The 115343-nt window shown below is 44.5% G+C and carries 95 protein-coding genes and 7 tRNA genes (2 of these 102 running past the window's edge); 67 read left to right on the top strand and 35 right to left on the bottom strand.

Annotated elements, in window-relative coordinates; translation table 11 throughout:
• A protein-coding gene (locus ACO0KZ_RS11450; RefSeq protein ID WP_422995271.1) for a diguanylate cyclase crosses the window boundary here: on the bottom strand, positions 1-1119 show its 5' portion. 546 nt of this gene lie to the left of the window's left edge; 1119 of the gene's 1665 nt are visible here — the first part of the coding sequence; the start codon lies at positions 1117-1119; its stop codon lies beyond the left edge, outside the window.
• Positions 1120-1174: 55 nt separating this feature from the next.
• Positions 1175-1822: a response regulator gene (locus tag ACO0KZ_RS11445; protein WP_422995270.1), complete on the bottom strand. Its 648-nt coding sequence runs from the start codon at positions 1820-1822 to the stop codon at positions 1175-1177.
• A 196-nt stretch (positions 1823-2018) separates the two neighbouring features.
• Here ACO0KZ_RS11445 and greB point away from each other — a divergent pair, with 196 nt between their 5' ends.
• Positions 2019-2570 carry a transcription elongation factor GreB gene (gene greB, locus ACO0KZ_RS11440; RefSeq protein ID WP_422995269.1) on the top strand — a complete coding sequence of 184 codons (552 nt, stop codon included), beginning with the start codon at positions 2019-2021 and terminating at the stop codon, positions 2568-2570.
• Positions 2571-2579: 9 nt separating this feature from the next.
• Here the strand turns inward: greB and ACO0KZ_RS11435 are convergent, their stop codons facing one another.
• From ACO0KZ_RS11435 to ACO0KZ_RS11420, 4 genes are all read right to left on the bottom strand, one after another.
• On the bottom strand, positions 2580-4811 hold the full coding sequence (locus ACO0KZ_RS11435; protein ID WP_422995311.1) for a RelA/SpoT family protein: 2232 nt from the start codon (positions 4809-4811) through the stop codon (positions 2580-2582).
• Positions 4812-4935: 124 nt separating this feature from the next.
• A complete protein-coding gene (gene rpoZ, locus ACO0KZ_RS11430) occupies positions 4936-5139 on the bottom strand; it encodes a DNA-directed RNA polymerase subunit omega (protein WP_186924105.1) in 204 nt (67 codons plus the stop codon).
• A 9-nt stretch (positions 5140-5148) separates the two neighbouring features.
• Complete coding sequence (gene gmk / locus ACO0KZ_RS11425; protein ID WP_422995268.1) at positions 5149-5796, bottom strand: guanylate kinase; 648 nt, start codon at positions 5794-5796, stop codon at positions 5149-5151.
• Positions 5797-5868: 72 nt separating this feature from the next.
• Positions 5869-6771 carry a YicC/YloC family endoribonuclease gene (locus ACO0KZ_RS11420; protein ID WP_422995310.1) on the bottom strand — a complete coding sequence of 301 codons (903 nt, stop codon included), beginning with the start codon at positions 6769-6771 and terminating at the stop codon, positions 5869-5871.
• Positions 6772-6959: 188 nt separating this feature from the next.
• Here ACO0KZ_RS11420 and ACO0KZ_RS11415 point away from each other — a divergent pair, with 188 nt between their 5' ends.
• The 13 genes from ACO0KZ_RS11415 to ACO0KZ_RS11355 all read left to right on the top strand — a co-directional run bounded on the left by ACO0KZ_RS11415 (position 6960) and on the right by ACO0KZ_RS11355 (position 22450).
• Positions 6960-7970 (top strand): serine/threonine protein kinase, encoded by a 1011-nt coding sequence (locus tag ACO0KZ_RS11415; RefSeq protein WP_422995267.1) that lies wholly within the window; start codon positions 6960-6962, stop codon positions 7968-7970.
• 51 nt (positions 7971-8021) lie between these two features.
• The gene (locus ACO0KZ_RS11410) at positions 8022-8957 is read left to right on the top strand and encodes a PP2C family protein-serine/threonine phosphatase (protein ID WP_422995266.1); all 936 of its coding nucleotides are present in this window, start codon (positions 8022-8024) and stop codon (positions 8955-8957) included.
• Between the two features lie 22 nt (positions 8958-8979).
• On the top strand, positions 8980-9708 hold the full coding sequence (gene rph / locus ACO0KZ_RS11405) for a ribonuclease PH (RefSeq protein WP_422995265.1): 729 nt from the start codon (positions 8980-8982) through the stop codon (positions 9706-9708).
• A gap of 39 nt (positions 9709-9747) precedes the next feature.
• A complete protein-coding gene (gene rdgB / locus ACO0KZ_RS11400; protein ID WP_422995309.1) occupies positions 9748-10332 on the top strand; it encodes an RdgB/HAM1 family non-canonical purine NTP pyrophosphatase in 585 nt (194 codons plus the stop codon).
• Positions 10329-11594 (top strand): radical SAM family heme chaperone HemW, encoded by a 1266-nt coding sequence (gene hemW / locus ACO0KZ_RS11395; protein ID WP_422995264.1) that lies wholly within the window; start codon positions 10329-10331, stop codon positions 11592-11594. Before rdgB ends, hemW begins: the two co-directional genes overlap by 4 nt.
• 307 nt (positions 11595-11901) lie before the next feature.
• Positions 11902-13083 carry an EAL and HDOD domain-containing protein gene (locus tag ACO0KZ_RS11390; RefSeq protein ID WP_422995263.1) on the top strand — a complete coding sequence of 394 codons (1182 nt, stop codon included), beginning with the start codon at positions 11902-11904 and terminating at the stop codon, positions 13081-13083.
• Complete coding sequence (locus tag ACO0KZ_RS11385; RefSeq protein WP_422995262.1) at positions 13080-15104, top strand: putative bifunctional diguanylate cyclase/phosphodiesterase; 2025 nt, start codon at positions 13080-13082, stop codon at positions 15102-15104. Before ACO0KZ_RS11390 ends, ACO0KZ_RS11385 begins: the two co-directional genes overlap by 4 nt.
• Positions 15105-15262: 158 nt before the next feature.
• Positions 15263-15352: transfer RNA gene (locus ACO0KZ_RS11380), tRNA-Ser, on the top strand.
• Positions 15353-15510: 158 nt separating this feature from the next.
• The gene (locus ACO0KZ_RS11375) at positions 15511-17655 is read left to right on the top strand and encodes a peptidase domain-containing ABC transporter (protein ID WP_422995261.1); all 2145 of its coding nucleotides are present in this window, start codon (positions 15511-15513) and stop codon (positions 17653-17655) included.
• A 66-nt stretch (positions 17656-17721) separates the two neighbouring features.
• Positions 17722-19152: an HlyD family type I secretion periplasmic adaptor subunit gene (locus ACO0KZ_RS11370; protein ID WP_422995260.1), complete on the top strand. Its 1431-nt coding sequence runs from the start codon at positions 17722-17724 to the stop codon at positions 19150-19152.
• 47 nt (positions 19153-19199) lie between these two features.
• Complete coding sequence (locus ACO0KZ_RS11365) at positions 19200-19721, top strand: DUF4124 domain-containing protein (RefSeq protein WP_422995259.1); 522 nt, start codon at positions 19200-19202, stop codon at positions 19719-19721.
• A 236-nt stretch (positions 19722-19957) separates the two neighbouring features.
• Entirely contained in the window at positions 19958-20371 is a 414-nt protein-coding gene (locus ACO0KZ_RS11360) for a hypothetical protein (RefSeq protein ID WP_422995258.1), read from the top strand.
• A gap of 12 nt (positions 20372-20383) precedes the next feature.
• Positions 20384-22450, top strand: coding sequence for a hypothetical protein (locus ACO0KZ_RS11355; protein ID WP_422995257.1), 2067 nt, complete (start codon positions 20384-20386; stop codon positions 22448-22450).
• Here ACO0KZ_RS11355 and ACO0KZ_RS11350 read toward each other — a convergent pair.
• The 4 genes from ACO0KZ_RS11350 to ACO0KZ_RS11335 form a co-directional block, all read right to left on the bottom strand.
• Positions 22447-22926 (bottom strand): hypothetical protein, encoded by a 480-nt coding sequence (locus ACO0KZ_RS11350; RefSeq protein ID WP_422995256.1) that lies wholly within the window; start codon positions 22924-22926, stop codon positions 22447-22449. The two genes, ACO0KZ_RS11355 and ACO0KZ_RS11350, sit on opposite strands and share 4 nt — an antisense overlap.
• 91 nt (positions 22927-23017) lie before the next feature.
• A complete protein-coding gene (locus tag ACO0KZ_RS11345) occupies positions 23018-25759 on the bottom strand; it encodes a DEAD/DEAH box helicase (protein WP_422995255.1) in 2742 nt (913 codons plus the stop codon).
• Positions 25756-27747, bottom strand: coding sequence for a DNA methyltransferase (locus ACO0KZ_RS11340; protein ID WP_422995254.1), 1992 nt, complete (start codon positions 27745-27747; stop codon positions 25756-25758). Before ACO0KZ_RS11340 ends, ACO0KZ_RS11345 begins: the two co-directional genes overlap by 4 nt.
• Positions 27747-27974 carry a DUF6471 domain-containing protein gene (locus ACO0KZ_RS11335; protein ID WP_354332239.1) on the bottom strand — a complete coding sequence of 76 codons (228 nt, stop codon included), beginning with the start codon at positions 27972-27974 and terminating at the stop codon, positions 27747-27749. Before ACO0KZ_RS11335 ends, ACO0KZ_RS11340 begins: the two co-directional genes overlap by 1 nt.
• A 131-nt stretch (positions 27975-28105) precedes the next feature.
• On the opposite strand from ACO0KZ_RS11335, the gene ACO0KZ_RS11330 reads away from it, so the two are divergent.
• Positions 28106-29128 carry an IS1595 family transposase gene (locus ACO0KZ_RS11330; RefSeq protein WP_422995253.1) on the top strand — a complete coding sequence of 341 codons (1023 nt, stop codon included), beginning with the start codon at positions 28106-28108 and terminating at the stop codon, positions 29126-29128.
• A 4-nt stretch (positions 29129-29132) separates the two neighbouring features.
• Here ACO0KZ_RS11330 and ACO0KZ_RS11325 read toward each other — a convergent pair whose 3' ends face one another.
• Positions 29133-29570 carry a hypothetical protein gene (locus tag ACO0KZ_RS11325; protein WP_422995252.1) on the bottom strand — a complete coding sequence of 146 codons (438 nt, stop codon included), beginning with the start codon at positions 29568-29570 and terminating at the stop codon, positions 29133-29135.
• 488 nt (positions 29571-30058) lie between these two features.
• Here ACO0KZ_RS11325 and ACO0KZ_RS11320 point away from each other — a divergent pair, with 488 nt between their 5' ends.
• Together ACO0KZ_RS11320 and ACO0KZ_RS11315 are read left to right on the top strand one after the other, a co-directional pair.
• Positions 30059-38704, top strand: a complete 8646-nt coding sequence (locus tag ACO0KZ_RS11320) for a calcium-binding protein (RefSeq protein ID WP_422995251.1) — start codon at positions 30059-30061, stop codon at positions 38702-38704.
• A gap of 314 nt (positions 38705-39018) precedes the next feature.
• Complete coding sequence (locus tag ACO0KZ_RS11315; protein WP_422995250.1) at positions 39019-39957, top strand: patatin-like phospholipase family protein; 939 nt, start codon at positions 39019-39021, stop codon at positions 39955-39957.
• Position 39958: 1 nt separating this feature from the next.
• Here ACO0KZ_RS11315 and ACO0KZ_RS11310 read toward each other — a convergent pair whose 3' ends face one another.
• The 3 genes from ACO0KZ_RS11310 to ACO0KZ_RS11300 form a co-directional block, all read right to left on the bottom strand.
• The gene (locus ACO0KZ_RS11310) at positions 39959-40477 is read right to left on the bottom strand and encodes a C40 family peptidase (RefSeq protein WP_422995249.1); all 519 of its coding nucleotides are present in this window, start codon (positions 40475-40477) and stop codon (positions 39959-39961) included.
• A gap of 255 nt (positions 40478-40732) precedes the next feature.
• Entirely contained in the window at positions 40733-41974 is a 1242-nt protein-coding gene (locus ACO0KZ_RS11305) for a polyhydroxyalkanoate depolymerase (protein WP_422995248.1), read from the bottom strand.
• Between the two features lie 225 nt (positions 41975-42199).
• Complete coding sequence (locus ACO0KZ_RS11300) at positions 42200-43240, bottom strand: response regulator (RefSeq protein ID WP_422995247.1); 1041 nt, start codon at positions 43238-43240, stop codon at positions 42200-42202.
• Positions 43241-43617: 377 nt separating this feature from the next.
• Between ACO0KZ_RS11300 and ACO0KZ_RS11295 the strand changes: the two genes are divergently transcribed.
• Together ACO0KZ_RS11295 and ACO0KZ_RS11290 are read left to right on the top strand one after the other, a co-directional pair.
• Entirely contained in the window at positions 43618-47910 is a 4293-nt protein-coding gene (locus tag ACO0KZ_RS11295) for a response regulator (protein ID WP_422995246.1), read from the top strand.
• 68 nt (positions 47911-47978) lie between these two features.
• The gene (locus ACO0KZ_RS11290; RefSeq protein WP_422995245.1) at positions 47979-49106 is read left to right on the top strand and encodes a response regulator; all 1128 of its coding nucleotides are present in this window, start codon (positions 47979-47981) and stop codon (positions 49104-49106) included.
• Positions 49107-49211: 105 nt separating this feature from the next.
• Here ACO0KZ_RS11290 and ACO0KZ_RS11285 read toward each other — a convergent pair whose 3' ends face one another.
• Together ACO0KZ_RS11285 and fdxA are read right to left on the bottom strand one after the other, a co-directional pair.
• Positions 49212-50282: an NAD(P)/FAD-dependent oxidoreductase gene (locus tag ACO0KZ_RS11285; RefSeq protein WP_422995244.1), complete on the bottom strand. Its 1071-nt coding sequence runs from the start codon at positions 50280-50282 to the stop codon at positions 49212-49214.
• Positions 50283-50362: 80 nt separating this feature from the next.
• On the bottom strand, positions 50363-50686 hold the full coding sequence (gene fdxA, locus ACO0KZ_RS11280; RefSeq protein ID WP_422995243.1) for a ferredoxin FdxA: 324 nt from the start codon (positions 50684-50686) through the stop codon (positions 50363-50365).
• A gap of 263 nt (positions 50687-50949) precedes the next feature.
• Here fdxA and ACO0KZ_RS11275 point away from each other — a divergent pair, with 263 nt between their 5' ends.
• Complete coding sequence (locus ACO0KZ_RS11275) at positions 50950-51933, top strand: 2-hydroxyacid dehydrogenase (protein ID WP_422995242.1); 984 nt, start codon at positions 50950-50952, stop codon at positions 51931-51933.
• Between the two features lie 87 nt (positions 51934-52020).
• On the opposite strand, the gene ACO0KZ_RS11270 is transcribed toward ACO0KZ_RS11275, so the two are convergent.
• Both ACO0KZ_RS11270 and ACO0KZ_RS11265 read right to left on the bottom strand, forming a co-directional pair.
• Complete coding sequence (locus ACO0KZ_RS11270; RefSeq protein WP_422995241.1) at positions 52021-52275, bottom strand: acyl-CoA-binding protein; 255 nt, start codon at positions 52273-52275, stop codon at positions 52021-52023.
• 236 nt (positions 52276-52511) lie between these two features.
• Positions 52512-53213, bottom strand: a complete 702-nt coding sequence (locus ACO0KZ_RS11265) for a UPF0149 family protein (protein WP_422995240.1) — start codon at positions 53211-53213, stop codon at positions 52512-52514.
• A 137-nt stretch (positions 53214-53350) separates the two neighbouring features.
• On the opposite strand from ACO0KZ_RS11265, the gene ACO0KZ_RS11260 reads away from it, so the two are divergent.
• From ACO0KZ_RS11260 to ACO0KZ_RS11225, 8 genes are all read left to right on the top strand, one after another.
• Positions 53351-54412, top strand: a complete 1062-nt coding sequence (locus tag ACO0KZ_RS11260) for a serine/threonine protein kinase (RefSeq protein ID WP_422995239.1) — start codon at positions 53351-53353, stop codon at positions 54410-54412.
• Between the two features lie 93 nt (positions 54413-54505).
• Entirely contained in the window at positions 54506-55177 is a 672-nt protein-coding gene (rpiA, locus tag ACO0KZ_RS11255; RefSeq protein ID WP_422995238.1) for a ribose-5-phosphate isomerase RpiA, read from the top strand.
• Between the two features lie 51 nt (positions 55178-55228).
• On the top strand, positions 55229-55780 hold the full coding sequence (locus tag ACO0KZ_RS11250; protein WP_422995237.1) for a DUF1415 domain-containing protein: 552 nt from the start codon (positions 55229-55231) through the stop codon (positions 55778-55780).
• A 592-nt stretch (positions 55781-56372) separates the two neighbouring features.
• Positions 56373-57623, top strand: a complete 1251-nt coding sequence (locus ACO0KZ_RS11245) for an aspartate kinase (RefSeq protein ID WP_422995236.1) — start codon at positions 56373-56375, stop codon at positions 57621-57623.
• Between the two features lie 113 nt (positions 57624-57736).
• Positions 57737-57828 (top strand) — tRNA-Ser (locus ACO0KZ_RS11240).
• Between the two features lie 176 nt (positions 57829-58004).
• Entirely contained in the window at positions 58005-59882 is a 1878-nt protein-coding gene (locus ACO0KZ_RS11235) for a potassium transporter Kup (protein ID WP_422995235.1), read from the top strand.
• Between the two features lie 84 nt (positions 59883-59966).
• Positions 59967-60043: transfer RNA gene (locus tag ACO0KZ_RS11230), tRNA-Arg, on the top strand.
• A 181-nt stretch (positions 60044-60224) separates the two neighbouring features.
• Positions 60225-60301: transfer RNA gene (locus ACO0KZ_RS11225), tRNA-Arg, on the top strand.
• Positions 60302-60413: 112 nt separating this feature from the next.
• Here ACO0KZ_RS11225 and ACO0KZ_RS11220 read toward each other — a convergent pair.
• Positions 60414-60851 (bottom strand): thioredoxin family protein, encoded by a 438-nt coding sequence (locus ACO0KZ_RS11220; RefSeq protein ID WP_422995234.1) that lies wholly within the window; start codon positions 60849-60851, stop codon positions 60414-60416.
• Between the two features lie 105 nt (positions 60852-60956).
• On the opposite strand from ACO0KZ_RS11220, the gene tsaB reads away from it, so the two are divergent.
• From tsaB to ACO0KZ_RS11200, 4 genes are read left to right on the top strand one after another with little or no spacing between them, the layout of a single operon-like run.
• Positions 60957-61646: a tRNA (adenosine(37)-N6)-threonylcarbamoyltransferase complex dimerization subunit type 1 TsaB gene (gene tsaB / locus ACO0KZ_RS11215; RefSeq protein WP_422995233.1), complete on the top strand. Its 690-nt coding sequence runs from the start codon at positions 60957-60959 to the stop codon at positions 61644-61646.
• 2 nt (positions 61647-61648) lie between these two features.
• Positions 61649-62152: a ribosomal protein S18-alanine N-acetyltransferase gene (gene rimI / locus ACO0KZ_RS11210; protein ID WP_422995232.1), complete on the top strand. Its 504-nt coding sequence runs from the start codon at positions 61649-61651 to the stop codon at positions 62150-62152.
• A 12-nt stretch (positions 62153-62164) separates the two neighbouring features.
• A complete protein-coding gene (locus ACO0KZ_RS11205) occupies positions 62165-62929 on the top strand; it encodes a uracil-DNA glycosylase family protein (protein ID WP_422995231.1) in 765 nt (254 codons plus the stop codon).
• 23 nt (positions 62930-62952) lie between these two features.
• Positions 62953-63897 carry a DUF1853 family protein gene (locus ACO0KZ_RS11200; RefSeq protein ID WP_422995230.1) on the top strand — a complete coding sequence of 315 codons (945 nt, stop codon included), beginning with the start codon at positions 62953-62955 and terminating at the stop codon, positions 63895-63897.
• 98 nt (positions 63898-63995) lie between these two features.
• Here the strand turns inward: ACO0KZ_RS11200 and lplT are convergent, their stop codons facing one another.
• Positions 63996-65261 (bottom strand): lysophospholipid transporter LplT, encoded by a 1266-nt coding sequence (lplT, locus tag ACO0KZ_RS11195; protein WP_422995229.1) that lies wholly within the window; start codon positions 65259-65261, stop codon positions 63996-63998.
• Positions 65262-65449: 188 nt separating this feature from the next.
• Here lplT and radA point away from each other — a divergent pair, with 188 nt between their 5' ends.
• Complete coding sequence (radA, locus tag ACO0KZ_RS11190) at positions 65450-66835, top strand: DNA repair protein RadA (protein ID WP_422995228.1); 1386 nt, start codon at positions 65450-65452, stop codon at positions 66833-66835.
• A 138-nt stretch (positions 66836-66973) separates the two neighbouring features.
• Here radA and nadB read toward each other — a convergent pair whose 3' ends face one another.
• The gene (gene nadB, locus ACO0KZ_RS11185) at positions 66974-68593 is read right to left on the bottom strand and encodes an L-aspartate oxidase (RefSeq protein WP_422995308.1); all 1620 of its coding nucleotides are present in this window, start codon (positions 68591-68593) and stop codon (positions 66974-66976) included.
• A 458-nt stretch (positions 68594-69051) separates the two neighbouring features.
• Between nadB and ACO0KZ_RS11180 the strand changes: the two genes are divergently transcribed.
• From ACO0KZ_RS11180 to ACO0KZ_RS11120, 13 genes are all read left to right on the top strand, one after another.
• On the top strand, positions 69052-69324 hold the full coding sequence (locus ACO0KZ_RS11180; RefSeq protein ID WP_314861281.1) for an HU family DNA-binding protein: 273 nt from the start codon (positions 69052-69054) through the stop codon (positions 69322-69324).
• Positions 69325-69371: 47 nt separating this feature from the next.
• Positions 69372-69447 (top strand) — tRNA-Val (locus ACO0KZ_RS11175).
• Between the two features lie 23 nt (positions 69448-69470).
• Positions 69471-69547 (top strand) — tRNA-Asp (locus ACO0KZ_RS11170).
• A 76-nt stretch (positions 69548-69623) separates the two neighbouring features.
• On the top strand, positions 69624-71549 hold the full coding sequence (locus ACO0KZ_RS11165) for a SurA N-terminal domain-containing protein (RefSeq protein WP_422995227.1): 1926 nt from the start codon (positions 69624-69626) through the stop codon (positions 71547-71549).
• Positions 71550-71799: 250 nt separating this feature from the next.
• Complete coding sequence (ccoN, locus tag ACO0KZ_RS11160; protein WP_422995226.1) at positions 71800-73239, top strand: cytochrome-c oxidase, cbb3-type subunit I; 1440 nt, start codon at positions 71800-71802, stop codon at positions 73237-73239.
• Positions 73240-73264: 25 nt separating this feature from the next.
• Positions 73265-73882, top strand: coding sequence for a cytochrome-c oxidase, cbb3-type subunit II (gene ccoO, locus ACO0KZ_RS11155; protein ID WP_422995225.1), 618 nt, complete (start codon positions 73265-73267; stop codon positions 73880-73882).
• Positions 73883-73912: 30 nt separating this feature from the next.
• On the top strand, positions 73913-74059 hold the full coding sequence (locus tag ACO0KZ_RS11150; RefSeq protein WP_422995224.1) for a cbb3-type cytochrome oxidase subunit 3: 147 nt from the start codon (positions 73913-73915) through the stop codon (positions 74057-74059).
• A 2-nt stretch (positions 74060-74061) separates the two neighbouring features.
• Positions 74062-75072 carry a cytochrome-c oxidase, cbb3-type subunit III gene (gene ccoP / locus ACO0KZ_RS11145; protein WP_422995223.1) on the top strand — a complete coding sequence of 337 codons (1011 nt, stop codon included), beginning with the start codon at positions 74062-74064 and terminating at the stop codon, positions 75070-75072.
• Positions 75073-75183: 111 nt separating this feature from the next.
• On the top strand, positions 75184-76596 hold the full coding sequence (gene ccoG / locus ACO0KZ_RS11140; protein WP_422995222.1) for a cytochrome c oxidase accessory protein CcoG: 1413 nt from the start codon (positions 75184-75186) through the stop codon (positions 76594-76596).
• Between the two features lie 24 nt (positions 76597-76620).
• Complete coding sequence (locus ACO0KZ_RS11135) at positions 76621-77178, top strand: FixH family protein (protein ID WP_422995221.1); 558 nt, start codon at positions 76621-76623, stop codon at positions 77176-77178.
• Between the two features lie 129 nt (positions 77179-77307).
• Positions 77308-77565, top strand: coding sequence for a hypothetical protein (locus ACO0KZ_RS11130; RefSeq protein ID WP_422995220.1), 258 nt, complete (start codon positions 77308-77310; stop codon positions 77563-77565).
• 8 nt (positions 77566-77573) lie between these two features.
• On the top strand, positions 77574-78977 hold the full coding sequence (hemN, locus tag ACO0KZ_RS11125) for an oxygen-independent coproporphyrinogen III oxidase (protein WP_422995219.1): 1404 nt from the start codon (positions 77574-77576) through the stop codon (positions 78975-78977).
• A 16-nt stretch (positions 78978-78993) separates the two neighbouring features.
• Entirely contained in the window at positions 78994-79794 is an 801-nt protein-coding gene (locus ACO0KZ_RS11120; protein WP_422995218.1) for a sulfite exporter TauE/SafE family protein, read from the top strand.
• 34 nt (positions 79795-79828) lie between these two features.
• On the opposite strand, the gene ACO0KZ_RS11115 is transcribed toward ACO0KZ_RS11120, so the two are convergent.
• The 7 genes from ACO0KZ_RS11115 to dbpA all read right to left on the bottom strand — a co-directional run bounded on the left by ACO0KZ_RS11115 (position 79829) and on the right by dbpA (position 87065).
• A complete protein-coding gene (locus ACO0KZ_RS11115; protein WP_422995217.1) occupies positions 79829-80179 on the bottom strand; it encodes a flagellar basal body rod C-terminal domain-containing protein in 351 nt (116 codons plus the stop codon).
• Between the two features lie 199 nt (positions 80180-80378).
• Positions 80379-82304, bottom strand: coding sequence for an MASE3 domain-containing protein (locus ACO0KZ_RS11110; RefSeq protein ID WP_422995216.1), 1926 nt, complete (start codon positions 82302-82304; stop codon positions 80379-80381).
• Between the two features lie 264 nt (positions 82305-82568).
• On the bottom strand, positions 82569-83411 hold the full coding sequence (locus tag ACO0KZ_RS11105; RefSeq protein ID WP_422995215.1) for a universal stress protein: 843 nt from the start codon (positions 83409-83411) through the stop codon (positions 82569-82571).
• Positions 83412-83444: 33 nt separating this feature from the next.
• Positions 83445-84269 (bottom strand): Crp/Fnr family transcriptional regulator, encoded by an 825-nt coding sequence (locus tag ACO0KZ_RS11100; RefSeq protein WP_422995307.1) that lies wholly within the window; start codon positions 84267-84269, stop codon positions 83445-83447.
• Between the two features lie 135 nt (positions 84270-84404).
• Positions 84405-84779, bottom strand: coding sequence for a response regulator (locus tag ACO0KZ_RS11095; protein ID WP_422995214.1), 375 nt, complete (start codon positions 84777-84779; stop codon positions 84405-84407).
• Positions 84780-84982: 203 nt separating this feature from the next.
• Entirely contained in the window at positions 84983-85618 is a 636-nt protein-coding gene (locus ACO0KZ_RS11090; RefSeq protein WP_422995306.1) for a response regulator, read from the bottom strand.
• Between the two features lie 61 nt (positions 85619-85679).
• The gene (gene dbpA, locus ACO0KZ_RS11085; protein WP_422995213.1) at positions 85680-87065 is read right to left on the bottom strand and encodes an ATP-dependent RNA helicase DbpA; all 1386 of its coding nucleotides are present in this window, start codon (positions 87063-87065) and stop codon (positions 85680-85682) included.
• 289 nt (positions 87066-87354) lie between these two features.
• Here dbpA and ndk point away from each other — a divergent pair, with 289 nt between their 5' ends.
• The 16 genes from ndk (at position 87355) to ACO0KZ_RS11005 (ending at position 103671) form a co-directional block, all read left to right on the top strand.
• Positions 87355-87780: a nucleoside-diphosphate kinase gene (gene ndk / locus ACO0KZ_RS11080; protein ID WP_186889323.1), complete on the top strand. Its 426-nt coding sequence runs from the start codon at positions 87355-87357 to the stop codon at positions 87778-87780.
• 86 nt (positions 87781-87866) lie between these two features.
• Complete coding sequence (gene rlmN / locus ACO0KZ_RS11075) at positions 87867-89024, top strand: 23S rRNA (adenine(2503)-C(2))-methyltransferase RlmN (RefSeq protein ID WP_422995212.1); 1158 nt, start codon at positions 87867-87869, stop codon at positions 89022-89024.
• Positions 89021-89818, top strand: coding sequence for a type IV pilus biogenesis/stability protein PilW (gene pilW, locus ACO0KZ_RS11070; protein ID WP_422995211.1), 798 nt, complete (start codon positions 89021-89023; stop codon positions 89816-89818). The genes rlmN and pilW overlap by 4 nt, the downstream gene beginning before the upstream one ends.
• On the top strand, positions 89811-90851 hold the full coding sequence (locus ACO0KZ_RS11065) for a helix-turn-helix domain-containing protein (protein ID WP_422995210.1): 1041 nt from the start codon (positions 89811-89813) through the stop codon (positions 90849-90851). The genes pilW and ACO0KZ_RS11065 overlap by 8 nt, the downstream gene beginning before the upstream one ends.
• Positions 90852-90853: 2 nt before the next feature.
• Entirely contained in the window at positions 90854-92116 is a 1263-nt protein-coding gene (gene ispG / locus ACO0KZ_RS11060) for a flavodoxin-dependent (E)-4-hydroxy-3-methylbut-2-enyl-diphosphate synthase (RefSeq protein WP_422995209.1), read from the top strand.
• Positions 92117-92182: 66 nt separating this feature from the next.
• Complete coding sequence (gene hisS / locus ACO0KZ_RS11055; protein ID WP_422995208.1) at positions 92183-93544, top strand: histidine--tRNA ligase; 1362 nt, start codon at positions 92183-92185, stop codon at positions 93542-93544.
• A gap of 6 nt (positions 93545-93550) precedes the next feature.
• Positions 93551-94219 carry a YfgM family protein gene (locus ACO0KZ_RS11050; protein ID WP_422995207.1) on the top strand — a complete coding sequence of 223 codons (669 nt, stop codon included), beginning with the start codon at positions 93551-93553 and terminating at the stop codon, positions 94217-94219.
• Positions 94220-94232: 13 nt separating this feature from the next.
• A complete protein-coding gene (gene bamB / locus ACO0KZ_RS11045; protein WP_422995206.1) occupies positions 94233-95387 on the top strand; it encodes an outer membrane protein assembly factor BamB in 1155 nt (384 codons plus the stop codon).
• A 4-nt stretch (positions 95388-95391) separates the two neighbouring features.
• The gene (der, locus tag ACO0KZ_RS11040) at positions 95392-96735 is read left to right on the top strand and encodes a ribosome biogenesis GTPase Der (protein ID WP_422995205.1); all 1344 of its coding nucleotides are present in this window, start codon (positions 95392-95394) and stop codon (positions 96733-96735) included.
• A 148-nt stretch (positions 96736-96883) separates the two neighbouring features.
• Positions 96884-97120, top strand: a complete 237-nt coding sequence (gene hfq, locus ACO0KZ_RS11035; protein WP_422995204.1) for an RNA chaperone Hfq — start codon at positions 96884-96886, stop codon at positions 97118-97120.
• A 41-nt stretch (positions 97121-97161) separates the two neighbouring features.
• Positions 97162-98280 carry a GTPase HflX gene (gene hflX / locus ACO0KZ_RS11030; RefSeq protein ID WP_422995203.1) on the top strand — a complete coding sequence of 373 codons (1119 nt, stop codon included), beginning with the start codon at positions 97162-97164 and terminating at the stop codon, positions 98278-98280.
• A 107-nt stretch (positions 98281-98387) separates the two neighbouring features.
• Entirely contained in the window at positions 98388-99638 is a 1251-nt protein-coding gene (hflK, locus tag ACO0KZ_RS11025; RefSeq protein ID WP_422995202.1) for an FtsH protease activity modulator HflK, read from the top strand.
• Positions 99638-100534: a protease modulator HflC gene (gene hflC, locus ACO0KZ_RS11020; protein WP_422995201.1), complete on the top strand. Its 897-nt coding sequence runs from the start codon at positions 99638-99640 to the stop codon at positions 100532-100534. Before hflK ends, hflC begins: the two co-directional genes overlap by 1 nt.
• Positions 100535-100651: 117 nt before the next feature.
• A complete protein-coding gene (locus ACO0KZ_RS11015; protein ID WP_422995200.1) occupies positions 100652-101803 on the top strand; it encodes an ATP phosphoribosyltransferase regulatory subunit in 1152 nt (383 codons plus the stop codon).
• Positions 101804-101809: 6 nt separating this feature from the next.
• Positions 101810-103123: an adenylosuccinate synthase gene (locus ACO0KZ_RS11010; protein ID WP_422995199.1), complete on the top strand. Its 1314-nt coding sequence runs from the start codon at positions 101810-101812 to the stop codon at positions 103121-103123.
• Between the two features lie 26 nt (positions 103124-103149).
• Positions 103150-103671 carry a phosphoribosyltransferase gene (locus tag ACO0KZ_RS11005; protein ID WP_422995198.1) on the top strand — a complete coding sequence of 174 codons (522 nt, stop codon included), beginning with the start codon at positions 103150-103152 and terminating at the stop codon, positions 103669-103671.
• A gap of 175 nt (positions 103672-103846) precedes the next feature.
• Here the strand turns inward: ACO0KZ_RS11005 and ACO0KZ_RS11000 are convergent.
• Positions 103847-103931 (bottom strand) — tRNA-Leu (locus tag ACO0KZ_RS11000).
• Positions 103932-104106: 175 nt separating this feature from the next.
• Between ACO0KZ_RS11000 and rnr the strand changes: the two genes are divergently transcribed.
• The 3 genes from rnr to cysE all read left to right on the top strand — a co-directional run bounded on the left by rnr (position 104107) and on the right by cysE (position 108344).
• Positions 104107-106593, top strand: coding sequence for a ribonuclease R (gene rnr, locus ACO0KZ_RS10995; RefSeq protein WP_422995197.1), 2487 nt, complete (start codon positions 104107-104109; stop codon positions 106591-106593).
• A gap of 102 nt (positions 106594-106695) precedes the next feature.
• On the top strand, positions 106696-107436 hold the full coding sequence (rlmB, locus tag ACO0KZ_RS10990) for a 23S rRNA (guanosine(2251)-2'-O)-methyltransferase RlmB (RefSeq protein ID WP_314859856.1): 741 nt from the start codon (positions 106696-106698) through the stop codon (positions 107434-107436).
• A 161-nt stretch (positions 107437-107597) separates the two neighbouring features.
• Positions 107598-108344 carry a serine O-acetyltransferase gene (gene cysE / locus ACO0KZ_RS10985; RefSeq protein ID WP_422995196.1) on the top strand — a complete coding sequence of 249 codons (747 nt, stop codon included), beginning with the start codon at positions 107598-107600 and terminating at the stop codon, positions 108342-108344.
• A 289-nt stretch (positions 108345-108633) separates the two neighbouring features.
• On the opposite strand, the gene ACO0KZ_RS10980 is transcribed toward cysE, so the two are convergent.
• From ACO0KZ_RS10980 to ACO0KZ_RS10955, 6 genes are all read right to left on the bottom strand, one after another.
• Complete coding sequence (locus tag ACO0KZ_RS10980) at positions 108634-108807, bottom strand: hypothetical protein (protein ID WP_422995195.1); 174 nt, start codon at positions 108805-108807, stop codon at positions 108634-108636.
• Between the two features lie 143 nt (positions 108808-108950).
• Positions 108951-109730, bottom strand: coding sequence for a UDP-2,3-diacylglucosamine diphosphatase (locus ACO0KZ_RS10975; protein WP_422995194.1), 780 nt, complete (start codon positions 109728-109730; stop codon positions 108951-108953).
• Between the two features lie 34 nt (positions 109731-109764).
• Complete coding sequence (locus ACO0KZ_RS10970; protein ID WP_422995193.1) at positions 109765-110253, bottom strand: peptidylprolyl isomerase; 489 nt, start codon at positions 110251-110253, stop codon at positions 109765-109767.
• Between the two features lie 113 nt (positions 110254-110366).
• On the bottom strand, positions 110367-111050 hold the full coding sequence (locus tag ACO0KZ_RS10965; RefSeq protein ID WP_422995192.1) for a peptidylprolyl isomerase: 684 nt from the start codon (positions 111048-111050) through the stop codon (positions 110367-110369).
• A gap of 59 nt (positions 111051-111109) precedes the next feature.
• Positions 111110-112846, bottom strand: coding sequence for a L,D-transpeptidase family protein (locus ACO0KZ_RS10960; RefSeq protein WP_422995191.1), 1737 nt, complete (start codon positions 112844-112846; stop codon positions 111110-111112).
• Between the two features lie 29 nt (positions 112847-112875).
• Complete coding sequence (locus tag ACO0KZ_RS10955; RefSeq protein WP_422995190.1) at positions 112876-113832, bottom strand: L,D-transpeptidase Cds6 family protein; 957 nt, start codon at positions 113830-113832, stop codon at positions 112876-112878.
• A gap of 578 nt (positions 113833-114410) precedes the next feature.
• Here ACO0KZ_RS10955 and ACO0KZ_RS10950 point away from each other — a divergent pair.
• Complete coding sequence (locus ACO0KZ_RS10950; RefSeq protein WP_422995189.1) at positions 114411-115058, top strand: DNA-3-methyladenine glycosylase family protein; 648 nt, start codon at positions 114411-114413, stop codon at positions 115056-115058.
• Positions 115059-115124: 66 nt separating this feature from the next.
• A protein-coding gene (locus tag ACO0KZ_RS10945; RefSeq protein WP_422995188.1) for an acetyl-CoA carboxylase carboxyltransferase subunit alpha crosses the window boundary here: on the top strand, positions 115125-115343 show its beginning. The gene runs 756 nt beyond the window's last position; the window shows 219 of its 975 coding nt (coding positions 1-219); its start codon is at positions 115125-115127; its stop codon lies beyond the right edge, outside the window.

Here is a 115343-nt window from a genome sequence, read left to right as displayed (position 1 = left end):
TTTAACTTCTTTTTGTGCAGCCATCATGATCTGTTGTGAACGACTGGCTTCGGATTGTATTGTTTGGGTCTCGCTCAAAATTTCGATAATGATTTTTTCTACTTCGGCGGTATTTTTGGTGTGACTGATTTCTTTTGAGTAACCACTGATTTTCTCTTGATAATTGGTGGTCGTACTAGTCATCACATCAAGGCGGTCGATGAACGCCGCCATCATATTTTTGACTGAGGTTTTGGATTCTGCCAAGCTGTGCTTGAGCGCACCTTGCTTGTAAATTACGTCTTTTAGACTGCGAGTGGCTTCTTGCAATGCACGATGATCGATTGGCCCTGCTATCAGGTTTTGTACCACCTCAATTTGTCCGCGCAACCAGTTATCGTCATCTAATAATTCTCTGACATTTTCTAATAGTAGGGCAAATAGACGTAATAAGAGTTCTTGTTGTTCGGCGGTGTCGCCACTTTTTAATTCAATCTGAAAGCATAACTGTTTGAGCCTGGCACTGATACCATTGAGTTCTGCTTCGTTGTTCGCTAGTTTAACTGCACCAGCGATGGCTTCTGACTCTGCCGCAAGAGCTGGATTTGGTTTGAGTAGAGAAGTAACTGCCATACTCAACGTTCGGAAAAGCAGATCTTTGAGCACATTTTCGCGGGGGTTTTCTTCTGGCACATCATCAACCAGAGAAATTCGTTTCGGCAGCGCATTGACTGCGGCAGGTAGCTGCGCAATTGGGTCAACTAAGTTATTGTTGGGTTTTGTGTTGACCTTGCTGGCTAATTCGTTCAAACCTTTGGCGTAATCTTCCCAATCTTTTCCTTTTAGCGCGCGTGCAAAGCGATGGCCATAATTGGACAAATCACCACTAGATTTTTGTAAAGATTTGGCGAAAGTGCTGAGCAGACTCTCTGCTTCGCTCGGCATCAAATCGTCGATTGAGCGTGGTGGTGGGATCTCTACTTTGACGGACTCTGTGTCGTCCACACCTGAGATTTCGACATACAACTTCCGATAGGCGTCGGGAGTTGGTGCAATACGATCTACCGCCAGGCGCTTAAAAGTCTCACGAGCAATGTCGGTCGGTGTTTTTGGCGTGGTGTTGTTTGACTTTTCTGACATGACACTCTTTCGACGAGATGCTGCTAAGTTTGCGAGCCCAGTGTAGCGGAATATTTTATTCTACCAGTTCGTTCTTAATCGCATAATGCGTTAGTTCCGCATTGTGGCGTAATCTCATCTTTATCAAGATGCGAGAACGATATTCGCTAATGGTTTTAACGGATAAAGACAGCTCTTTGGCAATATCACTAACACTTTTACCTGATGCGATCATCATCATGGTTTGATATTCCCGGTCAGAGAGCAGTTTGTGGGGTTCGTTAGCATGTTCGTTATTTAGATTATTTGCCATCTCTTGTGCCAACTCCGGACTGATGAATTTGAGGCCTGAGGAGACTTGCTGTATCGCTAAAAGTAGTTCTGTTGCCGAACAGTGTTTGTTGAGAAACCCAGACGCGCCAGCTTTTAAGGCACGTATCGCATACTGATCTTCTCTGTGAGATGAGAAAACAATTATCCCAATATAGGGGAATTCTCGCTTAATTTGTTTAATGACATCCATGCCATTTCTATCATTAAGCGCGATTTCTATCAGCATAATGGTGACGTCGATCTGGCGCGCTAGGCGTATTGCATCTTGGCCATTAACAACTTCACCAACGATGGCGATATCTTCGTTGTCTCGAATAAAGTAGCGTATGCCGGCACGTACAACAGAATGTGGATCAACGATCAGCAATTTAATGCGGGCATTCTCGGTCATGCAAAAATCTTTCCTGGCTATGAGGTATCACTTAGGTATATCTGGGCATTATTGCATGATGCATCAAGGAAATAAAGCGCATTGAAAGGCCATTTATTTTTATTTGGGGAAGTTCAATTGCAGAACAAGGTAGAATCGACGCTGCGACGATCTGTTAAGTTTGCAGAGAAATAACAATGAATTGGAAAGCGATTTCGTGAGTAAAGCATTTGTAAAAGAAACCGATCATGACGATGAGGAAGAATTTGGTGCACCACCAATTCCTCCCGGTGTAAAGAATTATCTGACACCGGAAGGGCACCATCGTATGAAGACCGAGCTCTTAAATCTAATTGATAATGAGCGACCTGAAGTGGTGAAAATCGTTTCTTGGGCTGCCTCAAATGGCGATCGTTCGGAGAATGGTGACTATATTTATGGTAAGCGACGCTTGCGTGAAATTGATCGTCGTATCCGTTTTTTGACGAAACGTTTAGACTTGGCTGAGATCGTAGATCCGACCGTGCATTTTGGTTCTGATCAAGTGTTTTTTGGCGCGATAGTTGAATATGAAAATCAGGATGGCGATGTCACCAGCATACGTATCGTCGGGGTAGATGAGTTTGATCCATTAAATGGAAAAATCAGCTGGATTGCGCCAGTTGCTCGTGCCTTGACTAAAGCGAGGGTAGGGGATACGGTCAGTTTAAAGACGCCGCATGGTGTCGACGAGTTGACGATACTCGATGTGCAATATCCGCAAAGCTAGACTCAGCGGCTATGACGTATATTCGCGATGAATCTTGCTGACACCATTGAGGTGTTTTACATTACGAATAATGCGCGCTAGGTGAACGCGACCATCGACTTGAATCGTGAAATGAATCTTGGTCATGTCTTTTGACTCTCCATCTTCCATATTCACGTGACTAATATTCGCGTCAGCTTCGCCAATTTCTGCTGCAATGCGCGCTAAGGCGCCACGTTCATTATTGACGATGACCGAGATGCGGCAATCGAAACGGCGATTGAGATCTTCACCCCACGTGACGTCGATCCAGCGATCTGGTTCTTTGACTTGCATGCGCTTGGCATTGGTGCAGTCGCTGCTATGGACAACCAATCCTTGGTCCCGCTTTAACTGTCCAACAATGCTATCACCTGGAATAGGTAAACAGCAGGGTGATAATTGTACAGAAACACCTTCGCTGCCATAAATGATTACGGGATCAGGCTTGTTATGCTTCTCATCTCCAATGTGTTGGAATGGGATAGATGGTGAATCGTTTTCAACCAAGTCTAGAATGTGACGTGCAACGAGCGCAGCCATGCGCTTACCGATACCAATATCGGTATGAAGTTCTTCGAGAGTGTTTGCACTCGATTCGTTGAGTAATTTGTCGACCAAAGATTCCGGTAAATCAGGATTCAAATGCAGGGAAACCAGTGCTTGAGCTAGCAATTGTTTGCCTAGTTCAGTTGATTCATTCAGATTTATAGTGCGTAAATAATGACGAATCGCGGATCGAGCTTTGCCTGTGCGCACATAGGTTAACCAATTTGGCGTAGGGCGTGAATTTGGTGAGGTGATAATCTCAACGATGTCACCATTCTTTAACTCTGTTCGCAACGGTACCGGCTCATTATTGATTCTGGTGGCAATCGCTTGGTCACCAATATCAGTGTGAATATTGTAAGCAAAATCAAGTGCGGTTGCACCGCGAGGCAGGGCAAAAATCTTTGATTTTGGGGTAAATACGTAAACTGAATCTGGGAATAGATCGACCTTAACATGTTCCAAAAACTCAGCAGAGTCGCCTGTTTGTTTTTGGATGTCGAGCAGGGATTGTAGCCATGCATGCGTACGTTGTTGCAAGTCGGTCAGGCTACCTTCTTCATTCTTATATAGCCAATGCGCAGCGACCCCAGACTCTGCAACTCTATGCATTTCTTGCGTACGAATCTGAAACTCAACCGGCGTGCCGTAAGGGCCAATCAATGTCGTGTGCAGTGACTGATAGCCGTTTGATTTGGGAATGGCAATATAGTCCTTGAACTTACCTGGCATAGGTTTATACAAGGCGTGCAAAGTGCCAAGCGCAAAATAACTATTCTGAAAATTGTCGACGACGATGCGGAAACCGTATATATCTAATACCTGAGAAAAACTCAATTGCTTATCGCGCATTTTGCAGTAAATGCCATACAAGGTCTTTTCGCGACCATCGACTTGTGCTTCTAACCCAGCTTCCGCCAACGTGGTTTTGACGGACGCCATAATTTTGTTGACCACTTCGCGACGGTTGCCGCGCGCCGCTTTAATCGCTTTCGACAAGGTTCGATAGCGTAAAGGATAAATGTGGGCGAAGGATAAATCCTGTAATTCACGATAGATATTATTTAGGCCAAGTCTGTGCGCAATCGGCACATAGACTTCCATCGTTTCGCTAGCGATGCGCCTTTGTTTTTCAGGTGACATCACACCTAGAGTGCGCATATTGTGCAAGCGGTCCGCTAGCTTTACTAGGATCACGCGGACATCTCGTGCCATTGCCAGCAACATCTTGCGGAAATTTTCCGCTTGAGCTTCAATATGGCTTTGAAATTCGATTTTTTCTAATTTAGAAAGTCCATCTACCAGTGCAGCAACGGGTGCACCAAAACGTTGAATTAGTTCTTCTTTTTTGACGTCTTGATCTTCCATCACATCATGCAGCAAAGCTGCCATAATGGCTTGTACGTCCAGCTTCCATTCTGCGCAAATCTCAGCAACGGCGATTGGGTGGGAAATGTAAGGTTCGCCCGATTTACGTACCTGTCCCAAATGCATTTCGTCTGAAAAACGATAGGCCTCTTTGACTTGTTTTAAGTCAACAGGTGATAGATATTCGGAGAGACGGTTGGTTAGTGCAGTGATCGACGCTACGGCATTTGCTTGCGGTGGAATAGTCGAATGCGTTTCAGATTTGAATTTGTTGCGCGTATTTTTTGCAGGCGATTTTTCAGACATCTGCAACGAAGCTGCAGAAGCAGCTGCAACTGCGGCATCGGAGTTGGCTGGGGTGAGCGATTTGTCGTCTTGCAAATTCATACTTGGTTCCCAGCCGTTTCACGTTAGTCGCGCGATTCAGAAATTAGAATGGGACTTTTTTCAGCATTTCAATGCCGATTTTGCCTTCCGCGATTTCACGTAACGCGACCACAGTAGGTTTGTTTTTTGCTTCAACTTTTGGCGTGTGACCTTGCAGCAACTGACGTGCGCGATAGGTTGCACATAAAGTTAATTGAAAACGATTTGGAATCTGTTTCAAAGAGTCTTCAACGGTAATGCGTGCCATATTATTTCCTTAGAGCGTATGATTGATTTGTATGCCCAATTGGGCAAAGAGTGCGGCATTGCGCACGGATTGTTGCGAGGTGCGGCAACGTGTGGCTTTCACAATTGCACTCAATTCTGATAGAGCTAATTCAAAATCTTGGTTGATGATAACATATTCGAACTCTGGCGCGTGCGCGATTTCACCGCTAGCAGCTAAAATTCGTCTGCTAATGACGTCTTGAGAGTCCTGTCCACGCTTATTTAGACGTTCATTGAGCGCTTGCACCGAGGGTGGCAAAATAAAAATGCTAGCGACGTCAGGAAATTGCTTTTTGACTTGCTGCGCGCCTTGCCAATCGATTTCCAACAAAATGTCGGTGCCTGCTTGCATTGCTTCCTGAATTAAAATCTTGGAAGTGCCATAGTAATTGCCATGAACTTCAGCGAACTCCAAAAACTCACCATGATTTTTTCTGCTAAGGAAATCTTCAACCGAGATGAAGTAGTATTCTCTGCCGTCTTGTTCGCCTGGACGCGGTGCTCTTGTCGTAAATGAAATTGATAATTTTAATTCTGGCTCTAATTTCAATAGTGCATTGACTAATGAGGATTTGCCGGCACCTGATGGTGCGGAAACCAAAAATAGACTGCCAGAAGTCATTGGGTTCGTGCTCATAGCACCTCGCTAAAAAATGAAATGGGCCATTTGCCTGTTGAGTTGTTTTTTAAAAGTATTTTCATTTTTAAATCACTCTAAATTTTGAACTTGTTCGCGCATTTGTTCAATTAATAGCTTCAATTCCATAGACGCATCGGCGAGTTCTTTTAGCGCGGCTTTGGAACCTAAAGTATTTGCTTCACGATTTAACTCTTGCATCATAAAGTCCAGGCGTTTACCAACTTGGCCACCTTTTTGTATGATTTGACGCGTTTCGGCTAAATGCCCTGAGAGTCGAGCTAGTTCTTCGTTGACATCAATGCGTATGCCGTACATGGTGACTTCTTGGCGAATTCTATCCAAAACTTCATCACGTGAAATCGTTGGTGTCGTGTTGCTACCCGCATTGCTTAGCGCTAAGCCTAGCGCCTCTTCAAGGCGCGCAATCGCTTTTTGTTGGAATTGTTGCAGGACAGTTGGCAGTAGTGGCGTAATTCGCAGTACGATGGCTTCCATATCGTCAACGCAGCGCAACAAGACAGCGGCAAGTGCAGCTCCCTCACGTGTACGGCTCTCTATAAATGCCTTGAGTGTAGATTCAATGGTGACTGTGATTGCTTCTTGCAACTCGTCAGTATTGATTTCAGATTCTTCGATGACCCCAGGCCAGCGCAGAATGTCCGCCATGCTCATCGCTTTGATAGCAGGGAATTGTGATTGCAAGCTGCTCTGAAATTCCTGGAGTTCCAGTAGAACATCAGCGTTGAGTCCTTTTTTGTGTGTGCTCAGCTTGGTTTTGCCAAAACTAAAGCGACATTCAACTTTGCCACGATGTAGGCGTTTGCTCAGCGTATCGCGAAAGAGCGGCTCGACCGAGCGAAATTCATCGTTAATGCGGAACTGTAAATCTAAGAAGCGAGAATTGACACTCTTAATTTCTATCGTTATTGTTCCAGCGTCGGTTTCTTTTGTGCTGGTAGCGTAGCCAGTCATGCTAAAAATGCTCAATTGATTTCCTTTGATTCGTGTTGTGATTATGCGAATTGTTTATTGATTAATCATTTATTTGTCTATCAAAGTCCATTGACGCAAAAACGACACTGTACAATGCAACTCAATGTAATTAATAATTTCTCAGCTACTTTTCTTCAGCTGTTTTTCTAAGTGAGACCACATTTACTATGGCAGCACAAAATAACGCACCATTGCCTGACGGTTTAGAAATAGCCGGGTACCGTATTGTAAAGAAAATTGCCTCTGGTGGCTTTAGTATTGTTTACTTAGCTTCGGATGAAGACGGTAACGCGGTTGCGATTAAGGAGTATTTACCGAGCTCTTTGGCATTGCGGCAAGTCGGTGAATTGGTGCCGGCAATTTCTGCTGAAAATTTTCCTGTGTATCGTATTGGGCTTAAATGCTTCTTCGAAGAAGGTCGAGCCCTGGCGCGTATCTCCCACCCGAACGTTGTTAGCGTCATTAATTTCTTTAGAGCGAATGAAACCGTTTACATGGTCATGGCCTATGAGTCAGGCCGTTCGTTACAAGAGCATATTTTGCGCCGTCGCGATAAAGGTGAGAAGCCTTTGGTATCAGAACGTTTTATCCGCAAGATGTTTAATTTAGTGATGAATGGGCTGCGTGAAGTTCATACAAATAAACTGCTCCATTTGGATTTAAAGCCTGCCAATATTTATTTGCGCATGGATGGTACGCCTATTTTGCTCGATTTTGGCGCGGCACGTCAGACTTTGAAGACCGATATGCCTAAACTTTATCCTATGTACACCCCTGGTTTTGCTGCGCCAGAGCTATACGTTAAAAATAGCACCTTAGGTCCGTGGACAGATATCTATAGTATTGGTGCATCCATGTTTGCTTGCATGGTTGGTGCGCCACCTCAGCCGTCTGATCAACGAAAGACCAACGATAAGATGGAAGCACATTTTAAAAAGTTGGAAGGGACTTATTCCGCTGAGATTATCGATGTAGTACGTATGTGTTTGAAATTAGATCCTATGGAGCGCCCGCAAAGTGTGTTTGCCTTGCAAAAAGCGCTAGCTGTTAAAGCACCGCCGCAGCGTGAATTAACTTTCTTCGAAAAGACAAAGTTGAAAGTTGCGAATCTGTTGGGAAAGAATAAGAAAGACACTGAAGAGGCCGATTTTACGACCATACAGGAAGATACTATCTGATCTTTGATACTGCTTGATTCTCAATAACTCGAACTAACTTTAATAAAAATCATGCGCTTTTCAGTTTATCAAGAAAGTCATATTGGCGGACGTAAAGTCAATCAGGATCGCATGGGGTATAGCTTTACCCGTGATGCAATTTTGCTGCTGCTGGCCGACGGTATGGGCGGTCACATTATGGGCGAAATGGCGGCGACCATCGCTATGCAAACCATAGGTAGTCTTTTTCAAAAGCAAGCGCATCCTATGATAGATAAGCCGGAGCGTTTTTTAGAAAAGGGCTTTTTGTCGGCACATAATGAGATCCATCGCTTCAAATTGCTGAAAAATTTGCCAGAGACGCCCCGTACCACGATCGTTGCCTGCCTGATTCAAAACGGCAATGCTTATTGGGCTCATTGTGGTGACTCTCGCTTGTACTGGATGCGCGATGGTCAGATCCTGCTCCGTACTAAAGATCACTCACGTTTAGAAACTTTGATCGAACAAGGCAAGGTTGATCCTTCAGAGCGCAATACTCATCCAGACAGAAATAAGCTTTTTAATTGTTTGGGGGCGCCCCATGCGCCTATCGTTGAATTGTCACGCCGTGCTTCATTGCAGGCGGGTGACTTAATTATGTTGTGTTCAGACGGACTATGGGGTGTGCTTCCAGACCATTTACTGGCGCAGCGTTTGCATGAGCAAACCATCGTGCGTGCTATTCCCGAATTAGTGCGTAGCGCGGTTGAAATCGCCGGACGTCAGGGTGATAACGCAACGGCGTTAGCAATGATGTGGGAGGGTAATGATATTCTTGAAAACTCCTCAATTATTTCGACCAATACTCTGCCTATCGGTTCAATCGCGACCACGATACAAGTGCCGGTTGATGTCGACGACGAAAATGCTGAGGCCGACATTTTCAATGATGAAGAAATAGAAAAAGCAATCGATGAAATTCGAAATGCGATCCATAATTCCACACGCCTAACTAATAAAAGTTAGATAACCAATAAGAGCCAAATTCATGTCAGAAGTTACTCGCCCGAGTGCCCGTCCTGCAACGGCATTACGCGCCATCAGTTTTACCCGCCATTACACTAGGCATGCCGAAGGTTCGGTGTTAGTGGAGTTTGGTGATACCAAGTTAATTTGTACTGCCAGTATTGAAGATAAAGTCCCTGGTTTTTTGAAAGGCCGTGGTCAAGGATGGTTAACTGCCGAATATGGTATGTTGCCACGCTCCACGCACACCAGAATGGATAGGGAAGCGGCCAAAGGCAAACAATCTGGACGCACGCAAGAAATTCAGCGTTTGATCGGCCGCTCATTACGTGCGGCTTTTGACCTTGAAGCCTTTGGTGAGCGTACTTTGCATTTGGATTGTGACGTTATACAAGCCGATGGTGGTACTCGCACAGCGGCAATCTCTGGCGCAATGGTGGCAGCGTATGATGCGTTTTCAAAGCTGTTGGCAAAATCAGCGATTCCTGCTATTCCACTTAAACATTTTGTTGCTGCTATATCGGTGGGCGTGTATCAAGGTGTTCCCGTTTTGGATCTGGATTACTTAGAAGATTCCAATTGCGATACCGATATGAATGTCGTTATGAATGAACAAGGACATTTTATTGAAGTACAAGGTACGGCAGAAGGCGACGCGTTTGATCGTCAGGTATTGAATCAACTTTTGGATTTGGCTGATGCCGGCATACGCGACATTATCGCGAAACAAAAGCAAGTTTTAGGGATTTGAATTCATCTACCTAGAATGAATTAATTTAAGTCAAGTATGATGAATAAGAAAATTGTTTTGGCATCCAATAATGCCGGTAAGCTCAAAGAATTCCGTGAAATTTTGGCGCCGCTAGAGATAGAATTAATCGCCCAAGCCAGCTTAAATATTCCCGATGCAGCCGAGCCATTTTTTACTTTCGTCGAAAATGCCTTAACCAAAGCGCGCCATGCCGCGCGTATGTCTGGTTTGCCAGCGATCGCTGATGACTCCGGTATTTGTGTGAATGCATTAGGTGGCGCGCCCGGCGTGTATTCAGCACGTTATGCTGGTGAGCCAAAGTCCGATCAAAGAAATAATCAGAAGCTGGTTGATGCACTGCAAGGGGCGGAAGATCGCTCTGCTTATTATTACTGCGTCTTAGTTTACGTACGTTCTGAACATGATCCGCAACCGGTGATTGCCGATGGTCGCTGGTCTGGGCAAATCATTGATCTAGCCAGAGGCAGTGAAGGCTTTGGTTACGATCCCTATTTTTATTTGCCTGAGTTCCAGCGGACCGTGGCCGAACTCAATGCTGAGCAAAAAAATGCTTTGTCACATCGTGCTCAGGCACTACAAGAACTACTCAAGAAGCTAAGATGATTCCAATTAAGCCCATTTCATCGTCGGTCGGCTCTGCTGCCGGTTCATCGCATGATAGGCAAGAAAAAATGCGCAGTATTCCTGGTGAAGTGAAAGCAAATTTCCTTGCGCCAGGCGTACTCAATTTGAGTACTTTGCCACCTTTGTCTTTGTATATTCACTTCCCTTGGTGTGTAAGAAAATGTCCGTACTGTGATTTTAATTCGCATGAAGTAAAGACTTCGTTCGATGAAGATCTCTATCTGACAGCGCTACGGGCAGATCTTGAAGCAGCTATGCCTATGATCTGGGGTCGCAAGATCTACACCATTTTTATTGGTGGTGGCACACCTAGTTTAATGTCGGCAGCAGGCGTGGATCGCTTGCTTTCGGATGTGCGTAGTTTATTACCGATTGATGCCAACGCAGAAATTACCATGGAGGCCAATCCAGGGACATTCGAAGCGGAAAAGTTTCGCCAGTATCGTCTGAGTGGCATCAATCGTTTATCCATAGGTATACAAAGTTTTAACTCTCATCATTTGTCTGCACTTGGCCGTATTCACAACGGCGATGAAGCAAAACGAGCGATAGAAATCGCTGCGAAGAATTTTGATAATTTTAATTTGGATCTGATGTTTGCTTTGCCGTCGCAGACGTTAGAAGAGTCAATTGCAGATCTCGAAATGGCACTGAGTTTTCAGCCAAATCATCTGTCGCTGTATCACCTGACTTTGGAGCCGAATACCTATTTTGCAAAGTTTCCACCTGCTATTCCTGATGACGATTTAAGCGCAGAAATGCAAGAGCAAATCCAGACTCGCATGGCGAATGCGGGTTATCGTCATTATGAAGTTTCAGCGTTTGCCAAGCCAGGGCATGAGTCTCGCCATAATTTAAATTATTGGAATTTTGGTGATTATCTAGGGGTTGGGGCGGGAGCGCATTCTAAGTTATCTTTCCCACACAGAATTGTTCGACAGGTCAGACACAAACAGCCTAAAGCATTTATGGACAGCGCATTAAAGGGTGATGCAGTTCAAGAGAGCAATGAAATCACCAAGGACGAATTGGGCTTCGAATTTATGCTGAACGCCTTGCGCCTCAATCAAGGATTTGATGCCGTTTTGTTTTCTGATCGTACCGGGTTGTTATTAAATACGATTGAAAGCAAATTGTTGCTGGCGGAGCAAAAGGGCTTGCTTTATCGAGATCATTTGCGAGTGGCACCAAGCGATTTAGGACGCCGATTTCTAAACGATTTGCAGCAAATATTTCTGTGAAGCTTGAATGCCAAGTCAATGGCGTAGATGTTAAAGCGATCAAATTGGATTGGATGTTTGCTTGCTCGAAGCCCCTAATTGTGGTTCGGGTTTTTTTGTCTTTATAGCCCTGAAAGACGGTAAATCTTCGTCTCAATTTCAGCAGAATAAAGCAATTCACGTCTTATTAAGCCAACAATAAAGGAAATCTATCTGTGGCATCAAAAATGCACTTGCAATTGTGTAAATTTCAACTTACTATCAAGATACAAATTGCCTCAAAGCACTTGATTGTAAGAAGTTAAAAATATGGAAAAAAATTTATCAAATGATGCCTATCGCTTCATTCCTACCCGTTGTCAACAGTCAACAAAAACTCGTCGCCTTATTGCCTGATTTCCCCCAGCGTGATGATGACCTATGCATGCAATTACTTGCGGCGTTGAACCAATTTCGTGGATTCGAACGCCTATCAAATTTGCAGTTGATGCTGCCATTGCGTAACCCGCTGTCATTGCCTCCTGACTTCGAAAATCGTGATTACTGTAAAAATGTCGTACTGTGTTTTCTGGAGGCTGAATGTGAGTCAAAAGAAACGCAACAAAAATTAAAGCATTTAAATCACTGCGGTGTTCGCTTGATGATGGATGAATTTAGTTCAAAATCATCATTGATCTGGCCTGATACCAAAAGTGTTTCCGTAAATTGCGAGTCCGGTGTGCCGGCGCATGCTCAAGCTTGGGTTTTTAACTTGCAACAAAGTCAGCATTTGGCAAGAAATGTTGGTTCCCCAGCTTGCCTATCGCAAGCACAGGACGCTGGTTTTAGTTTGTTTTGTGGGAATTTTGCGTTTTCCAACGAAAATAGTGCCCGTAGTGCTGATCCTACGTCTCGATCTCGTTTGCTTAAATTATTAGGCTTAGTGTCGAAAGATGCAGATGCTAAGGATTTAGAAAGCCTATTTAAGCAGGATCCTACGCTTTCATTTATGTTATTTAAGCTGGTAAGCTCCGCAGCATTTGCGCAAACAGTCAAGGTCACAAGTTTCGTCCAAGCGATCAACTTACTGGGACGACGTCAGTTACAGCGTTGGTTACAATTACTTTTGTATGCACGCCAGAATGCGCAGGGAAGCAGTTTGAATCCCTTGATGTTAAGAGCCGCATTTCGCGCCAGTTTTTTAGAATCACTTTGCCGCCAAAATGGCGGAGATCGCGACCAACAAGATGCCGCTTTTATGACGGGAATGTTTTCTTTGTTGGATCTTCTTTTTGCCAGCCCACTGTGGGAAATATTGAAGCCTTTGAGTTTGCCAGACGAGGTTCGGAGCGCTTTGCTTGATAGAGAGGGACAGTTGGGGTCCTTTTTGACTTTGGCAGAACAAGCTGATCGAACTTATACAACTGAATTGGTGCAAGCTATAGGAGCAGCGGGCCTCAATAATGAGATTTATTATGAAAGCCAGATTCAAGCGTATTGCTGGGTGAATCAAGTCTGCCAGGAGCTATGATGTCGTCGCTACCTGATCTCCAACAAGAATTGATACTAGGCGTGGAATTGTGTGAAGCGATTCTAAGTGCTGATGATCCGACTTTAGAGTCAAGTTTGAATCGTATTCTTTGCGAATTGTTTGCTGATTGTGAGATCGCTTATGCACGTAATAAGCCATTGGCAGGGCAGGGTAAAGTATTGGCAGAAGTTTTCGCAGAAAATTATTTTGTACTTTCTGGAAAATGTGGCGAGATCAATGAGACTGACCTGCATAAGTTAAATCAATTGAGTCAGTTGACGGCTCGCCTATTTGCTAAGCGCTTGAGTACGGCAACGCGATTCGATGCTGCGATGAAATCTCAGTTGATTCATTCGCAGATTCTTGATCAACTTCATGAATCTGTCATTACCATGGATCTCGCCGGTTTCATACTCAGCTGGAATTTTGGTGCCGAGCGCCTATTTGGATACACCGCAGATGAAGCGGTCGGACAAAACATTCTATTCCTCTATGAATCCGAAGAAGCGAACGATCTTTCCGTGCGCGATATTTTTCTGGAAAGCGGTGGCCGTGAGATGGAAGTCAGGCGACGTAAAAAAAGTGGGGAAGTTTTTTGGGCAAGCTTGAGCTTATCCACCTTGTTTGATGAGTCACAGCAAGCAGTTGGCCTGATTGGTTACTTGAGCGATATCACTGAACGAAAACGATCAGAAGAGAGAATTAATCACTTAGCCTATTACGACATTCTTACCGACTTTCCTAATCGCAGTTTGTTTAAAAAATTGGTCGATAGCGCACTACAGCAGAGTTATAGAAATGATGCTTCTGTCTCTGTCATGTTCGTCGACTTGAATCGCTTTAAACCGATTAACGACACACTCGGGCATCGTGTTGGAGATTTATTGTTAAAGCAGGTCGCTGAACGTTTTCGTTCTGCCCTGCGAGACAATGACGTGATTGCACGCCTCGGTAGTGATGAATTCGCGATCGCCGTGCTCGATGTAAAGCAGCACTTTCATGCAGGTTTAGTCGCTCAGAAAATTCTCGCTACCTTAGAGCATGTTTTTTCGATTGATGAACATGAGTTACGCTTGGGCGCCAGCATTGGTATCAGCATTTATCCGCAAGATGGTAGTGATGCCGAAACGCTATTGCAAAAAGCAGATATCGCCATGTTCAAAGCTAAACGCCTGATAGATAAAGCAGGTGGTGCTTATACATTCTATGATGCAGAAATGAATCGCACGATTTCTGGCCGTATGTACCTAGAGTCGGGACTGCGTCGTGCGCTGCAACGTGATGAATTCTTTTTGTTGTACCAACCCAAACTTGATGTGCTAAGCGGAAAAGTGTTGGGTGCCGAAGCCTTAATACGTTGGGCGCATCCGCTAGACGGGATTATTGCTCCGAACGAATTTATTCCTGTAGCAGAGGAAACGAATCTAATCCTGCAAATCGGTGCTTGGGTTTTAGACGCTGCCTGCGCACAAGCAAAAAGCTGGCAGAGCGCTGGTGTGGCGCCTTTCCGTATCGCTGTCAATGTGTCTGCGCGTGAATTTACCGCGTCTCTTCCTGAGCTCATCGAACAGGCCCTCAACAAACATCAAATTTCTGCGGGATGGCTAGAGTTAGAGATTACCGAAAGTATGCTGATGCAAAACGCGGAAGATGTGGTGGCGATCATGACGCAAATCACTGCGCTTGGCGTGACCTTGGCATTAGATGATTTTGGTACTGGCTTTTCTAGCTTGTCTTACTTAAAGCGCTTTCCTATAGATACCTTGAAGATTGATCGTTCATTTATCCAGGGGATACCGGATGACGTGGATGACTGCGCGATTGCCAGTGCTATCATTAGTATGGCCAAGCAAATGAAACATAAAGTGATCGCCGAGGGAGTAGAAAACAGCGAGCAGTTCGCCTTTCTGCAAAAAATGGGATGCGATGAGATTCAAGGATATCTATTCTCCAGGCCACTCGATGCCGATAAGTTTTCAGAAGTGATGTTAAGAAGCTTTAGCTTCCCCTCATTTTACTAATCGCCTTATTGGTTTGAAAAATAAGTGAACTATTAAGTAAGTATTTGAGAAATTTTCTGAAAAAGTTCACAAGAAATCAGAAAAACTCGCTATAATGCAGGGCTTGAGAGATTGGTTCAAATTTATTTGTGCTGATATTTCATAGTTTTATCTAAGACGGAAGTGTGGCCGAGCGGTTGAAGGCACTAGTCTTGAAAACTAGCGAGGATGAGAGTCCTTCGTGAGTTCGAATCTCACCGCTTCCGCCAAGAATTTAAAAAGCCCTTGATTAGTCAAGGGCTTTTTTATTTTTGTTAATGTTTTAAAAAAATATATACAAATAATGAACGATTTCTATTGATAATAAAATGACTTTGCTATAATGTCATTCGCCTGAATGTAATTAGTTGTAACAGGCGCAAAAACAATGAATCATCAAGAACTAAGTCAGACCTCCTTCTTTTGGGTATTACAAGGCCTCTGTGCCTTACACCGCAAGCCCTTCTCAATAGAACTCGCACAACAACAATGCGCTGCTCCCTATAGCAATCATGCTCTGCAAAGTGCCCTAGATGAGGCAGGTTTGCTGTCAGTACCTCAAAAATGTTCCGCGAAGAAACTCCATAAGCAATCGTTCCCGTTGATTGCTTGGTGTCGCAATCGCAATTCTGAAACGAGCGTCGATGGTCAAGCAACCCTCGTGTCGCCCGCACTCATTCTACAAGCCGATGAACATAACGTATTGGTCGTCGAGCAAACCGACAACGCACCGCAAACTATTGCGCTAGAGCAATTCCAACAGCGCTACACAGGTCAAATCACCCGAGTCACACCCAAGATTGATCCCGGCATCGACGCCGATAGTGCAGAACAAGAACGTCAAGCTCGACGCTTTGGCTTTAGCTGGTTCGTCCCTGAACTTTTAAAGCATAAAAAACTCTGGCAAGAAATCTTGCTGGCCTCCTTGGTGATACAGCTAATCGCTCTGGCGACGCCGCTATTTACCCAAGCCATTATTGATAAAGTCGTCGTGCATCGCACTCAAAGCACGCTGATCGTGATCGCCATCGGCATGTTGGTTTTTATGATCTTTTCCGCAGGCTTATCGTGGCTGCGACAATATTTAGTCCTGCACACCGGCAATCGGGTCGATGCGGTCTTGGGTTCTGCGGTATTTGAACGCCTCTTTAAGTTACCTCCGCTGTACTTTCAGCACCGTTCCACTGGTGTGATCTCGGCTCGTATGCATGGCGTAGAAACCATACGAGAATTCATCGCCAGTGCTGCCGTAACGGTTATTCTCGATCTGCCATTCTTATTGATCTTTGTCGCGATCATGTTCTATTACAGCGTGACCTTGACTTTGATCGTATTAGCCATACTCACTGTGATTGTGGCCTTGAGTGCTATCGTCGCGCCTATGTTTCAAGCTAAGTTGCAACAACAATTTCAACTCGGTGCCCGCAATCAAGCCTTCATGACTGAATACATCGTCGGTCTAGAAACCGTCAAATCATTACAACTAGAGCCGCAACTCAATAGCAAGTATAGCGGCTATTTAGCCAGCTATTTGCAAGCTGGTTTCGATACCAAACAACTCGCCAATACCTATAACACCGTCTCCAATCTGCTAGAGCAAATCATGACCCTGCTCATCCTCGCAATAGGTGCCTACACCGTCATGCACAGCACTGAGTTTACGATAGGGATGCTGGTCGCTTTTCAAATGTTCTCAGGGCGATTGTCACAACCGATGTTGCGTTTAGTCGGCTTATGGCAGCAATTTCAGCAAGCAAGTTTATCGGTGGATCGCTTAGGTGATTTGATGAACGCGCCGACAGAGCCGTATTCCATGGTACCAAGCCGTGATGGTAAAAAAATTGGCAAAGTGCAGATTGAACAAATCGCCTTTAAATATGCGGAAGAATTACCGCTGGTGTACGACAACCTCAGCTTGACGGTAGAGCCAGGCCAAACCATAGGCATCATGGGGCCATCAGGCTGTGGCAAAAGCACGCTCGCCAAACTACTGCAAGGCTTCTACCAACCCAATGCTGGACGCATCTTGGTCGATGGTGTCGATATCCGTTATTTATCCGCCAACGAGTTACGCGCCCACTTTGGCGTGGTGCCCCAAGAGACGACCTTATTCTCCGGCACCATCTACGACAATCTACAAATGGCCAGCCCAGACGCCAGCTTCGAGCAAATCGCAGCAGCATGCAAAATGGCTGAGATCCACCAAACCATAGAAGCGCTCCCCAAAGGCTATCAAACCGAAATCGGCGAACGCGGAGCTGGTCTCTCTGGCGGACAAAAACAACGCATTGCCATCGCCCGAGCCTTGCTCAAGCGTCCTAGTATTTTGGTCTTCGATGAAGCCACTAGCGCTTTGGACACTAACACAGCAGAACACTTCGCCCAAACCATTAATAGCCTACGTGGAAAGGTCACCATGCTCTTCATTACCCACGGCTTGCCTAAAGGCTTGCATGTTGATGCGGTGTATCGATTGGGTGCTCAAGGTGCACAACGCGTCGCATTAGCGCCAGCGGTAGGCACTAATACTTAATCACTGCGTCGTCAAAGCCATCGCTAAAACAAAGCAAAGCAAAGCAGAACAAAACAAAGCAAAAAAATGAACCAAGCAAACATAAACAACGCAGCGCCAGAAACACAAGCAACACCAAGCGCCCAAGTCATCCAACTACGCCCACCCACGCGCTGGCACGACCCGCTACAACTTATCCAAAACAATCCACCCAGCCAAACAGGCCGCATCGTCCTATGGGCAGTATCGATTCTGGTCTTCATCCTCATTATCTGGGCAGCCTTCGGCAGGCTCGACATCATCGCTAGCAGCGAAGGTAAATTGGTCCCGCAAACGCTGGTCAAAATCGTGCAACCTGCTGAATCTGGCATCATCAAAGAACTGCTGGTCAGAGAAGGTGACACTGTCAAAGCAGGGCAGGTCATCGCACGCTTAGACACCACTTTAGCTAATGCTGATCAAAGCAGCATCAGCAACGACCTGCACACTCAACAGATGCAAGTACGCAGAATACAAGCCGAACTCAACGATGTACCGATGAAGAGCAAAGCGGACGACGACAACACACTCTTTAGCCAAATCCATAGCCAATATCTAGCCCACAGAAAAAACCTACGTGACAGCTTAGATCAAGAATTATCCTTACTCCAAAAAGCCGAACACGAACGCAAAAGCGCACTAGAAATTTTAAGCAAATACGAACAAACCTTACCGTCTCACAAAAAGACTGCCGACACCTATGCCGAGCTAGAAAAAGAGGGCATTGTCGCTAACTCACTGAGCGCAGAAAAACAGCGCGCCGCCATCGAAACGCAAAAGAACCTCGACGCTCAACAAGCGACGGTAGCCGCACTCAACGCTACCATCAGCGCCCAACAAAAACGCCTAACCCAACTCAAAAGCAACTATCAATCCGAACTACAAAAAGAACTAGCCGACCTCCAACAAAAAATTGGACAACTTCAACCTACTTTGGATAAAAGTAAGTACAAACAAGGCTTAATGGAACTCAAAGCCCCCCAAGACGGCACCATCAAAGACATCGCCACCACCACGATCGGTGCAGTGGTACAGCCTGGCACTGTCGTCATGACCCTAGTACCGAAAGACGAACAACTCTATGCCGATGTCAGTATCAAAAACGAAGACGTCGGCTTTGTCGAAGTCGGACAAAAAGTCCAAATCAAAGTCGCTACTTATCCGTTCCAACGTTTTGGCATGTTAAGCGGCAAGCTGACACATCTGAGTGCCGATGCCACCGAAGTCAATAAACCAAACGCGACGGGCAACAATCCCAATGCCGCAGGGACGAATGAAAACAATGCCAGCACGATAGCGACATACAAAGCGCGTATTCAGTTGGATCAACAGAGTCTAGTGGATGCACAAGGAAAGACGCATCAGCTCAATGCAGGGATGCAAATTGTGGCGGAGATTAATCAGGGTAGGCGTAGCGTGTTGGCGTATTTATTGTCGCCTGTGCAGAAGGCAGTGAATGAGGCGGGACGGGAGAGGTAGTTCACGCACACATCAAAAAAATTAACTGAAAATCAAAGAGGAGAAATATGAAAATCTACCAACTAGCAGTAAGTGTAGTGACGATATCAATGATTTGCTTGTCGGGTGCCGATGCCTATCAGATCCAAAAATGGGTCGATAAGGATGGTAAGGTTCACTACGGAGATAAAACCGTTGCACCGCAGACCAGTCAGTCTATGCAGATGAACGTAAAAGAGGGGCAAGAGCTAAAAGCGCCGAAGCCGCCGCAAGAAGCGGAGAAGAAAAAAAAGCCTGTGGACGAAAAGATCGAACCATCCGATGTTGCTTCTGCGAGTTGCATAGGTTTCGCAAAGAAAATTCTAGCGCTGAAAATGGATCCTAGTATCGATCCTCAAGACGATTCAAAAAAAATTGGCGGCTTGCTCGTCAGTATTCGTCAAGCCTGCCCAAAGCTTGAGGTCGAATGTACTGTCGATACAGCAGTTTATAAAAATGAACGCTGTGAGACGCGCCAATCAAGTGGCGATGGCGTTGTATTTCGTGGGCGTGTGAATCAGAATAACTATTTGATGAAACTTGCTAGATAGGTTTACTTAGTTAAATGGTGAACAGAACATTCGCTTGTTGACTTAAAGCGAGAGATTCTTAAAACTAAAGCAGTTAGTCGATCTGACAAAGAGCATTCATGCCGGCATTTCGGCAGTCGTCTGAATCTTATTCAAAACGATTGCAACATCTCATGTTTACATTTATTTAGCTAAAACGAAAAAACGAAAAAATTTTCAGAAAACAGTAACTATTTTAATTTTTAAGGAAACATAAAATGACATTCGTATTAGAAGAAATTTCATCATCGGATCACGAAAAATATCAATTGACGGACAAAAATCCATTTACTTATAACAGTGTACAGTCAAATGAGTGGCTGATAGATCGTGAACGGAACATGTATTTTAGAAAATTAGGGGGAAGGCGGCGTGATGATCCTTACGTAATGGAGTTTCACTGTTTCTGGCGCGGAGTTTTACTAGCGATTTGTTTTGATTGTCGGTTGGAGCACATCACGCCAAGAGACGTGAAAGTGAAATGGGCTTATGGCGGAGGCGATCCCTTGCCTGAGAATTTAAGACCCTATGTAGACGAATTTTACGCAGATTTGAAGGAGGCATTAACTTTATATAAATCTGAAGGCATATCCTCGCCGTTTGATTCTTATGTTGTTGAATTTGATTTTTAAGGGGTACGAAAAATGTCAAACTTAACAGCCGCCGATGCGCTTGATTTAATAAAGAAAAATCCAGGAGACTATGTAACACCGGAACAATTAAGAGCACTAGCGAATCGTGTCCATGTCGAGATATCGAATCTCAATAAGGTAACTGTTTTATATAGTGGCAATGTAGCTGGTGCAATTAATGGTGGTGGAATTGTCAGCGGTCTGGTCGAACAAAAAACAGCCGTCCGCGCGATTTCGCAAACTGAACTATATAAATTCCTTGATAATGAGCAATTTCAAAAAGCTGTCGCTCAGGCGTTTAGTACACCGTCGAATCCGGTCAGTATTGACACGCTAAATGATATTGCTCAGGAAAATCACCCAGCGAATAAGTTCTTTAATGCATCAAAAACAGGGTTGTGGGCCGAAGGTTCCGTGCGATTTGCGAGTTCTGCCGCTGGTGATGTGCGTGTACTGGCACCATTCTCTAACCCTTCGCGAATTCTGGCAATCGATGAGCTACCAGCGTTGCTGGATAATACAAAAGTTACGCATATTAATGGCATTCCGAAATCAATATTTCAGACGATTTTAGACTCGAATCCAACAACAGGATTGACTCGCGTAAATAATGCCGTTGCGTGGTCATCACAGGCCTTGATGAGAAATATGAGGCTGGAAACTCAGCCTCTTTTTAATGCAGACGGTAGTCCAAATATTGGCACCAATGGTGTTCAAAAAATGAAAGTAACTGGTGTTTCAGCAGGTGAGTTCTTTGATGGAACAGGGATAGAAGTAAATCGCACTCCGACCATCGGCATAAAACTTGAGAATCTGATTGATGACACTTTAAAAAAAGATGTGCTTAGTTCTGAGCCAAAGTTAGCTCGTGCGCTTGAACAAGGTCGAAACGATATTGTGGATGCAGCAAATGCTGCCAAAGCGCTTCCTATCGACGATATTCGATATGTCTCTAAAACCAGTTGGAAAGAGCTCGGAGTGAGGGGACTTGGGCTTGCTGTTGGAATTGGCATGCTAGGTCATGAGGTGAAAGTGGCTATTGACCAAGGAGATAATGTCCGCGCAGAGAAAATACTGGCAAATGGCAGCGTTGAGTTATTAGTCGGAATAGCAGTGGGTGATGCAGTGGTAGCCTTGGGTTTGGGGTTTATTTCAGGTCTAGCTATCGTTAATCCTGTTACTTTGGCAATCGCTGCGGGAGTTGCTATTGGGGCGGGTATCTATGTTGGTTACCAAGCTACGGTCGCAGTTAAGAATCTATTAGCTAAGGAAACAGGCGAGTTACCCATCGTTCGAATTGAAGGCGATTGGAAGCTTACACAGTACTCAAGTGGGCTTATTACAAAAGAATTGCAAACAGGGCAGCAGCCTGATGGTATTGATTTTAAATGGAGCGTGCCAGATTCGCGTGGCACTATTGTCGGTGAGAGAAACATTAATTCAGATGATGTAACCACCTATCTTTGGTCTGGTAAAGCTGCTGGCGAAGGTCAAATGTTAGAACGAACTAATGCATCCGATGTGGTAACTCGGGATGGCGAGGTCATCCGCGAAGTCGTTAAAACGGGATCAACTGATGCAAATAAAGTTTCAATCAAGACTACTGAACACATTTCAAAAGTAGACGGTAGCTTGATTGATAAAGTAGTTGTAACGAGTCAAGAAGGTGGGCCTAGTATTGTAGATTTTTCAAATGCTCAGCGCGAATCAACGACGAGAATTGATGAGAATGGTGTTAAGACTGATGTCGAATGGGTAAACAAACTTGATTCTTCACATGGCTCATTTCACCTCGATAAAAATACTGGAATATCGACGGAAAAAGCGTTTACAAAGAATGATATTTTGACTCGTGAATTAATTGTAAACCCCGATCATTCTAGTTCGGAATTAGTTGTAAATCCGGATTCTGGGTCGCGTGCTCTGACGAAAATAAATGCGGACAAGTCAAAAGAAGTTTTGTCCATAGACGCTTTTAAATCAGAGACGATTCAGAGAGTTGACTCAAATAATCGGAATTATGTAGCAGCCGCACAAAGCTTTTTCAGAGAATGCATGTCTTCTAGGGTGATCCTCTAAAACAGCATTTCGTTCGGTTCGATTTTTTTGCGATCAAACGCATGGCAATTGGCTTTAGCATCATTTAATGCGTGATGATCTTTGATGCGATTGTCAATAAAGTACATCTGTAACGCAATTTGATCCAAATACTTGTAAATATTCTTACCACGGAGCCATGAAGGGATTTCATAGCCCATCGCATGACAAAACAAACGCCAGTCACCATCGTAATCAAAACAGATAACTGGCGCTCTCGCTGAGAATTGTTCCAACCACAATCTCAGCCTTCTTTGCAACTCATCGACTGAACAATGTGCTGCTGGCACCTTGCCCAGTTGCGGCAAAACAGTTGCCACAACAAAATCATTGCACTTACTTTGATCAACTGGCAGTTCAGCATAGAATTCATGTAAACCACATTCTGATACCAAACCGATGCTGATTAATTCAGCATTCGCAAAATCGGTAAATTCGGTGTCGATGAAGATCAGCACGTCAATTCCTTCAAAGTTACGCGACAAAAAAAGCTTTGGTTGTTTATTGGTATCACTTTGCAATTATTGCAGAAAAGCAAAATTTGCTCGATCAATTATCCGTTCGCCTCAATGTTTCCCTCAGTACCGATAAATCGCTGTTAACCTTGGCCCCCTTAGTTCCATTGTCATTAACGATATAAAGGTTATAGTTGTCCTTCGTTAAAAAGATAATCTTTTTGTAATCTTTGTGCTCTCGGCGCGATTTCTTAAAGGCATCCTTTAAATCGTGTTTGGTATCGGCCAGCCGGATTGTTGGCTCCGCTTCAGAATAATATCGAACGCACAAAATAAAATCTGGCCAAAAATTGAGATGGCTATCTGGGCGCACCACGGCAACGCCATAATCGGCCCTATCAGGATTTCTATGCCACCAAAGAACGAATTCGGCTTCGTCTAATTGTTTGGCGAATTCATTTTCACTTTCGTACATCGCGTGAGTGCCGTTATATCCGTCCACCCAAATTGTACTTTCGTCGCGTAGATGATATTGGCGATGTTTCAAGAATTGGCGCTCCTCCTTTACCAAAAATGATTCTACTTGAGGCATATCTTCATTTCGGCGCGGCGGGAGAACACCGTAACTGTTTTTTGCAGATGGCAGTAGCGGCAAGTCGGATGGAAACGCCATGTAGTCCGGCAAGGGGCTTTTAGTTTCGCGGCTGGTCACAACCTGAGATATTGCGTCATGGTACAGTGCGACGACATCATCGGCCTTCATGCGAACCAAGTCGTGCGCCATATCTCGATAGATGCGATCGCGCTCACTTTCATCGATCATGACAGCTATGCCATTAGATTCGGCATCAACCTGAATCCGACTTGTCAAAATCTGTACGAATTGCCGAACATCAGCATCCTCAAATTGAGCGGTAGAGAGCAACACCAATTTTGCTTGTCGGTGTAATTCCTCGCGCCGAATCAAAGCAACAATCTTTGTATCTGGAGCGCGTTGCCGAGTAACTAGCTCGGTACGCTGTTCGATCGCTTGAGTATGGCCGGTTGCTGCTGCCAAGGCGTTGTTCAAATCCGCTACCGAGTATTCCAGCCGCTGAGCAATCCTTTTAACCACTTTCGCTAAATCTACGACGCTCGGTCGCAATTCGGTTAGCAAGTGAGGCGCGAAATGCGGCAAGCCATCATTGCGTGGGTACAAACTTAATCTGATTTCATTGAATGCGGCTCGCAGATCGTCGCGATTCTTCGCTGGAATTTTGAGTAAGCGCGGCGGAACATAAGTTTCCTCGTCGTCCCAATCCGGCTGAATGTCACCATCAAACAAAAGTCCTTGTCCTTCCTCAACGAAAGTCGTTCTACCAGCTTGTGCTTCAATTTTTGCAGAAGGATGTACTTCATTCGAACCAACCGATTGAGCCTCGGCGTTATCCACTGTGCTATTGGCGACAGTTTCTGCCTTGCTTCCGTGCGTGGTATCCCAATCTACTTCCGGCAACATTGAAGATTGTGGAGTCGGACGGTTGGTGAAAATATCCGGTCCGCCGTTGCGCGTCTTGATCCTTTTGAGTCTTTCTGTTTCACCTTCAAGGCTTGACTTAATGCCCTGCAATACTGTCACTGCCTTCTGATAGCCGTTCTGTGCTGCCGCGTTCGCCAGATAAATATATGCCGTACGGAGATCGTCGCTAAGCCGCTTTCCTTGCTTTTCAAGTGTGCGAGTAATTTCCCGTACTCTTTGATCGACACGCATGACGCGCCCGACGAATTGCAGAGCGTAATCTTTATCCGTGACAGGTTTGGTTGACGCTAAGACAAAAGCCCTGGGCGCATCAAATCCGGTTCCAGCAGCTTCCTTGAAAATTAGCACTTCCTTGCTAGTGTCATGAGCAATCGTATTCATCAACTCTGGGTCTGGCGCTTGAGCGGTATGCTCCCCGATGAGTTCAGGGTGCACCCCACATTCGCGGGTCAAGAATTCGAATGCTTCCCGCGTTGTATTTTCTCCATTCCCTACTTGCACCAACAGCAAAGGCACCGTTTGTATCCCTCGTTCAACTAACAGATTTTTGAGTGCACAATGCTTCTTCCATGCTTGCCGCAGCACCGTGCGCTGCAAATCAACAAGACTTTTCCATTCATCTGAGACGCGGTAAACATATGCAGCGATGAATTCTTTGTTGAGTAAGGCATCAACTGCCTCCTGCCGACTTACTGAGAAAGTCTTATTCTCGCCAAAGCCAGACGCAGCAAGAAACTGATTTAGCTTTACGTCGTTCGGGGTTGCAGTCGCCATAACGAGAGAATCCGGTTTGAGGCGCTTCACAAATTTACCAAATTCCGTTTCGGACGAAAGGCCGATATGCGCCTCATCGACGACGACACCAATCTTAAGCTTGTTGGCACGGGCGCGGGCGACAATACCCTGTACCGAAATCGAAAAATCATCGACCTGCTTCAATACTTGCCTGTCTGCCGACTTGCTGGAAACCTGTTGGGCATTCGCAATCAACACGTCGCCATTGGAGTGGTCACGCTGCCGCTCAGTAGACATGGCGTAAAGCCTCAATTCCTTGATCCAATCAAGCGCCAACACGGTTTGCCCTACCAAATTTGCATATGGTGTAAACCAGAACCAAAGTGTAGGTCGTTCAGAACACACCTTCGCAAGCACCTGGCTTAGCATAAACGTTTTTCCCGCACCAGTTGGCGCGACCAACAAGGCTGGTGAAGGTTGGTGCGTTAGGTGTTGCGTCATCGCGCCGATGATTCTGCGTTGGAATTCCTCCGGTTCCATCAATGGGATTGCCGGTTTATTGAAATCAAATGATTCGCTCATGCGCCTTGCCCCTTGATTGCTTCTGACATCCATGAAGAGCTATCCACCAATTTTCCAGATTCAAGAAGATAACTTGCTACGCTATCAGGACGATCGGAGTAGACCCGTAATTTGTAGGCTGGATGTGATGCCAATTGCCTCAAAGCCTCATCGTCTACACTGAAGCAAAATAGAATAGCTGAATCGCTGCTCGCTGCGATTGTCGCTACTGGCACATTCAAAAATGGCAAGATGCGTCCGACATATTTCAGGCAAATGGCGTGCCACGCTGTTTCCGGTTTAAGATCGTAAAATGCATCGGCATGATTGATTTTATTCAACCGCAAATAGGCAAAATCGCCGCCAAATCCTTTTGTGGTTCCATACCCTTCAGAAACACGCCGAATTCTTTCGGCACATATGTCCAAACAGACATTCCTTGCTGGCTCTTTGGCTGTAGCCTCACGACTGGATACCATAATGAATTTCCGTGGGATTTCATTTAGATTTTCTGCATTTAGTGCAAGCACCGCGTGGGCTGTAGTGCCAGAACCAGCAAAAAAATCAAGAACTGTGTCGCCAGGATTCGTGGCTTGTCTTAATAAATTCAGCATGAGGCTTGGTGGTTTAGGATATGCAAACGCTTGGAAGCCAAGTATTTCGTTGACTGAATGTTCGCCAGTGCCGCTACGCTGCGCATTCAACGCAACGACGAAATCGTCATCATCAGCGTCATCGCTTGCGCCCTTGATCCAACTTGATACCGCTCTTACCTCGCTTTGAAGGTCACGCAGATGCCGCTTAAACCACGGTCTGCCGAAGCCGACAGGTTTGCCTACCCAAAATTCAAGCCCAGGGAGATCCTTTGACAAAATCGGTGTTTTTGTTTTGGGTCTAATCGGAACGTCGCCGCTATCTATTGCAGCAAGTAGTTCCTCCATTGTGTTCCATATCTGAACACGCTCGCTGGCTGGATCGGGAAACAGAATTTTTTCCTCACGGATATATTGCTCCATCGATTGTTTTCGGAGCGTAGAGACATCTTCGACGATTTTTTCCGACGCAAATGCCCATACACGGCTTGGATTACATGGATACCAGACTCCAGTATTCGAATTTTGAATCGGGTAGTAGAGATTTCGCCTTTGTGCCCAAGTGAAACCGAGCGTCAGATCACCTGTTTTCCACCTGCCCCGTGGATCATTATCTGGATTCTTATATTGGGAAAAATCTTTGTCTTCCCCACGAAACGAAAAGCCTTCTCTCCCGTAAACAAGAATGTGTTCATGATCATTGGATAGGCGAACATCATTGCTCAGGTTTGTTCCTGAGCGCGTCTTCCAGACCATCGAACCTCTGCGCATACCGGCAAAAACTTCATCCATCAGAAGTTCTAGACGTGAGCGATTTTCATCGTTAATGGAAACTAAAATTACACCGTCGGGAGTCAATAAGTCGCGTGCCAACGTCAAACGTTGAAATAAAAATTCCAACCACATTGAATGGCGGTATCGGTCATTTTTGCCTACGTAGTGATCGTTGTATACCCAGTCCTTTTCTCCCGTGTTATAGGGAGGGTCGATGTAAATAACGCGAATTTTGTGTGCGTGCGTAGTACGAAGCAAACGTAACGCATCGAAGTTATCTCCTTCGATGATGAGGTTGTCATATGCGCCTTTGCCGTTGCATTCGTCAGGAACCAAATCTGGCATCACCAAATTTGCGGACAATGCGCTATCAAATTCAATTTCATTCCGTTCCCAATGCAAACCAAGCTTCGCGTCAGTTAATTTTTTCGCGAGTAGGGCTTTCAGTTGGGCGTGAGTTAAATCATCTAGCCGATCAAGTAAGGAATTATTTGATTCAGATAGGGAACCATTTAATTCATCGCCGATCTTTTGGCTGGCTGGCTGGCTGGCTGGCTGGCTGGCTGGCTGGCTGGCTGGCTGGCTGGCTGGCTGGCTGGGTGATTGGGTGATTGATTGATTGATTTTTTCGACCGTATACATTAGTTGTTCTCCAAACGAATTACCTCGCGGCCCAGCGCTTTCATGCATTGCATAAAAAAAGCAAAGCTGAAAGCGCCACGGTTGATTTTATTGGCAATGCCTTTATAACTCTCTTCTACATCGATCTCATTTAATCGACGTATCAATTCTTCGTAGCCGACACCCGATCGGGCCATTTCTGACTTCAGCAAATTGGTGGCAATCTGGTTCCATTGATCGTGCTGCATCGCATACCTCCTAGCGCTCTATAACAATGTGGAACATTCTACATATAGATGGATAAATCTACAAATTGTTCTTGCACACTTCCACGAATAAGGTATAATTTCCACATAAACGTAGATTAATGGAGAAGGTAATGACACAGCACTTCCTACTCTCAGCCAAAGCCCGTACTCTGTCTTTGCGCCGTGTGTTTGAAATGAATGACGAACAAGCATTTAAGCTATTCAAGAAAGTACGTTGGGGCAATAGCAAGGCAGTGACCTGCCCAATGTGTGGCGTGGTGCACGAGCACTATTTCATTGCCACGCGCAGCCAGTGGCGCTGCAAAGACTGTCATCACACGTTTAGCGTGACCTCTGGCACGATCTTCGCGTTTCACAAACTGCCTCTTAAAATGTACCTGGCAGCGATTGCTATCTACACCAATGCCGCAAAGGGCATTTCTGCCTTGCAAATGGGACGGGATTTGGATCTGCAGTACAAAACCGCGTTTGTCCTGTGCCATAAAATCAGGGAGTCCCTGATGGAGCGCCGCGACATGTCGCCGCTGTCCGGTGAAGTGCATGTGGATGGTGCTTACGTCAACGGGCATATTCGCCCTAAGAATAAAAAGGAGGATCGGGTTGACCGCCGTTTAGCTGAGCATCAAAATCCTGCCAAACGCTGCGTGCTGGTCATGCGCCAAAAAATTAATATTGTGGGTGATGCTATTCAGGGCGCAAACAAAACAATCTCGTTCGTGATTAAAGCGGAGAATCAAGCCGACGTGGGCAAACTGGCTGAACTGTATGTACAGAAGGGTTCTGTCATTTGCGCAGATGAATCTAACGCTTATGATGGCCTGCACGCCAAATTTGATACGCGCCGTGTGAATCATGCGATTGAATATCGTAGCGATGCTGGTATCACAAACAATTTAGCAGAATCGTATTTCTCACGTTTCCGTCGCATGCAATACGGCCAGACGCATAAGTTCGGCAATTTGTATCTGGCAAATTATGCCAATGAAGCTGCTTACCGTGAAGATACACGGCGCATGAGTAACGGTGACATATTTGACGATATTTGCGAGAAGTGCGTACAAACAAAAACGCACCATGACTGGTGCGGTTACTGGCAGGGGAATAAACGGACTGCTGAACGATTAGCGGCTTGAACGCCTAGACAATTTCCCAGTGCATCACACCAGGTTCGCCGTGAGCATCAATGGTCTTAACAATGTTATTTGCCATTAGGCGGTGCAACACGGCCAGAATATTTTTTTGAATTCGTACCACAAATTCCGCCGTTGATTTTATGCCCTTGCGCTGCATCAATGCATCAGCAATTTCACGGCTACACATTGGTCTGCCAACTTCACGTAATACATCCAACGTCATGCGCTGCGCTTCCCCATGTTCAAAGTATTGATTACGTGCGTTAGTTCGCTTAGACTTCACTGTACGTAAATCAAACTCTGGCGCAAATAATTTAATCGTTCCATCTAAATGCGACAATGCACTTTGCAAGCGGTGAATTTCGGATTGGTACGAGGTGATTTGTCCGGCGACTTCGGCGCGTTTCGATACCAAGCCGGATATGACGTGAGATTCTGCCATGTTGATTTCCCCAAAAGTGATGTTTGAATGGGGATAGTGTAAGTTTTTAGCTCAAGAAAAGCTTTGTGCGGCTGCTACATAATTCCGCAAATAATAATGAAATCTATTTTGAAAATAAGAATCGGGACGGAAGCTACACCAAACGGGAATATGATCCAATTACTGGAATCAGTAAGGAATTATTTGTAGATAAGTATAAAAACATTACCCAAAGTTCTGATGATGGTAAAGGGAATTCAAGCGAAGTTCGCCTTGACCAAGATCAGAATTTTATAAGTTCGAAATGGACGAAATCAGATAAAAGTTCTGGAAATGAAAAAATAGTTGATGGATTGAAAACTAGCTATTTCGAGGACGGCAAAGGCTATTCGAAGACCGAAATTACTTCAAAGGACGAAAACAAGAATATTGTTTGGCGTGATGTAAACAAGAAGACTTCTGGCGAGATAAATATGCGTCCTGATGGAACATATTCAGCGACCACCCTTATGCCAGATAATTCGAAACAATTTGCCGTTAAAGATAAGAATGGCGTAATCACTACAGATTTCGTTACAAGCTGGGGTTATAAGAATGCAAGGTCGTGGGCGTCTCCAGATGGCACTAAGGGATCAGAAATATATGACGGTGCAAAAACTTCGCAAAAAATAACGCATCCTGACGGTAGAGTACAGACCACCTTCACAGATGGTGAGGGTAATGCGCAAACTAAAATTGAAAGTAAAGATAAGACTATCACGCAGTTCATTTCAATTAAGAAAGATGGTACTTACCATGTTGAAGTTGCAAATTCTGTGACCAAGAAAAAAGAAATCATGCATCGAAATGCCGATGGCAGTTACATGAAATTGGTTTCGGACGAAGATACGTTTAGTCATAAATTTTATACCGCAGGAAATAAGTTTACTGGATCACAAACCAGCAATGCGGATGGAAGTGTGACCTATGTAAAGGTCGTCGACGGCGTACGCACCGAGTGGAATGGTAAAGATTTAGATGAAAACGGTGACTTGAGCAAAGGTGTTATTCGCAAAACTTTTACGAACGCGAATGGTACAACGACGGTTATGGGGGATGACAGAAATGGTCGTCGTGACGAAGTAACTTACGGAGCTGACGGTGTCGGCATCGTTTCAACTAGTTTTATTGAGTACAAACCAGACGGCAGTGGTGTGATTTACCGTACCGATGCCGATGGGCGTGTTACGCGCGAAAGTGTCGATCCCGGTACGATCAAACTTTATAAAAAAGAAATTGATACAAAAAATAAATATGAGAAGAGAACAGAGCATAACGGAACAACTCGAACTGAGTATCGTAAAAGCGATGGGACTATGGGTGGCTCTTATGATAACGGCGTGGGAACCAAAATTGAAACTACCTACGGTGTAGATGGCATTGGTATTACTTCTAACAGGGTGACGGAACGCAATGCGGATGGCAGTGGTGTGATTACCTACACTGGCCCAGATGGCAGGACTGAGAGAAAAGAGTATGGCCCGGGTGAAATTCCTAAAACGATAAATCAAAAGGATCCAGACGGCGACCCTAAACTGCCAGAGGTTCCTAAAGAGCTTCCTAAGGCAGATATACCAAAGAACGAAAATCCAGATGATCATTTTCATGATGATTGGGAGGATCCTTATCCAGAGCCAGAGCCAAGTGATCCAGAGCCAAGCGATCCAGAACCAAACGATCCGAGTAGTCCCAATGGCAATCCCTCCAGTATTCCCGGTGGTGCCGGTGGCAATAGTAGTGGTAAAGGAAGTCCCGGAGGTATAGGAACCGGTGGCGCTGGGGCTGGTGCGGCCGGTACTGCCCCTGTCCGACGTGATCCCTTAGTTCTTGATTTAGATGGCGATGGTGTAGAGACAACAAGCATGCGTGATGGCACAGTCATCACTTTTGATCATGATGCAGATGGCATTAAAACAGGAACGGGCTGGATTAAACCAGACGATGCTTGGTTGGTATTTGATAGAGATGGCAATGGCATAATTGATTCGGGTCGAGAATTATTTGGTGTCGATACCCTTAAAGCTACAGGACAATTTGCTGCCGATGGCTTTGATGCATTAAAAGAGTATGACGCAAATAGAGACGGAAGAATTGATGGAAGTGATAGCGTATTTAGTAGCCTCAAGTTGTGGCGTGATTTAAATCAAGATGGTATTAGTCAAGCGAATGAATTGAGCTCACTTGCTGCGAATAATATTGTTTCCATTGGTGTTAATTCAGCAGCTGCCCGAATTGATTTGGGGAATGGCAATATGCAAACCGCCGTAGGGACTTTTATCCGTGGGGACGGCGCAGTTGGCACCACAGGAGAAACTAGTGCAAACGTGGCTAACCTTGATCTGTTGGTAGATACTTTTTATCGTGTTTTTACTACGCCCATTACTTTGAGTAATGAAGCTAAAGTATTGCCTGAACTACGTGGTTCTGGTCAAGTACGTAATCTTAGAGAGGCGATGAGTCTTTCACCAGATTTAACTAATTGGGTGCAAGGATATACCCAGCAAACAACACGTCAAGCCCAAATAGATCGCCTAGATAGTTTTATAGAAAAATGGGCGAACACATCAAAACTAAAATCACTTAAAGCGCAGGCAGATTCCTTATCAGGAGTCGGTGTAACGCTAACTTATAACCTAGGTGGTTTGACGGCGGGCACAGCTGAATACGATGCTTTTATACGTAAACTTGGAGTTGTTGAGCGTTTTATGGGTTTTACCTATGGCGGCGCATCAGGGCAAACTCGATTAACGCCCTTGAATGCTAGTTCAGGTAGTGTAATAGTTAATTTGGCATTTGATCAGATATCGAATATTGCGTTGGCCTATGATCGTTTTAAAACAGATATTTACGAATCGTTATTAGTTGCCACGCGATTAAAAAAATATGCAGATGTAATACCAGGCGAAAAAAATCCTACTGCATTCATCGCAGTTGAAGATAAGTTTAAGCAAGTAATTGCAAGCGACGTACAGCAGGGCGTGATTGATCTAGTTGAATTCATTAGCGCGATTGGAGAGAAAAATTTAGCTGCTAAGGGGTGGGACGCGATTACTTTTTTAAATGATCAATTAAAAAATGTACCAAATCTTTCTTCATTTAAAGAGGAGTTAAGTAGTTGGACAGTGCAATTTGCAGGGATGAATGATAAATTTGCTACTGGAACTGTTCGTAACGACATCTTCGTTGGCACCAATGAGACAGATTTTATTAGTGGGTTCGATGGAAATGATTTGCTTATGGGAGGCGCTGGAAATGACTACATAAATGGTGGTGATGGCGATGATACTTTGGTCGGAGGAGATGGCGATGACGAGCTACAAGGATGGGGGGGCGACGATCAGATCATCGGAGGAAACGGGATAGATAAAATTTGGGGTGGAGCGGGCAAAGATCAATTATTCGGAAATTCAGGCGACGATATAGTTTATGGCGCTGAAGGGGACGATAGTTTGGACGGTGGTACGGGCAATGATCAATTGTCTGGCAACAAAGGTTCGGATACTTATTATTTTGGAACGGGTAGTGGCAACGACGTAATTCTAGATAATGGCGACAAAGATGGTATTGCTGAGTTTGTTGATGTAGTTCAAATGGGCGCTGGTATATTGCCATCGGATATTGTGATTTCGCGTGACAGAGATTCTTCCGATTTGAAAATGTCTATCTCTGGGGCGGCCGATACATTGTTCATTAAAGGCTATTTTTCTTCTTTGTTGGACAATAACCAGATTGAGCAAATTCGATTCGCGGATGGGACTTCATGGAGTCCAGATAAACTCAAGCAACAACTTCTTATCCGTTCCGAAACAGGATTTATCTATGGCTATGACGCGAACGATGTGATTATGGGGACTGCATCGCTTGATCGTATTTATGGTTTGCGAGGTGATGATGTCATCAATGGAATGGAGGGGGATGATGAGCTCTATGGCGGTCTTGGCAATGATACTTATATCTTTGGAAGAAACTCAGGTAAAGACAGGCTAGAAGAAACTAGAGGTGATTTAGATACGGTGCGCTTTGAGGCAGACTTGGTGCCGAGCGATATTGTGTTGCGTCGTGACTATAATCCTCAAGTGCGGCAAGATGATCTGATTATTTCAATTAAAGGATCAAATAGTACCTTGCGTATCAGTAATTATTTTTTTGGAAATGGACAAAGTGACTTCTTAGTAGAAAAACTGCAGTTTGCTGATGGCACTTCTTGGGATTTTAATGCCGTTAAAGTATTAATCGGTATGGGTACTCAAGGAAATGATAACTTAACCGGTACTCTGAGCGATGATATTCTAAGTGGATTGGCTGGCGATGATGGCCTTGATGGTGATCAAGGTAACGACACTCTTGACGGCGGTATCGGCGATGATCGTTTGACGGGGGGGGAGGGTTCTGACACCTATATTTTCGGAAGAAATTCCGGTAACGATGAGATTCGTAATTTTTCCTACGGCTACGCCACTGATATTGACACCATTAAGTTAGATAACGACGTTACACCGAAGGATGTAAAGCTCAGTCGGGTTAATGAGAACCTGGTGTTGAGAATCAATGGAGCACCTAGTAGTTTGACGGTTAACTATGGGTTGGCGAGTGACGCTTACTATGAGATCGATCGAATTCAATTTGGTGATGGAACAATTTGGAATTTTGATCTGATTAAAACCATGTTAACCACAGGTGGCGATTTGGATGATAGTTTGATTGGCTTTAGTGGATCTGATACTTTAGATGGCGGCCTTGGGAATGACTATCTGAATGGGCGTGGAGGTTCAGATATCTACAAATTTGGTCGCAACTCAGGGAACGATACAATTGAAGAGGCCAAGGATAATAAGCCAAATGAAGATGTGATTATGCTTGGTACTGGAATCGTGCCAGCGGACGTTACTGCTCGACAAGATCCTTCGAATTACGATCTTATTTTGAGTATCGCAAATAGTAATAGTCAACTTCGGGTTAAAAAGTATTTTTCAACTTGGGAGTCGAACCCCTACTATATCGAAAAAATTATGTTCGCGGACGGTAGCGCCTGGGATGTGGCTACTATTAAAAATCTGGTACTTCGTGGAACTGCGGGTGATGATAATTTAATGGGGTATGAGACTGACGATGTCTTGGAAGGCCTTGCCGGAAATGACCAGTTATTCGGGCGTGAAGGATCAGACATCTATAAATATGTGTCAGGTAATGATGTCATACAAGAGGCCGACCAGGACTCTAATGATATTGATATCGTTTTATTTGACGCATCAATTTTGCCAGCCGACGTTCTAGTAACAAGAGCACAAGACAATCTTGTTTTCAATTTTAAGGGTAGAAATGACACGCTAGTCGTTACTAATTTCTTTGCTAATTCGCCCTCCGGTTCTAAAAAATACTTTGGTATAGAAGAGTTCAGATTTGCCAATGGCGATGTATGGAGTCCCGCTGCAGTGGTTGCCAAAACCTTTATTGGAACATCGGGTGATGACAGATTAAATGGCGATGATAATGACAATTCGCTAGATGGTTTGGATGGAAATGATTATCTTTGGGGACGCGGTGGAAATGATCTTTTGTTTGGTGGTCCGGGTAAAGACAATATAGCAGGTGGTGAGGGAGACGATACAATTGACGGGGGCACTGGAGATGACAGCCTTGCAGGAGAAACAGGTGCGGATACATTTATATTTGGCAGAAATTCAGGGAAGGATGTGATTTCTGAGGGGTATGGTAGTGAGACTACATCTGACATCGTCCAGCTTGAAACTGGTATTGCGCCTAGTGAGGTGATGTTGAAGCGTGTTAATGATGATTTGGTAATTACAATCGCAGGTTCGACCAGCTCTCTGACAGTTAAGCAGCATTTTTATGTTGCAAGCAATGGTCAAGAATTTGCGATTGGGTTTGTGAAATTTTCCGATAACACAATTTGGAATCGTGAACGGATTAGCGCCGAGGTCTTACTAAATGTTAATAAATCGCCGATTGTTGCAATACCACTTCCAGATCAAACTGCGGCGCAAGGTGTACTTTTTAATTTTACTGTTTCGGCGACTGCATTCACAGATCCCGATATCGGCGATACGCTCACCTATCGTGCTGAATTGGCTGGCGGTGATGCATTGCCATCATGGTTAAAATTTAATGCTGTTACTCGCACATTTAGTGGTACGCCGACCGCCATATCCACGCTTAGTGTAAAAGTATTTGCGAAAGATCGCGCTGGTTTGGAAGTTAATGATGTCTTTAATATTGCTGTCTCTTCAGCTAATCAAACCCTCAACGGCACAAGTGGAGATGATAATCTAATCGGTAATGTCGGCAATGACACCTTAACAGGCTTAGCTGGCAATGACTTCCTGTCTGGCGGCCGTGGCAATGATATCTACGTCTTTAATCGCGGCGATGGCCAAGACACCATCGATAACGTCGATCTGTTGGCTGCGACAGATACCTTGCGTTTCGCGACGGGCGTGATTGATACCGACGTATTGGCATTCAAATCTGGGAATCATCTTGCGTTCAAATTAAAGAACAGTACTGATCAAGTGATTGTTAGTAACTATTACGCGGCTAATACCACTATTAACGGACAAGCCGCTGATTACAAAATCGATAAAGTCGAATTCTCCAATGCGGTGAGTTGGAATCAAGCCATGATACAAACCATGGTGGATCGTGCCACAAATAATAAGGCACCCACAATGGGAACTGCGGTGTCAAATCAAAGCAGTAAAGTCAATGTGGCGTACAGCTTTACCGTGCCTGCTAACACCGTTGTCGATGCGGATGCAGGCGACAGCGTGACGTATAGTCTCAAGATGGCCGATGGTTCCGCATTGCCAAGTTGGTTGAGTTTTAATGCAGCGACACGTGTGATCTCAGGTACGCCTACTGTGAGTAATTTAGGTACATTGAGTTTAACGCTATGGGGCACGGATAATTACGGTTCTGCCATTGGTCAAAACCTCACCATGACCGTCAATGCTGCTAACCGTGCGCCCGTCTTGGCAGTCGCTTTGCCTGATCAGACTGCTACTCAAAGTACCGCATTTAGCTATACGGTACCTAGCAGTAGCTTCACCGACCCAGACGCTGGTGATACCTTAAGCTATAGCGCTACATTAGCAGATGGTTCTGTTTTGCCAGCATGGTTGAGTTTCAATGCGACGACACGTGTGTTTAGTGGCACGCCGACTAGCGCGGGCACCATCAGTGTCAAAGTTACCGCCAAAGATGCAGGCAATCTCAGCGTCTCTGACACGTTCGATGTGGTCGTCAATATCGGCAATTTAACACTCACTGGCACTAGTGGCGTTGATACCTTGACTGGCGGTGCAGGCAATGACACTTTAAGTGGATTAGCGGGTAACGATAGACTCATTGGCGGCGCGGGTAATGACACTTTAGATGGTGGCGCTGGCAACGACACGATGCTGGGCGGACTGGGGGATGACGTCTATATCGTTGATGCCACGTCCGATGTTGTCACCGAAAATGCAAATGAAGGCAACGACACCGTCAAAACTTCCGTCACCTTGACCTTAGCTGCCAATGTGGAAAATTTAGTGTTGACAGGTACTGCAGCCATTAATGGTACCGGCAATGCGCTGGCTAACAATATCACCGGTAATAGTGGGATCAATACGCTTGATGGCGGGGCGGGTGCTGATACCTTACAGGGCGGCGCGGGCAATGACATCTATGTTGTCGATGATGAGGGTGATGTGGTGACCGAAAACGCGAATGAGGGAACGGATCAAATCAATAGCTCGGTGAGCTATACCTTGCCAAGCAATGTCGAAAATCTGAGCCTGACCGGCACTGCCAATATCAAGGCCACGGGTAATGCACTCGCTAATGTTTTGAACGGCAATGCGGGTAATAACACTTTGGATGGTGGCATTGGTGCCGATACGATGGTCGGCGGCGCAGGTAATGATATCTACCTAGTCGACAATGCAGGTGATGTTGTGACTGAAGCCGCAAATGAAGGGACGGACTTGGTTCAAAGTAGTATCAGCTACACGATAGGTAGCAACGTCGAAAATCTGACGTTAACCGGCAACACTACGATTGATGCGACGGGGAATACGCTCGCTAATATCTTGATAGGAAATAGCGGTAATAATATCCTTGATGGTGGTGCGGGTGCCGATACGATGTCCGGCGGTGCTGGTAATGATATCTACATCATCGATAACGCTGGCGACTTGGCGACAGAAAATGCAAATGAGGGTAATGATCAGGTCAAATCATCTGTGACTTACACGCTCATCGCAAATTTAGAAGCCTTACTTTTGACTGGCACGGCAGCTATCAACGGTACAGGCAATATCTTAGACAATCTACTGGTGGGGAATAGTGGCAATAATGTGCTCAACGGTGCTGCAGGCAACGATATTTTACAAGGTGCTGCTGGCGACGATACGCTGACTGATACCACAGGAAACAATATCTTTGATGGTGGCGCTGGAGTTGATGCGATCACGGCGGGTGTTGGCAATGATTTTATTGCCGGTGGCTTGGGTAACGATACGATCACGACTGGCACGGGTACCGATGTTATTGCTTTTAATCGTGGCGACGGTATGGATGTCATAAACGCCAGCACAGGCAAAGACAATACTTTGTCGCTTGGTAAAGGGATCAAGTATGCAGATTTGCTATTCAAAAAATCCGGCAATGATTTGATTCTGGTCACAGGTGCGAGCGAGCAAGTGACGATGAAAGACTGGTACGCCAACGTCAATAATCGCAGCATTGCGAATCTGCAAGTGGTGATTGAAGGCACGACAGACTACAACGCGGCATCGACCAATAAGCTTAATAACAAAAAAATTGAGCAATTCAATTTTGATGGTTTGGTGACGAAGTTTGATCAGGCAAGAGCGGCAAATCCGTCATTGACCAGTTGGGCTTTGTCTGCATCGCTGTTGGAGTTTTACTTGAATGGCAGTGACACAGCAGCGATGGGTGGTGATCTTGCTTATCAATATGCGAAGACAGGCAATCTTTCTGCGTTTTCGATGATGCCTGCTCAAACCTTGCTAGCAAGCTCGCAATTTGGGGTGGTAAATCAAAACTTGCAGGCTAGCTCAGCGCTGCAAGATTCAACTATGCGGTTGGTATAGTGAAAATCAAGTAATCACTATCCTTATCTTAATAATGCTCCCGTTAGTTTAGATTAACGGGAGTATTATTTTTTAGCGGCGATTTAACTGTTATCCAGCTACCTTAGTAGGCGTAAACGTGATGCCTACTGTATAATTTATTGATTATTAAAGATAAATTGAGCGAAGTTAAAACATGTCGGCACTGTTTGTTAAAGATGTTTCTTGCGTCAATTTAATCTCACCCATATCGATAGCGATTTCCTTTTCTTTCCTGACGTTTGTTTTGGAAACGATCACCCAACATTTCTCACATTAAAATTATTATGGTCTGCATGTCTATATCTAGTCTACGGACGTCTTTTGTCTTCGCATTTTGCGTGACGATACTCGGTGGCTGTGCTAGCTCTTCGCCTTCAATTTCGCCAGCAAAAGTAGCAGTCAAAACAGACTTGCCAGTGACGCCTGTGCAAAAGACTTTGCGGCCAGTTCGTATCGGTTTGGCATTGGGCGGTGGGGCTGCGCGTGGCTTTGCTCATATTGGCGTTATTAAGGTACTGGAAGCGCAGGGGATCGTGCCTGACGTGGTGGTGGGGACGAGTGCTGGTAGTGTGGTTGGTGCGATGTATGCGGCGGGGAATAACGGCTTCGCATTGCAGAAGATGGCATTGGAGATGGATGAAGCGACGATTTCAGATTGGTCATTGCCTTTTTTCTCAAAAAGCAGTGGCGTACTGAAAGGTGAGGCATTGCAAGGCTATGTGAACCGTATGGTGAATCAAGCGTCGATAGAAAAATTAAAGAAGCCATTTGGTGCGGTGGCGACGGATTTGAATACAGGTATGCCTATCTTGTTTCAACGCGGGAATACTGGGCTGGCAGTACGTGCTTCTTCGGCTGTGCCTGGTGTCTTTCAGCCAGTGAAGATCAACGATCGATTTTATGTAGACGGTGGATTGGTCTCGCCAGTGCCTGTGCGTTTTGCACGTGAAATGGGTGCCGATATTGTGATTGCCGTGAATATTTCTTCCGCACCGGAAGCGCAGAATTCGTCTAGCTCGCTGGAAGTATTGATGCAAACTTTTACCATCATGGGGCAGAGTTTGAATCAGTTTGAGTTGAAGAGTGCGGATGTGGTGATCAAGCCTGATTTGCCGGGTATGAAAGGCAATGATTTTAATGGCCGTAATCTGGCTATCTTGGCGGGTGAGCGTGCAGCGAATGCGGTGATCGTCGAGCTAAAAGAAAAGATCCGGGCGTTCCAAGAGAAATAATTTATTTTTTTACTTCTTCTTCATTGATGCGACGTGCGCCATTGAAGCGTTTTTTCCAGTAGGTGACGTTCATACTTTCTATGCGCACTTTGCCACCTGCCGAGGGTGAATGAATAAATTTGTTATCGCCTAGATAAATTCCAACATGGGAAAAACTCTTTTTTAGCGTGTTGTAGAAAACCAGATCACCCGGCTGTAGGTCTTTCGGCTCGACTTTGTCGCCTTTGTTACTGATTTCTTTTGCGGTTCTTGGGAGCTCTGTTTCGCTGGAGGTCTTGAAAACCAGTCTGACGAAGCCACTGCAGTCGAGACCATTTTCTGGGGAGCTGCCACCGCGTTTGTACTTGATGCCGAGTAAGCCCATGGCATTGATGGTCAAATCTGAGGTCTTGTCTCGCAAGTCTTTGAGCGCTGACAGGGTTTTGTTGGGTGCTTCGGTGACGGGCTCATCGTTTGCAAAGCTGTTGCCTGCGATTAGACTGAGCACAAAAAATACTTTGAGAAGTCTATTTTTTTTCATAGGCATTTTGCAAAAAAATAAAAGAAAACCAGGATATACAGGGACAGAGAATTATGTGGTCTCATGTCTCTGAGCCTTACTTTGTCCTTGCTTGACCCTGCACGGAAGGGAAAGAGTATAGCCTACTTTAATTTTAAAGTGAGTTTTGCCCTAAACTTCCTTGTGAAAATTGAATGTTTGAAAATAAAATGAGGAAAGCGGAGATATTCTCGCTTTCCTCATTTTTTATTTGAAACTTAAGCTTGGTGCGACGTATTAAGCGTGTTTTTCGATGAAATCAATAACCTTAGGGCAGACGATTTCACGCCATTTACGTCCGGAGAAAATACCATAGTGACCGCAGCCCGGCGCTACAAAATCTTGTTTCATTGACGCTGGAATACTGCTGCAGAGATCATGCGCGGCTTGAGTTTGCCCTGCACCTGAAATATCGTCTAATTCACCTTCAACGGTGAACAGGGCGACGGTTTTTATATCTTGCGGCTTGACCAGTTTGCCTTCGACTTCCCAAGTACCTTTCGGTAAGCGGAATTCTTGGAATACAGTCTTGATTGTTTCTAAATAATACTCCGCAGGTAAATCTAATACGGCATTGTATTCATCGTAGAATTTTCGGTGCTGTTCAGCCGACTCGTCATCACCTTGCACCAGATGTTGGTAGAAATCCCAGTGACTTTGTGCGTGGCGATCTGGATTCATTGCCACAAAGCCCGTGTGCTGTAAGAAGCCCGGATAGACTTTACGGCCAAAACCAGGGTAGTTAGCAGGTACGTTATAAATGACCGAGTTCTCAAACCATGAGAATTTCTTTTCGGTCGCTAGCGTATTAACTTGTGTCGGTGACTTACGAGGATCGATAGGACCACCCATCATCGTCATCGTCTTAGGCAATGCTGGGTCATTCTCGCTGGCCATTAATGAGATCGCAGCCATCACGGGAACCGTTGGTTGGCACACTGAGATGACATGTGAATCTGGGCCAAGGTGACGGATAAATTCTTGTACGTAGTAGATGTAGTCGTGCAAATGGAAAGGCCCAGCGGAAAGCGGGACCATGCGAGCATCTATCCAATCGGTGATGTACACATCATAGTGCGGCAATAGGCTTTTTACCGTATCGCGTAACAAAGTCGCATGGTGACCGGACAATGGCGCAACGATCAGAACCTTGCGTTGTTGACTGATTTTTGAATCACGCTTGCTGCCTGTGAGATTCTTCTTAAAATTAATCAGTTTGCAGAAAGGCTTCAGTAAAGCGGTTTCTTCCAGAATTTCGATGGTTTGATCACCGATTTGGGTAGAAGCAATTTTGAATTCTGGTTTTTCGTAGTCTTTGCCCAGTCGATAAACTAACTCGTATGCTGCTGCGATTCTTTGTGAATAAGGTGTGTAAGCCAATGGAGAAATGGGATTGGCAAACATCTTAGATGAGGCTTCGGCCCATTTGGTCAAAGGCGTCAAAAAGGATCGGTTTAGTTCATGAAGTTGATAAAGCATGGGGCATTTTCCAAGTTGTTGACGGAATTGCTGCGAATTACCTTGCTTTCGTAAAGCTTGGCAAGCATCGAATCAGGTCTAGTATAACGCTAAATTATTGCAGTGCGTCATAAATATATTGTCTGCGGGAATTTTTATCCATATCAGTCACGAATACTGCGTAATTTGATTTGGATACTGAAGGAAGATAGCTAATGAGACTACTTTAATAGGCATTAAATTGTTTTAATTGGTATTTAATAGTTTACTCGCTTGTTCAAAATCGTAACTTTCAATAGCTTTTTGCAACTGAATATAGTCGTGATTGTTAAATATGGTTGCAAAAGCTTGGCTATGAATTTCAAAATAATTCACCGCTTCTGGATTGTCGTCTTGTATCAGGTTCGCCAGCGATTGTCGGATATCGACTCCACGCACGGAATTCTTGTCCTCGTTAGCTTGTGAATCTACTACATCGAGCGGTGTGCTTTGATTAAAAAAAATCTCTAATTCTTCAAGGCTTGCTGTTAGTTCATTTTCCAATTGATGCAAGAGCTGTATGGTTATTGTGCCCAAACGAGATTGGTCCAGTGCTGTCTTTTGCGCCATCTCGATTTGCGCGCTCAGTTCGGCTATTTTTGAAGCGCCTATAGTCGCGCTGACACCTTTTAGCGTATGAATTAACCGCGAAAAATTCTCGTCTACAGATCCTACCGATTGCACATTTTCTATTTGAATCAGGGTGTTTTTCTGCGAGGTCGAAAAGCTCCTTAATAGCTTAAGGAAGAGGGCTTGGTTGTTAGCCGTGGAGCGCAGTCCTGCCCGCACATCAACGTGATCGAATTGTGGTAATGCATCGTTTGACGCAGGGCTTACATTCGCTAATTTCTGATGTCGTGTTTTGCCTATCCAGTAAAGGATGGATTCGTTCAATACTTCTGGGGTAAATGGTTTAATTAGGCAATCTTGCATACCAACTGTCAAACAGCTTTCTTTTGTACCCACTTCTTCATGCGCGGTTAATGCAATTATAGGTATCGAATCGTATTTATTCTGTTGACGTATTTTTAGCGTCGCTTGATGGCCATCTAAGACAGGCATTTTTAGGTCCATCAGAATCAATTGAAAGAAATCGGCCTCATGCTGAGCTAATAAGTCTAGGGCTTCTTGCCCATTATTTGCCGTAGAAATAGAAAAGCCCGCTTCGCTTAATAGATCAACCACAAGTTCTTGAATGAACTCATTGTCTTCAGTGAGCAGGACTCGATTTCTTTCTTCTGGATGCATGGGTGAGTTGGCTTGAGGCTATTGATCTGGTCTTACATTTATAAAACGTCCAAGCACTGCAAAATAGCGTTGATCGGCAAGTACCATTTTTATTTTAGTTTATTTACGTTGTTAGGTGTTTGTTCTACGCGAAAATTGTTTGATTAGCTTGAAATTATAAAGATAAAAATAAGCAAGTTTGGTTTTGTATTTTGCAATATTTATGCGTTATTTTCGATTAACTGTTGTATGCGTTTCTTCTGATTACGTTATTCTGAACCTGATAACTTATGTAAGTACATTTACCTACGCAATCGCGATAGAATCGAAGCCTATTTGGGATAGCAGCTTGGTTCCATTAAATGCCTTTTTTTGAATGGTATGAAATGCAATAATTTATGAGTGGATTCCCCATTAATATGCAAATTAGCTGGATTGATCGATCTTTAGACGGGCTTGACGCTTTGAGAGATTCTATCGCGGGTGGCTGCGCCATCGCTGAAAAGATCAAAAATGAGGGCGTCAATGCTAAAGATGACACTTTGATCGCAAGCGCCGAGCTTGTCTTTGCTTTTGCTGACTATTTTGAGAATCGGCTACCTGAAGCCATCGTTGCTTTCGAGAAGTTATCTAAGTTCTTCTCCACTGATGCCGAAATGAACGGTGTTTTTTTTGCAGAAACAGGTCGTGTGATCGTACTGCGAAAATTGGGAGAAGTACAAATCGCATGTGAAATTTGTGAAGCAAAGTTATTGCCTGTTGCAAAGGAGATGCCATCCCGATTGGCAATCCTTGCCTGGAATATCTATGCAATTTTGTCGCAGGAACGTGGGGAAACTGAACAATCAATTCGATACTTTTATCGCGCTTTGGATGAGTCCCGTCGCATTAATTCTGCCAGTAAAATTGCTCAAATTACTGCTAATTTAGGTGAGGTTTTGTATGTCACTGGGAATGCTACTGCAGCGGAGGAGTTGCTTCAGGTAGCGTGTGATGTCGCACCTACATCGACAGAAAAATGGCTGATGCCATTTAGCTCGACTATGCTGGCACTGTGCAAGATAACACTAGGTAAATTTGATGAGGCCTATGACGCTATCGCCCCCTACATAGAAGGCGAGGAGGCTGCCGCCACCAATACAAACTCTTATTGCGCGTTTTATTTATCCGTTGCCGCATTTACTCTGGCAATGCGAGGCGAGTTGGAACAGGCAGTTAGTCTTAGCCAAAGGGCGCAGACTTTTGTGGATTGGATTGAGGATCCTCATCTGAAACCCTATATTTGGTGGGTGAATGGTTATTTATACCGTAAATCTGGAAATTACGAACAGGCTATTCTTGAGTTGAACAAGGCAATCCAAGAAATTGGGGATAGCGGCTATATCCACTTGCCGCTGCGGGCGATCAATGAATTGTCAGAAATATATGCCGAACTAGGTAGATGGCAGGAGGCTTATGTTGAACAAAAACGGCATCAGGCGCTTTTTTTGCGCGCCCAAGAACGTGCCAACAAAATTCAAATTGAAAATTTAAAGATACGTAATGAATTCAAGGAGGCGGAACAAGATCGCCGTATGAATGAACGTATGGACATAGAACGTAAGTCGCTAGATGACGAGTTGCAACGTATGCTCACCGAGCGCGAAACGATCTTGGAAAATTCTATTGTTGGGATGATTTTTCTTAATAGTATGGGGCGCGTGCAATGGGTTAACACACCACTTTGTCAGATTTTTGGTGTGGCTCGTGACAAAGTTTTGGGCGCTTCCTTGGAACCATTTTATGAAACAAGAGAACGTTATCTTGAGTGCGGTTCAGCGGTAAGTCAGGCTGTGCTGCGCGGAGAAGCATTTGAAACAGAGCTTAAAATGCGTCGCAGCGATGGTACCGTGTTTTGGGTTCATTTTTCGGGACGAGCAGTCAATAAGAATGATCTTTCTTATGGCACGGTTTGGGTGGTCATGGATATTTCAGCACGGCGTCAGTTGGAAGACGATTTGCATAAATCTGAGTACAACTATCGTCTACTTATAGATAATGTGACCGAAGGCATTATTGTTGTGCAAAATGCGCGGATCGCATTTGCTAATCGTTTGATTCAGACTTTGAGTGGATACTCGCATGAAGAATTGATTGGCATGTCGTTTACTGAGTCTATCTATAGTGACGATGTTCCCGTTGTGGTTGATCGTCATGCGCGTCGCTTGCGAGGCGAAGTCGTAGAACAGTACTATCAAATTCGTTTGCAACATAGAATGACCAAAACATTGATATGGGTGGAAATCTCCTCGGTTTTGATTGAGTGGGAAGGTCAGCCTGCGACACTTTCATTTGTATCGGATTTGACTCAGCGTAAATTGTTAGAGTTGCAGCTCAAAGAGAGTATGGACGAACAAATGCGTTTGCAAACTTTGCAGATGCAGAATGAATTGAAGGTCTCCGAACTGGCACGTCGTCACGCCGAAGAAACTACAGAAGCAAAGTCTCTTTTCTTGGCGAATATGAGTCATGAGATCCGAACCCCGATGAACGCGATTATCGGGATGGCGCATTTGGCTTTGCGAACCGATTTGACCGTTAAACAAAAAGATTACGTAGAAAAAATCCACAAAGCTGGCATGTCTCTGATGGGCATTATTAATGATATTTTGGACTTTTCTAAGATTGAAGCAGGTAAGCTAGATATTGAGGAAGTTGAGTTCGACCTTGATGAGGTGTTCAATAGTGTTGCTGTTGTCACTAGTGAAAAGGCGGAGCAAAAGGGCCTCGAGTATTTGTTCGATATCGCTGAAGCAGTACCGAGGCGATTGAAGGGCGACCCTCTGCGAATCGGCCAAGTTTTGATCAATTTAGTCAATAACGCGATCAAGTTTACCGAGGAAGGCGAGGTTTGTTTACGTTGTGAGATGATTGACCGGCAAGGCGATCAAGTTCGTTTGCAATTTGAGGTGCGTGATACTGGGCTTGGTATGAGCGAAGCACAGTCCGCCAATTTGTTTATGCCTTTTAGTCAAGGAGATGAATCGACGACCAGAAGGTTTGGAGGCACTGGTTTAGGATTGTCGATTTCCAAGGGTATGGTTGATCTAATGGGTGGAGAAATTTCTTTACAGAGTTGTCCTGGCCAGGGAACGATCGTTAGCTTTCAATTGCCTCTAGTCGATTTGCCAACCGAGCCGAAGCAAATTGAGCGAGAATTATTCGAACAATTATCGGTGTTGATTGTTGATGATCATGCTTTTGCTGCTAAGTTGTTAGCCGATAAGTTAGCCGTGTATGGTATCGCTTGCAACAAGGTGAGATCTGGGCAAGAAGCCCTTACCTTGGTATTAAATAGAGATCAGACCCTGCAAGGACAGTACGACGCAATTTTTGTGGATTTACATATGCCTTACATGGATGGCACGGAACTCATTACTTTGATCCACAATGCGAATTTGCAGGATGTCCCAAAGATCGCTTTGGTGGGAGCTACGGCTAGAGAGAATCTGAATTATCGTGAAGAGTCGTCGATGACAGACGCTTATCTCGATAAGCCTTTCAATACGTCGAATGTGTTTGATTGCCTAGTGAATATGTTTTCTTACCACACTCATAGTAGTGTGGCGCGTGCCGCGCATGGCGTACTTAGATGCCAAAATTTACGCGTGCTGTTAGTTGAAGATAACATCGTTAATCAACAAATTGCACGTGAATTATTGGAAGCTGCCGAAATCTCTGTTGACCTCGCGTCGAATGGGCGGGTTGCAGTTGAACGCCTGCTAGAGCTTGGGCCAGATTATTATGGCATTGTGTTCATGGACGTACAAATGCCTGAAATGGATGGACATGAGGCGACTAAACTAATCCGGAGTAATGAAAATTTTTCGGAGTTGCCCATCATTGCTATGACTGCGCATGCACTATTAATTGAACGAGAGCGCTGCTTTGCGTCAGGCATGAATGCTCATCTAGCCAAACCGATTAACCCTAGCGAGCTTTATCAAACCGTCGGTGAGTGGTGTCGCGACTATGTGGTGGGAAATGCGGAAGTAGTATCGAACGATACGGATGCATCTGATGACGCAGCTTTGACTATTCCTGGATTAGATGCACAATTGGGTCTAAGCCGAACCATGGGTGATAGACAGCTTTACTTTAAATTACTGAAATTGTTTGTACAGGATCAGCGTGGCGCCATTACTTCGATACGTCAATTATTGGTTCGTCAGGACTTTAAGACCGCTGAGCGTATTGCGCATACCTTGAAGGGGGTTGCTGGATTGATTGGCGCGCATATTCAAATCGCTGCAGGTCAGTTAGAAGCGATGCTTGAAGCTCATGAATCAAGTGCCGAATTTGATACTCTGTTGACCTCGACAGAATTGGAGCTGGAGCAATGCATCGTCGCAATCGAGGCTTGTCTGGCAATTGAATATACGACACCCATCACGGAAACCGATGCATCATCTTCTAAGCAAACACGAACCAGCGAACAAGTACTCACAAAATTAAAATACTGTTATAAATTAGTAAGTAACTACGATGGTGAAGCATTGGATGTGTTGTCGGATGCGATCGAGGAATTGAGTATGGTATTCGGTACTGATGTCCAAAAACAAATTATGCGAGCAGCGGCGCAGTATGATTTTGACGTGATAATTTCAATCATGAAGGGAAATGCACATATGAGTGGTCTGGAGCTTGAGTAAGTCGTGCTTAGTTAAGGTAGCACAAGGGTAAAGCAGCATTGAAATTTGAATTTATTCAAAGGTGACTTATGAGCGCATTACAGCATCAAGATGCAAAGCAGGTCGTTTTAATCGTGGACGACACGCCTGATAATATTACTTTGTTGTCAGCACTGTTGAAAGATATGTATCGTATTAAAATCGCGACCAATGGAATTAAGGCTTTACATATTGCTGCAACATCACCCGCACCCGATTTGATTTTGCTCGATGTGATGATGCCTGAAATGGATGGTTATGAGACTTGCCGGCGTTTAAAAGAAAACCCTATGACGACGGAAATTCCTGTCATTTTCCTGACCGCGAAGAGTCAAGTTTCTGATGAAGAGATGGGGTTGAAATTGGGTGCTGTTGACTATATAAGCAAACCTATTAGTCCACCGATCGTACTAGCAAGGGTTGCTACGCAATTGCATCTGGTACGAGCTCGTAATCTGCTGCAAGACCAAAATAAGCATCTCGAATCCTTAGTTCATGACCGTACGATTAAGCTCGCGAAAATGCAGGACGCGATAATTATGGCGATGGCTTCGTTGGCGGAAACCAGAGATAACGAAACCGGCAATCATATTCGTCGTACTCAAAATTATGTGGCGGCGTTAGCGCGTCGGTTGAAACATTTACCGCGTTTTTCTTCCGAGCTGACTGACGAAAATATTGAGTTACTTTATAAGTCTGCACCCTTGCATGATATTGGTAAAGTCGGTATTCCTGACAATATTTTATTGAAACCGGGAAAGCTGACATCGGAAGAATTCGAAATCATGAAACTCCATACCAATTATGGGCGTGAGACGATTTTATCGGTTGAGCGCTACTTGGGTGAAAGTAATGAATTTTTAAGATTCGCGAGGGAGATCACCTATTCGCACCAAGAAAAATGGGATGGCTCAGGCTATCCTGAAAATTTGTCTGGTGATGCTATCCCAATTTCAGCTCGTTTGATGGCGGTAGCCGATGTGTATGATGCATTAATTTCGAGGCGCGTCTACAAGCCTGCATTTAGCCACGAGGAAGCAATTGATATCATGCGGAAGGGGCGTGGCTCTCACTTTGATCCTGAGATTCTGGATGGATTCTTACAAATAACAGAAGAGTTCAGGCAAATTGCGCTACGCTATCGTGAGAGTGAGGCGGGTGAAACTGAAATCTATTAACTTGGCGTCCAGAGAAAAAAAAGCGCAAAGTGAAATTGACTTTGCGCTTTTTTATTGTGAGTTTGGATTTTTAGCTCAGATCTTCAGCCAAGTTCAAGCCTTGGTTTAATCGAACACTGGCGATTCAACACCAAGAATCTTGTGCAGTTTTGGTGATGTCGTGGTGTACTGCATGTGGATTTTCTTTTCAGGGAAAATATACGGTGCAGCGCCGAACGCAGCTAATGCCGCTTCATGGAAGCCAGACAAAATCAATTTTTTCTTACCTGGATAAGTATTGATATCGCCAACGGCGAAAATGCCAGGCACATTGGTTTCAAACTTTTCAGTGTCCATGACTTTCAACTGTTTGCGTTCGATTTCCAAGCCCCAATCAGCAATAGGACCAAGTTTTGGCGATAAACCAAAGAATACCAACAAATCATCAAGCGGCAAGCGGCGTGTTACTCCATCCGCACCTGTGACTTTGATCTCTGACAATTTGTCGTCTTTGGTTTCTATGCCCGTGACTTGACCGATAATCAATTGCATCTCGTAGTTGTCACACATCTCCTTCATCTTGGCGACAGAGGCAGGTGCTGCACGGAAGTCGTCGCGACGGTGCAGTACGATTACGGATTCCGCTTTGCCAGCTAATGCCAAAGCCCAATCTAAAGCAGAATCACCGCCACCGCAGATCACCAGATTACGGCCTTCAAAACGGCTAGGGTCTTTGACACGATAGAAGACTTGCGAGCCCTCGAATGCTTCAATACCTTCCACTTTTAAAGTGCGTGGCTGGAAAGAACCGACGCCAGCTGCAATAAAAATAGTCTTGGTGATGAACTTAGTACCCAGAGAAGTTTCCAGATCAAAGCGACCATCGGCACGACGTTGAACCAAAGTAACTTCTTGATTTAAGTGGAAAGTTGGTTCAAACGGCTCAATTTGCTTGAGCAAATTGTCGGTTAATTCTTGACCCGTGCAGACAGGCACCGCTGGAATGTCATAAATAGGCTTGTCTGGATACAATTCCACGCACTGACCACCAACGACAGGCAGAGAATCAATTACGTGTGCTTTGATTTCAAGTAAGCCAAGTTCAAAAACTTGGAACAGACCAACTGGACCCGCGCCAATTATGACTGCATCGGCTTCAATCACGCCTGGCGCTGCTGAATTTTGTTTGTTGTCCATACGACTTTATATTCTTTAGTAAATTGTGCAAATCGGTTTGCTAAAACGGTAGTGCTGGTCAAGCGAAAAACCAGAAAAGATTAACGCTCGAGATATTGCAACTTGTCTTTCACATCTTTCCACTCATCAGCATCCGCTAAAGGCGTGGTTGTCTTCGTGATTGACGGCCAGCTACGGATCAAGTCAGCATTGATTTTGATGAATTGCATTTGATCTTGCGGCACGTCTTCTTCGGCATAAATTGCGTTGACTGGACATTCAGCAACGCAGACTGCGCAATCGATACACTCATCCGGATCAATCACAAGGAAATTAGGGCCTGCACGGAAGCAGTCCACTGGGCAAACATCAACGCAGTCAGTATAGCGGCAGCGGATGCAGGATTCGGTCACAACGTGGGTCATAACAGGCCTATCAATAAAAAAATCGGGGGTGAAGCGCTACTAGAAATTTCGATGTAGCTGCAAAGCCTTGTATTTTAAGGCAAAACGTCTCAACTCACAATTGTAGCTTAGATAAAATTAGCATAAGTAAATGTAGTTTCTGGCATTCCGTCTCGCTCTGAGAGGTATGTGCTACTTTTAATTGGCTACTAACAGTGAGAGCTGTCGACTACCGTATAATCGATTTACCCTTCTGAGTCTCGTTTTTTTTACTGTTAAAACCTATGAAGCCTGTTAAGCCCAAACTATTGATTGCCCGCGCCATGTTCCCAGATGCGCTGGCTCGCTTGAATGAGTATTTTGAGCTTGAGCAAAATCAAGAAGATCGCATTTTTTCGCAGGATGAACTCGCAGAGCGCTTGCAAGGTAAATTTGGCATGATTTGTACTTCCAGTGCCAAAATCAATCGAGACTTACTGTCCAAGCTGCCTGAATTGAAAATTATTTCAACCATAGCGGTCGGTTATGATAATTTTGATTTACAAGCATGTACGGAGCATCAAGTGATGGCCACCAATGCCCCGGATGTTTTGAATGAAACAACAGCAGATTTTGCTTGGGCATTAATGATGGCGACCGCACGCCGTGTCACCGAAGCAGAGCATTTTCTGCGTGCTGGTGAATGGAAAAAGTGGGGAGTAGATTCATTCGTTGGTGTGGAAATTCATGGTTCCCGTTTGGGAATTTTAGGGATGGGGCGTATCGGTCAAGCGATCGCACGTCGTGCGGCTGGGTTTGGTATGGAAGTGATTTACCATAATCGACGCCGGCTCAATGCCGAACAGGAATTAGCGGCACATCATGCTCGCTATGTCGATAAAGAGACGTTGTTGCGAGAGTCTGATCACTTGATTTTGGTATTGCCGTATTCGCCCGAATCGCACCATACGATTGGCGTTGCAGAGCTTGCAAAAATGAAGCCAGGCGCGACTTTGATTAATATTGCGCGAGGTGGGATTGTGGACGATGCGGCCTTAATTCACGCTTTGCGATATGGGAAAATTGCAGGTGCAGGGCTAGATGTATTTGAAAATGAACCGCGTTTTCATCCAGATTTTTTGGATTTGAAGAATGTTGTGTTGACTCCACATATCGCCAGCGCATCAGAGCGTACTCGTAGGGCAATGGTGAATCGTGCGATGATCAATGTGATCGCGGCGGTGCGCGGCGAGGTGCCGCCAGATTTATTGAATAGGGATGTACTCTGACTACAAAATCTGCGCTCCAAAAAGAAACAGGTGCTAACATTTCTGTTTCGCACCTGCTTCAGATTAAATTGACGAATCTTTAAAGGATTAGTCTTTTAATGATTCGATCAAGTCTATGTATTCCTGCATTGCAGCCTCTTTTGACGTGCCTTTTAATTCGGCCCAAGCGTCGAATTTTGCGCGCGCAACAAAATCGGTCATGCCTGGGCGATCTCCACTGGCATCACCTGTGCTGGCTTGTTTAAACAATGCATAGATCTTCAGCAAAGTCATATTGTCAGGGCGTTCCGGTAAATTTTTGGAATCAGCCTGAGCTTGATTAAATTGGTCGACGAGGCTCATAAAATCTCCTGATGCGGGAAGGTGATAGGAATAGTAGAAAGCTTTGGAAGCAGTTTTCACTTCGTTGAATAGTGTTTTGCTTCTGTATTCTAGCTTAACAGTATTATCACGGCCGTCCTATAGAAGATTTCCTCAAACAGAAATATGTATTAGTGTGCTGCAAAAATAGCTTTTCAGAAAAAAACGCCAGAGAATGCTGGCGTTTTGGTGAAGCGGGCAGGCCAATTTTTTGGGCTTTAGTGTATGGTCGGTTCTGCGCCGCAACACATTTTGTACTTCTTACCGCTACCGCAAGGGCAGGGATCATTTCTGCCAACTTTCGGCGTCTCGCGTTTTACTGTGGTGATGCCAGATTTGCGAAGTGGAGCCCAAAAGCGCCGGATCTCTCCTATTGATGCTTCTAACTTTAAGGCGAGTTGATGGCATTTCTCGGGTGTGTCCACCAACTTCGTTTCTTCCTCTTCGATCTCTTCTGCGCCCAACAGATAAATTGGTTCTAGTAGAGGCGCTACGGTTGGTGATTCCCAAGCAGCTTCCCAGGCTTCTTCGCGTAATTGCATACCTTCCCAAAAGCCCCAGGCCCAGGTTTCTCCGTCAATTAATTCTTTGCCGTTTACTTCCATCACGCAAAATAAAGGTTCGAATTCTTGTGGTGCAACTTCGAAGGTGATTTGTATCTCGTTCATAAAACGGGCGATCAAATTCGTAATCCGCTGCATTTCTTTGGGATTCTTAAATTTTGGTTCGCCTTCGTCAGGCAGACCCCACACCAATGGCAGCCATTCGGTCATGGCAATCACTTCAGGGCCGAGAGCAATCGCTGTCAAGTAGCCGTGCAGGGCGTCCATGGTCATGCCGTCATCGCCGACGGCGTCTGACATTAAAAACTTGTCGAGTTCGTTAAACTCTTTGTCGCTGAGGGGTTCATCCAGATGCATGATTCTTGCTCGTCTAAAGGTGGTTTTCAGATGTAATCGCTGCGTATTTTGTACGCCGATCTTGATCGCGATCTCAATAACAGAAGTGTAGCGCTTTGTTTCTGGTTCGTGGTGAGAAAGCACGTACAATGAGGGCTATGAGCTCAAATATCCTAAATCCTGACAATAATTTGCTAGAAAATGAAGGCGGCGTTGTTGATCGCGAGTCAAATCCTGTTGATTTTTCAAACTTGAGCCCCGATTGTGTCTTTGATGCTATGCATGCGCAGGGTTTTCATTGTGATGGGCGATTACTGGCTTTAAATAGCTATGAAAATCGGGTTTATCAATTGGGCATGGATGAAGCGCCACCATTGGTGGTGAAATTCTATCGACCTCTGCGCTGGAGTGATGCGCAGATCAGCGAGGAGCATCAATTTGTGACGCAACTGGAAGTTGCTGAAATTCCCGTCGTGCCAGCTATTCCCGATATGCATGGCAATAGTTTACGTGAGTTTTCGGGATTTCGATTTGCAGTATTTGCACGTCAAGGTGGACGGGCTCCTGAATTAGACCGCGCAGGTACTTTAGAATGGATAGGGCGTTTTTTAGGCCGAATTCATGCCGTGGGCGCAAGGGAAGTTTATCAACATCGCCCCAGCATAAATCAGCAAACCTATGGTCATGCTTCATTGAATTATTTATTGCGGCATGATTTTATTCCAATTGACATCGTGCATGCTTACGAGGCAACTGCACGGATGATGTTGACGGCTATTGAAAACGCGTATCAACAAGCTGGCGATGTGCAAAGTTTGCGCTTGCATGGCGATTGCCACATGGGAAATGTATTGTGGACTGAAGCAGGCGCGCATCCTGGACCACATTTTGTTGACTTTGACGATAGTCGTACGGGGCCGGCGGTGCAGGATTTATGGATGCTGTTGTCTGGCTCGCGCCAAGAGATGCAAGAGCAGCTATGCGATGTTTTGGTGGGTTATGAAGATTTTTTTAGCTTTAATCCTGCTGAGTTGCACTTGATTGAAGCCCTGCGCAGCCTACGTTTGCTACATTATTCGGCATGGTTGGCGCAGCGTTGGACCGATCCTGCTTTTAAACAAGCTTTCCCTTGGTTTAATACGCAGCGCTATTGGCAGGATCGCATTTTGGAAATGCGTGAGCAAATCGCGTTGATGGATGAAGCGCCATTGCGGGTCTGAGAATTTTCCGCATTTGGTTTATTCGCAGCTTATTTCCACGCTCCCATCGTTTACAATGGTGTTATTCTGATTATTTTTCTTTATGTGAAAATCATGACACAAGATGAATTAAAACTCGCAGTTGCGCAAGCTGCGATTGCTTACGTAGTTGAAGGTGAGATTGTTGGCGTTGGCACAGGTTCTACTGCTAATTTCTTTATCGATGAGCTAGCGAAAATCAAACACAAAATCAAAGGCGCGGTCGCTTCCTCAGAGGCAACCGCAAGCCGCTTGCGTGGTCATGGTATTGCTGTATTTGATTTGAATGAGGTTAGTTCTATGCCCGTCTACATTGATGGTGCGGATGAGGTTACGGCAAGTGGCGCTATGATTAAGGGCGGCGGTGCTGCTTTGACTCGTGAAAAAATAGTTGCCTCAGTAGCGAAATCATTTGTCTGCATTGCGGACGGTTCTAAATTGGTTAATTTGCTTGGTAAATTTCCTTTGCCTGTAGAAGTCATTCCTATGGCGCGTGAGTCTGTGATTCGTTCGTTAAATGCAATTGGCGGTGAGGCTCGTTTGCGCATGAAAGATGGCGCAGCTTTGGTGACCGATAATGGCAATATCATTGTGGATGTTCATGGCTTGCAAATCGCTGATCCCATCGCGTTAGAAAGGGAAATTAACAATATTGTCGGCGTCGTCACTGTAGGACTATTTGCAGAGCAAGGCGCGACTGTTTGTTTGTTAGGTACAGCAGACGGTGTTAAGACTTTGCAGTTTTAATATCGGTAGCCAGGGTAGTGGTAATTTCGATGTAATTTAGGGGTAGCTAAGATGGATGATTTACAAATCAAGGATGACGAAGTCATCGCACAAACCAAATTGTGGCTGGAAAAAGCCGTCATAGGCTTAAATCTTTGTCCGTTTGCCAAAGGTGTGCATATCAAAGATCAGATTCGCTATTTCGTGAGCCATGCGACAACCCCGGAAGCCTTGATCAAAGACTTAATGGCCGAATTAGAAGTGCTGGCAGAGGCAAATTCGGACAATATCGACACCACGCTGTTGATTCATCCTTTCGTGATGCAAGACTTTCTCGACTATAACGATTTCTTGGAGGTGGCTGATGCGACTTTGGAAGAGTTAGATCTAGACGGAATTCTGCAAGTGGCGAGCTTTCATCCGCAATATCAATTTGAAGATGCAGAGCCTGATGACATAGATAACTATACCAATCGCTCACCATTTCCAACGCTACACTTGTTACGGGAGGATAGTATTGATAAAGCAGTTGAAGTCTTCCCTGAAGCTGAGCAAATTTACGAAAAAAATATGCAAACTTTGCGTGCTTTAGGGCACGATGCCTGGAAGAAACTTTTTATTTGAGTAGCCAGTGAGAGTGGGGGGGGCAGGATAGGTGTATTCTGGTTCTTCCATTCCCCTTTGACGATTTTCGATTTAGACGTATTTTGTTGTGTCATTGGATAAGTTGTTTCGCTGCAGAACGAAGAGCAGCATCAAGCCTCGTCTTGAGGGTGGGCAGAATAGAGATTCTTTGCTTATAACGATATTTGTTTTGGTTATTTGTGAATTTCTTTTTTTCGAGTAAATGTGCGATGGATTGAGGTTCAAGTGTGAGTAAATGTTGTGTCTGTATTTAATTTACTTAATATTTTTTTGTTATTGTATTGATGTAACTCCTCGCTATTGTCACACTATTGTCATTAAAATGTGCTGGTGTTCCGTTTTTGATGCGCAATGGCATTATTTGCTCGTGTTCTTAGGCTTTCTTTTTCCTTACAAAACCCTTGCCAGTTTTAATCGGTTTTTCTAAGAATTTTCCTAGGTTTTACTTTTCATGACTTGCAATCGCTTAAATAACAGGCGCATGTGCCTTGTTATTTTGCAGAGCAGCATGTAAAGTCATGCGTTCTTTTTCTTGCTTTACTCCCTTTTTCGTCACTCTTTTTGAAATGTTATGGCTTTAATTGTCCACAAATACGGCGGTACGTCGATGGGGTCTACGGATCGCATCAAAAACGTCGCTAAGCGCGTCGCCAAATGGCATGATGCAGGTTATCAAATCGTAGTTGTACCGTCGGCTATGTCAGGCGAAACGAATCGAATTATTGGTTTGGCTAAAGAAATTATGGCTGATCCTGATCCGCGTGAACTTGATATGATCGCCTCCACCGGTGAGCAAGTGTCGGTTGGCCTGCTTGCGATCGCATTGCAAGCGTTGGGTAAAAAATCCGTTTCTTATGCTGGTTGGCAAGTGCCCATTAAGACTGATTCTTCCCACACAAAGGCACGTATAACATCGATCGATGACGCAAAAGTGAATGCCGATTTGGCTGAAGGTAAGATCGTTATTATTACTGGCTTTCAAGGTGTAGACGAGTTAGGCAATATCACGACCTTGGGTCGCGGCGGTTCAGATACTTCTGCGGTAGCCATTGCAGCAGCTTTGAAGGCGCAAGAGTGTTTGATCTATACCGACGTTGACGGTGTGTATACAACCGATCCACGCGTGGTTTCCGATGCGCGCAAATTGAATACTGTCACTTTCGAAGAAATGTTGGAAATGGCATCGCTGGGTTCAAAAGTTTTGCAGATACGCTCTGTTGAATTTGCAGGTAATTACCGCATGCCTACCCGTGTGTTGTCATCACTGACTGACCCATTAATGCCTTTAGCCGAAGAGATTATTTCCGGCACACTGATTTCGTTTGAGGAAGATACAAATATGGAACAAGCCACTATTACTGGCATCGCATTTAATCGCGATGAAGCAAAACTTACTGTGTTTGGTGTGCCAGACAAGCCAGGTATTGCTTACCAAATTCTTGGTCCTATCGCCGATGCTAATATTGAAGTTGATATGATTATTCAAAATCAATCGGTTGAGGGTAAAACTGACTTCACGTTCACTGTGCCACGCGGTGACTACAACAAAGCGATGGATGTGTTAAATGCGAGCGTTAAAGAACATATCGGCGCGGGCAATATAATTGGTGACTCGAAGGTGTCGAAAGTATCGGTAGTCGGCGTTGGTATGCGTAGTCACGTGGGTATCGCGTCTCAAATGTTCCGTACTTTGTCGGATGAAGGGATTAACATTCAAATGATTTCTACCTCAGAAATTAAAATTTCTGTTTTGATTGATGAGAAGTATATGGAATTAGCGGTACGTTCTTTGCATAAAGCTTTTGGTTTGGAAGCAGCTTAATTAGTATTTTCATGTGAGATTTTCATGGTGGGTAGTTGACCAAAGATGAACTACCCGCTATGATCACGGTCTCGCTTGTAATGCCTTGCGTAAGCATAGCGTTGTGAGAGTGTGGAGACGTGGCCGAGTGGCCGAAGGCACTTCCCTGCTAAGGAAGCATCTGGGGTAACCTGGATCGTGAGTTCGAATCTCACCGTCTCCGCCAAAGAATTGGTGCCCGCTTAATGAGAGTTAAGCGGGCATTTTTCTTTTTGGATTATAGAAATCGACTTTCATAAAATGTATTTATGGCGTAGGCTGTCTTTTTTTAAGTGAAATGTTCTTGAATTTCGTTTGACCTTCGTCTATTGTGCATTGCACCAATAAAAACAAGGAATGTAATTGGCTCACGATCACACTAAGAGCAGTTTGTCTGCTTTGACGCTGGCAGCAATCGGTATCGTCTACGGCGATATTGGTACTAGCCCACTTTATACCATGCAAGAAGTTTTCGATCACAAGCATGGTCTCGCTCTGAATCCAGAAAATATTCTTGGTATTGTCTCCCTGATTCTTTGGGGATTAATTTTTATCGTTTCTTTGAAATATGTGACTTTGGTCTTGCGCGCAAACAATCGCGGTGAGGGCGGAATCATGGCGCTGGCTGCGTTAACCTTGGAATCGGTGGGTAAGAATTCCAAACTGTATTTTCCTTTGGTGATATTGGGTGTGATTGGAGCCTCGTTGTTTTATGGTGATGGTGTTGTGACGCCAGCGATGACTGTGTTGTCGGCGATTGAGGGAATTAAAGTTGCAACGCCGGCGCTTAAGCCATTTGTTGTACCGATTACTTTGATTATTTTGATTGCTTTATATGCGGTGCAGTCGAAGGGGACGGCAACAATTGGTAAATTTTTCGGTCCAGTAATGGTGCTTTGGTTTGCTGTGCTGGCTGCGATGGGGCTTTACAATATTTTGCGTGTGCCTGCTATCTTGGAGGCGTTTAATCCTATTCATGCTCTTGAATTTTTGTATTTTCATCGTTGGGCAGCATTCATAGCATTGGGCGCCGTCGTGCTCGCTTTCACTGGTTCGGAGGCCTTGTATGCGGACATGGGACATTTTGGTCCGAAGCCTATTAGAGCCGCTTGGTTCATCGTTGTTTTTCCCGCTCTTGGCTTAAATTACTTAGGTCAAGGGGCATTATTGATGATTGAACCTTCTGCGGTTTCGAATCCCTTCTTTAATCAGCTTGGGGATTGGAGTATTTATCCTTTGGTGGTGCTTTCTACGATGGCTGCAGTGATCGCTTCGCAGGCGACTATATCCGGTGCCTTTTCCATGACCAAGCAGGCGATCTCTCTTGGTTTTTTGCCGCGCATGAAAATTATTCACACCTCATCAAGAGAAATTGGGCAGATTTATATTCCTGTTGTGAACTGGTTGCAGTTGGCGGCAGTTGTAGGGGCTGTGATTGGGTTTGGATCTGCATCTAATTTGGCATCAGCTTATGGTATTGCAAATACGGGCACCATGTTGGTTACGTCGATTTTGACCTTTTTCGTGATTCGTTTTGGTTGGAAATACAATCTCGCATTGTGTATTGCCTCTACCTCTTTCTTCTTCTTAATTGATATTTCTCTGTTCTCTTCAAATGCCTTGAAATTCTTTAGTGGTGGCTGGTTCCCGATCGCACTTGGTTTTGGTATTTGCGTGGTCATGTTGACTTGGCGCAGAGGTCGTTCTTTGGTGTTCGATAATCTGAAGAAGCATGCTATCCCTTTGGAAGAGTTTCTTGAGTCTCTATTTGTGTCACCGCCAGTTCGTGTAGCTGGCACTGCCGTTTTTCTGCGCGGCGAGGCAGATGGTGTGCCACATGCTTTATTGCATAATCTTTCGCATAATAAAATATTGCATGAGCGTGTTATTTTTATCACCTTGCACAATCGTGAAATTCCTTGGGTGCCGTTTTCAGAGCGAATCAAAGTGACGGATTTGCGAAATAATTGTTTTCAAATTGACGTGTTTTACGGCTTCAAAAATGAGCCGGATATACCAAATGCTTTGGAGTTGTGCGCGCCCTTTGGTTTGACTTTCGAGCCTCTTGAAACCTCATATTTTATCTCGCGTCAGACGATTATTTCTAGTCCTGGCAGCGGTATGGCAACTTGGCGGGAAGGCTTGTTTGTAGCCATGTCGCGCAATGCGCGTGATGCAGCAGATTATTACCAAATCCCAAGTAATCGGGTGATTGAAGTTGGGGCACAAGTTGAAATATAAGTGTTATGCCAGAGCTTACTCGGTAAGGAAACTTTGCAATAGGGCTTATCAATTGAAAATAGCTGTGCTATAATTGCGTTTTTCGCGGCTGTAGCTCAGCTGGATAGAGTACTTGGCTACGAACCAAGGGGTCGTGGGTTCGATTCCTGCCAGCCGCACCAGATTTAAGGGACTAGATGCAAATCTAGTCCCTTTTTTCGTTATGAAGCAAGTTTTTCCGTCAGTATTATTGCTGCGCCTAGTTTAAAAATAAGACCTTGCGTAGTAAATCCGTGATTCTTGGTTTTATCCTCATTTCAAGGCTTCATATTTGCCGCGCACTCTGCTATACTCTTGTTCTTCGCGGCTGTAGCTCAGCTGGATAGAGTACTTGGCTACGAACCAAGGGGTCGTGGGTTCGATTCCTGCCAGCCGCACCAGATTTAAGGGACTAGATGCAAATCTAGTCCCTTTTTTCATGCTTGCTATTTGAAAATCACGATTCGTGAATTGAATTCGAGACTAGCGTGCACCATGCAGATTGGCGGTCTATTATTTGGTTTGGTAATCTAGGATTAATTGCCGTAAGCTCCAATCGGCTGCGACTTGATGTTCACTAGCTTGTATCGAGGGATTAATTTTCTCTAAGCCTGATTTGCTAAGTTGTTGTTCTAAGGCTTGTAGCAAACGGTTTACCAAATTTGAATCTGGAAGCATGGTGCCGAGGAATAAAATTTTTTCCTCATATTGAATCAAAATGGTCGGAAAATTTTCAATGTCTAAATCTTCTGCCAAGCTGGCATGGTCTTCGATATCTAACCATACAAAACACTTGTCAGCGTGTTGATGGCGTAGTTGATCAAAGCCTGAACGATAGGTTTGGCAGGTGTCGCACCAGGCGGCGCATAAACAGGCTACAAGCCAAGATTTAGTGGCGAGTTCATCTTGAATCGCGTGAAAATCGTCGCTTGCTGAAATGTGTGAGGTCATATCCTATTTTAACCCATGATGCGCGTACAAAAAAAGCTCAACAAGTAAAAATGCATTAAGCGACATACGCTAGGGAAAGCAAGCAGGACAAGGTAAAATAAGCACATGACTATCATCCTCTTAGCAATTGAAACTTCAACTGAATTGGCCTCGGTGGCACTGAGTGCCGGTGAGCGCATTATTAGCCGCGATTTATCTGGCGTGCAAACACATTCACAGGGCTTACTACCAGCGGTTCAAGAATTATTTGTGGAAGCGGGAGTGCGACTGAATCAAGTGAATGCGCTTGCCTTTGGTTGTGGTCCTGGTGCATTTACTGGCACACGTACCGCATGCGGTGTGGTGCAGGGCTTGGCATTTGGCTTGGACATCCCGGTGATACCTGTCGTGAGTCTGGCAATTATGGCTGAGACAGTTCACATGAAATTGGGATCGGCTGAGATATTGTGTTTGCTTGATGCGCGAATGGACGAGGTTTATTGGGCGCATTACAGTCGACAAGATGGACAATGGCACGAACTTGTCGCTCCTTGCTTAAGCAAATTCGAAGTAGCGCTTGATTATGCCGTATCTAAGAAATTGCAAGTGGTACTTGGAAAAGGATTGGACTTGCCAGAGTCTTACGCGTATCTAGAGTGTGCAAAAGCAGAGCCTCATGCAACTTTTGCGCTTGAAATTGCGCGGCGTGCATTTGAATTAGGTCTGCATTTTGACGCGGCACATGCTCAACCTTTGTATCTACGAAACAAGGTGGCACAAACAACTATTGAGCGGCAATTGCAGCGAGGCGTTTAATTATGCAAAGTCCAACTCCGTTGCGATCAGAATCGCACACCTATTATTGCAGCCAGTTAGGTGTAACTGATCTGGATGAGATTTTGGCGATAGAAGAAGCTGTGTATTCCCATCCTTGGACTCGGGGGAATTTTCTAGATTCATTTGCCAATCCCCATGAGGCGATTGGAATTCGTACGCAAAATGGCGCTTTGATCGCTTATTTCTTTTTGATGCCAGTTCTTGAGGAATTGCATTTGCTGACTTTTGCGGTGAGCTCTCGCTATCAAGGTCAGGGATATGCTAGGGTTTTACTTGAGCAAATGATGGCGATGGCAAGTATTAGAAAATATTTGTCGATTATGTTGGAAGTCCGTATCAGCAATCTGCGGGCTCAAGGAATCTACAAACAGTTTGGCTTCGTTGAGATTGGCCGTCGTAAAGCTTATTATCCGGTTGATCAATTCAATCGTGAAGATGCGATTGTGATGCGTATCCAGATACCCGAAATAATTAATCATGGCTAAAGAAAAGACTCTATGACTGAGATGCGTGATTACTATCTAAATAATCTCGGTGTCGGCGAGGTTTGGCGGTTGCGTCAATCGGTAAAGTCAACTGTGGAAGAGCCAATCGATGAATCGGAAGTCATTGTTGCGGCAGTAACAGCACCAATGCAAGCATTGACAGCCACTATCGATGATAAGCATTTTAACCCATGGCATAAAATGCAGGCTGAGCTGCAACAATGCCAGGCTTGTTCGCTGTGCGCAAAGTTTGGCAAGGGGGTGCTCGGAACTGGTGATGCCACGGCGTCCATACTAGTGATCGCAGATTGGTCAATATCGGAAAAATTGGCTCAACTTGACCCAGCTTTGCAGCAGTCGGAAAAGCTCATGCTCAATATGTTAAATGCATTGCTTGCGGATGACGCTCAATCAAAGCAATCTTCGGTAAAGCGAGACATTTATCGGACATCAATATTGAAGGCGCAAATTTCTGATTTGTCTCAAGCCAAACTTAGTGCGATGGCGTCCGATGCTGCGAGACTATGCATGAGTTTTTTGATTAAACAGATCAGCTCAGTGCAGCCACAGATTGTCTTGGTTTTTGGTGAGCAATTAGGCAGAATACTTTTGGGTCGTGAAAATGATGAAGGTGATATGCGCCAAATGCAACACGCTTATCAAAGGATTCCTGTTGTCGTTACTTATGATGCACATTTCTTATTAGAACACCCTGAATCCAAGTATGCTGTTTGGCAGGATCTCTGTAAAGTAAAGCATTTGCTGGCTTGGAGTTAGTCGACATTCAAAAGAGATAATCAATGGATACTTACCAAAATAGTTTTCATCAAGAGTGGTCTCAATTGAGTGATCCTCATGTCAGAGCGTTAGCGTGGCTGTTAACATCGCCAGATTTGTTAGATAAAAGCGCACCTGTCTGGTGGCAACAAATCGGCACGTTAGATATTCCAAATCGAGAAAAACTACGAACTTGGTTATTTGCCTTAAATGCGCACCCAACGCCTTTGCATGAAGCGCTAACGATACATAAATATTTACGCCTCGGGCATTACGCTGAAAAATTATTAGCTTTTTATTTTAGCCATGAAGGCCTTTTGTACTCACATGGTCTACAGGTACACAGCGAAAAATCTGAAACCATAGGCGAATTTGATTATCTATTGTATGCCCAGGGAGGTTTGCTACATATTGAGCTGGCGACAAAATTTTACTTATTTCATCGTTCAATAGATGTAACTCGTCCAATGACGGTTTTTAATTATCTCGGGCCAAACTTGAACGATAATTTGGGTGCCAAGATGCGGAAAATTCTGCAACAACAACTTACGTTATCTCAGCACGAAAGTGCGCGAAAGTTAGTGCAATCTAAAGTTATTGCGGCAAAGGCTTTAATTAAAGGCTGGTTGTTCTATCATAGTACTGATCATAGCTTGATGTCGGTCGCAGGCATTGCGGCGAATCACTGTATGGGTTTTTGGTGGACGGTAGATGAATTTGAGCAGCTAGCCATTCCTTATGCATTGAAATTGGATCGGCTCCAATGGTTGGCGCCTGCTCAAGTTTCATCTGACGAAGTGATGGATAGATCAATGATACTTGAGTCGCTACACAGACACTTTGCCGCAGATAGTACGCCGATAATGGTGGCAATCATGAAAAAAAATAGCAGTCTGATGCAAGAGTTTTGTCGAGGTATGGTGGTGCCAAATGATTGGGTATCACGTGCTACCCAGGTGTTGCCTTGATCTCGTTGTTAATAGATATCATCGACTGAAACCCTGGGTGCAATTCAAAATAAATGGTGAACTATACCCTTGGTCCCTACTTGACGTGTATTTTGAATTTACTCGTGTTTTTGTTCGCCTATTTGCGCGACTGAATCAAATATCTTTTGGTTGGCTTTATGTTTTAGCATGACCATATACATGGTCGATGCCACAAAAAGTCCGAAGATCACGATAATAATACTAGTGTGTAGTGCCAATGACACCATGAAGCTATAAAGCGCCAGTACAACGAGGATCGATAAATTCTCATTGAAATTCTGTACGGCGATTGAGTGTCCCGCACTCATTAATACATGGCCTCGATGTTGCAGCAATGCGTTCATAGGGACAACGAAGAAACCCGCTAATCCACCAATGAAGATTAGAAGAGGGTAGGCTAACCAAACTGATTTAACAAAAATCATCGATGTCACTACTAGGCCCATGACAACTCCGAGCGGCATAACCGAGAGTGACTTCTTCAGAGGGACAATGCGAGCAGCAAAAAGTGCGCCTAATGCAATGCCCAGTGCAAATACACCTTGCAACTCAGTTCCTTTATTCAAAGGCATATTCAAATTAACCTTAGCCCATTCCAACACTAGCAATTGTAAGGTTGCCCCGGCACCCCAAAACAAAGTTGTGACGGAGAGTGAGATTTGACCCAGTTTATCTTTCCAAAGTTTTGCCGAGCAATGTGCAAAATCACGTAGTAAACAAATCGGATTGGATTCTTGTTTGTGATACTTCGCGCCAGTGTCTGGAATATAGCGGTTAAATATAGCGGCAATCATGTAGCACAATGTGATCACACAAAGCGCTGACTCATTGGTGGTGTCTACCCCTAAATCTATAACAGGGAAATCGAATGCCAATAGTTTGGCAGAAATTTGTGGATCTATCAGTTTGCCACCTAGCAGCACACCCAGAATAATTGAACTAATCGTTAAGCCCTCAATCCAGCCGTTCGCTGCCACCAATTTTTCAGGCGGTAATAATTCGGTCAGGATGCCATATTTCGCCGGAGAATAAGCCGCGGCACCGAAACCAACGACACCGTAGGCAATCACAGGATGTACATCAAAAAACATTAGTCCGCAGCCACCAACTTTGATCAAATTGGTGATGAACATAACTTTACCTTTGGGCCGCGAATCAGCAAATGCACCAACAAACGCAGCAAGCACTACATACGACAGCGCGAAGCTCCATTTGAGTAAGGGAGTCATCCAGGCTGGTTCGTGCATAGAAACTAAGAGTGCCATTGCTGCGATGAGCAGCGCATTATCGGCTAGCGAAGAAAAAAACTGCGCTGCCATGATTGTATAAAAACCGCGTTTCATTCGATCCGTGCACCTTTGTCTAGTCACATGCGCGATATGCTTTATCGGGCAGGCAAGCTTTATACCATGAAATATCGCATGAAACATCGAATAATTCTTTGAGATAGTGCAAGCATGCCAAGTAATACTGGGTAAAATATCAGTATTCTTCTTGCTTATCTCAACACTTCATATCGATTGCGTTCCATATGGCTAAACAAAAAACTAATTACACCTGTACAGAATGTGGTGGAGTGCAAAGTAAATGGGCGGGGCAGTGCCCTTCTTGTCAGCAGTGGAATACTTTGGTTGAAACCATCGTGGAGGAAGCTGGAAATCGATTCTCAAATACAAAATACCAAGGCATCGCACAAACTGCACCGATATTGAATCTGGCCGATATCGATGCGCAAGATATTCCACGTTTTGGGACTGGGATTGAGGAGTTTGACCGTGTTTTGGGCGGAGGCCTAGTCCCTGGTGGGGTGGTGTTGATCGGTGGTGATCCAGGAATTGGTAAGTCGACGTTGTTATTGCAGGCTTTATCAAATCTAAACAAAATAAAGAAAGTCTTATACGTAAGCGGTGAAGAGTCGGGAGCGCAGATCGCCTTACGGGCAAAGCGCTTAATGGTTGAGGCTGGCGGCTTGTCATTGCAAGCCGAGATTCAGCTGGAAAAAATTCTGAATACTCTTGCGGAATATAAGCCTCAAGTTGTCGTGATCGATTCTATACAAACCATCTACTCTGACGCACTGACTTCTGCTCCAGGGTCGGTAGCACAAGTACGCGAATGTGCTGCGCAACTGACCCGAGTCGCCAAAATGATGAATATCACTATGATTTTGGTCGGGCATGTGACGAAAGAAGGTGCTTTAGCTGGGCCGCGCGTATTAGAACATATTGTTGATACCGTGTTGTATTTTGAAGGCGATACACACTCTAGTTTTCGTTTGGTGCGAGCGATAAAAAATCGTTTTGGTGCGGTGAATGAGCTAGGCGTATTCGCCATGACAGAGCGTGGCTTGAAAGGCGTGTCTAACCCTTCCGCGCTTTTCCTATCACAACACGATACCCAAGTTGCTGGCTCTTGTGTGATGGTGACGCAAGAAGGGACGCGCCCCTTATTGGTGGAGATCCAAGCACTGGTTGATACTTCGCACGCACCGAACGCCAAACGTTTATCAGTCGGCTTGGAGCAAAATCGTTTGGCAATGTTACTTGCGGTATTGCATAGGCACGCCGGTGTTGCTGCCTTTGATCAAGATGTTTTTATTAATGCGGTAGGAGGTGTAAAAATTACTGAGCCAGCAGCGGATTTGGCTGTGCTGTTGGCGATTAATTCCTCGATGCGAAATAAACCTTTGCCACGCGGGCTTGTTGTCTTTGGTGAGGTCGGGTTAGCGGGAGAGATTCGTCCCGCACCCCGCGGGCAGGAGCGTTTGCGCGAAGCGGCTAAATTGGGCTTTTCGGTTGCGATGATTCCTAAATCGAATGCCCCGAAACAAAAAATCGAAGGATTGCAAATTATCGCGGTTGATCGTATCGATGAAGCTTTAAATAAAATTCGAGACGTTGATGGCTTGGCTGATTAAGAAATGGCAGTTGAAAAATCGTGACTGTATTTGGGACACGAAATAGATTGAGACCCGTTGTCAGATGACCTCAATTTGATACTCAAGTGTGTTTTGGTCGCGACTATTTTGTGCTGACTTCGAAGAAAACCGTCGAATTTATTTTTTTGGTGGCTTTATTTTTTGTTTGGGCGATAGAACGGTAGCTAAGGCTTTTGGCATCGTGTCTGGATAGTCGCGACTGAAATGCAGACCACGGCTTTCACGGCGTGATAAGGCGCTGTTGACGATCAGCGACGCTACTTCAACCAGATTGCGTAGCTCTAATAAATTGTTTGAGATGCGGAAATTGGCGTAGTACTCGTCGATTTCTTCTTTTAGCAATTTAATGCGATGTTTGGCACGTTCCAAGCGTTTCGTAGTGCGTACGATGCCAACATAATTCCACATAAAACGGCGTAATTCATCCCAGTTGTTGGCAATCACGACTTCTTCGTCTGCATCCGAGACGCGGCTCTCATCCCATGCCGGTAGGTCAGGAATCTCTATACGGTTTTGAGCTCCTATATGCTGTGCTGCCGCTTTGCCTACAACTAAACATTCTAATAAAGAATTGCTCGCGAGACGATTGGCACCGTGCAAGCCAGTGTAAGCCGTTTCACCAACCGCATATAAACCTGGAATATCAGTTCTACCTAAAGTGTCTGTGACAACCCCACCGCAGGTGAAGTGAACGGCAGGTACCACGGGAATCGCCTGCTTGGTAATGTCTATGCCTAGCTCTAAACAGCGTGCGTAAATAGTGGGGAAGTGCTCCTTTAAAAATTCTGGTGGTTGGTGACTGATGTCTAACTCTACATAATCGAGTCCGCGTTTTTTCATCTCGAAGTCAATTGCTCTTGCTACTACGTCGCGCGGCGCGAGTTCAGCGCGTTCGTCATGTGCCAGCATAAAACGAGAACCTGCTGCAGAGCCGGCTTCAGGAGGAAGCTTTAATATGCCACCTTCACCACGGACTGCTTCCGTAATTAAAAAGGACTTAGCATAAGGATGATATAAGCACGTGGGATGGAATTGCATGAACTCCATATTAGCAACGCGACACCCAGCACGCCATGCCATGGCGATACCATCGCCAGTCGCAGTGTCCGGATTTGTTGTGTAGAGATAGACTTTGCCCGCACCACCAGTTGCCATTACCGTGTGTTGCGCGCTAACCGTATGCACAGCACCTGACTTCACATCTTGTACATATAAGCCCAAGCAATGAGGTGTGGCTGAGGTGTCGCCGACTTTGCTGGAGGTGATCACGTCAATGGCGTAATGATGTTCAAATAGGCTTATATTGGGGTGACTGCGTACTAATTGTTCTAGCGTGATTTGTACCGCATGGCCGGTAGCATCGGCGGCGTGAATGATGCGACGTTGGCTATGTCCGCCTTCACGAGTCAAGTGAAATCCTAGTTCGGCATGTTGATCTTTGGTGAAGGGGACGCCTTGCTCGATTAACCAGTCGATCGCTGCACGTCCTTGTTCTATGATAGTGCGGGTCGCACTTTCATCGCACAATCCCGCACCAGCAACAATAGTGTCGGCAATATGCTGTTCGTGGCTGTCATGTGAGTCAAGTACCGCGGCGATACCTCCTTGCGCCCAGTTGCTGGCACCGTCTAAAAGAGTTCGTTTAGAGATGATGGCGACTTTATGTGTTTGTGCTAAATGCAGTGCAACCGATAAACCAGCTAAACCACTTCCAACTATAGCTACATCAAATTTCATCATGAGTATCAACCGTCTATGTTTTGCGTTAAAGGGCTCAACTATATGCGATTTTTTGAGCCCCATGTATCTGGAAAACGATTTTGAACTTTGATATGTTCAAATCTGCAGATTCTCGTCAATTTAATTTTTATCTCGATCTCGATATCAATCCTATACGTCAGCAGGTCTTTTGTGTTTGCTCACAGCCGCGATAGAAATCTCCCAATTAGAAGAAATCGAAGCTGTGTTTGTTGGGCGATAAAGACCCACCCATGTAGAAAAAGCGTGCATTCGTTAGACTTTTCAGTATTTTTTTGTGGCTGCGGTTTAAAAAACATTCAAAGCGCTTGACATGAGGCTGATCGCCTTGATCTAATACCGGATGCAAATTTTGCGCTAGACCGTAGAGCTTGCACAGTCTTGGTTTTAAGCCAAAAACATCATCGTAGTGTTAATTTTTTGTGAGGGGACCATAAGTGAATAAAACTGAATTGATCGACCATATTGCTAAATCTGCCGATTTGTCTAAAGCTGCTTCAGGACGTGCATTGGATGCAGTAATTGCTGCGGTTAAAACAACATTGAAAAAGAACGGTACAGTAACGCTAGTTGGTTTTGGTACTTTCTCAGTTGGAAAGCGTGCTGCACGTACTGGCCGCAATCCGCGCACAGGTGAAGCAATCAAGATTAAGTCTGCTAAGGTTCCTAAATTTAAGCCTGGCAAAGCTTTGAAAGATGCGGTAAACTAATGCTCTTCGCGATTTGAGGGATTAAATCGCAATGTTGTTGATGGATGGGGCGCTTAGCTCAGTTGGTAGAGCGGAGCCCTTACAAGGCTTAGGTCGGGAGTTCGAGCCTCTCAGCGCCCACCAAATATCAGCAATAGCAGGAAATTGGAGTGGTAGTTCAGTTGGTTAGAATACCGGCCTGTCACGCCGGGGGTCGCGGGTTCGAGCCCCGTCCGCTCCGCCAACATCTAAAAGGCGAACCTATGTTCGCCTTTTTTTATATTTCTCTTGGTAATTTTTTTCGAATTGATCGGTAAACCATGTTTGAGTATATTCGTACCCATAAACGCATCATGCAAGGCGTGCTCTTGGTGATTATTTTTCCATCATTTGCTTTGTTTGGTGTCGATAGTTTCATGCGTTCGCGTGATGCTAATACATCGGTGGCGACGGTCGCAGGTCAAGCAATTAGCCAGCAAGAGTTTGATCAGGCTATGCGTAGTCAATTGGATCGATTGAAGCAGGCTTACGGCCCTGAATTTGATGCACAGATGCTCAATACGCCTGAAGCGCGTCAAGGTATTTTGGATGACTTGATTGCGCGTAAAGCAATGAGCGCAGAAACTGTAAAAAACAAATTGACTGTGACGGATCAGTCTTTGCAACAGAATATTCTCGAAACGCCAGGCTTGAAGAAGCCTGATAACACGTTTGATACGGATCGCTATAAGAGTTTATTGGCGATGCAGGGCATGACACCTGCAATGTATGAAGCAAGCTTGCGCCAAGATCTGGCATTGCAGCAGTTAGTTAATTCTGTACAAAATTCTGCGATTACTTCAAAAACTGTCGCTGAACGTATCGCGATGATCTCTGAGCAAGAGCGTGAAGTTCAGTCTTTGACTTTCAAAGCAAAAGACTTTGCGGCCGATGTCAAAATCACGGATGCTATTTTGCGTGCTTACTACGATAAAAATACGGCGCAATTTGAGATTCCAGAATTGGTTAATGCAGAGTATGTTGTGTTGAGTAATGAGGCTTTGGCGGAGCAGATCACAGTCGCTGACGCAGACGTGCTCGCACATTATGAACAAAACAAAAAGAATTACACAACGGATGAGCAACGCCGTGCCAGCCATATTTTATTAAACTTGAAAAAAGACGCGAGTGCGGATGAAATTAAGGCGGTAAAAGACAAAGCTGCAGCTTTGTTGGCACAAGTGCGTAAGAGTCCCGATCAATTTGCTAAGTTAGCGAAAGAAAACTCTCAGGATTTGGGTTCCGCTGAGCGTGGTGGCGATCTCGATTATTTCTCTCGTGGCGCTATGGTGAAGGCGTTTGATGAAGTCGTGTTTAAGTTAAAACAAGGTGAGATCAGTGATCTGGTACAAAGTGAATTCGGTATCCACATTATTCAGCTGACTGCAGTTAAACCAGTTGCCATAAAGCCTTTGGACGAAGTGAAAGCACAATTGGTTGCGGATATCAAAAAGCAGAAAGCTGCAAAGGCCTATGCCGAAGCTTCTGAAGCTTTCACAAATATGGCGTATGAACAGCCAGATAGTTTGAAGCCAATCTCAGAGAAATTGAAGCTAAAGATTGAACAGGTTAGCAATTTGCAGCGTCAAAGTATACCAGGCGCGCCTGCAACCATGATTGCAAATAACCCTAAGTTTTTGAAAGCGATTTTTTCTGAGGATTCATTAAAGAAGAAGCACAATACAGAAGCAACTGAAATCGCACCTAATACTTTGGTGGCAGGACGTGTAGTTGAATATAAGCCAGCTAGCAAGCGTCCTTTTGATGAAGTGAAAGCGGTTATTCAAGCTAAGATTGTTCAAACTGAATCCCTAGCTCTAGCAAAGAAGGCTGGGGAGGCCAAATTGTTGGCTTTAAAGTCAGCAGATAATGCAAGTGGATTCGCTGAAGCAAAAACAGTATCTCGTTTGAAAAAGCCAGAGTTGAGTAATGAGGCATTTTTAGCTGTGGTAAAAGCAGATGTGCAAAAATTGCCAAGCTTTGTAGGCGTTGAGGTGGCGGGGCAAGGGTATGAGGTATATCGTATCTCTAAAGTAACGCAAGCTACGCCAGATCCTGCTCGTCGTTTGTCGGAAGGCAAGCAAGTAGAAAACTCTGTGGCACAACAAGAAGTTTACAGTTATGTCGAGGCGTTGAAACAAAAAGCAAAGGTCACCGTTAATCGCGCAGCCTTAGCATCAAAATCAAATCTGAATGCGGCTCAATAAAACTATGTAAAATTGTTTTCCAAGATTTTATATAAGATGCGGCGCATCGGGTATTAGAAAAAGACAGTCTTCGGACTGTCTTTTTTTTTCCTAAATTTTGAGATTTTTCGCATTTTTTCACGGTATTTCATGGAAGTCCTGTATTTGGGTAAAAAGTTGCTTTGTAATACAGGTTACATTTGATTTGTATCAATGTAGCTCTGTGGAACGATTGTTATCCTGCAACTGTATTCTTTAACCGAGTGAGATCATGACTATAAACAATGAAAATACCTACAACTATCGCGTTGTTCGCCAATTTTCTGTCATGGCAGTAGTTTGGGGTGTCGTCGGCATGCTAGTAGGCGTGCTGATTGCAACTCAACTTGCCTGGCCAGAATTTTTATCCGGAATTCCTTGGTTGAGCTATGGGCGATTGCGTCCTCTACACACCAATGCAGTGATTTTCGCATTCGGTGGCTGTGCACTGTTTGCGACTTCGTTCTATGTTGTGCAGCGCACTTGTAATGTTCGCTTATTCGGTGGCCCTTTGATTGAGTTTGTGTTCTGGGGGTGGCAATTGGTGATCGTTGCTGCAGCAATCAGTTTGCCTATGGGATTTACTCAAGGCAAAGAATATGCTGAATTAGAGTGGCCTATTGATATTCTGATCGCTGTAGTTTGGGTATCGTACGCTGTTGTATTTTTTGGCACTATCGTAAAACGTAAAGTTGAGCATATTTACGTTGCGAACTGGTTCTATGGTGCGTTCATCGTTGCGGTTGCAGTACTGCATATCGTTAATAGTGCGGCTATGCCTGTTTCGTTTTTGAAATCTTATTCCGCCTACTCTGGCGTGCAAGATGCAATGGTGCAATGGTGGTATGGACATAACGCGGTCGGATTCTTCTTGACTGCAGGTTTCCTTGGAATGATGTATTACTTCGTGCCAAAGCAAATCGGTCGTCCTGTGTACTCCTATCGTTTGTCTATCGTTCACTTTTGGGCGCTGATCTTTACGTATATGTGGGCAGGTCCGCATCATTTGCACTACACCGCGTTGCCTGATTGGGCGCAATCGATTGGTATGTTGTTTTCCTTGATTTTGCTGGCACCATCTTGGGGCGGTATGGTTAACGGTGTGATGACTTTATCCGGCGCTTGGAGCAAGCTGCGTTCTGACCCTATCTTACGTTTCTTGATCGTTTCTTTATCGTTCTACGGTATGTCGACTTTCGAAGGACCGATGATGGCGATCAAAACGGTAAATGCCTTGTCACATTACACTGATTGGACAGTGGGGCACGTTCATTCTGGTGCTTTGGGTTGGGTTGGTTTTATCTCTATTGGTAGTTTGTACTATCTGGTACCACGTTTGTTTGGTCAGACTGAAATGTACAGCAAACGCCTGATCGAAATGCATTTCTGGATTGCGACGATAGGTATTGTTCTTTATATCGCTGCGATGTGGATTGCGGGTGTGATGCAAGGCTTGATGTGGCGCGCAGTCAACGAGGATGGAACTTTGACTTACACCTTCGTTGAATCTGTTAAAGCGACGTATCCTTACTATGTAATTCGCCTAGCTGGTGGTGTTTTGTATTTGAGTGGCATGTTATTGATGGTTTATAACGTTGCTAAAACAATGATGCTGGCAAAACCTGTCAGCAATGCGATCCCTGCATTGCCAGCTCATACTGCTCACGCTTAACCTCGACATCATCAGGAGAATAACTATGCGTAAATTTACTCATGATTTGATCGAGCGCAATATCGGTCTTATGTTGGTACTGGTCATTTTGACGATCAGTGTTGGCGGTCTAGTCGAAATCGTACCTTTGTTTTTTCAAAAGTCGACGACTTTAGCAGTGCAAGGAATGAAGCCCTATACCGCCTTACAGTTGGCCGGACGGGATATTTATCTGCGTGAAGGTTGCTACGGTTGCCATTCACAAATGATCCGTCCTTTCCGCGCAGAGACAGAGCGTTATGGTCACTACTCTGTGGCGGGTGAATCTGTTTATGATCATCCGTTTCAATGGGGTAGTAAGCGTACAGGTCCAGACTTGGCGCGTGTTGGTGGTCGTTACAGCGATACTTGGCATAAGGATCATTTGACCGATCCTCGTTCTGTGGTACCTGAATCAAATATGCCCGCTTATCCATGGTTGCTCAAAGCAACTGTCGATGATGCAGGCATGGCGCCAAGAATGCGAGCGATGCAAACTTTGGGTGTGCCTTATAGCGCGGAAGACATTGCAAAAGCTTCTTACGAAGTCAAGGGCAAAACAGAGATGGAAGCTTTGATCGCGTATTTGCAGGTATTAGGTACTGCAATCAAGAACAAGAACTAGGATGAATATTACTTTTTAGGAGAGTTGACGATGAATTTTACGATCTTAAGTAGTGCGATGACAGTGATTAGCATGATCGTTTTCATAGGCATCCTATACTGGGCCTTTAGTTCTAAGAACAAGGCTCGCTTTGAAGAACAGGCACAGTTGCCACAAGATAATGAGAATGGAAAATAGCCATGGCAGATTTTTTTAGCGAATGGTGGAGCACCGCAATTGCTGTGTTAACAGGCATTAGTATTCTTGCGTGTGGACTCCTATTGTGGTCTCAATCCAAAGTTAAAGTGAAGATAGGTGCGGATGGCAAGCCATTGCCAGCCGAAACCACAGGTCACGTTTGGGATGAGTCGTTAATGGAGCAAAACAATCCGTTGCCAAAATGGTGGATGTGGTTGTTTTATCTTACGATTGCTTTTAGCATTGGTTATTTGATTGTGTATCCAGGTATGGGTTCTTACAAAGGAACTTTTGGCTGGTCGCAAGAGGGTGCCTATCAGAAAGAAATGAAGGACGGCGAAGCGCAGTACGGTCCTTTGTTTAATAAGTATTTGAACACTGATGTTAAGCAAGTCGCAATGGATCCTCAAGCACGCGAAATCGGCCAACGTTTGTTCTTGAATAACTGCGCTCAATGTCATGGCTCCGATGCACAGGGCGGCAAAGGCTATCCGAACTTGACTGACAATGATTGGTTGTATGGTGGTACGCCAGAAATTATTAAGACGACTTTACTTGAAGGTCGTCAAGGTCAAATGCCACCAATGGCTGCTGCACTAGGTGGCGAAGATGATGTGAAAAATGTCGCCAACTATGTCATGAGTTTGTCAGGCGCAGCACATGATCCAATTAAAGCTGCAATTGGAAAAAGCAAATTTGGTGTGTGCGCGTCTTGTCACGGTGCAGACGGCAAAGGCAACCAGGCACTTGGTGCGCCAAACCTAACGGACAAAATCTGGTTATATGGCGGTGGTATCGACAACATCATGGAAACGATCAATAAAGGCCGAGGTAATCAAATGCCTGCGCATAAAACGATTTTGACCGATGCTAAGATTCATTTGCTGACTGCCTACGTTTGGGGATTGTCAAATTCTGGAACTACGGTTTCTGCAGCAGATGCAAATGCATTAAAACAAATTGCAAGTACGCCTGCTGCGGCGAGTGCAGAAGTCTCGGCCGATAGCAAATAAAAATGTGAGTAAGCTGTCGACACGCATGTATTTGTGCAAATGTGTTGGTTAATATTAGTAAGAATGCCTGCAAAGTATCGCAGGCAAAAAAAGAAGGTAAAGTAGTACGATATGAAAAAAATACCAATTATTCCGGTGCCTAGTGACGAAGCGGAATTAGCTTTATTTGAAGAGCGTAAAAAGATTTATATGCGTTCTCAGAAAGGTTGGTTTCAATCCTGGCGTTGGATATTGGTATTTTTTACGCAGGTTCTGTTTTATGGCTCTGCTTGGTTGACCTGGAATGATAGACAGGCAGTTCTGTTTGATCTGGTGAGCCGTAAGTTCTACATATTTGGCCTGGTTTTATGGCCTCAAGATTTTATTTATCTTGCTGTTCTATTAGTCATTTCTGCATTGTCCTTGTTTTTATTTACCGCCATTGCAGGGCGTTTGTTCTGCGGCTATGCCTGCCCACAGACGGTGTATACCGAGATCTTTATGTGGGTAGAGGCCAAAATTGAAGGTGACAGAAATGCGCGCATGAAGTTAGATCAGGCGCCGATGTCCCTCAATAAGTTTCGCATTAAATCAACTAAGCATTTTATCTGGCTGGCAATTGCGCTCTGGACCGGATTTACCTTCGTTGGCTACTTCACGCCGATTCAGACTTTAGCGAGCGAAGTATTTTCGTTTAGCTTAGGACCGTGGGAAACTTTCTGGTTTCTATTTTATGCGTTTGCTACCTATGGTAACGCCGGTTTTATGCGTGAGCAGGTTTGTAAATACATGTGTCCTTACGCACGCTTTCAGAGTGCGATGTTTGATAAAGATACTTTAATCGTTACTTATGATACCGAGCGCGGGGAGCCACGTGGCTCACGTAATAAGAAAGTTGATTTCAAGGCAGAAGGTTTAGGATCATGTGTTGATTGTGGAATCTGTGTCCAGGTTTGTCCAACCGGAATTGATATTCGCCAAGGCTTGCAGTATGAATGTATTGCCTGTGGTGCTTGTATTGATGGCTGTGATCAGGTCATGGATAAAATGGGATATGAGCGCGGACTGATTCGTTACACTACTGAGCATGCTTTAGCAGAAAAAATGACTAAGGATGCCATGTGGAAACGGGTATTCCGTCTGCGTACTTTGGTATATGGCGCGATACTTGGTTTGATTGTTTTGGCAGCGGCAGTCTCTTTGGCTTATCGTGTACCTCTGAAAGTCGATGTCATACGCGATAGGGCGATGCCTAAAATTACTGAAGTTGGCGACATAGAAAACGTTTATCGCCTACAAATTATGAATACCCAGGAAATTGCGCGTAGCTTTAGAATAATTGTCAAAGGTATTCCTGGCGCCATCATTGTGAACGAAGCACAGATATCAATTAAAGCTGCAACTAGCGCCGCATTTCCTGTGCGTGTCAGGATTCCAGTTGGCGCCGCACCCACTGGTTCTAACAGAATTCGTTTCGTCATCAATGATAGTGAAAACTCGAATGTTTCGGTGACTGAGAAAGCAGTTTTCTTAGTGCCTAAGTAAGTGAATTGAATTGAAGGAGTCATAATGAATACAGGTATTTTGACACAGCCGATCAAGAAAGATCTTTGGTACAAAGAGCCTTGGCTATTGTTGGTTGTCGGTGGGCCATTGCTCGTTGTGTGTGCGAGTTTATTTACTGGCTTTATTGCATATCGTGGCGCTGATCAGGTGGTTGCGAAAGATTATTATCGCCAAGGCTTAATGATCAATACCAATTTGCAGCGTGATGCCAAGGCGCGCGAACTAGCTTTACATGCTGGATTGCAACTGGATATGGCGAACAAAAAAATTGTGATGCAAATGAGTTCTAAGCAAGTATTGCCGGATATAGTTCAAGTTAGTTTGGCCAGCTCAGGTGCAACTAACGGATCTGTGGAGGAGGTCGTTCGCCGCTTGCCTTTTAAGCTTGTGAGTGCCGGTAAGTATGAGGCTGATCTATCGCAAGACAAAAAATTGGAAAGTGCTATTAACACCGGCGAACTTCATATCTTGCACGTCAAGTTGGAGACAACGGATTGGCGACTTACTGGCGATTGGCTCAATCCTTTGCAAAGAAATTTGGATTTGTCACCGTCACATTGAAGTTTGCGTGCGATGAGTGGCGAGTAAAATTATTGTGCGTTTGTGAAGTTGTGTTTAGCTTTTCTTCGGATGAACTTTGAATCTTGAGTCGTCGGTAGTAAATAGTGAATCACGGTAAAGGAGTGAAGTTTGGAACCTAGCAATCTGCAACAAGAAAAAACATCAATACGTTCCATGTTAATGGTTGTATTGTGGCCGGCTTTTTTAATGGCTTGTGTCGCGACTGGCGTTTTCTTTAGTCTGGTAGACCCTATGGAGTTGATCGTGCTCGACGAGCGTGTTCATGTGCACATATTAGGTGCTTATACCATAGGCTTTTTGATTTTCTGGGCATTGGGTTCATTCTCTAGTTGGTTGACGACTTTACTTTTACGAAAAATAACTTAAAATAAAAAATGGCGATTCTAGAACAAACCGCAAAAGATAATCTTGAGATTTCTGAGGAGCTGATCCGGCGTTTCGACTCATTAGGGCCACGTTATACGTCCTATCCGACAGCCGATCGTTTCCATACCGAATTTTCCGAAAAAGCATATAGTCAGTATCTTGAGCAACGCAATCATGCTGTGAATAAGCCGCCTTTGTCTTTGTATATTCATATCCCGTTTTGTGCTTCGCTTTGCTACTACTGTGCCTGTAATAAAGTTATTACAAAAGATCGTAGCAAGTCTGCGATCTATTTACATTATCTGGCAAAAGAATTGCAATTGGTAAAGCAACATTTAAGCTCCAGAGAAACGATATCTCAGCTGCATTTGGGTGGTGGAACGCCAACCTTCCTGAGTGAAGATGAAATGCGTGGCCTAATGACGATGCTGCGCGATAATTTTGATTTTGCGGAGGACGCAGAAATCTCAATCGAAATTGATCCTCGTACTGTTACAGCCGAAACTTTGCAGTTATTAGCCGATATAGGATTTAACCGAACCAGCTTAGGCGTGCAGGATTTTGATGAACAAGTACAAATTGCCGTGCACAGAATCCAGCCGTATGACATGGTTGAGAAGTGCATTACGCAGAGCCGGGACGTTGGATTTCAATCGATTAATTTTGATTTGATTTATGGATTGCCTAAACAAAGTTTAGAGAGCTTTTCACGTACCTTAGATCAGGTGATTGCGCTATCGCCAGCGCGCATCGCTTTGTATAACTATGCGCATTTGCCGACACGCTTCAAACCGCAGCGCCGTATAAACGAAGCGGACTTACCTTCAGCTGAACAACGGTTGCAGATCTTCTTAATGTCTCTGCGTCGTTTATTGGCAGAGGGGTACGTGTACATCGGATTGGATCACTTTGCGAAACCTGACGATAGTTTAGCCTTGGCAGTTAAAGATAAGTCCCTGCATAGAAATTTTCAAGGGTATACCACACGTGCAGATTGTGACCTGATCGCTCTGGGTCTGTCTTCAATCGGCAAGATTGGCGCATCATATGTGCAAAATCTGCGCACTTTAGATGAGTACTATGCTGCCCTCGATCAGAATAAATTGCCGGTAGAGAAGGGCTTCCATTTGAATGCAGATGATTTATTGCGACGCGAGATCATCATGGATTTAATGTGCAGCACGAAGCTGGACATCCCGGCTTTTGAGAAAACATATGACATCCAATTTTCAGAATATTTTGCAAATGAATTGTCTCGTTTGCGGACTTACGTTGATGAAGGTTTAATGAGTATCGATAAGTCTGCAGTCAGCGTGACAGCAAAAGGCCGTATGTTTGTGCGTGCTTTCAGTATGGTCTTTGATCAGTATTTGTCACGTCAAAGCAGTGCAAAGTATTCTAAGTTAATTTAATTTAGTTTAACTTGTTATGATCACGCTTCCGCTTATTTTGGCTGTACTTTCAGCGGGACTGATCGGTGGATTCCACTGTGTAGGCATGTGCGGTGGTATTGCATCGCTATTGAGTAATTTACCTCAAGTTGCCGGCAGCGAAAGCAATAAATACAATGCTCCAGGCTTTGCTGGCAAAGTCATCACGATTCATGCCACTCCCGCAAAGGCAACTGAGTTAGCAACATTTCAAGTTACTCAATTTTTATATGCATGTAAATTGCATGTTGGTCGTCTGACGACTTATGCACTCATTGGTGCGGTATTTGGCGGGGTCGGAGCTACTAGTCTACAATGGAAAGCTGATTTACCCATTACAACGGTATTCTTTGTCTTGGGTAATGTGGCATTGGTTGTACTCGGACTGCGTTTACTAGGATTGAAAGTTCAGACATTGCTGCCAGTCTTTCTGAATAATAGGATTCAATCTGTCTATGGCAAGCTTATGCCAACCATGCAGAAAGGCAGTCAACATCCTTACTTACTTGGATTAACTTGGGGTTGCTTACCTTGTGGCCTATCATACGCAATCGCCCCATTTGCGTTGTTGTCTGGGGCTGCATGGTCTGGTGCTGTTTTGATGGTCGTGTTTGGCCTCGCAGCATTGCCACATCTACTCATAGCACAAAAGATTTCGAGGCAACTAAAGGCAAACGGATTGATGGTGTTTGTACAGATGCTATTTGCATTAGTTTTGATTGGTATGGGGCTGGCTGGCTTGTTTTACTTTGATATGAAAAACATGCCTGATTTTTTGTGTATTACACCTAGATACTAAAAGGATTATTTAATTCAATAAATGGTCGATCAGTCTATTTTTTTAGATCAAGCAAGGTCGAAAACATCTCATCAGCCGTTTTGACGATTTTCGCAGAGAACTCAAATCCGGCTTTATATTGCAAATTATTGGTGAGTTCGGTAGCGAGATCGGTAGCACTTGATTCATTTCTATCCGTACTTAAGCCGCTATCTTGGTTAGCCAGTTGCTGACTAGTTTTGCTGATATTGACAATCACACCGCCATTGGCATTCTCTTGAAAACTTGCAGTTTGTGGCTGATAGTTTTTCGTGCTGGCATTGGCAATATTATTGGAGCTGCTATCGATAGCACCTTGGTAAGACTTCATTCCTGAAATTCCTATGTTGAGGCTAGAAATTGTCATAATCTTTACTCCTGTTTCATTAAGCTCACTTTAAGCATCAGCTTAGTCCTATTTACTCAATTTTGCAGAAATTTTTATTCATGAAAGACTGCAATAATTCTTTAGCCTGGCTTTGGAGTGCCTTTATTCGTTATTGAATCAGTCCAGCCGCTAATACACTATTCCTGAGGTTTAAGCTATAAGGAATGGGAACTTGAGTTTACAAAGGCAAACTAATTTCGATTTTTGTACCTTTACCAACTTCACTTTGAACGTTAAATTCACCTTGCATGGCTTTGATTCTTTCACGCATACCAACTAGGCCGAAAGAACGAGTTTTGTTCATTGCACCTTCTTCAATTCCGCGGCCGTCATCTTGGATAGTAAATGCGAGCGATTGGTCGCCTCTCTCAAAACGAATCGCGACACGATTTGCTTTAGCGTGACGGGCAACATTGGTTAATGACTCTTGAATAATGCGGAAGATTGCGGTGCTACGTTCATCGTCTAAAATTAACTGTTCTTCGTCTGCTATCAGTTCACAATGAACACCGTGTCGTTGCGAGAACTCTTTCTGGAGTGTTTGTAGCGCAAAAAATAAACCACCTTCGTCTAAGGCCCTAGGCCGCAAATCAGTCGCGATGCGCCGTAAGGTGGTTATGGAAGTCAATAATAATTGATCCATACTATTCAATGTTAGACGTGACTTGTCCGCCAAATTTTGATCTCGTTGCAACAGAGATAAGTCCATTCTTAATGCTGCCAATAATTGACCAAGATCGTCGTGCAATTCACGTGCTATATGTTTTCGCTCTTCTTCACGTATGCTCTGTAAGGCTGACGAAAGCTGACTAAGTTCCGCGTGATATTGCGCCATTTTTTCTTTTGCGATTTTGCGTTCGCTGATATCACGGAAAATCACGGTGTAAAATTTTTTCTCGTTTTCGATTAAACTAGAAATCGACGCCTCAATAGGGAACTCACTTCCATTCGCATGTAGGCCCGTCACATAGTAATCATCGAAATTGCTCCCCATTTTTCTTCTTGTTGTGCCTCGCGCGCCAAACTGACTGACATGATTATTGTGAATATGACGATGTCGCATTGGGATAACGATATCGATGGCGGCACCTAATAACTGATCTACGGTATAACCAAAAATACTAGCTGCAGCAGGATTGACCAGAATAATGATGTGTTGTTCGTCTATGGTCAGAATGCCGTCCATTGCAGTTTCAATGACACCCACCAATCGTCGTTTGTGAATCATTAACTCATCTGCGGTTTTTTGAAGGTTCTTTGTGGTTTGAATTAATCCAGAATAGGGCGCTTGAATATTGATATCAACCATACTGCGATAAATGGCGAACGCTGCAAAGACCTGAAAAACATGGCCGATGACTACAAATAATTCATCTGGAAACTTGTACATAGAAAAGTAAGTTTCGGAAATCGCCATCATGACGCAAGCGAAAATTAGTAATGTCCGTTTAATCTTTAAATCGCTATAGGCGTTAATGCTTTGAGACCGCAAAATTTGACGATAAAGCACAGCAGCTGTGATCAGGTTTATTATCACCAGAATGACTTCTGCTTGAATTTTGAAAAGCGTTTGCCCTGTGCCTTGTAGATACGTTATGGGGATGTGTTCTGCGAGGCTAAATACCAGTGCACAGGTAATAATGGAGAAAGTTAAAATTATATAAAAACTCATTAGGGAGTGACGGTTTGAGATTTCAATGTCTTTGGTTTGAATCGCGAGGCCTAACAATGTAAGACTAATGATATAGCGTGAAAGTAGCCAGAAACTAAGCGACTTGTGCATGTCCAATGCATCAGGAAATCCAGGCATGCCTTGAAATGAAATTGCATGCGAAAAGCCAAAAATCGCTGCGCTTAGAAATGCAGTGGCTAAAATAAGGCTACTGCGTTTGCGTAAATCGGCAAAGGCGTTCCATGAAACAATAAACACAGAAGTAAAAATGATAATGGTGGCAGTCTCAAGCGCAGTGTGAATGCTGAGAGCATTGGGTATTCTTATGTTTGCAAATAGGGCCTGCTGCGACCAAAGAATACAGGAAAGAATGAACAGGCTGACGCTAACCCAGGTGATGCGTTGCAATTCATTTTGGGTGACATTTTTCATGTTGCGTGACAAGAATAGGTGAATTCGTAGTTTAGCGAGAAAATTGACGATTGTGTATTCTTCAAGATAGGTGCCAACCACCAGTTAAGCTTGTCACCTAAATCGAAACAGCTGTATGTTTTGAATTAATTCACGGACACGGTTGTTTCGCCCTTGGCGCTGGAAAAGTTCAGATGAGTAAACGTGACTTGGAGATACCTAGAGGCGACGCAGAGGGAGTCAATTTTTAGTTTGAAAATGCTTTTGATGTTTTGAAAGGCAAGACTAATGAGCCATTAGAACAGGAATTTCCATTGCCTCTAACACGGTTCGAGTTGCGCCTCCCATGATCATTTCTCTGAACCGTGAATGGCCATAAGCCCCCATGACCAAGAGGTCAGCCCCGTTTTCTTTGCATACATCCAATATAGCCCTACCTTTGTCGTGTGTGCTAAAGCGGGTTGTGATCTCAACCTTGATGCCATGGCGCGCGAGAAATAGTGCTACATCGGCGCCAGGTTCTTCGCCATGCGTTTGTTCTGTTTGATTTGGATTGACGATCAAAACATGGACTATTTTGCTAAGTTTCAATAAAGGGATTGCATCCGTCAATGCACGAGCGGATTCTCGACTACCATCCCAAGCAACCACGCAACGTTCACCAATCGTCGTTGAGCTTGTCCGCGCATGGGGAACCACCAATACAGGGCGACCGGAATTGACCACCATAAACTCTGGGAAATCTGACATCACAGAAGGAGAGGGTTCATTTAAATTGGTTTGCCCTATGACAATCAAATCAGCGTAGCGCGCGCGTAAGCCCAAACCACCGTTGGCTTCGTCGTTAGCAATCACACATTCAGTCGTGCTTACTCCTAAATCAGTGCTGGATTGTTTGAAGCGGCTTATCGCTTTTTCCGCACGCTCTCTTAATGCAGATAGATGCAACATAATATTGGGATCGCCGACGCCAAGATCTGTGCTTTCAAAAATGTATCGTGATACGCCCGTGAGTGCAATTCCGGTCAAATGTGCATCAAACTTTGCGGCAAGGGTATGCGCAATTTGAGTGCGTTTAACTGAACTTTGCGTTTCATCTACGTGTACTAGGATCGTCTTGTAAGTCATGATTTACTCCAGAGTGGATCGTATATCTAGATACTAGTTGAGTGCCGCCACCATGTCACTATTCCATTGCGGCAGGATGTTTTTATTGACGAGTGCGGTGACTTTTTCTGTTACTTTATCGCTTACTTTAATTCTGGCTTTGGCTGGAGGTAAGCGGCGTAAGGTTTTTAAGGCGACGGGATCGATCAATTTGATCTCACGTTGTTCGACGGAAATTAGACTGAGTTCGTTTAATGCAGATAAGGTTCTGCTGACGGTTTCTAATGTTAATCCCAGATAACTGCCTATTTCTTGGCGAGTCATGCGTAAGTTGAAACTGCGACCAGAGTAGCCCATTTGATTGAATCGTTCGCCAAGGTTGGTTAAGAAACGAGCCACTTTAGCTTCGGCGCTGAGGGCGCTAAGCATACTGATCATCATTTGTTCACGTACGATTTCACGACTCATTACACTAAACATTGCTTGTTCTAGTTCTACGTGAATACGACCAAGAGAACTAAAAGTTTTGTAAGGTACCAAAATCATATCGCAATCACTTAATGCGATTGCCTCAGACGCATAGTGTTGTTTGTGTATGCCATCAATTCCTAATAAGTCGCCCTTCATTGGGAAACTCAATACTTGTTCGTTACCGTATTCATCAATGTGAACCGTTTTCAGAAAGCCGGAGTTCACAATGTATAGCGTATCAAAGGCTTGTCCAATGCGATGGATGCGCTGACCTGCTTTAAAGCGAACATGTTGAAATAGTGTGTCTTCAGCATCTGCGGTAGCTGGTGTCTGAATAGTCAGTAGTTCGCACACTTGACGTAAGTTAGACCACAAACTGCCTTGCTGGCGCCATGCACTATCAGACATATTTGCGACATCGGCAAAACGATTTGGCTGATTTAGTGTAAATAAGTTTGACATGATGGGCTCTCTTTAAAATGAATTTATAAACTGTTTAATTTGAGAAAAATCGATATTGATTTGTTTGTTTTTTTCTGGAGTTTAGTGGGCTGCGCCAGACGCTTTCCATCGATGCAAAATCCCCGGAATTTGCTCAAAATCAGTAGATTTGTCTAAGAAACTATCGGCGCCAGCGCGCAGCGCTTGCATACGATTTGCATCGTTTGAATGATTGCTTAAGACGACGACGCGAATTTCTGGATGAGTGGTTTTTATTTTTTTTAACAGCACTAATCCGTTGCCATCGCGGAGTTGTATATCCAGAATCATCGCGTCTGCATGTGCGTTAAGAATTTTGTCGTAGGCACTGACGATATCCGTGGTGATGCCAACGATGCTGATGTCTGGCAGCTCCTCAATGAATCGTACCAAACGGTTTTGTATCAGGAGAGAATCTTCAACTATAAACAGGTTCATGGCACGTTTGATCTTTAATGGACTAGCGTTATTGGCATGGGTTCATTATGGCGATGTACGTGTTTGATTTAAATCAGTAATTGCTGATTTGAAATGTGGGAACTTACTTGAGGCGACTAGGAATAATCCTACAGTCGGAGGAGGGGAAGCCCGTTTGAAGGCGGGCTCATAGGGAAGTTTGAAAAGAAGAAAAAGGGGACGAACTATTTCAATAAGTGATGGGTCATCGCGTATTGCACCAACTCAGAAATTGAATTTAACTCCATTTTCTGCATGATGCGTGTTTTATGCGTACTAACCGTTTTTACGCTTAGATGTAGCATCTCTCCAATTTCAGTAATAGATTTGCCTTTTGCAAGATGACAAAAAACCTCAAATTCCCGGTCTGATAATGAATCGTGCGAGGAGTCGTTATTGGTCGATGGCATTGCAGACATTGCTAGTTGTTCTGCTACCTCCATGCTAATGTATGGCCGACCAGAAGCGACCTTTCTTAAAGCGCTTACTAGTTGTGTGCCAGCACTTTCTTTAGTCAGATATCCGTTTGCTCCAGCGCGAATAGCCCGCACAGCGTATTGCTCTTCCTCATGCATAGTGAGAATCAAAATGGGAAGCTTAGGAAATTCGTCTTTAATTTGGTGAATTAGGTCCACGCCACTGCGACCCGGCATGGAAAGGTCGAGCAACAAAACGTCAAATTTTTCTGAACGTACTTTAGTAATGGTGTCATGCCCATCAATCGCTTCGCCAATTACTTGAATGTCTTCGATGCCATCCAAGATGCGTTTTAATCCCTCGCGCATGATGGTGTGGTCGTCTGCGATTAAAATTCTTATCATAAAGATTGGTCTCTGCTTGTCAGGTCTGTACGTTGAAAAAGGACTTAATGCAACTTCGTGTTCAAGTAATTTCACGAATTTTAAACTGTCTGCCTTTGATGTTGCAGCGTCCAAGCTTGTTTAAAACTTGTTGGGCAATATCGTGGTCAACTGCGACGTAAGACATAAATTCAAAAACATTTATTTTCCCAACTTGATCTTTGCTGACGCCGACCTCGCCAGTTAGCGCGCCAAGAATGTCGCCTGGGCGCAATTTATCTTTTTTGCCACCAGAAATGCAGATGCTAATTTTCGGTGCAATCAATTCGGTTTGATTGAGATTAAGTTCACTCAAAGACTTCCAAGTCACGCTTTGGTTTTGATATTCTTCAATTAGGCGTACCCATTTTTTTTCGTTTGTGGATGCCAAGGTCAATGCCAAGCCACGTTCGCCTGCGCGTCCTGTTCTGCCGATCCGGTGGATATGCACCTCGGTATCTTTAGAAACGTCAACATTAATCACTGCACCTAAGGACTGGATATCGATGCCGCGGGCAGCGACGTCGGTGGCAACAAGCACGGAACAACTCTGATTCGCAAATAACACTAGAATCTCGTCACGATCACGTTGTTCCATGTCGCCGTGTAAGGCGAGCGCTGTAATCCCCAGTTGTTGTAATTCTTCGGCTAATTCATCACAGTGGATTTTGGTATTGCAAAATGCGATGCTGGAGGTGGGTTGATAATGAAAAAGTAACTTGCTGACTGCAGTGTTTCTGCTTTCGGGAGTGACTTCAAAGAAAAATTGTTCGATTTGTTGGTTGGCGTGTTGGCTTTCAACTTTGATCTCAATCGGGTCGCGTAAAAAACTTGAGGTCGCATGACGCATATCATTTGGGTAGGTCGCCGAAAATAGTAATGTCTGACGACGCGGTGAGCAGGCAGCCACGATACCGACGATATCCTCAAAAAAACCCATGTCGACCATGCGATCAGCTTCGTCCAGTACCAAAGTTTGAACGGTTGCTAAATTAATGCTCTTGCGGCCAATGTGGTCGAGTAGTCGCCCCGGTGTTCCAACTACGATGTGGGCGCCATGCTCCAATGAGGCGATTTGCGGGCGCATTGGTGTACCGCCGCATAGGGTGAGAATTTTGACGTTGGCGGTGGCTCGAGCCAAGCGCCGCAATTCATTCGACACTTGATCCGCTAATTCTCTGGTAGGACAAACCACTAATGCCTGAGTCGCGAAGTAGCTGGGATTTAACTTACTTAGAATGCCAATGCCAAATGCAGCGGTTTTGCCGCTTCCTGTTTTAGCCTGTGCAATCAAATCACGATGTTCCAGCATGAAAGGGATACTGCTTGCCTGAATGTCTGTCATTTCCAGATAGCCCAAACTTTCTAGATTGCTAACTAATGTTGGGTTCAATGCTAAGTCGGAGAAACGTTTTGCAGTAGTACTCATTTGATTGCTCGTATTTTTGTATTGAATCGAAGCGCGAAGTCTAACAGTTGCTGCTTCTCAGTACCATGTTTGCTGAACTCTAGAAAGGTTTTGACTACTAATTAAGCTCATGACTGCCTATTTTCCTAGTTCTTTGGCAATTTTTTGAAGATATATCGATTTTGTTCTGTATTTTTGCAAAATAGAAAATAGACATGTTTCCTAGGTGAAGTGGTTTCGTGCTAAAATCTAAGGTTAGATGAATTCTTGAAATTTTGTCTTAACCCTTTCTTTTTATTGGAGTTTTTAGATGGCTATCGAACGTACATTATCAATCATTAAACCTGACGCAGTTGCAAAAAACGTTATTGGTCAAATCGTCAGCCGCTTCGAAGGTGCTGGCTTGAAAGTTGTTGCAGCTCGCTTGACACAATTGTCTCGCGCTGAAGCAGAAGGTTTCTACGCTGTGCACGCAGCACGTCCATTCTTCAAAGATTTGGTCGATTTCATGATCTCTGGTCCAGTTTTCGTACAGGTATTAGAAGGCGAAAACGCGATTTTGACAAATCGTGATTTGATGGGTGCAACAGATCCTAAGAAGGCAGAAAAAGGCACAATCCGTGCAGATTTCGCTGAGTCTATCGATGCAAATGCAGTTCACGGTTCTGATGCTGCGGAAACAGCTGCAAATGAAATCGCTTACTTCTTCCCAGCATTGAACGTGTATTCACGTTAATCTGTACTGAAGCAAACGTACTGTAATTATTGGTTTTATCTGGGGCGCTTGCCTCAGGCGCGAAAAAATTTAAAGCGAAGATTTAAATGACGGCACTCACCAACTTATTGGATTTTGATCCTGCACAACTTGTAGCGTATTGTGGCGAGTTGGGTGAGAAGCCGTTTCGCGCAAAACAATTGCAGCGCTGGATACATCAATTCGGCGCTAGCAATTTTGATGAAATGACTGATCTGGCAAAATCTTTGCGAGAGAAGTTGGCGGGGCGTGCGCATATTTCGGCGCCGGCAGTAATTAGTGATCACACATCGACCGACGGTACCCGTAAGTGGCTTGTCGATGTCGGAAATGGAAATGCAGTTGAGACTGTATTTATTCCAGAAGAAAACCGCGGCACTTTGTGTATCTCTACACAAGCGGGCTGTGCAGTTAATTGTCGGTTTTGTTCTACTGGTAAACAAGGATTTAATCGAAATTTAAGCGTAGGTGAGATTATTGGCCAGTTGTGGATGGCTGAATTTGAGCTGCGTAGAACTAAGGGCATAGAGCCTGGTCCGAAAGGCGAGCGCCAAATTACCAATGTGGTGATGATGGGAATGGGTGAGCCGTTGTTGAATTTTGAGCCAACTGTCACTGCCTTAAAGTTGATGCTGGACGATAATGCCTACGGCTTGTCACGTCGCCGAGTGACTTTGTCGACGAGTGGTGTAGTGCCAATGATTGATAAACTGTCGAGGGAATGTCCCGTGGCGATGGCGGTATCTCTGCATGCCTCGAACGATCAATTGCGCGATGGTTTAGTGCCATTGAATAAGAAATATCCGTTGCATGAGCTGATGGATGCTTGTCGTCGTTATTTGGAGTTCGCGCCGCGCGACTTCATTACTTTTGAATATTGTATGTTAGACGGTGTCAATGACACTGATCAGCATGCGCGGGAGCTGGTGGCTTTGGTGAAAACCGTTCCGTGCAAATTTAACTTAATCCCGTTTAATCCTTTTCCAGAGTCTGGTTTAAAACGTTCGTCAAACGTGCGTATTAAATTGTTCGCACAAGTTTTGATGGACGCTGGTATTGTCACGACTGTGCGTAAAACCCGCGGTGATGATATTGATGCCGCTTGTGGTCAATTGGCTGGCGAAGTGCAAGATAGAACCCGGGTTCAAGAGCGTATGCAGCAAATGTCTGAGTACCAGAAAAAATTTGGCCCCAATTTTGGCAAAATTACGGAGATTAAGGAATGAAATCCTGCAAAGCAGTTTCAGTGATCTTTTTATGTTCTTGCACATTGCTCTTGGCTGCTTGTTCTAGTTCTCGTTTCGTAAGTTCGATGGATGATGAAAAGGTGAGGACCGAAACGCCTGATGTGCAACGCCGGGTCTCAATTCGTATGCAACTGGCAGTCGATTATTTTACGCAGGGTCAATATAAGCCGGCCTTAGAGGAAATTCGCCAGGTTGTTAGTTTGTCGCCGAATTTTGCTGATGCATATAGTTTGCGCGCATTAATTCAGATGGAAATGAATGACATGCCAAGAGCCGAAGAGAATTTTTTGCACGCTCGTAAGTTAGATCCTACGAATTCGGATATTACGAATAACTACGCATGGTTTCTCTGTGAGAATGGTCGTGGAAAACAGGCTTTGCCTTTGTTTGATAAGGTTTTGAGTGATCGCACTTATGCTGCGCCTGTGAAGACTATGGTCAGTGCTGGTGTTTGTAGTTTGCGTTTGAAAGATCTGGCAACCGCGGAGCGCTATTTTAAGTTGGGTGCTGAGTTGCAACCCAATAATCCGACTATCAATGGGAATCTTGCCAAGCTTTATTTTGACAGGGGGCAATTTTCAGATGCTAGGATTTACATTCAGCGTGTATTGAGAGAAGAAATCTTCGCTGCTGATGTGTTGTGGTTAGCAATTAAGATTGATAATAAACTTGGCGATGCAGCGTCAGTAAATGGCTTGGCAACACAATTACGTCGTAGACATCCGAATTCAAAAGAATTCGCGTCGTTCCAAAAAGGTGCGTTTAATGAATGATTTGTCGCAAGTATCGACTCTTGTTGAGGGTGATGATGCTCCTGAGTCAGTTAATGTGATATCTGACATGTCCGTTGGTGGCAGGCTGTCAGCTGGGCGCCAGCAGAGAAACTGGAGTATTCAGCATGTTGCGGAGCAGTTGAAATTGTCGCAAGGTCAGATTCTTGCATTGGAATCAAATCAGTTTGAAAAATTACCGAAGCTGGTCATAGTTCGTGGCTTTGTGCGTGCCTACGCCAAGTTACTGAAAATTGATGCGGATAATTTAATCGCTTTATTACCAAGGGATGGTGAGCTGGTGCAATTGGAAACTTCCTTGCGTCCTGCCTTGTCGACACCGTTTGTTGATTCTCGCTTGTCTTTGCTTGGACATCATGATAATAATCGCCGCTATATTATTGGCGCCATATTCTTAATTGTGTTGGTGGTGATTTTTTTGGTTCTGCAAAAGACTGAATTCGGTAAAAATTTGATTGTAAAGTTTCAGACGCCTTCAATGACCCAGTCAGCTTCAGATGAGCTGGTTAAGCCCGCAGCTGCACCACAAGAAATCCCCGCATACAATGATACGGGTGTAAATTCGAGCCCGGCAAAAGTGGAGAGTGCGGTTACTTCCATGCCAACTCTGCAAGGGTCTGAAGCGGTGCCTGTACCAGGGATTCAAGTTGAAGAAAAAAACGTCCTTCCAGAAACGTCTCAAGATAAGCTAGAAGCTGTTAATTTGACGTCGAAAGTAGTGCCAGCCACAGAAGTTCCAAAGGCTAATAGTGTTGTTACACCTGCAGCCACTGCTAGTGCCGATGTCGTCGTGTTCAAATTCCGCGAAAATTCTTGGATACAGGTGAAAACGGATACAGGCGCGATATTGGTTGCTCGCCTGGCAAAAGCGGGCACGGAAGAGTCGTTTAACATCAAACAAGGCTTGCAAGTAAGAATTGGCAATGCTGCGGGTGTAGATGCTTTGTTGCGCGGGCAGCCTTTGACTATTTCCTCTGAACGCGGCAGTAATGTGGCCAATTTTACGGTGAAGTAAGTATGTTGATTAACTTGCAGGAAATTTCTTCTGGATCACTTTTGCGTCGTGAATCTAGAGCTGTAAAAGTGTCCTATAAAGAAAAGATTGTTACCGTTGGCGGTAATTCGCCAGTGGTAATTCAATCCATGACCAATACCGATACAGCCGACGTGATAGCAACTGCGATACAAATCAAAGAGCTGGCGCGTGCTGGTTCAGAGTTGGTGCGCATAACCGTCAATAATCCTGAAGCCGCTGCTGCTGTTCCTGCGATTCGGGAGCAGTTGGATCGTATGGGTATCGATGTTCCATTGGTCGGTGATTTTCATTACAACGGTCACACCTTGTTGAAAGATTTTCCTGATTGTGCGAGTGCTTTATCTAAGTACAGAATTAATCCTGGCAATGTTGGTCAAGGCGCTAAGCGCGATATACAGTTTGCACAAATGATAGAGATGGCGTGTCGTTACGATAAGCCAGTTCGGATTGGTGTGAATTGGGGTAGCTTGGATCAGGCCTTGCTCGCTAGAATTATGGATGAAAACTCTCAGCGCGCTGAGCCATTGAGTGCACAATCGGTAATGTATCAAGCCTTGATTACATCAGCGATTGAGAGTGCACACAGGGCAGAAGAACTAGGTTTGGCAGCGGATAAAATTATTCTATCTTGCAAGGTGTCCGGCGTGCAGGATTTGATTGCGGTTTATCGAGAAATCGGTAAACATTGTGATTATCCTTTGCATTTAGGTTTGACAGAAGCAGGCATGGGCAGTAAGGGTATCGTTGCATCGACTGCTGCTTTGTCTGTCCTTTTGCAAGAGGGTATAGGCGATACGATTCGGATTTCCTTGACGCCTGAGCCTGGCGGTGATCGTTGCCGGGAAGTTTTTGTCGCGCAAGAAATTTTGCAGACAATGGGCTTGCGTAAATTTATGCCTATGGTGATTGCTTGTCCTGGCTGCGGCAGAACGACATCGACGGTGTTTCAGGAATTAGCCGATAATATCCAATCGTTTTTGCGTGAACAGATGCCAAGTTGGAAGCTCAGTCATCCTGGTGTGGAAAGTATGAATGTCGCGGTGATGGGGTGTATTGTGAATGGCCCCGGTGAATCAAAACACGCCAATATTGGTATTAGCCTACCTGGAACAGGTGAGTCACCTGCAGCACCTGTGTTCATTGACGGCGTGAAAGCCATGACTCTGCGTGGTGATAACATCGCTAAAGATTTTCAGCAGATTGTGCTCGATTATGTGCAAGCCAATTACGCGCCGACGGCGTAAAGAAATTATATTAAGAGATTAGATTTCAATTAAAAATAAAATGGAAATGAAAGTGGAAATAAGCGCATGTCCGAAGACAAAAAAATAGAAAAGATCAGCGGTATTAAAGGGATGAATGACATTCTTCCGGAACAGGCTGCGCTTTGGGAGTTATTTGAAAATACAGTGCAATCGGTGTTGAAAAGCTATGGTTTTCAACAGATGCGTACACCGATTGTAGAGGCTACACCTTTATTCGCCCGAGGTTTAGGCGCGGTTACTGATATCGTTGAGAAAGAAATGTATTCTTTTGAAGATGCGATGAATGGCGATAAGCTCACTCTGCGTCCTGAGAATACTGCGGGTATTGTACGAGCGGCTTTGGAGCATAACATTACTTATGAAGGTCCAAAGCGCGTTTGGTATAACGGTCCTATGTTTCGTCATGAAAAACCGCAACGTGGTCGCTATCGTCAATTTCATCAAGTCGGTGCTGAAGCTTTAGGTTTTGCAGGTCCAGATATTGATGCTGAACTAATTGCGATGTGCCAGCGCCTGTGGGATGACCTTGGTCTTTCAAATGTGCGTTTGGAGTTGAATTCGATCGGTGATGCCGCGGAGCGCAATAAACATCGTGCTGAGTTAATCGCATATTTTGAGCAACACAAAGAACAATTGGATGCTGAGGCACAACGTCGGTTATATACCAATCCTCTGCGTATTCTCGATACCAAAAATCCTGCGATGCAAGAGTTAGTGAACAAGGCGCCTAAATTATTGGATTTTTTAGGTGAAGAATCTAAAGCGCATTTTGAAGGCGTACAGAAGATACTACGCCATAATAGTATTCCATTTACGATTAACCCAAGATTGGTGCGCGGTATGGATTACTATAATCGTACGGTATTCGAGTGGGTTACAGATGAGCTGGGCGCGCAAGGCACAGTTTGTGCCGGTGGTCGCTACGATACTCTGTTTACGATTTTTGGCGGAAAACCGACACCGGCTTGTGGTTTCGCGATGGGAGTTGAGCGCTTGTTGGAGCTAATGAAACTCAATGGCGATGCTGAAATTGCGAATAGTTGTGATGTCTATTTAGTACATCAAGGCGAGCAAGCGCAAATGCAATCTTTCGTTTTAGGGGAGCGTTTACGTGATGCAGGCCTAGATGTTGTGTTACATTGCGCATCTGCTACGGGAATCGGTAGTTTTAAATCGCAAATGAAGAAGGCGGATGCTAGTGGCGCTGCATTTGCTGTCATTATTGGCGAAGATGAAGCTGCGGCTGAGACAGTCACTGTAAAGTCTATGCGTTCAGACGATTTTGCGAATAATCAAACCAGCGTTCCTTTTGATACTGCGGTTGATTATTTAGTCGATCAAATAGTAGGTGCTGATCACGACGAATCCCAGTGCGACAACCCTAATCATATTCACATTCATCATTAATAAAAAATGGCATACGATCTCGAAGAGCAAGAACAAATTGACACCCTCAAAGCATGGTGGAAACAGAACGGTAATTTGGTTACATGGTTGTTAATCGCGGCATTATCAAGTTTTGCTGCGTGGACTGGTTGGAATACTTATCAACGCAATCAGGCAGCACAAGCATCTACTTTGTACGAGGAAGTGCAACGTGCTGTTGGTTTGAAAGATAACGCCAAAGTGCAAGGCGCAACGGCAGCCCTTGTTGAAAAATATAGTGGTACTGCGTATGCCACGATGGCTGCTTTAGCTGCAGCGAAAAGTGCATTTGATAACAATGACATAAAAGTTGCAAAAACTCAGTTGACTTGGGCTGTTGACCATGCCCATACCAATGAATTCAAAGCACTTGCAAAACTGCGCTTGTCCGCAATTTTCCTAGATGAAAAGAATTTTGATGAGGCGTCTAAGGCTTTAACGGGCGATTTTCCTGCTGAATTCGAAGCCGATGTATTAGATAAAAAAGCGGATGTTTTGGTCGCTCAAAATAAAATCAAAGAAGCGCGTGAAATGTATAAGAGTGCTTTGGATAAAATGGGTGAGAAACACGCTGGACGCCAATTGGTTCAGATTAAATTGGATGCAATCGGTGGTGCGCTTGAAGTAAAAGCTGCTATCCCTTCTGAGAAAAAATAAATTGGAATTGACTATGTTTTCACGCAGCACTTTATCTCTTGTTGTTAGTTTGAGTTTGTTGTCTGGATGTTCGACACTGTCGTCTTTAAATCCATTTGCTAAGGCGGATACAAAGAATGTGCCCGCACCATTGCAAGAGTTCAAGCAAAGCATGGCAGTAAAAAACGCGTGGACAGTTAATCTCGCAAACGCTGGTGATTATGTCTTTTTACCTGCTGCTGTTGGTAATGATATCTATGCTGCAGCAGCTGATGGAACCGTCGCTAGAATTAATAATGCTAATGGTCAAGTTGCGTGGAAGATTAAAGCAGACTTGCCATTAACCGCAGGTGTTGGTGCGAATCAAAAAGCGGTCGCTGTTGCGGGCGAAAAAGGTGTCTTGTTTGTGTTTGATACGCAAGGTAAATTGCGCTGGAAAAGTCAGGCGCCTAGCGAAATCTTATCAGCACCTGCTTTGTCCGATGACTTGGTCTTAGTGCATAGTATTGATAACCGCATTTCTGCTTTTGATATTAATACAGGTCAGCGAAAATGGACGGTTGAGCGACCATTGCCAGTGTTGACTTTACGTATCGTGACGGGGATTACGATTAAAGATCAGTTAGCGTTTATTTCCTCACCGGGTGGTAAGTTGATCGCGTTAGCTTTGCAAAATGGTGGCTTGCGTTGGGAGGCTACTGCTGCTGAGCCAAAAGGAGCAACAGAGCTGGAGCGCATTGTTGATATGTCTGGTGCGCCTGCTGTGGTCGGCAATAATGTTTGTGCTGCAAGCTATCAAGGTCGCGTTGGTTGCTTTGATTTGGCGAATGGTAGTGCAAAGTGGACAAAAAATATCTCCAGCGAAGTTGGCGTTGCTGCCGATGAGCGATTTGCATTCGCGGCTGATAATGAAGGTGGCGTTTTTGCCTATGCACTTAGTGGCGGCGCCACGATGTGGAAAAATGACAAATTGACGAATCGTGGTCTGGCAACACCATCGTCGTTCGGCCGTGCAGTAGTGATCGGTGATCGTTTTGGTTATTTGCACTTTTTGTCTAGAGAAGATGGTTCTTTCCTGGCTCGTATGGCTACGGATGGAAGTAAGATTATGTCTGCCCCGATCTTGGTCGGTAATAACCTGGTTATTCAAACTAAACTAGGTGCTGTTGTCGCATTTGCGACGGAATAAATTAATGAAACCAGTTATTGCTTTAATCGGTCGACCTAACGTCGGCAAATCTACACTCTTTAATCGCCTGACGCGTACCCGCGATGCTTTGGTCGCTGACATGCCTGGCTTAACCCGTGATCGCCATTATGGTGAAGGGAGAGTGGGGGAGCGCCCATTTTTGGTCATCGATACTGGTGGCTTTGAGCCGGTCGCCAAAGAAGGCATCATGCACGAAATGGCAAAGCAAACCAAACAAGCGGTGGCTGAGGCAGATGTTGTGATTTTCTTGGTTGATGGTCGTCAAGGTTTAACTCCCCACGATAAAACGATTACGGATTTTTTGCGTAAATCGGGTCGCTCTGTGATGCTGGTAGTAAATAAGGCTGAAGGAATGCGCTACACCAGTGTTGCAGCTGACTTTTATGAGCTTGGTCTTGGGGATCCTTATGTGATCTCATCTGCACATGGTGACGGCGTTGCTGATTTGGTGGACGAAGCACTCAATATTGCACACGCATCACGGCCGCCAGAAGAAGATGAAGTCGCGGATGCAGCCAAAGGCATTAAAATCGCTATCGTTGGCCGCCCGAACGTTGGCAAATCAACTTTGGTGAATACCTTGCTTGGTGAGGAGCGCGTAATTGCTTTTGATATGCCAGGAACTACACGTGACTCAATTGAAATTCCCTTTGAGCGTGACGGTCAGCAATATACTTTAATTGATACAGCGGGTATTCGCCGTCGCGGTAAAGTATTTGAAGCGATTGAAAAATTCTCTGTGGTGAAAACTTTACAGTCAGTTTCTGAGGCGAACGTCGTATTGCTGCTACTTGATGCGCAACAAGATATCTCCGAGCAAGATGCCCATATTGCTGGTTTTATTCTGGAGTCTGGCCGTGCCTTGGTGGTCGGCGTGAATAAATGGGACGGCCTGCAAAGCGATAGGCGCGATGAGATTAAAATGGACATCGAACGTAAATTGAATTTCCTTACTTTTGCGAAATTTCATTTTATTTCCGCGCTGAAGTCGACAGGTATTAGTCCGTTGATGAAATCAATTGATGCAGCCTATGAAGCTGCGATGGTGAATTTGTCCACGCCAAAATTGACGCGTGCCTTGATTGAGGCGGTTGAACATCAACAACCAAAACGTAAAGGATCAATTCGTCCTAAGATGCGTTATGCTCATCAAGGCGGTCAAAATCCACCTATCATCGTTATTCACGGCAATGCATTGGATGCGATTGGTGACGTGTATAAGCGTTACTTGGAAAAACATTTCAGAGAAACCTTTTCTTTGACAGGAACACCATTGCGCATAGAAATGCGTTCCGGTAAAAATCCTTTTACTAAAGATTCGAAGTAATGAATTAGGTATCACGAATTTTACTTCGTTTAAATCGCGGTAAGTGTTTTAAAAATTAAGTTCTCGTGGTATCTTAATTATCTTTTGGACACTTGAAATTTAAAAAGGTGTCCCCAACTCCTAATCACAACAACACAATGGAGCTGTTATGAGCAATAAAGGGCAACTGTTACAAGACCCATTTTTGAACGCATTAAGAAAAGAGCATATTCCTGTCTCGATCTACTTAGTGAATGGCATTAAGCTGCAAGGTCATGTAGAGTCATTTGATCAGTACGTTGTGCTTTTGCGTAATACCGTGACCCAAATGGTGTATAAACATGCAATTTCTACTGTCGTCCCAGCGCGTGCAGTTAGTATTAATTCAGAATCTGAATCAGAGTAATTATTTTTGAATTTTATTTGTCGTAACATTTTTAGGTTCTTATGCGCGCTGCTCTAGTTGGCGTGGACTTTGGCAAGGGTGATTTTGCCGCAAGTTTAGACGAACTTTCTCAGCTCGCGCTTTCCGCGGGGGCTGAGACCATCACAACCATAGCATGTAAGCGTTCTAGTCCCGACGCAGCACTATTTGTCGGATCAGGCAAAGCCGATGAAATTGCGCACGCTGTCACTGATCTTGAATTAGATCTTGTTATTTTCAATCACGCACTATCACCGGCGCAGCAGAGAAATCTGGAACGGCATTTGAAGATACGCGTGGTCGATAGAACTAGTTTGATTCTGGATATATTTGCTCAGCGCGCCAAAAGTCACGAAGGTAAGGTGCAAGTCGAACTTGCGCAGTTGCAGCATCTTGCAACTAGACTGGTTCGTGGGTGGACCCATTTGGAGCGCCAAAAAGGTGGTATCGGTTTGCGCGGCCCCGGTGAGACTCAGTTGGAGACGGATCGTCGTTTGTTGGGCGAGCGGGTGAAAATGCTCAAGGCAAAGATGGAAAAGCTTCATAAGCAGCGAGAAACACAACGTCGTTCGCGAGGTCGTAGTAATACTTTTACCGTATCTTTGGTGGGTTATACCAATGCAGGTAAGTCTACTTTGTTCAATACTTTGACTAAAGCAGGTACGTATGCTGCCAATCAATTATTTGCCACGCTAGATACTACTTCGCGTCGTTTGTATTTAGATGGTGTAGGCAATATAGTTGTTTCCGATACTGTCGGCTTTATTCGTGATTTGCCTCACCAATTGGTCGCTTCATTTCGTGCAACATTGGAAGAAACGATTCATGCGGATTTGTTATTGCATGTGGTCGATGGTGGTAGCGCGGTTCGTAATGACCAAATCGAACAGGTAAATCATGTATTAAAAGAGATTGGTGCAGATCATATACCTCAGTTGCTAGTTTGGAATAAGATTGATCAGGTTGATTTGCCTGTCGCCGTAGAGCGTGACGAATATGGTAAAATCGATAGAGTTTTTCTTAGTGCAAAAAATGGTTTAGGTATTGATTTATTGCGAAACGCCATCATTGAATTAATGCAGGAAGCGCCAGTTAAAACTGAATCAAAAACGACAAATAATGAAGTTTTGATCGAAGAGTAGATTAGCAGTCGGTACATACTTATTAAGATAAATTCCGCAATTATTTAGCAGTAAATTGGCAATAACTTGGCAACAATAATTCAACTTTTTTAGCGGGTAATGAACGAATGCGAATTCCCTTTCTTAAGCGATTAAAGCCCTTACTATCTTTGAACGATCCTCAATGGGGGCGTGGTTCTAAAGACGGTAAGCAAGATGGCAAAAAGCCTGAAGATGGTCCTCCTGATCTAGATCAGTTGTGGCGAGATTTTAATCAATCAATTGCTCGCATGTTCGGTAAAAACGGCGGTGGTGATACTGGTGGTGGCTCACCTTCTGATTCTACATTCGCCAAAATCGGCTTTGGCGTTATTGTGGCCGTAGTCGCATTCTTTTGGATGATTAGTGGCTTTTTCATCGTGGAGGAAGGCAAGACCGGCGTGATTACTACTTTTGGTAAATACAGCTATCAAGCAAGCCCAGGTTTCAACTGGCGTTGGCCTGCACCGATTCAGTCGCATGAAATCGTAAACATGATGCAGGTGCGTACGGTCGAGATAGGTTATCGGAATAATGTAAAGAATAAGCAGCCAAAAGAAGCTTTGATGTTGACCGATGATGAAAATATCATCGACATTCAATTTGCGGTGCAATATAAATTGAAAGATGCGGCAAAATGGCTGTATAGCAATCGTGACCCGGAAGAAATGATACGTCAGGTTGCTGAAACCGCGATCCGTGAAATAGTGGGTCGTAGCAAGATGGACTTTGTTTTGTATGAAGGGCGTGAAAAAGTCGCCCTTGACGTGAATCTATTGATGCAACAAGTTCTGGATCGTTATGAGTCCGGTGCTCAAATTACCAATGTCACGATGCAGGCGGTGCAGCCGCCAGAACAAGTGCAAGCGGCTTTTGATGATGCGGTAAAAGCAGGTCAAGATAAAGAACGCCAAAAAAATGAAGGCCAAGCCTATGCTAATGATGTCATTCCAAAAGCACGTGGTGAAGCGTCTCGCATGTTGCAAGATGCCGAAGGTTATCGTTCACGTGTAATTGCAAATGCGGAGGGCAATGCGGCGCGGTTTAAGCAAGTATTGGTAGAGTATCAAAAAGCGCCAGCTGTGACACGGGATCGTATGTACCTGGAAACTATGCAGCAGATTTTTTCTAGTACGACCAAGTTAATGATGGATACTAAGAGTGCAAATAATATGATCTATTTGCCTTTAGATAAACTGAATGGTGATAATGTGGTTAAGAGTAATCAGCCAGCCACTGCAACGACGGGAAGTGTGCCAGCCGATACGATGACGACAGTCGAAGTTCGTGGAAGTAAAGAGGGTCGTACTCGTGATTCTCGCGATAGGGAGTCACGTTAATGAATAAGTTTATTTCTTCCATACTGGCTTTAGTGATTGTTGGCATCGCCGCGTACTCCACGATATTTGTGGTTGATCAAAGATCACATGCGATCGTGTTTGCTTTGGGTGAAGTGAAGGCAGTCATTAGTGAGCCTGGCTTGCATTTCAAATTACCACCACCGTTTCAAAACGTGATGGTTTTGGATAAGCGTATCTTGACGATAGAGTCTCCTGAGGCTGATCGTTTTATTACGGCAGAAAAGAAAAATATTTTGGTCGATACTTACGTTAAGTGGCATATCACGGAACCAAAATTGTATTTCGTTAGCTTTGGCGGCGAAGAAAGTCGTGCCCGTGATCGTTTGTCGCAAATCGTTAAGGCTGCGTTGAACGAAGAGATTACGAAACGTTCGGTGCGTGACGTGATTTCCGGTGAGCGCGATAAAGTGATGCAAGCCATCCGTAAAAAAGTCACAGACGAGGCAAAGCAAATTGGCGTTGAAATCGTTGACGTGCGTTTGCAACGTGTGGACTATGTGGAGCAGATCAACAACTCTGTCTACGAGCGCATGAAGGCTGAGCGTAGCCGAGTTGCAAATGAGTTGCGTTCTACGGGTTTTGCTGATTCAGAAAAAATCCGTGCAGATGCTGATCGTCAGCGCATAGTGATTGTTGCTGAAGCGTATAAAGAGGCGCAAACAGTCAGTGGTGCTGGTGATGCTGAAGCCGCGAAAATTTATTCGCAGGCATTTAGTCAGAACGCTGAGTTCTATAAGTTTTACCGCAGCTTGGAAGCCTATCGTGCTAGCTTTAAGAGTAAGAGTGACATGATGGTGGTTGATCAGAATTCAGAATTCTTTAAGTATTTTAAAGCGCCAGGAGCCGGAGCTGCCGGAGCTGCTCCAAAAAAATAAGTGCACTAAAAGTGGGCGAACTTGGATAGACTGCATTTCATTTTGAACTGCAGTCTTTCTAGTTTTTGCCCGATCCATTAATGTTTGCAGTATTGTTATTGCTGAAGATTGTTTCTTATGCCAAATTGGCTACTCCCAGAAAACATTGCCGACGTCTTGCCTTCGGAAGCACGCAAAATCGAAGAGTTGCGTCGTGTTTTGTTAGATAATTTCCGGTGTTATGGCTATGAATTAGTCATGCCCCCATTGCTTGAATACATTGAGTCTTTGCTGACAGGGGCGGGACAAGACATGGATTTGCGTACTTTCAAGTTAGTCGATCAGATTTCCGGCAGAACTATGGGTGTACGTGCTGATATGACGACACAAGTCGCACGCATTGATGCGCATTTATTGAATCGTAAAACAGTGACTCGCTTGTGTTACGCGGGTAGCGTTTTACATACCCGTCCATCTGGTTTGCACGCGACGCGTGAGCCTTTGCAAATTGGCGGTGAGATTTATGGGCACGCTGGCCTCGAAGCTGACGCCGAGATTCAAGAGCTGATGCTGGCATCTTTAGCATTGGCGAATATTTCTGAGGTGCGCTTGGATCTGTGTCACGTGGGGGTTCTGCGGGCATTGTTGAACAGTGATGCCGCAGCCAAGCGACATGAATCACAATTGTTTGCTTTGTTAGAAGCGAAGGATTTGCCGGCGTTAAAAGAGTTGACGAAAGATTTCCAGCCGGAAGTTCGTCAAGCTTTGTTGGATTTGCCAAATTTATATGGTGACAAGGCGATTATTCAAAAAGCCCGTGAAATTTTGCCCAAACTCGATGGGATTGCGATAGCATTGGACGAATTGGCCTATTTGGTTGATTTGGTAGGAAGCGCCAAAGTGACTGTCGATTTGGCGGATTTACGCGGCTATCACTATCACAGTGGCGTAATGTTTAATGCCTTTGTACCTGGGTTGCCAAATGCAGTTGCTCGCGGTGGTCGTTATGATCACGTGGGCGAAGCATTTGGACGTGCGCGTCCAGCGACAGGCTTCTCTTTGGATTTGCGTGAGTTAGCGCGTTTGATGCCTTCGGCAGAACGTAAGAATGCGATTTTGGCGCCGTGGAGCTCAGATCCAGCATTGCGTAACAAAATAAATGAATTGCGCTTGGTAGGCGAAGTAGTAATACAAAATCTGCCCGGCCACGAGAATGAACAGGACGAATTTGAATGCACGCGCATGGTCGAATTCGATGGTAGTCAATGGATTTTAAAAACAGTAGGTTGATGAGCGATGTCACAAAATAAACCAGCAAAAAACGTAGTTGTCATTGGCACCCAGTGGGGCGATGAAGGCAAAGGTAAAATCGTCGATTGGTTGACGGATCACGCGCAAGGCGTTGTGCGTTTTCAAGGCGGTCATAATGCCGGTCATACTTTGGTTATCGGTGGTCAGAAGACGGCTTTGCAATTGATTCCTTCTGGAATTATGCGTGCGGGTACGGCCTGTTATATCGGTAATGGTGTGGTTTTGTCCGTACCAGATTTATTGCGTGAGATTGATAAGTTGGAAGCGAACGGTGTTGAAGTTTGCTCACGTTTGAAAATATCGGAAGCATGTCCCGTGATTTTGCCATATCACACGGCGCTTGATGCCGCACGTGAAGCTGCTCGTGGTGCTGCAAAAATTGGTACGACTGGCAAAGGTATTGGCCCAGCGTACGAAGATAAAGTGGCGCGACGTGCCATTCGCGTTGCTGATTTATTGAATCCTGAGCGCTTTGCCGAGAAGCTTAAAGAAAACTTGGAATACCACAATTACGTCTTAGTCAATTATTTAAAAGCTGCGCCAGTCGATTTCCAAAAAACCTATGATGATGCGATGCGCGATGTCGCTCGTATCCGTCCCATGGTAACTGACGTTTCCAGTGCTTTGCATGCAGCCTACAAAAACGGCGCAAGTCTGTTGTTTGAGGGCGCGCAAGGTAGTTTGCTCGATATCGATCATGGTACTTATCCATTCGTTACTTCAAGTAATTGTGTTGCTGGTAATGCGTCTGCAGGTTCCGGCGTTGGCCCTGGCATGCTGCATTACATCTTGGGCATTACTAAAGCGTATACTACACGTGTCGGCTCGGGCCCATTCCCATCCGAATTGCCGACTGATCAAGGTGTTGGTAAACACTTGGCGAGTATTGGTCACGAGTTTGGCACTGTGACTGGTCGTGCGCGTCGTTGTGGTTGGTTTGATGCTGCTTTGTTGAAGCGCTCTGTGCAAATCAATGGTGTGTCGGGTATGTGTTTGACTAAGCTGGACGTGTTGGATGGTTTGGAATCGTTGAAGTTGTGCACTGGCTATACAATTGATGGAAAATCGGTTGATATTTTTCCGGTCGGTGCGGAAGACGCTGCACGATGTGTTGCCGTATATGAGGAAATGCCTGGTTGGTCTGATTCTACCGTGGGCGCACAATCTATGGATGCTTTGCCTATCAATGCACGCAATTACATCAAGCGCATCGAAGAATTAGTCGGCGTACCTATCGATATGGTTTCTACAGGTCCTGACCGTGAAGAAACTATAGTGTTGCGCCATCCGTTTTTGTAATCGATTCTGTAGCTGATTTTGAAAAGTTGTCGATCTTGAATACTGAGCAAAAAGATTTGTGGGTTTCGTGGGATGAGTATCATCGCTCGATAGAACTCTTAGCATTGAAAATCCATGAATCGGGTTTACAGTTCGATCATATTCTGTGTTTGGCACGCGGAGGGCTTCGTTTAGGCGATGTCTTCTCGCGCTTGTTTAAATTACCGTTGAGCATACTTTCTGTCAGCTCCTATCGTGGCGCCGCTGGCCAAGAACATGGGCAAATACAGATTGGCGGAAGTGTCGCCAGTGTTGAGCAAAATCTACGGGGCAGAGTGTTATTGCTGGATGATCTGGTTGATTCAGGTATTACATTTAAAGAAGTTCAACCATGGTTGCGCAATCATTATCCAGAGATTAGCGAGATTAAGAGTGCGGTGATATGGGTGAAATCAGTATCGGTAGTTGTTCCCGACTTTTACGTTGAGTATGTGGAAGGCTCACCTTGGATACATCAGCCGTTTGAAATCTACGATACCTTGAGCTTGGAGGAATTAGCTCGAAATTAGTGGTGAAAGAATACGTTGAGTAGATGGGGCATCAGAAGAGAAATATATTCGACTTTCCCAGAACTATTTACTCGACACATATTCACGCTGTATCGGCATTAATGTCTGAAATGTTTTCGTAATTTAAAAAATAAAAAAGCCGTTAAAAAATTAACGGCTTCTTAAACTGATACTTTGGTGCCCACGGAGGGACTCGAACCCCCACACCCGAAGGCACATGGACCTGAACCATGCGCGTCTACCAATTCCGCCACGTGGGCAACGAAAGCGAGAATTATAAAGTAATGACAGCTAAAGTCAATGTATTTAGTGCTTTAGAGAACTCTCAATTCGAAATTCGCTTTATCAAACTTAGCTATTTATTTTCGGTGTAACCCGATAAACTAAGCACATTTACGACGTTTAATAGTTTCTATCTAAAGAGATTCCACTGCCTTGAACAAACATCTTTATCCCATTCCTAGCCGCGAGGATATTCTCGGTGTTTTACGTGCGTCTAAGACAGCATTGAAAGCGACTTCGATTGCAAAAAAATTGGGTGTTAAACCTGAGGAGATCGACGGTATGGCAAAAAGACTGAAAGCGATGGAGCGCGAAGGTCAGGTTAAACAAGATACAGCAGGCAATTTCTCTGCCTTGGCGCAAGACAATTTAATCGTAGGTAAAGTCAGTAGTCATCGCGATGGTTATGGCTTCTTGACGCCGGATGATGGCAGCCCTGACTTATTTTTGCCCGAACGCGAAATGGCACGTATCTTAAATGGTGATCGCGTTAGCGCTAAGGTGGTAGGAACCGACAGAAAAGGCCGCTTAGAAGGTAGTGTTTCAGAAATTTTGGAACGTGCTAATACGCATATTATTGGTCGCTTGATTAATGAAAATGGCGTTTGGTTGATTGCCCCTGAGGACAATCGTATTAATCAGGATATTTTATTGGCAGGAACGCCGGGTAAAGCAAAAGCTGGTCAAGTGGTTAGCGTCGAATTGATTGAACAGCCGACTAAGTATTCGCAGGCAATAGGGAAAGTAGTTGAAATTCTGGGCGAAATTGACGACCCAGGTATTGAAATCGAAATCGCGGTGCGCAAGTTCGGCGTGCCTCATGAATTTTCTGCTGCTGCAAAACGCGCTGCAGAAAAATTGCCATTTGATGTCACCGCAAAAGACTTAGAAGATCGTGTTGACTTGCGTGATATTTCTTTAGTTACAATTGACGGCGAAGATGCGCGTGACTTTGATGATGCCGTGTATTGTGAACCCGTAAAAATCGGGCGACAAAAGGCGTATCGCTTACTTGTGGCGATTGCTGATGTCAGTCATTACGTCAAACCAAATGATGCGATTGATGAAGATGCATTATTGCGCAGCACGTCTGTTTACTTTCCGCGCCGCGTTATTCCTATGCTGCCGGAAAAATTGTCTAATGGATTGTGTTCACTGAATCCCAATGTCGATAGGTTGACTTTAGTCTGTGATATGGTTATCTCTATCGATGGGGAAGTGACTGCGTATCAATTCTATCCTGCAGTTATTCATTCATCAGCTCGTTTTACCTACACTGAAGTAGCTGCCATTCTTGGTAATACCAAAGGACCAGAAGCGAATAAACGCCTGGCCTTGGTGCCGCATTTGCTGCATTTATATGAATGCTTTCAGGTTCTTCTAAAAGCGCGCCATCGTCGTGGGGCAATTGATTTTGAGACGACTGAAACTTATATCGTCGCTAATGCTGCTGGCAAAATAGAAAAAATCTTGCCGCGCACGCGTAATGATGCCCATAAGTTGATTGAAGAATGTATGTTGGCAGCAAACGTGTGCGCTGCCAGTTTGTTGGCAGAGTTTGAGCACTTAGGCGTGTACCGGATCCATGCTGGACCAACCAAAGAAAAATTGACTCAAGTAAGAAATTTCTTGCGTCAAGTTGGTTTGAATTTGATGGGTGGCGATTCGCCATCAGCGTCCGATTATGCGCAATTAATGGAAAGAATAAAGGGGCGTCCAGACTCGCAACTACTGCAGACAATGTTGCTGCGATCAATGCAGCAAGCGGTCTATAGCCCAGATAATATTGGACATTTTGGTTTGTCGTACGATGCCTATGCCCACTTCACAAGTCCGATTCGACGCTATCCCGACTTGTTGACACATCGCGCTATTAAAGCAATTTTGCAAGGTAAAAAATACGAACCTAAAGGTATCGATACCAGTGTGCTCAATACCAGCGTGTCGAATGCGGCGCGCAAACAAATGGCGGTTGATCGCGCAGCTGGTAAGGAGCGCCCTCAGAAAGAATTAACCGTTTGGGACATGCTCGGTACCCATTGCTCTGCAAATGAGCGCCGTGCTGATGAAGCATCGCGCGACGTGGAAGCTTGGCTCAAGTGTTATTACATGAAGAGTAAATTGGGTGAGGAGTTCACAGGCACGATTTCAGGCGTAACGCAATTTGGTTTGTTCGTGCAATTAGATGAAATGTTTGTGGAAGGTTTGGTTCATATCACGGAACTTGGCGCAGACTATTTTCAATTCGATGATGCGCGTCATGAATTACGTGGTGAACGTAGTGGAAAGCGTTATCAACTGACCGATAAAGTTAAAGTGGTGGTCAGCCGTGTTGATATCGATGCGCGTAAAATTGATCTGTCCTTGGCGACTAGCGCAGTGCCAAATCGTTTTCCTAAAACACGTGAATTTGAAGAAGTCGCAGTTGCACGTCAAGGGAAACGTGGTGTTAATGCAAAAGCAGGTCGTGCAATCGATATTGAAAAGCCGGTAGTCAGTGGTAAAACCAAAGCTCGTAATGAACCAGCGATTTATGTCGAGACACCAGCAAGTAAAACTAAGCGCAAAAAAGTATCGGTTGCTGCGACGCGCGCTGAGCGCAAAGTGAAAACAGCGCCAGCTGCTAGGAGAAAACGCTAAGTAGATGTAAATAGCTAGATTTGAAAACTAAGTTTGTGATTGAAGCATCAATGATTTGCAAGTAATGAGTAAGAAGTTTAAATACCTAAAAAGAAGTGAGCAATGAAAAGTAAAATGATTTTCGGTTTCCATGCCGTAACCTCTCGTATCCGCCATGAAGCCTCATCGGTAGAAGAAATCTATGTCGACAATGATCGTTCTGATCGCCGTATGCAGGAATTGATTCATGCAGCGAAGTCGGCTGGAATTCGTATTATCCAGGCGGATGATCAACGTTTATCTAATATTGTAGGAACGCGTCGCCATCAAGGTGTGGTTGCAAAAGCTGGTGAGCTTTCATTGGCACGCAATCTGGATGAATTGCTCGATGCAATTGAAGGACCTCCTTTGTTATTGATTTTGGATGGCATTACTGATCCGCATAATCTTGGTGCATGTTTGCGCGTCGCCGATGGTGTTGGTGCGCATGCTGTGATCGCACCTAAGGATCGTGCAGTCGGATTAAACGCTACCGCTGAAAAAGTGGCGAGTGGGGCAGCTGAAACGGTTCCCTATATCACGGTAACGAATTTGGCGCGCACGATTCGTGAGTTGAAAGAACGCGATATCTGGATTATCGGCACATCCGATGATGTAGAGAAAACGATTTACGATGTCGATTTTAAAGGCGGTATCGCGATTGTTATGGGGAATGAAGGCGAAGGTATGCGCCGTCTGACGCGTGAAAATTGCGATATGCTGGTGCAGATTCCTATGTTGGGTTCAGTTGAAAGTTTGAATGTTTCCGTAGCATCTGGCGTCTGTCTTTATGAGGCACGTCGTCAACGCATCGCCGCTAAGTAGTTTCTATTGCGGTATCTCTAGCGGATACCGCATCTTTAAGTCACGTCAGGTGTTATTGTTAACACGCAAACACGACACCTTCTGCAGCAAATGCAAAAACCTTTTACACTAGTCGCTCGTCAATAAGATCGCACTGACCCTGTCTGTAATTTCCCAATTTTATGTTTAAACAACTACGCGAAGATATCGCCAGCATCATCCAACGTGACCCCGCCGCTCGCAACACTTGGGAGGTAATCACCTGTTATCCGGGTCTGCAGGCCGTTGTGATGCATGTTTGGGCTAACTGGTGCTGGACTTACGGTATGAAGTGGTTGGGGCGCTTTATAGCGCACCTCGCGCGTATTTTTACTGGAATTGAAATCCATCCTGGTGCGACCATAGGCAAACGTGTGTTTATTGATCACGGTTTTGGTGTTGTGATTGGCGAAACTGCCGTGGTTGGTGATGATTGTACGATTTATCAGGGGGTGACTTTAGGTGGCACCTCTTTGACGAAAGGTGCTAAACGTCATCCAACTTTAGAAGCGGGAGTAATTGTTGGTGCTGGTGCAAAAATCTTGGGCGGCTTTACCGTTGGCGCTGGCGCAAAGATCGGTTCTAATTCGGTTGTGATAAAACCTGTACCAGCCGGAGCGACCGCTGTCGGGAATCCCGCACACTTGGTGAAATCAGCAAATGAAGTGAGTGAAGCTACGGATGCTGCAGGATTCAGCGCGTATGGTTTGAGCGCTAATGGTGATGATCCGATTTCAAAAGCATTTCGCCAACTCACCGAGCATGTCTGCTCGCAGCAAGAACAAATCGAAAAGCTGCGCGCGGCAATTTTAGTGGCAGGTATCGTATGCGAAAAAACTTTGAACGAAAAGCGTATAGATGCGGATGAAATTTCGCAGCTGGTCGATTAAACCCAGATTTTCCATTAGGCGCGTCTTCGACGCTATTTGAGCGCTGGCGGCGCATTTTCGGTCATTTTTTTTCGTTCTTCGTTGCAAATAGTTAGCTATTTTCGCCTCATTCACGTAAAAACTGCCTCGAAAAGTGCATCCGCCATCGTCTCAAATCCTAACGGAAATTCTGGGTTAAACGATAGATTTGAATTTGTTTATAGAAAGGACCGTCTTAATTGTTCAGTAGAAGCAGCTACCATAAAAAGATAATTTGCCGTGTGATTCCTGAATTGGCTCAAGTGGATTGCTACAAAGCGATGTCGCTTATTGATAACGCTGGCAAACATTTGCCATTTAAAGATGCGCGCAATTGGCTCTTAGTAGTGGTTTCAATCGCTTTTTCTTTGCCTGTGGTTTTAATTGTTTTTACGAGTGGATTAGCACTGAAAGTTGGCTTGCCATCATGGGCGGAATGCTTCATATTGCCGTTAATAATTGTTCCACTAGTAATGCTGATTGATGTTGCACACCTGCGTATCGTGCGGCCCGAAATATTGCGCCTATTAGCTGAGACAAAGTAAATGAGCTAAGTAAGGCGGTTACTTAGTTTGCTAAACAGACCGTCTACAGATAAAAAAACTGTAACTTACCATCAGCCTCTAATTGCAAATACCCACCACGCAGCTTGGAGGCGCGATCACAATCCCAATCCGGTAGAACATATCGCAATCCATAGGCCTCTGAATGCATTGCGGTACGATGTGTGTGACCGTGGATTAGGCTCGCACCCTGGTATTGCTCGCACAAATGTGCGACTGCATTTTGATTGACATCCATAATCGTCATACTCTTGTTTTTCTGTTCGCTACTGCTGGCTTGACGCATGCCTTGAATGATCGCTTTTCGTTCACTTAAGGGCTTAGCTAGAAATTGTTCTTGCCAGGCAGGGTTGCGTACCATAGAACGAAATGCCATATAACTGACATCATCGGTGCAAAGCGCGTCGCCGTGAGATATCAATAAATGTTGACCTGCGAGTTGCAATTCATGGGGGTCTTCTAAAAGTTGAGCGCCAGTTCGCTGAGCAAAATCCTCCCCCACAAGAAAATCTCGATTGCCTGCAATCCAATATAGCTCTACACCATTGTCGCTGACGGCTCGTAGGGCGGTGACGATGCTATCATTGTAGGGCGTTTCACAGTCATCATCTCCTGCCCAATATTCGAATAAGTCACCTAATACATACAAGCGTTGTGCCTGTACGGCCTGGATCGCTAAGAATTGGAGAAATTTTTCGGTCGTATGAGGTAATGCGTCCGATAAGTGAACATCAGAAACAAAAAGCGCAACCGCATTAGGTTGCGCTTTTTGATCAGATGCTGTGTCATTGGATAAAGCGGACATACATTGGATCCAATAAGAATAAACAGTTCAGAAATTAAACGATTTCTGCTTTTTCGATAATGATATTTTCAACCGGAACATCGGCAAACATACCTGATCGTGTCGTTTTGGATGCGGAAATTTTATCAACGATATCTTTACCTTCGGTGACCTCTGCGAATACGCAATAACCCCAGCCATCTTGCCCAGGGAAATTGAGAAACTCATTGTCGACTGTGTTGATAAAGAACTGAGCGGAGGCTGAATGTGGGTCACTAGTGCGTGCCATTGCCAAGCTATATGGCACGTTCTTCAATCCATTTTTTGCTTCATTCTCGACAGGCGCATTGGTCGGTTTTTGTTTCATACCAACTTCAAAGCCACCGCCTTGAATCATAAAGCCACGAATAACACGATGGAAAATAGTTCCTGTGTAATGGCCGGCTTCGACATAAGCAAGAAAATTTGCTACGGTCTTCGGTGCTTTGTCTGCGTGAAGTTCGACTTTGATATTGCCAAGATTGGTAGTGAGTAGGACTGCCATAATAAACCTCAAAAAATGGATGACGTATTTTAACTGAAACCACAATGAAAAAAGTCGGATGAAAGATGCTTGCTAGTGATGATTATTTGCCCTGATCTTATCCGTGCAAAAAATTACTTGATTAATTTTACTGAGATAATGGTGATAGGTTTTGTCGGTACATTTTGGTAAATGCTGACATCTGTGACCGCAGCAGATTTTATTTTTTCCACTACTTCCCAACCCTCAATCACTTTACCGAAAGGTGTATAACCTGAAGCAAAAACCAAAGCGCGTGATCGAGGCAAGGTAATCGGGTCACCGTTCTTCATAACTTGTACCGGATCGCCATCAGGTAGCGGTTGATAATTCAAAAAATCATTGTTGTTGACGTTGATATAGAACTGAGCCCGAGCCGAATTCGGATCTGGCATTCTTGCCATTGCAACAGTGCCCATATCATTTTTTAAGCCTTGTTCAAACGCCATTTTTGCTTCTGATATGACCGGTTTATCGGTGGCTTTTTCTTTCATCGTGCTGTCCATGCCGCCACCCTGAATCATGAAATTATCAATTACCCGGTGAAAGATTGTTTTGTTGTAATGCCCTTTTTTTACATAGCGTAAGAAATTCTCTACCGTTTTTGGCGCTTTCTCAGGATAGAGCTCAAGTACAATATCGCCCATCGACGTTTTGATGCTGACTTTCGGCAGTTCTTGAGCACTTGCGCTCAAGCTGAGCGTCAGGCATAAGCTGAACAAAGCAACAGAGAATGTTGTGCCAGCATTTTTTACTTGGCGATGCAATGCGGAAATCATATAGGGTTCCTTTTGAGGATCAGATAATAATCAGATTATAGTCAGATTAAGCGTTTCAATTAACTACCAGTTTTTTCTTGCTTAATTAGCCATTTGCCATCTTGTCTGACCATCAGCAGGGTCTTTCTGCTGCTTGCGACAAGTGCACCAGATTGATAATTTTGTCTAAATTTTACGGTTGCAGTATTGCCGTCCACAGTGACCGTCGGTTTGTCTAACTGCACAGTAATTTTGCCTTTGCCTTCAATACGTGAACGGCGTTCTTCCATCCAGGATTTACGCGACTCACCATTGGGCGTTTGGAAATCCTTAGCGTAATGTGCTAAATATGCCTTGGTGTTTTTTTGACTCCAAACTCTGACCCATTGCTCGACCGCTTTCAATACCTCATTGTGTGCCAAGTTAGCAGCTTTTGTGTTACTTGTTTTTTCTACTTTATTGATTTGCGTTGGTGCTGTTTCTACTCTTAGTTGCGATGTTTTAGTAGTGCTGACTTGAGTGCTGACTTGAGTGCTAACTTGAGGCGACTTCGCTACTTCGGCATCGAGGCGGCTGCCCGCGATTAGATTATTTTCCTCAAATACGATGCGCCATTGACCTGATTCTTTGCCCCAATACTGTTTATGTCGAAAGCTCGATAGACCTCTACTGGTATTAATATCTTGGGTGAAACTGCTGACCATGATTTCTTCACGACCAGGGTACTTGAATTGAGAAATATCACGCAATTTGATACCTGCATCGGGAGTGCCCGCGATACCTTGTGCTTGTTTTTGTAGCCAGTTGGCAAGACCTTCATTTTGGCCTGTTTTGAAAGTTTTACTATAATGGCGAGCCAGTGTATTCGGATTTCCAGTCGCAAAATCAGCGCGCCAGGCATCGAGCATTTTTCTTGCAGTTTGTTTTTCAGCAATCCAATTCGCCCTTGTGATGAACGCAATGCCGTCACTAATAATGACTGGAGTTTTCGCAATATCAACCGTTGCTGCTAAAGCTAAAAAATCTTGATTTGATAAGACGACGCAGCCGTCCGATGCTAGCGGTGCACGGCTGTAATTGTGTTGTGGCACGCCATGTAACCAAATCCCTGAGCCACCGCGCCCATTCAACTTATCCCATTCATTAGGATAATTTAATGGAAGCGCGCCAGGCCCATAAAAATCTGGCAGTTTGGCACCTGGTAGGCGGGTGGTGATGAAGTACACACCAAGCGGTGTACGTTGATCACCTTCTTTGAACTTCCCTATTCCTAATTTACCCTGGCTAACATAGTAATCATTCACCAATGTAGGGATGCCGGCGATATTTTCGTAAAGAAAAATCCGTGCACGTTTCGCATCCATCACCAACGCATAGCGTTGCTCATCGCTCATTTGTAAGAGCACATTGGGAATTAAATCCTTTTGCGGGCGCTCAGTGATAGCACGAATTCGCGCTTGAGCTTCATCATGTAAGTCTCTTAACTTGTCGTTGCCTGGCGCATTAACCGCACCGAAGCGATTTACGGGGCGCGTGCGCATGGTAATCAGATCGCCACGAATTAAATGCCCTAATTGAAAATTAGGGTAGGCAGTCAATAAAGCATCAATTTTAACTTGGGCTTTATCTAATTCGTTATTCGCTAAATGCTGGTAAACCTGAATCAGCATTAGATCTGGATTGGGTCCGAGTTTCGTCGCTTGAAAACTGGATTTGTCAGGTGGACTATTATTTGACCATGCGTTCTGAGTTTCCGCAAAAATTAAAACTAAGGCGGTGGCGACACTGAGTGAAGCTGTCTCAATGAGCCTAGGCATTGAAACCGCTTTGGGGAAAGTGAAAAACATTAGCTACCCGAACGCTCCTGTTTAATCTGCCACTTGCCATCTTGTTTGCTCAGAACCAATACTTTTCTGCTGGTGGAGGAAAGACGGTCAGAACTATAAAATTGTTTGAATTTTACGGTTGCGGAGTTCCCATCGATGTTGATATTTGCATCTTCGATACGAACGCTGATTTTTCCTTTTCCTTCAATACGCGAGCGGCGGTCTTCTGCCCATGCATTTCTGGATTCACCTTTTGGCGTTTGAAAATCTTTAGCGTAATACGCTAAATATTTTGTGACGTCTCGATTGCTCCATGCTTTTGCCCAAGCTTCCACGATATCAAGCACATTATCTTTGTCGCTAGACGCTGCAGTAGCCTTGCTAGGATTGGTTGCAGGTGCGCTAGCGACTTTGGTCTCTACTTGCTTTGGTGGCGCAGCAGTTGCGGTCGGCGAGGGTGGCAAATTGGCTATAGGCGTCGCAGTAGGGCTAGTCTTTGGATTAGTGCCACCAGTTGTATTGCCAATCAAGTTCTTAACTAGGTTTAGTTTAAGTTTGGCGGTTGAATTGCCAGAGTCCAATTGCAGAGCTTTGTCATACGATTGACTCGCCAATTTGGCGTAGACGTCACCAAGGTTTTCGTGTGCCGTGCCATATGTTGGATTGGTACGTATTGCCATTTCTAACGCAGTACTTGCTTTCAGGTATTGGCCATTTGATGCATACAAAACCGCAAGATTGTTATATGGCTCTGGTAGTTCGGGATAGTCATCAGTTAATTTTGTAAAAATGACGATAGCATCGTTAGCCTTATTTTGCTCGGTTAATATGATGCCTTTCAAAAAACGCATTTGTGCGTCTTTGGGACGCTGTGTAAGTACGGCGTCTATTTTTTTGAGAGCTTCGTTCAATTGCCCAGCTTTATATAATTTACTAGCATCACTGGCATCATCCGCGAAACCGATCGCAGGAAGCATAGCGCTAAGTAAAATAGTGACTGCAAATGCGTTTTTTATCGAGTGTCGCATAATGTAATTGAGTGTCTTTTCTATTGATTTTGTGAATTCTACGAGCCAGATCGTCTAGCTTCGGGCGCTTACCTTGGTAGTTTATTTAAGTGCATAAAGCTTGCTTAGTCAGGTCAGGCGCAATCTTAACAAATAAACTCAGTAACGCGTTGTAGATATTGCCTATATGAGGCGAAAAAGTAGCATTCTATTGTTGTTAGGCGAGAAATATCACGGGCAATACCCGAGTGATGAATCGATATATCGATTTGATCGCGTGTAAATCCTAGGGTTTTAGATTGTTAAGCATGCTCGAGACGCTTTTGGTTTTCTTCATGTACTCCAATTGCTTGCAATTTTTGATAGTTTATTGGATTTTTATACCTAATTCAGTGCTGTTTTCAACGATAAAATAGTTTTTCCAGAATCATTATCATGTAAAATCGGCGGCTTTCCTTTCAAACCGTCAGGTTGATAAAGGTTAATGAATATTGCATGCAGTGGTTGATTTGCTCTTTATGCATCCTTAGTAATACGGAAGATAATAAATGAATAAAAATAGTCGAGTCCGTAACGAGGAATTACATGTTCCTGGATATTGGGAGGAAGCCAAAGTCGAATTGATGAAACGCGATAGAATTCTGCGTAAATTGATCCCGCAATTTGGCGACCTATATCTCATGGGACGAGATGACCCATTTACTACTTTGACACGTTCTATTATTGCGCAACAAATCTCTGGTGTTTCTGCAAATGCCTTGTGGGAAAGTTACTTAACCGTATGTCCAAAGTCAACACCAGAGCAAGTCATGGAGATGGGAAAAGAGAAATTGCTATCGAGCGGCTTGTCTAAACGTAAAACTGATTATATTTTAGATTTGGCGGTACATTTTAAGGATGGCAAAGTCCATGTGGATAAATGGGCGGACATGTCTGATGAAGAAGTGATAGCCGAACTTGTCCAGATTAGAGGAATAAGCCGTTGGACCGCTGAAATGTTTTTAATTTTTAATTTAATACGGCCAAATATTTTGCCTTTGGACGATAATGGGCTAATCTCAGGCATAAGCAAGAATTATTTTTCCGGGGAACCTGTGTCGCGTATCGATATAAGAGAGGTTGCTGCCAATTGGGAGCCGTGGAGAACCGTCGCGACATGGTATATGTGGCGCAGTCTAGATTCAAATTTGACATAACTTGATGCTATTGACTTAAGTTAAGTTTATTTTCTTTAACTCGTGTGGATTTTTTAAGGGGGCACGATGACCAAAACGACATTTCTAGGATTTGAGCAATCAATCGCAGAACTTGAAACAAAAATAGAAGAATTACGTTTTGTGCAGGATGATTCTGCAGTAGATATTTCAGAAGAAATTGATCGCCTGTCACAAAAAAGTCAGATGTTGACAAAAGATATTTATGCTAAGTTGACGCCTTGGCAGGTTTCACAAATTTCCCGTCATCCTCAGCGTCCCTATACG

The sequence above is a fragment of the Undibacterium sp. Di24W genome (assembly GCF_049340325.1).
Classification (GTDB): domain Bacteria; phylum Pseudomonadota; class Gammaproteobacteria; order Burkholderiales; family Burkholderiaceae_D; genus Undibacterium.
Note: the sequence above shows the minus strand (reverse complement) of the source record. Positions and strands in the feature narration are given on the sequence as shown.

Bases quoted from the DNA above. Each gene is read 5' to 3' on its own strand.
- dbpA (WP_422995213.1), bottom strand. From the start codon at position 87,065: ATGAGTACTACTGCAAAACGTTTCTCCGACTTAGCATTGAACCCAACA.
- ACO0KZ_RS11445 (WP_422995270.1), bottom strand. From the start codon at position 1,822: ATGACCGAGAATGCCCGCATTAAATTGCTGATCGTTGATCCACATTCT.
- ACO0KZ_RS11285 (WP_422995244.1), bottom strand. From the start codon at position 50,282: ATGGACAACAAACAAAATTCAGCAGCGCCAGGCGTGATTGAAGCCGAT.
- rlmN (WP_422995212.1), top strand. From the start codon at position 87,867: ATGACGGCACTCACCAACTTATTGGATTTTGATCCTGCACAACTTGTA.
- bamB (WP_422995206.1), top strand. From the start codon at position 94,233: ATGTTTTCACGCAGCACTTTATCTCTTGTTGTTAGTTTGAGTTTGTTG.
- ACO0KZ_RS11370 (WP_422995260.1), top strand. From the start codon at position 17,722: ATGAACCAAGCAAACATAAACAACGCAGCGCCAGAAACACAAGCAACA.
- hflC (WP_422995201.1), top strand. From the start codon at position 99,638: ATGAATAAGTTTATTTCTTCCATACTGGCTTTAGTGATTGTTGGCATC.
- ACO0KZ_RS11355 (WP_422995257.1), top strand. From the start codon at position 20,384: ATGTCAAACTTAACAGCCGCCGATGCGCTTGATTTAATAAAGAAAAAT.
- ACO0KZ_RS11375 (WP_422995261.1), top strand. From the start codon at position 15,511: ATGAATCATCAAGAACTAAGTCAGACCTCCTTCTTTTGGGTATTACAA.
- hisS (WP_422995208.1), top strand. From the start codon at position 92,183: ATGTCCGAAGACAAAAAAATAGAAAAGATCAGCGGTATTAAAGGGATG.
- ACO0KZ_RS11325 (WP_422995252.1), bottom strand. From the start codon at position 29,570: ATGGCAGAATCTCACGTCATATCCGGCTTGGTATCGAAACGCGCCGAA.
- tsaB (WP_422995233.1), top strand. From the start codon at position 60,957: ATGACTATCATCCTCTTAGCAATTGAAACTTCAACTGAATTGGCCTCG.
- rlmB (WP_314859856.1), top strand. From the start codon at position 106,696: ATGAAAAGTAAAATGATTTTCGGTTTCCATGCCGTAACCTCTCGTATC.
- ACO0KZ_RS11315 (WP_422995250.1), top strand. From the start codon at position 39,019: ATGTCTATATCTAGTCTACGGACGTCTTTTGTCTTCGCATTTTGCGTG.
- ccoG (WP_422995222.1), top strand. From the start codon at position 75,184: ATGAAAAAAATACCAATTATTCCGGTGCCTAGTGACGAAGCGGAATTA.
- ACO0KZ_RS10965 (WP_422995192.1), bottom strand. From the start codon at position 111,050: ATGATTTCCGCATTGCATCGCCAAGTAAAAAATGCTGGCACAACATTC.
- fdxA (WP_422995243.1), bottom strand. From the start codon at position 50,686: ATGACCCACGTTGTGACCGAATCCTGCATCCGCTGCCGCTATACTGAC.
- ACO0KZ_RS10975 (WP_422995194.1), bottom strand. From the start codon at position 109,730: ATGTCCGCTTTATCCAATGACACAGCATCTGATCAAAAAGCGCAACCT.
- rpoZ (WP_186924105.1), bottom strand. From the start codon at position 5,139: ATGGCACGCATTACCGTTGAAGACTCTTTGAAACAGATTCCAAATCGT.
- ACO0KZ_RS11340 (WP_422995254.1), bottom strand. From the start codon at position 27,747: ATGTATACGGTCGAAAAAATCAATCAATCAATCACCCAATCACCCAGC.
- nadB (WP_422995308.1), bottom strand. From the start codon at position 68,593: ATGAAATTTGATGTAGCTATAGTTGGAAGTGGTTTAGCTGGTTTATCG.
- ACO0KZ_RS11335 (WP_354332239.1), bottom strand. From the start codon at position 27,974: ATGCAGCACGATCAATGGAACCAGATTGCCACCAATTTGCTGAAGTCA.
- ACO0KZ_RS10955 (WP_422995190.1), bottom strand. From the start codon at position 113,832: ATGCTTCCTGCGATCGGTTTCGCGGATGATGCCAGTGATGCTAGTAAA.
- ACO0KZ_RS11365 (WP_422995259.1), top strand. From the start codon at position 19,200: ATGAAAATCTACCAACTAGCAGTAAGTGTAGTGACGATATCAATGATT.
- gmk (WP_422995268.1), bottom strand. From the start codon at position 5,796: ATGAGCACGAACCCAATGACTTCTGGCAGTCTATTTTTGGTTTCCGCA.
- lplT (WP_422995229.1), bottom strand. From the start codon at position 65,261: ATGAAACGCGGTTTTTATACAATCATGGCAGCGCAGTTTTTTTCTTCG.
- ACO0KZ_RS10960 (WP_422995191.1), bottom strand. From the start codon at position 112,846: ATGCCTAGGCTCATTGAGACAGCTTCACTCAGTGTCGCCACCGCCTTA.
- hemW (WP_422995264.1), top strand. From the start codon at position 10,329: ATGATTCCAATTAAGCCCATTTCATCGTCGGTCGGCTCTGCTGCCGGT.
- ACO0KZ_RS11115 (WP_422995217.1), bottom strand. From the start codon at position 80,179: ATGACAATTTCTAGCCTCAACATAGGAATTTCAGGAATGAAGTCTTAC.
- ACO0KZ_RS11260 (WP_422995239.1), top strand. From the start codon at position 53,351: ATGAGCTCAAATATCCTAAATCCTGACAATAATTTGCTAGAAAATGAA.
- ACO0KZ_RS11065 (WP_422995210.1), top strand. From the start codon at position 89,811: ATGAATGATTTGTCGCAAGTATCGACTCTTGTTGAGGGTGATGATGCT.
- rdgB (WP_422995309.1), top strand. From the start codon at position 9,748: ATGAATAAGAAAATTGTTTTGGCATCCAATAATGCCGGTAAGCTCAAA.
- ndk (WP_186889323.1), top strand. From the start codon at position 87,355: ATGGCTATCGAACGTACATTATCAATCATTAAACCTGACGCAGTTGCA.
- ACO0KZ_RS11015 (WP_422995200.1), top strand. From the start codon at position 100,652: ATGCCAAATTGGCTACTCCCAGAAAACATTGCCGACGTCTTGCCTTCG.
- ccoN (WP_422995226.1), top strand. From the start codon at position 71,800: ATGACTATAAACAATGAAAATACCTACAACTATCGCGTTGTTCGCCAA.
- ACO0KZ_RS11100 (WP_422995307.1), bottom strand. From the start codon at position 84,269: ATGTCTGATAGTGCATGGCGCCAGCAAGGCAGTTTGTGGTCTAACTTA.
- ACO0KZ_RS10980 (WP_422995195.1), bottom strand. From the start codon at position 108,807: ATGAAGCATTCCGCCCATGATGGCAAGCCAACTTTCAGTGCTAATCCA.
- ACO0KZ_RS11120 (WP_422995218.1), top strand. From the start codon at position 78,994: ATGATCACGCTTCCGCTTATTTTGGCTGTACTTTCAGCGGGACTGATC.
- rimI (WP_422995232.1), top strand. From the start codon at position 61,649: ATGCAAAGTCCAACTCCGTTGCGATCAGAATCGCACACCTATTATTGC.
- radA (WP_422995228.1), top strand. From the start codon at position 65,450: ATGGCTAAACAAAAAACTAATTACACCTGTACAGAATGTGGTGGAGTG.
- ACO0KZ_RS11010 (WP_422995199.1), top strand. From the start codon at position 101,810: ATGTCACAAAATAAACCAGCAAAAAACGTAGTTGTCATTGGCACCCAG.
- hflX (WP_422995203.1), top strand. From the start codon at position 97,162: ATGCGCGCTGCTCTAGTTGGCGTGGACTTTGGCAAGGGTGATTTTGCC.
- ACO0KZ_RS11345 (WP_422995255.1), bottom strand. From the start codon at position 25,759: ATGAGCGAATCATTTGATTTCAATAAACCGGCAATCCCATTGATGGAA.
- ACO0KZ_RS11420 (WP_422995310.1), bottom strand. From the start codon at position 6,771: ATGACTGGCTACGCTACCAGCACAAAAGAAACCGACGCTGGAACAATA.
- der (WP_422995205.1), top strand. From the start codon at position 95,392: ATGAAACCAGTTATTGCTTTAATCGGTCGACCTAACGTCGGCAAATCT.
- ACO0KZ_RS11305 (WP_422995248.1), bottom strand. From the start codon at position 41,974: ATGCTTTATCAACTTCATGAACTAAACCGATCCTTTTTGACGCCTTTG.
- ACO0KZ_RS11250 (WP_422995237.1), top strand. From the start codon at position 55,229: ATGGATGATTTACAAATCAAGGATGACGAAGTCATCGCACAAACCAAA.
- ACO0KZ_RS11245 (WP_422995236.1), top strand. From the start codon at position 56,373: ATGGCTTTAATTGTCCACAAATACGGCGGTACGTCGATGGGGTCTACG.
- ccoO (WP_422995225.1), top strand. From the start codon at position 73,265: ATGCGTAAATTTACTCATGATTTGATCGAGCGCAATATCGGTCTTATG.
- rph (WP_422995265.1), top strand. From the start codon at position 8,980: ATGTCAGAAGTTACTCGCCCGAGTGCCCGTCCTGCAACGGCATTACGC.
- ACO0KZ_RS10950 (WP_422995189.1), top strand. From the start codon at position 114,411: ATGAATAAAAATAGTCGAGTCCGTAACGAGGAATTACATGTTCCTGGA.
- ACO0KZ_RS11150 (WP_422995224.1), top strand. From the start codon at position 73,913: ATGAATTTTACGATCTTAAGTAGTGCGATGACAGTGATTAGCATGATC.
- ACO0KZ_RS11050 (WP_422995207.1), top strand. From the start codon at position 93,551: ATGGCATACGATCTCGAAGAGCAAGAACAAATTGACACCCTCAAAGCA.
- ACO0KZ_RS10970 (WP_422995193.1), bottom strand. From the start codon at position 110,253: ATGGCAGTCCTACTCACTACCAATCTTGGCAATATCAAAGTCGAACTT.
- ACO0KZ_RS11385 (WP_422995262.1), top strand. From the start codon at position 13,080: ATGATGTCGTCGCTACCTGATCTCCAACAAGAATTGATACTAGGCGTG.
- cysE (WP_422995196.1), top strand. From the start codon at position 107,598: ATGTTTAAACAACTACGCGAAGATATCGCCAGCATCATCCAACGTGAC.
- ACO0KZ_RS11105 (WP_422995215.1), bottom strand. From the start codon at position 83,411: ATGACTTACAAGACGATCCTAGTACACGTAGATGAAACGCAAAGTTCA.
- ACO0KZ_RS11320 (WP_422995251.1), top strand. From the start codon at position 30,059: ATGCCAGATAATTCGAAACAATTTGCCGTTAAAGATAAGAATGGCGTA.
- ACO0KZ_RS11435 (WP_422995311.1), bottom strand. From the start codon at position 4,811: ATGTCTGAAAAATCGCCTGCAAAAAATACGCGCAACAAATTCAAATCT.
- ACO0KZ_RS11095 (WP_422995214.1), bottom strand. From the start codon at position 84,779: ATGAACCTGTTTATAGTTGAAGATTCTCTCCTGATACAAAACCGTTTG.
- ACO0KZ_RS11415 (WP_422995267.1), top strand. From the start codon at position 6,960: ATGGCAGCACAAAATAACGCACCATTGCCTGACGGTTTAGAAATAGCC.
- ACO0KZ_RS11265 (WP_422995240.1), bottom strand. From the start codon at position 53,213: ATGCATCTGGATGAACCCCTCAGCGACAAAGAGTTTAACGAACTCGAC.
- ACO0KZ_RS11300 (WP_422995247.1), bottom strand. From the start codon at position 43,240: ATGCATCCAGAAGAAAGAAATCGAGTCCTGCTCACTGAAGACAATGAG.
- ACO0KZ_RS11360 (WP_422995258.1), top strand. From the start codon at position 19,958: ATGACATTCGTATTAGAAGAAATTTCATCATCGGATCACGAAAAATAT.
- pilW (WP_422995211.1), top strand. From the start codon at position 89,021: ATGAAATCCTGCAAAGCAGTTTCAGTGATCTTTTTATGTTCTTGCACA.
- ACO0KZ_RS11330 (WP_422995253.1), top strand. From the start codon at position 28,106: ATGACACAGCACTTCCTACTCTCAGCCAAAGCCCGTACTCTGTCTTTG.
- ccoP (WP_422995223.1), top strand. From the start codon at position 74,062: ATGGCAGATTTTTTTAGCGAATGGTGGAGCACCGCAATTGCTGTGTTA.
- ACO0KZ_RS11275 (WP_422995242.1), top strand. From the start codon at position 50,950: ATGAAGCCTGTTAAGCCCAAACTATTGATTGCCCGCGCCATGTTCCCA.
- ACO0KZ_RS11410 (WP_422995266.1), top strand. From the start codon at position 8,022: ATGCGCTTTTCAGTTTATCAAGAAAGTCATATTGGCGGACGTAAAGTC.
- ACO0KZ_RS11220 (WP_422995234.1), bottom strand. From the start codon at position 60,851: ATGACCTCACACATTTCAGCAAGCGACGATTTTCACGCGATTCAAGAT.
- ACO0KZ_RS11135 (WP_422995221.1), top strand. From the start codon at position 76,621: ATGAATACAGGTATTTTGACACAGCCGATCAAGAAAGATCTTTGGTAC.
- ACO0KZ_RS11390 (WP_422995263.1), top strand. From the start codon at position 11,902: ATGATGCCTATCGCTTCATTCCTACCCGTTGTCAACAGTCAACAAAAA.
- ACO0KZ_RS11110 (WP_422995216.1), bottom strand. From the start codon at position 82,304: ATGAAAAATGTCACCCAAAATGAATTGCAACGCATCACCTGGGTTAGC.
- ispG (WP_422995209.1), top strand. From the start codon at position 90,854: ATGTTGATTAACTTGCAGGAAATTTCTTCTGGATCACTTTTGCGTCGT.
- hflK (WP_422995202.1), top strand. From the start codon at position 98,388: ATGCGAATTCCCTTTCTTAAGCGATTAAAGCCCTTACTATCTTTGAAC.
- ACO0KZ_RS11290 (WP_422995245.1), top strand. From the start codon at position 47,979: ATGAGCGCATTACAGCATCAAGATGCAAAGCAGGTCGTTTTAATCGTG.
- hemN (WP_422995219.1), top strand. From the start codon at position 77,574: ATGGCGATTCTAGAACAAACCGCAAAAGATAATCTTGAGATTTCTGAG.
- hfq (WP_422995204.1), top strand. From the start codon at position 96,884: ATGAGCAATAAAGGGCAACTGTTACAAGACCCATTTTTGAACGCATTA.
- ACO0KZ_RS11200 (WP_422995230.1), top strand. From the start codon at position 62,953: ATGGATACTTACCAAAATAGTTTTCATCAAGAGTGGTCTCAATTGAGT.
- ACO0KZ_RS11205 (WP_422995231.1), top strand. From the start codon at position 62,165: ATGACTGAGATGCGTGATTACTATCTAAATAATCTCGGTGTCGGCGAG.
- ACO0KZ_RS11295 (WP_422995246.1), top strand. From the start codon at position 43,618: ATGAGTGGATTCCCCATTAATATGCAAATTAGCTGGATTGATCGATCT.
- ACO0KZ_RS11165 (WP_422995227.1), top strand. From the start codon at position 69,624: ATGTTTGAGTATATTCGTACCCATAAACGCATCATGCAAGGCGTGCTC.
- ACO0KZ_RS11090 (WP_422995306.1), bottom strand. From the start codon at position 85,618: ATGATAAGAATTTTAATCGCAGACGACCACACCATCATGCGCGAGGGA.
- ACO0KZ_RS11310 (WP_422995249.1), bottom strand. From the start codon at position 40,477: ATGAAAAAAAATAGACTTCTCAAAGTATTTTTTGTGCTCAGTCTAATC.
- ACO0KZ_RS11270 (WP_422995241.1), bottom strand. From the start codon at position 52,275: ATGAGCCTCGTCGACCAATTTAATCAAGCTCAGGCTGATTCCAAAAAT.
- rpiA (WP_422995238.1), top strand. From the start codon at position 54,506: ATGACACAAGATGAATTAAAACTCGCAGTTGCGCAAGCTGCGATTGCT.